Origin of the sequence: Halomonas korlensis (assembly GCF_900116705.1) — a bacterium.
GTDB lineage: Bacteria > Pseudomonadota > Gammaproteobacteria > Pseudomonadales > Halomonadaceae > Halomonas > Halomonas korlensis.
Map to the genome: position 1 here is coordinate 113,413 of NZ_FPBP01000001.1, position 114,089 is coordinate 227,501.

The following is a 114,089-nucleotide window of genomic DNA, read 5'->3' on the forward strand; positions in this document are numbered from 1 at the left end:
TCTCACATGGATCGTATCGAAGCCGGCCAGGGGCGACCCTTGGGCAGGGTGCTGGCGGAAAGCTACGCCTTCTATCGCAACTTTTACCGTGAGTTCCTGGGCATCGACGGCTGCTGCCCTCACGACAGCTGCGCCCTCGCCTGGCTGCTGCGTCCCGACTTGTTCACTACCGCTCGCGGGCACCTGGGCGTGGCGACCTCCGGTATCGCCGAGGGTCAGACCGTCTTCGCGCCTGAAGGTCGCGGTTTTATCGAGACGCGCTGGTCGGGCACCCCGCTGGTGGACGTCTGCCTCGGTGTCGATGGCGACGCCGTCAGCGAGTGGATCGCCGACACCCTGACCTGAGAGCGTAAACAAGATGTCCTGCGCATTTATCGCGTGCTGAAGGTGTCCGGGGCGTGGATATCGATTACCTCGAATTCCACATGGGTGACCCGGGCGCTTGAGGGGCCTTTCCAGAGCCATTCGCTGAGCTTCTTGACCGCCTCACGATCACCGCACAGCAGCACCTCGACGCGTCCATCGGGCAGGTTCTTCGCGTAGCCAGTCACGTTGTGCCGCAGTGCCTGCTCCTGGGTCGCCCCCCGGAACCAGACGCCCTGAACCTTGCCGGTCACCATGGCTTTTACACAGCATGTCTGCATGGCTTGTCTCCCTCGTTTTTCAAACGTCCTTTTACTGGCTCACAAGCCCTCGACCAGCTCGCGACGTACCAACACCGCCGTATTGCGTGGCACGATATGCCGCCCGCGACGCAGCATCAGGCACTTGGTGAAAGCCGCCCCGAACAGCAGAATCAAGGATGAGTAATAGACCCACAGCAGGATCATCACCACCGAACCTGCCGCGCCGTAGGTAGACGCCGTGGCGGTATAGGCCAGGTAAATGGCGATTCCCCAGCGGCCGACGGTGAACAACAGGGCAGTAACCACCGCCCCCACCAGCACGTCCTGCCAGCTCAGCACCACATCCGGCAACACCTTGAAGATAGTCGCAAAGAGTGCCGAGATGACTGCCAGAGAGATCAGCAACTCGGCAGTCGTCGTCAGGATTCCCACGAAAGGCAGCAGGTCGTCGGCCGTCTGCAACATGGCGCGCAGCACGACCCCAAAGACCAGTGACACCATCAGGATGAAGCCGATCGACAGCACTACCGTCAGGGAAAGCATGCGGTTCTTGAGAAAGATCAATAGGCTATTGCTGCTGGGCCGCGCGGTAACCCCCCAGATCGTGTTTAACGAAAACTGCATCTGCGCGAAGACGGTGGTGGCACCGACCATCAGGGCCCCGACACCCAGCAGCGTCGGCAGCAAGCCGGATTCTTCGATGCGCGACTGGGCGACGGCGTCCTCGACCGCCTGGGCAGCGTCGGCGCCGATAGTGCTCTGCAGCTGAGCGACGATCTGTCCATGAGCCGCCTCCTCGCCCATCACCACGCCAATCACGGTCACGGCAATGATCATGGTCGGTGCCAATGAGAACAAGGTATAGAACGCCAGTGAGCCGGCATAGCTGAATGCATTGCGTTCCAGCCAGAGTTTGGTGGCGTCTTGAACAACCCGCCACCAGAAGACAACGATCGATTTGATCACGGTGATGCCCTGCCATGCGTGTGTCATCGGTCAAGAATACGTGAATAAACACCCTCTCGCCGTGAGGGGATCATCATTGCACCCCATGGCGGGGGTAACGATAATGGTCGCCGCCCCTCTTCAGCCAGGACTGCCCATGAGTCTTCGACCGGACGAAGATGTTCGCGACTCCGATTTCGACTGCCTGGTATTCATCGGCCGTTTCCAGCCTCCCCACCTGGGGCACCTCGCGGTGATCCACGAAGCGCTCAAGCACGCACGCCAGGTGATCGTTCTGGTCGGTTCCGCCTGGCAGGCCCGCTCGCTGCGAAACCCCTGGCGCTATGAAGAGCGCCAACGCATGCTGCGCAGCGCTTTCGACGTCGAAGACAACGATCGACTCGAGATCGTCCCGCTGCTCGACGCGCTCTATAACAATGATGTCTGGGTACGCGACGTGCAGCGCAAGGTGCGCGACATCGCGAGCCCTGATCGGGCTCGCTTGCCGCGCATCGGCCTGATCGGTGCCAGCCGCGGACAGTCGAGCTATTATCTGTCGCTGTTTCCCCAATGGGAGTCGGTCAGCGTACCGCTGGTCGAGAGCATTTCGGCCAGCCACATCCGCGAGCGCTTGTTCCGTTCCGTGGCGTCTGCCGAGGACTATCTGAGCACCAACGCCAACCACGACCTTCCTCCGGGGGTAGTCGGCGGGATCCAGGGTTTTCTCGAGAAAGAACCCTACCAGCAGCTGGTCGAAGAGCAGCGCTTGCTTGATCAGTACCACGCCGCCTGGGCTCAGGCGCCCTACCCACCGATCTTCGTTACCGTCAGTGCCGTCGTCGTACAGTCGGGGCATGTACTGCTGGTTCGACGCACTGCGGCCCCCGGCAAGGGGCTCTTCGCCCTGCCGGGGGGCTTCATCAATCCCCATGAGCGATTGCTCGATGGGTGCCTGCGGGAGCTTCGTGAACGGGTCCGCCTCAAGGTGCCGGAACCGGTTCTCAAGGGTTCACTGCGCGCCCAGCGGCTATTCGACGAGCCCCATCGCAGCTGGCGGGGGCGCACCCTGGCCGAGGCCTTCTACTTCGCGCTGCGCCCCGAGCAACAGCTACCTCAGCTGAAACCGGTCAAGGGCGGCGATCATGCCCGCTGGGTGGCGTTGGCCGATCTGGAACCGGAAGGCCTGTTCGAAGATCACTTCTTCATTATCCAGAACTTTCTGGGGCTGCCCGCCGATTACGCCGGAGGATGAGCGTTTCAAGACTCAGGCATGGAGAAAATCTCGTGGCAGCTTCATCATCTGGCGCCATAGGGTTTCCACGCCGGGTTTGTGTACCAGCGAACAGCGATAGAGGCGAATCTCCAGCGGCACGTCCCATTTCTGATTGCCCGCCCGAACCAGGCGGCCACTCGCCAGTTCCTCGCGGATGCAGAAGTCGGGAATCCACGCCATGCCGACGCCCTGCATCACCATGCCCTTGAGCCCTTCGGCCATGGCGGTCTCGTAAACGGTACGCAGGCGCATGCGTAGCGGGTCATTCTTGAGCAACATACGCACGCTACGGCCGAGGAAGGCCCCTTGGGTATAGGAAAGATACGGGATCGATTCCTGGCCTGCCAGGGGAAAGCGCGGCTTGCCCGCCGCATCAGGCAGCGAGACCGGCAGCATATTGACCTTGCCGATCGAGAAGGAGGGGAATACTTCGGCGTCCAGTTGCATGCTGGCATAAGGGTCGTAGTAGGCGAGCATCAGGTCGCAATTGCCCTCGCGCAACACATGGATGGCCTCGCCAACGTTCATGGCCACCAGCCGCGTGGGCAGTTCACCCACGCCCTGCTGGAGTCGTGAGATCCATTGCGGGAAGAAGCTCAGTGCCAACGAATGTGCGGCGACGATATCCATGGCCTCGTTAGCCATGGAGAGCCCGCGCAGGTGACCAAGCGACTCGGTAAGCTGCTCGACGAGATTACGCGCTGTCACCAGAAATAGCTGACCTTCTGGTGTAATACCTACCGGCGTGGTGGAACGATCGATCAGAGTGACACCGATGGCGTGTTCCAGTGACCGAATCCGACGACTGAAGGCCGGCTGGGTGACGTGGCGCTGACGCGCGGCGGCAGAAAAGCTTCGGGTATTGGCCAGAGTAACGAAGTCTTCCAACCATTTGGTCTCGAGGTTCACCGGGGCTCCCGATCGCTGGTGCATTACGGGCAACATCCTGTTGCCCATGGCGAGGCGCTAATGTATCACTGGATCGGTGATAGCAGGTAGGCGGCGCGGGATACCAACTTGCGCCACAATGGACGCGAGGTCAGTTCCTGCAGCGTGATGAGCCGGCAGCTGGCAAAATCGCGATCGAGCATCGCTCGCACCTCGGCAGCGAAACGCTTGTTCGGCACCACGGCGGTGATCTCGAAATTGAGCCGGAACGAGCGATTGTCGAGATTCACGGTGCCGACACTGGCGGCAACATCGTCGATGAGCATCACCTTCTGGTGCAGGAATCCCGGCTGGTAGCGATAGACCTTGACCCCGGCCCGCAGCATGTCAGGCAAGAAGGAAAATGCCGACAGGAAGACCAGCAGATGATCCGGACGCTCGGGGATCATGATCCTTACATCGACGCCACGCATGGCAGCCAGGCGCAGCGCGTCCTGCACCCCCTGGTCGGGCACGAAGTAGGGGCTGGTCACCCAGAACATCTTGTTGGCGCTGTGGATCGCATGCTGTACCAGCAGGCTGGCGGTTTCCTGCCGGTCCGCGGGGCCGGAGGGAACGATGACCACGTTCTGGTTTTCCTCGCAGGTAATCCGTGGGGTCCAGGCAAGGTTGATCACCTCGCCCGTGGCCCAATGCCAGTCTTCCCAGAAGGCCTCCTGCAGCCCCAGGACGCTGGGGCCCGTCAGCTTGAGATGGGTATCACGCCAGAGGCCATGTCGCTGATGCTGGCCCAGGTACTCCACTCCAACATTAAAACCGCCCAGCCAGCCTTCGCAGCCGTCGATCACCATTACCTTGCGATGATTGCGAAAGTTGAGCTGAAAGCGGTGTCGGAATCCCCGCGACGAACGAAAGGCACTGACCTCGATGCCGGCCTCGGCAAGATCGCGAAGATAGCCGTCTCCCAGGTTATGGCTGCCGATCTCGTCATAGAGAAAATATACTCGCACACTACGCTCGGCGGCTCTCACCAGGCGCTGTTTCAGTTCGATACCGAGTGCATCGTGGCGCACGATGAAGAACTGGATCAACAGGTAATCCTCGGCTCTATCGATGCCATCGAAGAGGCTGTCGAACGTCGCCTCGCCATCGATCAGCAGTTCGACTCGATTACCGCCGGTCATGGGCATCATCGCCAGCTGTTCGACGGCACGGATATCGGCTTCCTGCGACTTTGTGATAAACGGCTCGACCCGCTCACGGTAATGCGCCAAAACCCGACGCAACACACTGTCGCGCTCTCCACGCGCCAATACGTAGCCGTAGAAGCGCGGCCGACCGAAGATCCAGTAGGCGGGAACCGCTAAGTAGGGGAAGGTAACCAGGGAAATGATCCAGGCGATGGCGCCCTGTGAGGTGCGGCTGGACATCAGGGCCAATACCGCCGAGACGATACCCAGCAGATAGGTCAGAAAGATGGCCCAGCCGATCAACCAGGAAGTCATGTGCGCATCCCGTTACATGCAATGGCGGCAGAACACTGCCCGAAAAAACAACTAACTACAGCATACCCTTAAGGACGACGGCCCCACCAGAAGGCGGGGCCGCGAATTAACGATCTCTCGCGTCAGGCGCGCTCGGCGATGATTTCCTTCCACTTGGCAGGTCCGGTCTGGTGGATCGAGGTGCCTTGGCTGTCGACCGCAACCGTCACCGGCATATCCTCCACCTCGAACTCATAGATGGCCTCCATACCCAGGTCTTCGAAGCCCACCACTCGTGCCTTCTTGATGGCTTGAGCAACCAGGTAGGCAGAACCGCCCACGGCCATCAGGTAGATAGCCCGGTTATCGCGGATCGCCTCGATCGCCGCCTCACCCCTTTCGGCCTTGCCCACCATGCCCAGCAGGCCCGTTTCTTCCAGCATGGTGCGAGTGAACTTGTCCATGCGTGTCGCGGTAGTAGGACCGGCCGGGCCGACGACTTCGTCGCGTACGGGATCCACGGGACCCACGTAATAGATGAAGCGGCCCTTCATGTCGACGGGCAGACTCTCTCCCTTCGCCAGCATGTCGACCATACGCTTGTGCGCGGCGTCGCGACCCGTGAGCAGCTTGCCGTTGAGCAGCAGAGTGTCGCCAGGCTGCCAGGTTTGCACCTCCTCCGAAGTGATGGTGTCGAGGTTAACGCGCTTGACATTGTCACCCGCCTCGCGAGTGATTTCTGGCCAGTCTTCGAGGCTAGGGGCCGGCAAGGCCGCCGGTCCCGAGCCATCCAGCGTGAAGTGTGCATGGCGGGTGGCGGCACAGTTGGGGATGATCGCCACTGGCTTATTGGCGGCATGGGTCGGGAAATCCTTGACCTTGATATCGAGCACCGTGGTCAGGCCGCCCAGGCCTTGGGCGCCGATACCGCTCTTGTTGACCCTGTCGAAAAGCTCGAGGCGTAGCTCCTCGGCACGGCTTGCCGGACCACGAGCCTGAAGTTCCTGAATATCGATCGGATCGAGGAGTGCTTCCTTGGCAATCTGCATGGCCTTCTCGGCGGTGCCGCCGATACCGATACCCAGCATGCCGGGCGGACACCAGCCAGCGCCCATCTTCGGCAGCTGCTCCATCACCCAGTCGGCCACGTTGTCCGAGGGATTGAGCATCGCAAACTTCGACTTTGCCTCGCTGCCGCCGCCCTTGGCGGCCACGTGAACCTCGACGGTATCGCCAGGCACCAGCTTGTGGTGAATGACCGCCGGGGTATTGTCGCCAGTGTTCTTGCGGGCGCCATCCGGGTCGGCCAGTACCGAGGCGCGCAACACGTTGTCCGGCAGCTGGTAGGCGCGGCGCACGCCCTCATTGATCATATCGTCGAGGCTCATGTCGGTTTCGAAACGCACGTTCATGCCGACGTGTACGAAGACGGTGACGATGCCGGTGTCCTGGCAGATGGGGCGATGCCCCAAGGCGCACATCCGTGAGTTGATCAGGATCTGGGCGATGGCGTCCTTGGCCGCAGGATTTTCTTCACGTTCGTAGGCCGCTGCCATGGCCTCGATAAAATCCTTGGGATGGTAGTACGAAATGTACTGTAGTGAGTCGGCGACGCTCTGGATCAGATCGTCTTGGTGGATTACGGTCATTGGCAAGCATCTCCTCGGGTGTTGTCGTCATGCCCGTGTCGAGGCGATCAAGGGTCGCAGCGGTGGGTTTGAACGGCGGACATTATACCTCACCCTCTATTCTGCTGACATTTCGCTTATCTTAACCAAAATGTTAAAAATAAAGATAACGGTATAATATTTATTCAGCGATCAATCCCTGGCTGGCAGCGAGGACAGAAGTATAGCCGTCGGGAGGTCACCATCACCCGTTCGATAGTCGTGGCGCAGGCGTGGCACGGCAGGCCTTCACGCTCGAACGTGGCAAAGCGCCAGCGTCGCCAACTGGCTCCCCTGGCACGCTCGGCGACGGCCCAGTCGGCACGATTGGTTACCCCCGCCTGTTCGTAAGCCTGGCGCGTCACCGATAGAATGCATGTCGCCAGGCGCGACAGGGCGCCCTCCTCCAACTCACCCGGCCGGCTCGCGAAGTGAAGTCCGGCGAAGAACAGGATCTCGGTGCGCAGGTAGTTGCCGATGCCAGCGAACAGCGACTGGTCAAGCAGCAGCCCGCCGAGACATCGCCGCTGGAAGCGCGGCTCGAGAAGCGTCGCCTTGACCTGCTCCAGCGTCACGCCATGGGTCAGCAGGTCCGGACCGAGACGCGACAGGAATGGGTGGTCGCCGAGCCGCTCCCCGGCCCATAGCGAGACGTCCGAGGCGCTGTAGAGGCTGGCCGCCCTGCCCTGCGCCACTAGTCGGACACGCAGCGAACGGCGGGTATCCGGCTCGCAGTCGGCAGCGTGAAACTTCCAAACACCGTACAGCTGGTTATGGGAATAGAGCACCCGGCCGTCGTCGAAGCGGATCAGCAACGCCTTGCCCCAGCTGTCTACGGCGATGACCTCGCGCCCGATCAGCGAGGCGGCCTGCCCGGCCAGGTGGGGAAAGACGAACCAGGCATCGTCGAGACGCCGATCGGCGATCTGGTGATGCACGCGGTCCGCGGTACGACGGATCTCCGGACCTTCTGGCATGCGGGCGCCGTCAGGCGGAGCCAAGGAGCAACTGACGCTCCTTCAGCTTGTGGAGACGATCCCGCAGCCGCGCGGCTTCCTCGAATTCGAGATTCTGGGCGGCTTCGAACATGGCATCCTCGACCCGCGAGACTTCTTTCAAGAGATCCCTAGGCGATAAATCGTTCAGATCGTAGACCGCGGCGCCCTCCGCCACCTGGCGCTCGTTCTTGCGCCGCTTGCTCTTGCCCCCCGGGGCCTGGGCGGCCTCGAGAATATCGGCCACCGAGCGGGTCACGGTCGTCGGGGTGATCCCGTGCTGCTCGTTGTGCGCGATCTGCTTGTTGCGTCGCCGCTCGGTTTCTTCCATGGCGCGGCGCATCGAGTCGGTGATTCGATCCCCATAGAGAATCGCCTTACCGTGCGCGTTGCGCGCCGCACGGCCCATGGTCTGGATCAGCGAGCGCTCGTTGCGCAGGAAGCCTTCTTTATCAGCATCGAGTATCGCCACCAGCGACACCTCGGGGATATCAAGCCCCTCACGCAGCAGGTTGATGCCGACCAGCACATCGAACTTGCCGAGCCGAAGGTCGCGGATGATCTCCACGCGCTCGACCGTGTCAATATCCGAATGCAGATAGCGGACCCGCACGCCGTGCTCGTCGAGGTATTCGGTAAGATCCTCGGCCATGCGCTTGGTCAGGGTCGTTACCAGCACGCGCTCCTCGACTTCTGCTCGCAAGTGTATCTCGGAGAGCAGGTCGTCGACCTGGGTGGAAGCCGGGCGGACCTCCAACTGCGGGTCGAGCAGGCCGGTCGGGCGCACCACCTGTTCCACAACCTGGCCCGCATGCTCGGCCTCGTAGGGACCGGGAGTGGCCGACACGAAAATCGTCTGGGGCGAAATCGACTCCCATTCCTGAAAGGTCATGGGCCGGTTATCCAGTGCCGAGGGCAGCCGGAAGCCATATTCCACCAGGGTTTCCTTGCGCGAGCGGTCGCCCTTGTACATGCCGCCCACCTGGGGAACGCTGACGTGGGACTCGTCGATGAACAGCAGCGCATCGGCCGGCAGGTAATCAAAGAAGGTGGGCGGCGGCTCGCCAGGGTTGCGACCGGACAGGTAGCGTGAATAGTTCTCGATGCCGTTGCAATAGCCCAGCTCCAGCATCATCTCGATATCGTAAAGGGTACGCTGTTCAAGACGCTGGGCTTCCACCAGGCGCTCATGCTTGCGCAGCCAATCGAGCCGTTCGACCAGTTCGGCCTTGATCGCGTCGATGGCGCCGAGAATGGTTTCGCGCGGGGTGACATAGTGCGACTTGGGATAGATGGTCATGCGCGGCACCCTGCCCCGCACCTCGCCGGTCAAGGGATCGAATAGACTGATCGTGTCGATCTCGTCGTCGAACAGCTCGACACGCACCGCCTCGTCCTCGGCATCCGCCGGGAAGATATCGATTACGTCACCGCGCACCCGATAGGTGCCACGCTTGAAGTCCATGTCGTTGCGGGTGTACTGAAGCTCAGCCAGCCGGCGCAGGAACTTGCGCTGATCGATCAGCTCGCCACGCGTGAAATGCAGGCGCATCTTCAGGTACTGGTCCGGGTCGCCCAGGCCGTAGATCGCCGATACCGACACCACGATCAGCGCGTCGCGCCGCTCCAGCAACGCCTTGGTGGCCGACAGGCGCATCTGCTCGATATGATCGTTGATCGAGGCATCCTTCTCGATGAAGGTGTCCGATGACGGCACATAGGCTTCAGGCTGGTAGTAATCGTAGTAGGAGACAAAATACTCGACGGCGTTGTCGGGGAAGAAGGCCTTGAATTCGCCGTAGAGCTGGGCGGCCAACGTCTTGTTGGGCGCCATCACAATGGTCGGGCGCTGCAGGCGCTCGACCACGTTGGCCATGGTGAAAGTCTTCCCGGAGCCGGTGACACCCAGCAGCGTCTGATGGGTAAGCCCCGAGTCAAGCCCGCCGACCAGGCCTTCGATGGCCGCGGGCTGATCGCCGGCGGGCTGGAATTTTGACTGCAAACGAAACGGCTTGCTCATGGCGTCTCCCGGACGAAGCGGGCGCCATGATGGCGCCCGCACATGCTATAGACTCCAGTTCGCGTCAGGCGTGAGGCTGGGTAGTCCGCGTGGTGACTTCTACAGTGGAACTGGTCATCAGTCGATGTATCGGACACTTATGACTGATCTCCTCCAGCCGCGCCCGTTGCTCAGGGTCCTCGATTCCGTGAAAGGTCATCCGCACGTCGAGTCGGTAAATGCCATGGCGTTCCTCGCTGTCATCGCGATTGACCGTGACGCTGACCCGTTTCAGAGGCCACTCCTTGCGCCGCGCATACATTTGTGCCGTGATGGCCTTGCAGGCGCCGAGCGACAGGTCGAAGTAATCATGGGGGTCGGGTGCCGTCCCTTCGCCACCGAACGCCTCCGGCACATCCACAAAGAGGTCGTCGAAGCCGTCGAGCTCCACGCACTGACGGTAGATATGGTTGCGCTCGCTGGTGACTTCAATGGGCTTCTTCTTCATCCTTTACCTCGTGTGATCGGGTAACACTGCGTGGTCAAGTCACATTGATGGGCAGGTCGAGGGCTTCCACCACCTCGACCAAGGTGTCTCGTCGAACACGGCCTTCGACCTCGGCGCCGTATCTACCCACCTCGACACTCTCGACACCATCGATCAACATGAGCGCAGTCGTGATGCGGTTGATCTGCTCGGCGCTCTCGATGCCCTCGAAACCAAGCGACTGATGCGCCATACACATCTCCCTCCTGACTTGGCATGCCTGACAAGGTTCCAAGTCTAGCATGACCACAAAACTGCAAAGTGGTTGCAATGCCGTACCCGAGCCCGCATTGAATGACATGAACGATTCCTCTCATCGCAAGGAGCCACCGGAAATGACCGATTGGATCGCTGCCACCGGCGGCCGGCTGGAAGCCGAAAACCGGGTCTTGTTCGACACCCCCGATCAGGCCCGCCTGGCCCTGGAAAATACGATATTGACCCCGCTGGCCCATCTTGGCGTGCTCGACGTAGTCGGTAGTGATGCCGAGACATTTCTACAGGGGCAGACCAGTGCCCAGGTGGCTCTGGCCGACGGCGACTTCGCGCCACTGACCTGCTTTTGCACCCCCAAAGGCCGCATGTTGGCCAATGCCCAGCTATGGCGAGTCGCCAAGGATCACTATCGGTTGCTGATGCATACCAGCCTGCTCGAGCCGCTGGCCGAGCATCTGGGCAAGTTTGCCGCCTTCTACAAGGTCAACCTCGACATCCGCGACGATCTGGCGCTGCTGGGTCTGGTCGGCCGCGAAGCGGCGGCGCTGGCCGAGGTACGCTTCGATGTTGTACCGCCCCGGCCCTGGCACCAGACAGCCAACGATGATCTGCAGTTACTGGCCCATCCCGGCCCGCGCCCTCGCCTGCTGGCCTGCCTGTCCGCCGAGCGGGCCATAGAGGTCTGGCAACGGCTGAGCGAACATGCCACACCGGTCGATAATGCTGTCTGGCGCTTGCACGACATCCAGGCCGGCCTCGCGTGGCTGGATGCCAACCAGCGTGATGCCTACCTGCCGCAGATGATCAATTGGGAGGCCCTGGGCGGCATCAGCTTCAAGAAGGGCTGCTATACGGGCCAGGAAGTGGTCGCTCGGGCGCACTTTCGTGGTCAGGTCAAGAAGCGCCTGGTCCGGGCCCAGCTCGACGGCAATCGACTTCCCGCCCCCGGCAGTGCTATCGAGGATGCCGACGGCAAACGTCTCGGCGAGGTGTTCTGCGCCGAGTTGGATGCCTATGGAGAAGCCGAAGTGCTGGCAGTGATCAGCACGCGCGAAGCGGCCCTGCCGTTGAGTGTCGCGGGCCAAAAGCTCAAGCTGCTGAAATTACCATACGAGGTGGAGCGGCTGGACCCCGAGAGCCTCGCAGCCCGAGGCTGAACCTCAACGCTGGAACAGACGCTTGGCGCTGGCGGTACTGTGAGCCGCCACCTGATCGATCGTTTGCTCACGCAGCCTCGCCACATGCTTACACACCTCGGCAACGTTGGCCGGCTCGTTGCGCTGGCCTTGGAGGCCGGCAAGCGGCATGTCGGGGCTGTCGGTTTCCAGCACGTAGCCTTCATCCGGCAGTGAAACGACCGCGCGATGAAGACGCTTGGCGCGCTTATGGGTCAATGCCCCGCCGAGTCCCAGGGTAAAGCCGAGGTCGAGAAACTGGCGGGCCTGTTCGGGGGAACCGGAAAAGGCGTGAATCAGCCCGCCGGCCGGTAGATCAAGCTGACGCAAGCGCTTGGCTACCCTGTCGTTGGCCTGTACGCAGTGAATCACCACCGGCAGTTGGTATCGCTTGGCCAAACGCAACTGAGCATCGAAGAAGAGCCACTGGTCGTCGAGCGTGTCGGCAAGACGCGCATCGATGCCGCACTCGCCGACGGCAACGACCTCGGGGTGGGCGCCCAAGGCTTGATCCAACGCCTCGAGATCCGACTCGCGATGCTGGTCCATGAAGTAGGGATGCAGTCCCAGACAGACCTCGACGTCATCGCGCTCACCAAGCGCCAGCACATTATCCCACCGTGCTCGGGTCGTGCCCGGCACCACGAAACGGCGCACATCTTCTGCCCTGGCCCGCTCGAATACCGCCTCGCGGTCGGCATCGAAGTCGGGGAAATCCAGGTGACAGTGGGCATCGATCAGCATGAGCATCGATCCGTAGGGTAAAGCATCAGTGTTCGCGTGTGGGCTGGAAACGGATCGCCGGCCAGCGCTCCTGGGTCATCTGCAAATTGACCCGGGTGGGCGCAATATAGGCCAGATAACCGCCGCCATCGATAGCCAGATTAGTGCTGGCCTTGCGCTTGAACTCATCGAGTTTCTTGTCATCTTCACTGTAGACCCAGCGAGCGGTATGTACATTCACCGCCTCGTAAAGGCAGTCGACCTTGTATTCTTCCTTCAACCGGTGGGCGACCACATCGAACTGCAGCGTTCCTACTGCACCGAGGATCAAGTCGTTGTTGTCCAGCGGCATGAACACCTGGGTCGCGCCTTCCTCGGAGAGCTGTTGCAGACCCTTCTGCAAGGCCTTCATCTTCAGCGGATCCTTGAGTCGCACGCGCTTGAACAGTTCCGGAGCGAAGTGCGGGATGCCGGTGAAGCGCATGTCCTCGCCCTGGGTGAAGGTATCGCCGATCTGGATGGTGCCGTGGTTATGCAGGCCGATGATGTCACCCGGCCACGCCTCCTCGACCTGCGAACGGTCCGAGGCCATGAAGGTCAAGGCATCGGCAATCTTGATATCCTTACCGATACGCACGTGGCGCATCTTCATGTTGCGATCATACTTGCCTGAACAGACCCGCAGGAAGGCGATACGGTCGCGGTGGTTAGGGTCCATGTTGGCCTGGATCTTGAAAACGAAACCACTGAAGCGCTCGTCGTCGGCCTCGACGGTACGCATATCGGTATCGCGAGGCTGTGGTGTCGGCGCGTACTCGACGAAGCCGTCGAGCATCTCGCGCACGCCGAAGTTGCCCATGGCGGTCCCGAAATAGACCGGCGTCAGCTCGCCACGCCGGTACGCTTCCAGATCGAACTCATGCGAGGCGCCACGCACCAGTTCGATTTCCATTCGTAATTCCTCGGCCTGTTCCTCGCCTAGCACCTCGTCCACCTCAGGGCTATCGAGTCCCTCGATACGCTTGTCGTCGGGGATACGGCTGCCCTGCCCCTGGGTATAGAGATGAATGACGTCGTTCTGCAGATGATAGACGCCTCGAAAGTGGCGCCCCATACCGATCGGCCAGGTCATGGGCGCGCACTGGATGTTGAGCACCTCCTCGACCTCATCCATGACCTCGACCGGGTCGCGGGTATCGCGATCCATCTTGTTGATGAAGGTCAGGATCGGCGTGGTACGCAGACGGCAAACTTCCATCAACTTGATGGTCCGCGCCTCCACGCCCTTGGCGCAGTCGATGACCATCAGCGCCGAATCCACAGCGGTGAGGGTCCGATAGGTGTCCTCGGAGAAGTCCTCGTGACCCGGTGTGTCGAGCAGGTTGACGATGCGCCCGCCGTAAGGAAACTGCATGACCGAGGTGGTCACCGAGATGCCGCGTTCCTGCTCCATTTTCATCCAGTCGGATGTGGCATGGCGGTCGTTGCGTTTGCTCTTGACCGAGCCGGCCATCTGGATGGCATTGCCGAACAGCAGCATCTTCTCGGTGATGGTGGTCTTGCCGGCGTCGGGGTGACTGATGATCGCGAAGGTTCTGCGCAGCCCGACTTCACGGGCCAAGGTGGGGTTTGACATCAATACTGTGCCTGGTCGGGTCTCGAATGAATTCTCGAAAGGTTGCCATGATAGCGCGACAGGCCAGCGGGCTGCACCCCGGCCATTGCGCAAACCACTGCCAAGCAGGCTAGGCTGAGCATACGCTCCAGAGAGGTACTCCAATGAAGTTGGTCTACGACGGTCAATGCCCGATGTGCCAGCAATATATACGCGTGCAACGCATCCGACGTGATCTCGGCGAGCTCGAACTCATTGATGCCCGTGACAACAGTGCCGCGAGGGACGAGCTGACTCGGCTCGGCATTGATCTGGACGAAGGCTTCGCATTGAAGATCGGCGAACGGTGGTATCACGGCAGTGAGGCGCTGCACCGGCTCAGCGTGATGAGCACCCGTAGCGGTCTTGTCAATCGCGCTATGGCGAGCCTCTTCGCCTCTCCCGAGCGATCCGCACGCTTCTATCCGCCGCTCAAGGCTGGCCGAAATGCCCTGCTGAGGCTCCTGGGTCGCGCCCCCATCCATAATCTGCGCAAGTAACTGTCCCGCTTTCCCCACTTGCTGTTCCCAGCATTATCATCAACCTTGTTATTAGGTTTACTTTCCATCAAGCCGTCAGGTCAGCCTCTGAACCGCCATGACGGGGTCTTACGGGGTTATTGTTGGCCCGAGCAGAGCGATCTTTCAAAGGATTGAACGCCCAAGCAGCTTGGGCCTCCCATGGCTCAAGCATCTTGAGATAAGAGCAATCAAGGAGATTCTCATGAGCCGTTTGTATTTTCTGACGCCGGATCTGGACACCACGGTCAATATCACCCATGAGCTGTATGACCTCAATTTGACCAAAGAGGAAATCCACGTCGCAGGCCCCGCCTGGGAGCAGCTCAAGGAGCAGGGGGTGAATGTCGCCACCCTGCGCCATACCACTGATGTGGGCAATGCGGCAAAGCGTGGTGTCATTCTGGGTATCTTGCTGGGGTTTGTGCTGGGGCTTATCACTCATTACTTTCTCGACAGGGCCATGGGCGATGTCAATTTCTGGCTGGTCACCTTGGGCATGACGGCGTTTGGCGGATTGTTCGGTGTCTGGAGCAGTACTCTCGTCGGGGTGGCGGTGCGTGATGTCAAGCTCGACGAATACGATGAAGCGATCGAAAACGGTGCCTTCCTGATGATGGTTGACGTGCCCGAAGGGCGCGAAGACGAGATCAATGCGGTCATTCACCGCCATCACCCCGAGGTGGTCATCGACAAGGCCAGTCCCAAAGAAAAGAGATTCTGGGGGCAAGGCCAGTAATATTCATTGACATTTCCGCTTACAGCTTGATGGAGACGATGCGCTGCCCTGAATGCCGAGACAGCGCATCAATCTTACTGTCGTGAGACGCTTGGCAAAATACTAACAAGCCCTTTTATTAACGAAAGCACTTCCTATAAAAGCGCTGCATGACTTGTTTCGTTGAGTCGGGAGTCATCAAGAGGAATTTCCTGCGAAGTTTCCGCATGGCCACCCTTACCAAGTGTTGTTTGCCGTTCTTGGCGACCGACCCCATACCCGGATGACACATCTCGCTTGATTCCAGGCAGAAAACGGGCTTTCCTGAATGCTCTGCCACCCGTCTCGCCATTAGTTCTTTTTTCGCAAAAAACAGCCTGGCTATGGAGCTTCCATAATGATTGGCTAGCTGGGCGGCATATTCTTCAAAGTCCTCGGCCTTCCGCGTTGATGATGCATCGCTCATTATCAAGTGATCGTGCTCTATGTTGTGCTTTTCCAACCAACGCAGCGTTAGCTCACGATATTCTTCGCTACGATGGGTCACGATAGTATGCAGCTTGTAGGTCGGTAGGACGAGCGGCTTGGCATTCATGAGGTAATCTCGATACCGTTCCTCTTCCTGGATAACTCCTCGGTCAGGTTCAAGACATAACACCCCCTCAAGCTCCACGTATGAACTACCCAGTACGGGATGATGGAAGATATTCCACTGGAAGACTCTCGGGCCAGGCGCTATTTCAAAAAATATATCGATGAATTTAATACTATCCCTTTCGACATAGATGGCCAGACGAGTCACTTGACGCGATGTTCTGTCTTTAATTTGCTCAAGTGCTGCTCGTATCGAGCGGCCCGTCATGACGCTATCATCCACAAGTAATATCTTTTCGGCATCCCATGCAGTATTCAGTGTCCTCGCGCCCTTTCTGGTGATACCGGACTTTATACTCGCATTATTAAGAAAAGAGTTAAGGTCTGTACAGTTAACGTTAAGCAACAAACCTATCATATAGGCAGGAATCATTCCGCTGCGGGGAATACCGACCACCAGATCGTAGCCTTCCCCCTGTAGCTTATGGATATTATTTTGAATATCCTGACCCAGATCCTTATATGACTTAAATTTCATAGCCTGACCTTGCTGAATTTTTCAATAAGATTTTCTTGTATAACACAATCAAGAAAAATTAAAAAAATAGTTAACTAAGTACCAAAAAAACCGTTAAGTATGATCATTAATTACACTCAATATCCACATAGATATGCCCTCTAAAAACGAGGTTAGCACGCTTCGACCTGGTGGCGAAAAAACATTTCTCCAATATGACAGAAAAAATACTTTTATCTAAAAGGCCGATCACTTTTTTATATCATGATTTTTCGGATGCATGAGAATGTCTCTCCTCACGCTATGCCATGTTTAAACAACTAATTATTTTAAATTAACTATCTAATACTTTTGTTCATTGTATTGGTAACTCTTAAACCAAGTGATGCTTCTCTGACAACACCCAGCAAACAATGTTTCTCAAACATTAACACTGGCTCGCTCGACGCATTATGCCTCGAGCAAGATAAACCATGTGTGCCGTGATTTTTACACCTGTCCTGAAAAGGGTAGTGATCTCCAGGCGTTCAGGCACTGGCTTTATCGGTGAGACGCGTGAGATCGGGTATCATCTGGGGTTCGTGCCCCCTTGGAGTGACCATGCTCGCCGCCCTGCCCCTGCCGCTTTCCACGCCCAGCCGGAACCTAGTGCGCCTGACCTTCGTACGCGGCATCACCTGGACCGGTTTTCTTGCCGGCATCATCATCGGTATCGAAGTGCTGAGTTTCGAGCTCGACGTGACCATGGTCATCACAGTGATCGTGAGCATGGCGTTGATCAATATCACCACCTGGTGGCGTCTCGGCCGCCCACGTGCAGTCACGCATGGTGAGTATCTGATCCACTTGATGGCCGATGTCGCTGGGCTGTCCCTGCTGTTCTACTTTACCGGCGGCTCCACCAATCCGTTCATCACCTACTATCTCGTGCCGGTCACCATTGCCGCTGCTACCCTGCCCTGGCGTCATGCCTGGACCGTCGCCGGGGCAGCAATGCTGGCCTACACCATCCTCTTGTTTCACTTTCAACCGGTACCTCAGCTAAGCCAAGGCCCTGCCAGCGGCGGCCCCCTTAACTTGCATGTGTTGGGCATGTGGCTGAATTTTGGCCTTTCGGCGGGACTTGTGACGTTTTTCATCTTCAAGATGGCCCACGCCTTGCGCAGCCGCGATCAAGCGCTGTCGCGCACTCGCGAGGCAGCATTGCGCAACGAGCAGGTGCTGGCCGTGGCTACCCAAGCGGCCGGTACGGCTCACGAGCTTGGGACACCGCTGTCGACCATGGCAGTGCTACTCAGCGAGATGCGTGAGGAGGCACGAGGCAATCCTGTCCTCGAGAAGGACCTAGCGGTGCTGCGCGATCAGGTGGATACCTGCAAGTCGCGATTGCGTCATCTTGTGGAAAACGCCGACCAACGACGCATGGCCAAACCCGAGATTCTCGACGCCGATCTATGGCTGACTGGAGTGGTTCAGCGCTGGCTGGTGCTGCGGCCCGATGTCAGCTATCACCTTGATGTTGCCGATCGCCGTGGTCGACCCTGGCTGGCAATCGATGCCACCCTTGATCAGGCACTGACTAACCTGCTGAACAACGCTGCCGATGCCAATCCGGACGATATACACATTCATCTGGATTGGACGGCTAAGGATGTGATCATCGATATCCGTGACCACGGCCCCGGTGTGGCCATGTCCATCGCCGATCAGCTAGGCGAAACCTTTATCTCCACCAAGAGCAAGGGCCTGGGAATGGGACTCTTCCTGACACATGCCACCATCAACCGCTTTGGCGGTGGTGTCAGCCTGTACAATCATCCTGAAGGCGGGACCTTGACCGAGGTAACCTTGCCACGCAGTAAGCCTGCTGCCTGACGACGAATGATCGTTAACATCCCTGCGAGGACGCCATGCGAGAGAGCACTCAACGCCTGCTGATCATCGACGATGATGAGATGTTCTGCCACGTGCTTGATCGGGCCATGAGCCGGCGCGGGTTTGAAGTGCTGGTGGCGCGCAATGCCAGCGAGGCACTGACTCTGGCCCGACGTCACCTGCCAGAAATAGCTACATTGGATCTCAAGCTTGAAAATGAATCCGGCTTGAAACTGTTACCTGAGTTATTGGAACTAGTGCCGCACTGCCGAGTGGTCGTGCTCACCGGCTATTCCAGCATTGCCACGGCGGTGGAGGCGATCAAGCTGGGCGCGGTAAACTATCTATGCAAGCCGGCCGATGCCGACGAGATTCTGGTCGCCCTCGAGAGACAGCAGGGCGACCCTGACACTGAGGTGGCGGATAACCCGCCGTCGATCAATCGTATCACCTGGGAACACATTCAGAAGGTGCTACAGGAGCACGACGGCAATATCTCGGCGACCGCCCGCGCCCTGGGGATGCACCGGCGTACCCTGCAGCGCAAGCTGCAAAAGCGGCCGGTACGACGCTGAGGATTAACGCAATTACTGGGCTGTCCAGCCCAGGTCAATATTCCAGCTGGATCCGGTCACCGCACCGGCCGCATCCGACGCCATGTAGGCAACCAGTTCGGCAACTTCGGAAGGCTCGATCAGGCGCTTGATGGCTGCGTTCTTGAGCATGATCTGCTCAATCACTTCCTGCTCCTGCATGCCGTGCATCCTGGCCTGATCAGCGATCTGATTATCGACCAGCGGGGTTTTCACATATGCAGGACAGATCGCATTGGCAGTAATGCCCTGAGCACCACCCTCCAGCGCCGCCGTCTTGGTCAGACCGATCATGCCATGCTTGGCACTGATATAGGCCGACTTGCCGGGCGAAGCCACTTGAGCGTGAACCGAAGCGATATTGATAATGCGCCCCCAGCCGTTTTCGCGCATCGAAGGCCAGACCGCCTGGCTCAGCAGGAAGGGAGCGGTGAGCATCAGATCGATAATCCGTCGCCACTGCGTCTCGGGAAACGACTCGATGGGAGCGACGTGCTGGATGCCGGCGTTATTGACCAGAATGTCAACTCGGCCGAAGCGCTTGATGGCATCGGCCGCCGCTGCCTTACAGGCCTCACCATCGGTCAGGTCCGCCTGAAAGAAAGCCGCCCCCATCGATTCTGCAAGCGCCTTGCCATCTGGATTGAAATCCACTGCCAGGACCTGATGGCCCAATTCCCGGAAGTGGCGGACCACGGCCTCGCCAATACCACTGCTGGTGCCGGTCACCAGGGCAACGCGGGGAGTGGCTGCACTCGATGTCATGTATCTCTCCTTAACTTTGCATTTTAGGGTAAGGATGTGTATTCAGATCAAACGTCGGCAAGCGCTTGCCATGCCTTCAGCATACGGATGCGGCCAGGATGGCACCAGTCAGCCATCATCGGACGTCATGACGCGCTCCATGAGCTGTTGGGCCAGGCGACTGGCCTGCTGCAGCGACTCGACATCCGAGAGATCATCAAGCACCTGGCAGCGCCAGAATCCGAGACCTGGTTCGAGACGTTCGGCAGCAAACCAATAATCTCCCGAAGGCAGCGCGACTCGACGTGTCGCCCCAACGTCCGGTGGCAAAGCCTCAGGATCCTGGGACAGCATCGCCAGCGACAATGATAGTGGCGTGATAAGCGCCCCCAACAGCTCGTCGCCTAACGGCTGAAAACACAAGGCATCGACGCCGAGTCGTGGGTTGAAATGCGGCTCTTGCTTGGCCGCTTTGAAGTGATGGCGTGTCCAGGCATCGGCAAGCTGGCGTAGCCGGCCATATTGTTCGGGACTCAAGGCCTGCATCGTTTCCTCCCTTGGTTGCCTCCATGATACCCATCCCGGGAGGCGTTCGGCAGCACTGTCGCGAGCTGCTAGCATAAGGCAACCCTCCCGCTGCCGATGAGTTGAAGCCCATGACCCCTGCCGAGCGCCTGAAAATCACCGTGAATATCGCTGAAGAGGCGGGCCGCATGATCGTCAAGGCTCGTCAGGAACAGAGCTTCGCGCACCGCTACAAGGACCAGGGACGCGAACTGGTCACCGATGTCGACGTGGCGGTAGACACGCTGATCAGTGAACGCTTGCAGGACCATTTCGGCGACGAAGCGCGCCTCAGCGAGGAGCTGGCACCCGATCAAGATGCCCTGGGACGGCAAGGTCCGCTCTGGGTCATCGACCCGATCGACGGCACCGTCAACTTCGCCCATGGCCTGGTCCATGTCGCGGTCTCCATCGCCTGGTTGCTCGATGGTCAGGTTCGTATCGGCGTGGTGCACGCGCCATTTCTCGGCGAGACCTTCACCGCCATCGCCTCGAAGGGCGCGTGGTGCAATGACACTCCTATTCAGGCCAGTGCTAGCGAGGCGCTAGAGCGTTGCCTGGTTGCCACCGGCTTTCCCTATCGCCGCGACAGCCGTCCACCCCTGATGCGACGGTTCGCCGCCGTGCTCATTCGTTGCCAGGATGTGCGACGCAACGGGTCGGCGGCATTGGACCTGTGTGATGTCGCTTGTGGTCGCCTCGATGCCTATTACGAGAGCGTCTCGCCCTGGGACTTCGCCGCCGGCTGGTTGGTCGCCCGTGAAGCGGGCGCCCGTACCGGGCATCTCTACCCTTGCCCAGCGGGAATTCCCGAAGATCTGTTCGGTGAGAACCTACTGGTTGCAAGCCCGGCGATCTATGACGAACTCGGCGAGTTATTGCGCCTCGCCGATGACGGCGACGCGACTTTCGGCTAGGCGTCACCTAAGCGGAATAGCTCATCAAGCCGGACACAAGCTTTGCGAAATAGCGTGATGTTATGGACAGGCTAGTCGACTGCTATTGGCCGCAAGCTTCACTTCTCGCCATAATAAGCGTCAATATTTCTTGACCTTTCCTTTTCAACCTTGAAGTGCGCCACCTCGGCGCCAGGAGATCTTGCATGTTCGTGGTCATTTTCGGCCGTCCCGGCTGTTCTTTTTGTGTACGCGCTGTACAGCTGGCGAAAACCCTCGAAGCGGCCAGCGCCATCGACGGTTTTCGCTATGTTGATATCCATGCCGAAGGCATTACCAAGGCCGATCTGGGCAAGACCATCGGTAAGCCGGTGCATACCGTGCCGCAGATTCTCATCGATGAGACGCATATCGGAGGATTTACCGAGTTCGACCGCTATGTGCGCGATCACAACCTCCAGGCGTTAGCCAGCGCACGCTGAGCTAGCCCTCTTCCTTCGTCACGTGTTGCTGATGCCCGTGCCGTTGTCGCCCGACAGCGGCGACGGCAAGTTTCCTTGTCTGTGAAAGCGTCATCTCCTCGTTGAATGCTCCCATGCTTCCTCTGCCTATACTTTTGTCCGAAGCGTTACGGCGAGAGCCAGAGCATCACGACAGAGGGATATGCCACGATGCAGCGGGAAGAGTTCATCCAGCAGCTATGGCTGGACTACATCCATCAGCACCCCGATATTGGTGGGCTGAGACTCTGGCCGGTCGATGCGCCGATAGAGTACCTGGCGCTGCTTACCCTGAATCATGGCGAATATGCCATGGACAGTCTATTGCCGATGCTGGCACTTCTTGGCTACCGCCGTGTGCATCGCCATGCCATGGCCGACCGAGGCCTGCTGGTATCCTTGCTCGCACCTCCTGATAATGGCGCCTGGCTGTTGCTGACCGAATTACAACTCGGCACCCTGTCGCGTCATCCTCGCGACACACTCAAGACATTAGTATCAACACACGCCGCGCCGACGGCACAACGCGTCGAGAACCTGCTGTGTCATGGTCGCCCCTGGCCAATGCCTGACTGGTCGACTTACCAAACGTTGTATCTTGCCAACCCCCTGGCCGGCTGGCTGGCGGTCATGGGGCCACGCCTGCATCACGTCGGCTTTGACTGCGCGCAGTTGGGCTCTGATATCGAGATACTGGATCAGAAGATGAATCAGGCAGGGCTCAATGGCCACAGCAACCGCCATCAAGGAGTGTTTCCTGTATCTCCTCTTCTCGATTTTCGTTTCTACCCGACACGCTCTCGACGCATGGCATTTGCGCAGGGCGATGAGCATCGCATCGAACTGGGCGGCCTGGCCTTGGTGCAAAAACAGGTCAGTGCCAACCAGGAGCGCACCTCGGAGCTGTTGCTGCCACACCATACTCGTTGTGAAATGTCCTGACAGCAGCACCACGAAATCCTCTCATCCACAGAATCTGTGGATAACGCTGTGCAAGAGACAAGCGCAAGCGGTGACAAGCACCGAAACGACCGGCTTGAGCGAGACTGGTCAGTTTTTCATCATCGATAGGTCGACCACCCTTCGAAACGCATGACGGCCCGAATAAATCTTATCCGGGCCGTCATGCGTTATTCAGCCAAACGATCGATCAGACGTCGAAAGTCATCTCCGGCACATGATCGGGAACGATCAGCTTGCCGGCGGTCTTCTCGATAATCTCCTCGACGCTGATGCCCGGCGCGCGCTCCTTGAGGATGAATGTGCCGTTCTCGATTTCCAGGTAAGCGAGATCGGTCAGCACCCGGTTGATGCAGCCCGCGCCAGTCAGCGGCAGGCTACAGGACTCCAGAAGCTTGGATTCGCCATGCTTGGAGGCATGCGTCATGGTACAGATGATGTTCTCGGCGCCAGCGACAAGGTCCATGGCCCCGCCCATGCCCTTGATCAACTTGCCAGGGATCATCCAGGAGGCAATGTTGCCGTTCTGGTCGACTTCAAACGCGCCCAGCACGGTCAGGTCGACGTGACCGCCGCGGATCATCGCGAAGGATTCGGCCGAGGAGAAGATCGCGGCGCCTGGACGGGCGGTGACCGTCTCCTTGCCGGCGTTGATCATGTCGGGGTCAAGTTCATCCTCAGTGGGATAACGCCCCATACCCAGCAGGCCGTTCTCGGACTGCAGCATCACGTCGATGCCACCGGGAATGTAGTTGGCTACCAGGGTCGGGATGCCGATCCCGAGGTTGACGTAGAAGCCATCTTCGAGTTCACGCGCTACACGCTGCGCCATTTGCTCACGGGTGAGTGCCATCTTGTTGCCTCTTGTGTTCGGTCAGAGAAGCGGTCGCTTGCCAAGTCCCGGCGAACTGGGCCGGTACATCCTGCTCTGGGGATCACCCCTGATGCACGGTGCGCTTCTCGATACGTTTCTCGAAGGTGCCCTGAATGATGCGATCGACGTAAATACCCGGAGTATGGATCTGGTCGGGCTTGAGTTCGCCGGGCTCGACGATCTCTTCGACTTCCACCACGGTGATCCTGCCGGCAGTCGCGGCCATCGGGTTGAAATTCTGGGCTGTGTCGCGATACACCACGTTACCGTAACGGTCGGCCTTCCAGCCCTTGACGATGGCGAAGTCGCCGACCACGGATTCTTCTAGAATATAGTGACGTCCGTTGAACTCGCGAACCTCCTTGCCCTCACCGATGGGCGTGCCATAGCCGGTGGCCGTATAGAAGGCCGGTATGCCGGCACCCCCTGCGCGCATTTTCTCGGCCAACGTGCCCTGGGGAGTCAGTACCACCTCGATCTCATCATTGAGCATCTGCCGTTCGAACAAGGCGTTCTCACCGACATAGGAGGCGAAGATTCGGCTGATCTGGCGATCTTCCAACAGCAGGCCCAGGCCGAAGCCGTCGACGCCACAGTTGTTGGAATAGACTGTCAGATCCTTGACGCGGCGGCGCTTGATCTCGGCAATCAGGTTCTCGGGGATACCGCAGAGCCCGAAGCCGCCGGCGATCACGGTCATGCCGCTCTCGATACCGTCCATCGCGTCTTCATAGGAGTACACTCGCTTATCGAATCCGGCCATAGTGGCGCCTCGTGTTGTTGTGACATGAGTATTCAGCGTAGTCGTCGCCAATCAATATGGCGTTGTCTGACCAGTGTTGTTCGTCAGGATATATTTGTTAAGTTTGTTTTTTTTATCGATTAATTATTTCTCCAAATAAATTACACCTTGGTAGCATGCCATGACCGTCAAACAGCTGCGTGCCTTTCTTGCCGTGGCCCAGACCCTGAGCTTCACCCAAGCCTGCGAGGTGCTGCACCTCTCGCAGCCCGCTCTCAGCCTGGCCATCAAGGGCCTGGAGGAAAGCCTGGGGGGCCGCCTGTTGATCCGCAGCACCCGCAGCGTGCGCCTGACTCCCGAAGGCGAATCCCTTGTCCCGCTGGCCAAGCGTCTGTTGGCCGACTGGGACAACACCGAAGAGATGCTGCGCCAGCGCTTCACGCTGCAGCTTGGTCGTCTCTCGGTCGCCACTATGCCCTCCTTCGCCAGCAACCTGCTGCCGCCAGTGCTGATGGCCTTTCGGCGCCGATATCCCAGGGTCAATATCACGGTCCATGATGTAATCAATGAGCAGGTCATCGACATGGTGCGCAAGCGTCAGGTGGAACTCGGCATCGCTTTCGAACCCGAGGCCACCGGCAGTCTTAACTTCACCCCGCTGTTCATCGATCGCTTCGTCGCCGTGGTACCGTCAAGCTCGATGCTTGCCAGCCATTCCCGGCTTGAGTGGTCGACGCTGCTGACCCATGATTTCATCGCCCTTCAGCGCCCTTCCATGGTACGCCGACTGCTTGACCAGCAGCTCGGTGAAGGGAATATTCATCTGCCGATCGCCTTCGAAAGTCACCAACTGGCCACCGTCGGCCGGATGGTTGCAAGCGGCTTGGGGGTCAGTGCAGTACCCTCACTGTGTATCCGTCAGATGCAGGAACTTGGTGCGGTCTGCCTACCGCTTACCCAGCCGGTCATCGAACGCGCCGTCGGCGTGCTTACCTACGGCACTCACGAGCTCTCGGTCGCAGCCTTGGCACTGCAAGAAGTACTTGCCGAGACGATCGATACCCCCATGCTCGAATCGCGACGTTGATAGCCGCGTCTGGGCACCCCGGGTGTGATCCTTTAGCATGAGCGCTTTCGCATCCTGCCGAGGAGTCCTGGCATGTCGTTGCTCAAGGGGATCGCCAGCGCCTTGCTGCTGGCCCTCAGCACGCTTTTCTGGGGGGTGCCATTGATCCTGCTGACACTCCTCAAGGTGATCACACCGAGCCGCCCGCTACGCCGGCGGGTCCTGGAGGGCCTCAACCGGGTTGCTCTCAACTGGATCGGCACCAACCTGTGGTGGATGCGCCGTTGGCTGAAGCCGACTCTCGATATCGAGTTGCCCGAGGGGCTGAGCCGTGACCAGTGGTGGCTCGTGTTATCGAACCATCGTAGCTGGACCGACATCTTCCTATTGTTTTTTGCCCTGCACCGCCGCATTCCCATGCCGCACTTCTTCGTCAAGCGCCAGTTGATCTGGATCCCTGTCGTTGGCCTGGCCTTCTGGGCCATGGAGTTTCCGATGTTACGTCGCCTGACGCGTGAAGAACGTGACCGCAATCCCCAGCTGGCAAGACGGGATCGTGACGCCACCGAGCGTATGTGCCGCCATGCCAGGGAGCGACCGATTGCCATCTACAACTTCGTCGAAGGTACTCGCTTCACGCCGTCCAAGCAGGCCACCCAGGCGTCGCCATACACCCACCTGTTGCGTCCACGCGCTGGCGGTATTGCTCAGGTGCTGAATCTGTTGGGAGACCGCCTGGATGGCATCCTCGACGTCACCCTGCGCTACGAAAACCCCCAGCCAAGCTTCTGGGGCTTCCTCTGTGGGCGCGAAGGTGGTGTGACGCTGCATGCGAGACGACTGGACATCCCCGCCTGGATGACTCATGGCAATTATCATGATGACCCGCTGACCAAGGAACGCTTCCATTCATGGCTGAATGCCCTGTGGCAGGAAAAGGACGACGTCCTTTCACACTCCCGATAGCTCGCGCAACAACTCTGGTACTCATGCTTATGCTGCTGGCTGGCTGCGCCTCTAGTGCCGACAGGGCAACACAGCGCGATGGCACGACCATGGCAGGTAGCTGGATCAGCGTGCAGCGTGGCGACACCCTTGGGGAGTTGGCGCGTCGTGGTGGCGTCCCGCTCGAGCGCCTGCAACGGTTCAATCCTGGCGTTGACTCGCGAAGGCTCGCGGTCGGTCAACGCCTGTTGATGCCGACCCATAACGAGCGTGCGCCAGCAAACGGCCCCTATCGTTATCAGATCCGCCCCGGTGATACCTATACCAGTATCGCCAGACGCTTCAATACGCGCGCGTCTCACGTGCAGGCGGCCAATTCCAGCATATCGGCCACTGCGCTCAAGGTCGGCCAGATTATCGCGGTGCCTCTCAAGGGTGGCTCAGGGGCCACAAACCAGGTCAACACCGGCGGTGGGAAGGCCAGCGATACCAAGACAAGAGTTACCAAGACCAGCCCTGCCAGTGCATCGACCCGACAGGCCAGCTTGCCCGATCCGGGAAACTTGCCAGCTTCGGCCCGTCGATGGCCCTGGCCCTTGCAGGATTACCGCATCGTCAGACGCTTCGGCAACGACAGCCGAGGCACGCTACAGCCGATGCTGCTGGCGACGGAACGCGGCGCCCGCGCGACGTCGGTGGCCGATGGCGACGTGCGCTTTGCCGACAGCATGCGACAGCTCGGCGAGGTGGTGATCGTCCATCACGCCGACAACATCCAGAGTGTCTATGCCCTGTGCGAGGAGCCCCTCGTCGCCAACGGCGATCGGGTCAGCCGCGGTGACGAGGTGTGCGAGGTTGGTTACAGCAACGCCTACGAACGCTTTGACCTGCTCTTCGACTTGCGACATGGAGGCAAGCCCATCGACCCACATCAAGTCCTGCGATAAGTCAGCATTCCCGGTTGAGGTCATGGACTTTTCATCGGCATGTCGCCGGGTTGTCATCCTTTAGCACCATTCTCGTCCTTGACGTGGCCCCGCCAGGGCCTGCAACAGGACGAGGCATTTCATGCGCATCGCGCTGGTCAGTGAGACATGGTCACCCGATATCAACGGCGTGGCCCATACCCTGAAGCAGATCAGTAATGAGCTGCGCAACCGCGGCCACGCGTTACAGCTGATCCGACCAAGGCCTGCCGATGGCAGCCATGCTCGCGCCGATGGCATGCAAGCCGAGCTCCAGGTGCGTGGCATATCGGCCCCGAGATATCGCGAAGTGCGCTTCGGCATGCCCGGCACGCGCGCCATTTCCCGTCTCTGGCGCGAGCAACGACCCGATGTTATCTACCTCGCGACCCAGGGCCCGCTGGGATGGTCCGCGCAGCGCGCTGCGCACCGCTTGTCCATCCCGGTCGTCGGGGGCTGGCACACCAACTTCGATCACTATTGTGCCGATTATGGCCTCACCTGGTTGACTCCGCTGGTCAGACAGCGACTGCGCACCTTTCACAATCGCTGTGCGGCCACTCTGGTGCCCACCCACCAGCAGGCCAACAGCCTCAGCGACCAGGGAATCGACCATCTTCGTGTCATGGCTCGCGGCATCGACGGGGAGTGTTTTTCTCCTGAAAAGCGCGACCCTGCACTGCGCCAGCGGTGGGGTGTCGGCGCCCATGAGCCGGTGGCGTTGCACGTAGGTCGACTCGCCCCCGAAAAGAACCTCGACCAGTTGCGCGAAACCTTTCAAACCATGCTCGCTGCACGGCCGGACCTGAGGCTGATCATCGTCGGTGACGGCCCGGGCCGGCAGGCACTTCAAAAAGCGCTGCCCGAGGCACACTTCACCGGCTTTATCAATCCCCAAAGCCTGACCCGTCATTACGCCAGCGCGGATATCTTCGTCTTTCCCTCGCTTTCGGAAACCTGGGGGAATGTCGTGCTGGAAGCCATGGCCAGCGGCCTCGCGGTGGTGGCGTATCGGCATGCGGCCGGGGATGAGCTGATCGACAACGACGTCAACGGCGTTAGTCTGGCAACCGACGATGCGGAGGGATTTCGCGAGGCGGCGGCGCAGCTGTGTCTCGAGCCGGCCCGCTATGCCCGGTTGGGGCGAGCCGCAAGGACCCGCGCCCTGTCCTACCGTTGGTCGGCCATCACCGATGATTTCCTCGCCACCCTCGAATTTGCCCGGGAGAGCCGACATGAAACCACGAGCCCCTATCATGTTTGACCGTCTCGACCTGCTCGAATGGCAACTCTGTCATCGCATGGCCGGCTTGAGCATTCACCGCCCCTGGCTTGCCGCCCTCAGGCTCGCCAGCAAGCTGGGAGACTGGCCGGCATGGGTCGTATTGATCGCGCTGCAACCCTTGCTGCACGGGGCTCTTGGGTGGGTTTACCTGCTCCAGTACAGCGTCACGGCATTAATCGCTATTGGCGTGTATCGGCTGCTCAAGACACGCCTGTGCCGTGAGCGCCCCTTCATCACCTTCGACGGTTCCATCGTCTGCACCGAACCCGCACGCGACCGCTACAGCTTCCCCAGCGGCCACACCATGCATGCGGTGATGTTCTGCCTGCTCACCGCCAGTCACAGCCCTTGGCTGTTGGTCCTGTTGTTGCCACTGTCGCTATTGATTGCCATCTCCCGAGTCGGCCTGGGATTGCACTATCTTTCGGACGTCGCTGCTGGCGCCTTGATAGGCACGGCTTTTGCGTGGGCGAGCCTGCAATTGGCCGGTTAGACGCTGTCCCGGCCGTCCGGCCCATGGCATGCTGAGGCCATGCCATGTCCCGACTCTCATCTTATCCTGGCTTTGCCTTCGCTTTACCGACACGACGTGCTGCTCGGGGAACCGGCAGCCGGTTCGGCTTTAGCGTGCCTGAATGAAACGCTCGACTGGCAGCAGCCACGCTTGCGCCTCTACGGGCGCGAACATCCCATCCCGCGGCGCCAGGTGTGGATGGGAGACGCCGACGCCCGCTACCGCTACTCAGGGCAGCACTTCTCGCCCGAGAACTGGCATCCTGTTGTCATGGACATCCGTAATGCGGTGATTGAACGGCTCGGTCGCGCGGGCATCGACGCCGACTTCAATAGTGTCCTGCTCAACCGCTATGCGACTGGCCAGGAGCGCATGGGGTGGCACAGCGATGATGAGCCCGAACTCGGTCCGGACCCCTTGATCGCCGCCGTCAGTCTTGGATGTGAACGTCCCTTGCGGTTTCGCTGGAAACATAAGGGAAATGCCGCTTTCAATGTCTGGCTGCCCCATGACAGCTTGCTGGTAATGGGTGCTGGTGTTCAAGCTCGACTCCAGCATGCGCTTTTGCCTCGCAAGCTGTCTGGGCTGCGCATCAGCCTGACATTTCGCTTGATTCATTGCTGACGATGTTCCGCTATGACTGAGCGGAAAAAGTCACTTCAAAAGAAAAGGCTACTCCTCACTTAAAGCAGCCTTGTGATTGGACTCAGCTAGATAACGGTATAAATAAACCAAGAAAATTCTTGTGTAGCCTCAGCCACGGTGGTAACCCGGCGTGAAAAAGGGCATTTTGCTGACGATCATGGGCAAACGCTTGCCTCGCACGTCGGCAAACACTTGCGTGCCCACCTGGGATTGCTCGATACCCACATAGCCCATGGCCACTGGCTTACCGATGCTGGGTCCGAACCCACCCGAGGTCACCACCCCGATAGACTTGTCATCTTCGGTGTACAGCTCGGCGCCCTCGCGCACCGGCGCACGGCCCTCACCGAGCAGTCCCACGCGCTTGCGATGGTGATCCTTCTCTGCCACTTGGTGCAGGATGATGTCGGCACCCGGAAAGCCACCGGGGCGCTCACCACCGCGGCGGCGTGGTTTGCCGATCGCCCAGATCAGTCCCGCCTCCACCGGTGTGGTATGAGCATCGATATCGTGCCCATACAGACAAAGGCCAGCCTCCAGCCGCAAGGAATCCCGAGCACCCAGCCCGATAGCTTCCACTTCCTGCTCGGCCAGCAATCGACGCGCCAGGGCCTCGGCGTTTTCGGCGGCAACGGATATCTCGAAGCCGTCTTCGCCGGTGTAGCCACTGCGGCTGATCCACACCTCGATACCACCGATCGAGTAACGGCCATGTTGCATGAATACCAGATCACAGGCCTCCGGGCAGCACCGCTGCATCACGGTTGCCGCCGCGGGTCCTTGCAAGGCCATCAGCCCACGATCGAGCACCTCTACCTCATGCTCGCCAAGCCCTCGCCGCAAGTGGGCAACATCCTGGTCCTTGCAGGCGGCGTTGACCACCAGATAGAGATATTCACCGGCATTGACGATCATCAAATCATCAAGAATGCCCCCTTCTTCGCTGGTGAACAGGCCATAGCGCTGCATGCCGTTGGCCAATCCGACCAGATCGGACGGCACGAGCGTCTCGAGCGCCTCAGCCGGATGCGGTCCTTTCACCAGTATCTGGCCCATATGCGACACATCGAACAGGCCGCAGGCTGCTCGGGTATGCTCATGCTCCTTCTTCACGCCCAGTGGGTACTGGACTGGCATTTCGTAGCCGGCAAAGGGCACCATCTTGCCGCCGAGTTCTACATGCAGCGCTTGCAGTGGGGTTTGTTTCAATTGGCTCATGTTGTCATCACTCATGATGGAAAACGGTTTCCCGATGCAGGAGAGATGCCGATCGGACACCTCTCCTCGGGCATACCAGTCAGGATTTGTCGTGATCGAGTTCTTCGCCTGGCAGGATCTCCTTGCCGTCGAAATAGTCTCGAGCCAGCTTGAACACTACCGGCGACAGCAGCCCCAGCGCGATCAGGTTGGGAATGGCCATCATGGCGTTGAAGGTATCGGCCATCAGCCAGATGAAACCCAGCTGCGCCATGGCACCAAGCGGAATCGCCAGAACGAACAACACACGATAGAGCATGATCGAACGAGTGCCGAAGAGGAACTGGAAGCATTTTTCGCCGTAGAAGGACCAGCCCAGGATAGTGGTGAAGGCGAACACCGCAAGCGCCAGCGATACGATCTGGTTACCCATCCCTGGCAGCGCCTCGTCGAAGGAGAGCGCGGTCAGAGATGCCCCGGCCTCGCCGGTTTCCCAGACCCCTGCGGTCAGGATGACCAGGGCAGTAATGGAGCAGACGATGATGGTGTCGATGAAGGTTCCCAGCATGGCGATCAAACCCTGCCGGACCGGGTTCTTGGTCTGTGCCGCGGCGTGGGCGATGGGCGCACTGCCCAGGCCGGCCTCGTTGGAGAAGATACCGCGCGCTACACCGAAGCGAATCGCCGCCATTACTGCCGCCCCCGCGAAACCACCCATGGCCGCATGGGGGTTGAAGGCGTAGTAGAAAATCATACTGAAAGCCTCGCCGATCTGACCGGCGTTGATGACCAGCACGATCAGGCCGGCGAACACGTAGAGAATGCCCATGATCGGCACCAGCTTGCCCGCCACCTTGGCGATACGCTTGATGCCGCCGAGAATCACGGCACCAGCCAGTACCATGATCACCACGCCGGTAATCCAGTGGGGAAAGCCGAAGGTGGAACTCAGCGCATCCGCCACGGAATTCGACTGAACCGTATTACCGATGCCGAACGCAGCCACGGCGCCGAAGAACGCGAAGGCACCGCCCAGCCATAGCCACTTCTTGCCCAGGCCATTCTTGATGTAGAACATCGGACCACCGACGTGATAGCCCGTGCTGTCGGTTTCTCGATAGCGCACCGCCAAAACCGCTTCGGCAAACTTGGTAGCCATGCCCACCAAGGCCGTGATCCACATCCAGAACACCGCTCCCGGGCCACCCAAGGCAATGGCTGTCGCCACACCGGCGATGTTGCCAGTGCCGATGGTCGCCGACAATGCGGTCATCAAGGCATTGAAAGGGGAAATTTCCCCTTCATCCAAGACCTTGGCCGTTTCACCTGGCCGAGGCTTGCGATCCCGCCCCTGCCACATCAGCCTGAATCCCATACCGAGCTTGCGAATCGGCAGGAATTTCAGCCCGAGCTGGAGATAAAGCCCTACCCCCAACAGCAGGATAAGCATCAACGGCCCCCAGACCACGCCATTAATGGCCCCAAAGATATTGTTCAAGGTTTCCACGAGCGCCTCCCTTTTCGTTTGTACTTTTCACTTGAATTTTCATTAGACGCTGGGCCTTGCCTCCTAGCCTGACAAGACTCAACAGATGATCCTGTTGTCCGAACGTCCATTCATGACAGGAAGTTCAATCAGTTCCCGGATACCTTAGCGGAACATGTCTGTCCGAGACCAGGCAGGCGGAACGAAACGACGTCATTTTTCACGGACCGAGATCGACGCCAATTCAGCATGAAACATTTTTCGTATCGGAAACAAGCGCTGCCCGAACCCTATGCAGCGTACAGGGTATTAATTTCCCCACGCTGTCGCCCTGCCAAGGAAGCGTTAACGGCACATGGTTCACAGCAATGCCGCGATGCCACCCACCTTGCAGAATAGGAATAAAATCCACACAAGGGCCCAGGTTTTCCATCAGTGGAAAGTGAATGGCTTCGATGGCTGGACGCCGAGTCGTGTCCGGGTCACCCTGAGGGGTGGCTCTCTAGTGGCCCGCATGCCTCCGAGAGGCCAAGGTCAGACTCGCCAAACGTCGTCAATGACGTTAGCATTCGGATATTCTATAAACCTTTTTCGTATAGGAAACCGAGATGAGCACGATTCCTACCAATCTGCGTTATGCCGAGACACATGAATGGATTCTGGACAACGGTGACGGCACCGTTACGATCGGCATCACGGATCATGCCCAGCAGGCCCTGGGCGATGTGGTGTTTGTTGAGTTGCCAGAGGTCGGCACGCAGCTGGAGCACAAGCAAGAGTTCGGGGTGATAGAATCTGTCAAAGCGGCTTCCGACCTCTACGCACCGGTGGCTGGCGAGATTCTCGAGGTCAACGAAGTACTCGAGGACGCCCCCGAAACCCTCAACGAATCCCCCTATGAAGACGGTTGGCTCATGAAGGTACGACTCGAGGACGTCAGTGCACTCGACGCCCTGCTCGATGCCGACGCTTACCAGGCGGCTACCGACGCCGAGGATTGATCCAGTTTTAGCTATCCGCCGCCCCGAGCCGCTGACCGGGGCGGTTTTCCATGACCCGGGGCTCTGACCCCGCCACACTGAACAGGGTGTTGCATGGCTCTCGATAACCGCCGCCTGGCCGAATTGGCCGCTCATGATGCCTTTATCCAACGCCATAACGGCCCCGGCGCCGACGACGTAGCCGCCATGCTGGCCAGTCTAGACATGGACAGTATGGATACCCTTATCGATCGGACGGTACCGGCAGATATTCGCCTGGGTCGCGAACTCGACCTCGATCCACCGCGTACCGAGGCCGAGGCACTTGACTACCTCATGCGTATCGCTCGACAGAACCGGGTGTTCAGGAGCTACATCGGTCAAGGCTATCACGATACCCATTTACCCCCGGTCATCCAGCGCAACGTCCTGGAAAACCCGGGCTGGTACACCGCTTACACACCTTACCAACCGGAGATCGCCCAAGGCCGCCTAGAGGGGCTGCTTAATTTTCAGCAAATGGTCATGGACCTCACCGGGATGGAACTGGCCAACGCCTCGCTGCTCGACGAGGCCACTGCCGCTGCCGAAGCGATGGCGCTGTGCAAGCGGGCCAACAAGAAGTCGAAAAGCGATACCTTCTTCGTCGCCGATGACGTCCTGCCTCAGACACTGGACGTGGTGCGCACGCGAGCAGCCTGGTTCGGCTTCGAATTGCTTGTTGCCCCGGCAGACGAACTGGCAGATGCTGACGTGTTCGGCGCCCTTCTCCAGTATCCCGGCCAGAGCGGTCAGGTACGAAACCTGGGACCGCTGCTGGAAAGCGCCCGCCAACAGGGGATCATGACCTGCGTGGCCGCCGATATCATGAGCCTGGTACTCCTCAAGGAGCCGGGCTCGCTCGGTGCTGACATCGTCGTCGGCAACTCCCAGCGTTTCGGCGTCCCCATGGGCTACGGCGGTCCCCACGCGGCCTTTTTTGCCACTACCGACAAACTCAAGCGTTCGATCCCGGGCCGCATTATCGGCGTGTCGCAGGATAGCCGTGGTACCACTGCCCTGCGTATGGCGATGCAGACTCGTGAGCAGCACATTCGTCGCGAGAAGGCCACTTCCAACATCTGTACCGCCCAGGCGCTGCTGGCCAATATCGCCGGCTTCTATGCCGTCTATCATGGCGCAGAGGGACTGCGCACTATCGCGCATCGCATCCATCGATTGACCACCATCCTTGCGACGGGACTTACCGAGAAAGGGGTACGCCTGGCCCACGACAGCTGGTTCGATACCCTGCGACTAACCGGCGTCGACGCCGGCAAGATCCATGGACGCTCGATGGCCCACGAGATCAACCTTCGCTACTTCGACAATGGCGACGTCGGCTTGAGCATTGACGAGACCACCACCGCCCACGATCTGGATGTACTTTTCGATGTACTGCTGGGCGATGAGCATGGCCAGTCGGTGAGCGTCCTGGACGAGAAGGTCGTGGCCAAGGCAACGAGTGGGATCCCAGCCGCTTGTCGTCGTGAATCGACATTTCTCGAGCATCCGACCTTTCACCGCTATCGCAGCGAGACCGAAATGCTGCGCTATCTCAAGCGGCTGGAAAACAAGGACCTATCATTGGTCCACGCCATGATTCCGTTGGGCTCCTGCACCATGAAGCTCAACGCTACCAGCGAGATGATCCCCATCACCTGGCCGGAATTCGCCCGCATGCATCCCTTCGCGCCTCGCGACCAAGTCGCCGGGTACCGTCAGATGATCGACGAGCTGGCCGCCTTCCTGGTCGAGCTCACCGGCTATGATCATGTCTCGATGCAACCCAATTCCGGAGCCCAGGGCGAGTATGCAGGCCTGGTGGCGATTCGCCGTTATCAGGCAGCCGTGGGCGAGGGACATCGTGATATCTGTCTAATCCCAAGCTCCGCACACGGCACGAATCCGGCCTCAGCCGCCATGGCCCATATGAAGGTCGTGGTGGTGGAGTGCGACGCCGATGGCAATATCGACGCCGAGGATCTTCGTCGCAAGGCTGAACAGCACAGCGACTCCCTTTCGGCGATCATGCTTACCTACCCCTCCACACATGGGGTCTTTGAAGCCGGCGTGCGCGAAGCCTGCGATATCGTGCATGCGCACGGCGGCCAGGTGTATATCGACGGTGCCAACATGAATGCCCAAGTGGGTCTCACCCGCCCCGGGGATTTCGGCGGCGATGTCAGCCACCTCAATCTACACAAGACCTTCTGCATCCCTCATGGCGGCGGCGGCCCCGGCATGGGTCCGATCGGCGTCAGGGCGCACCTGGCCCCTTACGTATCCAACCACGTTGTCACGCCGATAGAAGGCGTTGAGCCTGGCTGCGGGGCCGTCTCCGCCGCAGCCTACGGCTCAGCATCGATCCTGCCGATCTCATGGGCCTACATCAAGATGATGGGGGCAACCGGACTCCGACGGGCCACGGAGCTCGCCATCCTCAATGCCAATTACATCGCCAAGCGTCTCGAAGAGTATTACCCGGTACTTTACAAGGGAGACAACGGCACCGTGGCCCACGAATGCATCATCGACATTCGCCCGTTGAAGGTATCTTCCGGTATCAGCGAGGAAGATATCGCCAAGCGCCTGATGGATTACGGTTTTCATGCGCCGACCATGTCGTTCCCGGTTCCTGGCACGCTGATGATCGAACCGACAGAATCAGAATCGCGCTACGAGATCGATCGCTTCTGCGATGCCATGATCGGTATTCGTGATGAGATCACCCGAGTCGAGAACGGCGACTGGCCAGCCAACGACAACCCACTGGTCCATGCGCCACATACCATGGCCGACCTGATGGATGCCGACTGGACCCGGCCCTACTCAAGAGAACTGGGGGCCTTCCCGTCCGAAGCGGTCAAGGCCGCCAAGCAATGGCCGGCCGTCAACCGCGTGGACAACGTGCTCGGTGACCGTCAGCTGATCTGCTCCTGCCCCAGCATCGATGAATACCGCGATTAATTCAGGCAGTTGACCTCGCCAGACCAAGCCCTCGACGCCTCGTGTCGAGGGCTTTTTTGCGGGGCTGTTACGCCTCTATTGTTATTGAGCTCCTTGGTAGCATGGCGAAAGCGGACTCGCCCCCGCGACAACGCGGATTTTAGGGCTACACTAGCAAGCGTGGGGCCTGAAGTATCAAGGCTACTGATGGCTCCCTTACATCAAAGGATTATCGTCGTGACAGGAGGTCACATGGTCGTAAGATTCGCACTTATCTTCGGTATCATTTATACCCTCGTCGGCATCCTGGGTTTCGTGCCTGGCTTGGTTACCATGCCAGAGATGCAGGCGGGTATGACAGATGAAATGGCAGCCGAGATGTCGCATGGCCGACTCCTCGGGCTGTTTCCCGTCAACCTCTGGCATAACCTGGTGCACTTGGCTGTCGGTGTGTGGGGCATTGTGGCCTCCAAGCAAGGATTCAATGCCTCGGTGACGTATGCCCGCGCCAATGCCGTGCTATTCGCCGTCCTGGCCATTCTGGGCCTGATCCCCGCCACCAATACCCTGTTCGGGCTGGCTCCTCTGTATGGCCACGACATCTGGCTGCATGCGCTGAATGCCATTGCGGCAGGGTATTTCGGCTTCGGTCCTCCCAGCCGCAAGAAAGCGGATGTCTCCTACACTCGCTGACTATCTCCGCAGACGGCAGGGCAGCTTGCATGAATCGCCGGCTACGAGAAAACATTAGGCAAATATAATCACTGTAAATCACTTCGGCCCGCTTAGGCGGGCCGTATTTTCTAACGTGTGACAGCCTGCGTCAGTATGACGGGCCATGTTAGCATCAAGACATCACTCCGCAGCGAGAACCCTACCCCCGATGCCCGAGACTATTTCAACGACTATCTCGCCGGAAGGCAGCCTGGAGATCCTTTCGCAGCATGAGGTCAGTCGCCTGCACGACACCTCCCGCTCCGGGTTGCACGAACTGCTCCGGCGCTGCGCCCTGGCCGTCCTCAATTGCGGTACCCCCACCGACGATAGCCTGGCCTTGATGGAGGCCTATCACGACTTCGATATCGAGGTCATCCAGCAGGATCGAGGCGTGCGGCTCAAGCTGACCAACGCGCCGGCCGAAGCCTTTGTTGATGGCCGCATGATCCGCGGCATTCGCGAGCACCTCTCGGCGGTGCTGCGCGATATCGTTTATGTCTACAACGAGATCCAGAGCCACCAACGCTTCGACCTGAGCACGGGCGAAGGCACGACCAATGCGGTATTCCACATCCTGCGCAAGGCCGGCACCCTGAAGCCCGGTCGAGACCCAAGTCTGGTGGTTTGTTGGGGCGGTCACTCCATCAACCGGGAAGAGTACGAGTACACCAAGGACGTGGGCTATCATCTGGGTCTGCGCGAACTGGATATCTGCACAGGCTGCGGCCCGGGGGCCATGAAGGGGCCCATGAAAGGCGCCAACGTGGCGCATGCCAAGCAGCGGCGCCATCAGGGTCGTTATCTCGGAGTATCGGAGCCCGGCATCATTGCTGCCGAGGCGCCCAACCCCATCGTTAACGAACTGGTGGTGATGCCGGACATCGAGAAGCGCTTGGAGGCTTTTGTTCGGCTAGGCCACGGCATCATCGTTTTCCCAGGCGGCGTGGGTACCGCCGAGGAGATCCTTTACCTGCTCGGCATCCTGTTGCACCCCGATAATGCTGATATGGAATTGCCGGTAATTTTCACCGGCCCGGCCAATTCCGCCGATTATTTTCGGCGCATTGACGAGTTTCTGGTCTACACACTGGGTGAAGCGGTGAGGCGCCACTATCGCATCATCATCGCCGACCCGACGGACGTAGCTAGAACCATGCGCAAGGGAGTCGATGCAGTGACCGATTACCGGCGGGCGCGTCAGGATGCCTTTTATTACAATTGGCGGCTGACTGTCGACCGGGACTTTCAGGAGCCCTTTGCAGCAACTCACGAAGCGATGGCTTCTCTGGCTCTTCGTCGCGACCTGCCGGTACATCGTTTGGCCGCCAACCTACGCCGGGCGTTTTCCGGGATCGTGGCAGGCAACGTCAAGGAGGACGGCATGCGGGCCATCGCGGCGTATGGCCCGTTTACCTTGCATGCCGAGGCTGAACTGATGGCTCGCCTGGACGCGCTGCTGAATTCCTTCGTGGCCCAGGGTCGTATGAAGCTCTCGGGGGAGTATTCGCCCTGCTACCGTCTGGCCTGAGACTCTGGAAGGAGGCGTTTTACCGGGAGGGCAGGATCATTCTCTCCCGATTTGCCATCCCAGGGTCAGCGCATGGAGCAGTAGCCCGAGCGTGGCTCCATGAGAAATCAAACGCTGCCAACTCGTCCAGTCGCTGAACAGCAAATGCCAGAGCCCCATCACGACGAGTCCGGTAATCATGGCGATGGCCAAGCGAGCCAATAGCCTGGGCAAGAACCTCTTATCATCGACAGACAGCAGCCACCACTGAACTAACGCCACCACTCCCACTACCGAGAGAGAGATCACGATCAGGGTCAAGCGGGTTTGATGCCCTCCAGCTAAGTAGCGAGGAAGAATCGACAGCATCAATATCCCCAGGCCCAGCAACAGACTCACACGCTCGGGAGTGGGCCGGGCTTCCATCAGGCCACCTTCAACTGCTGAGTTTCGATCCACTCTTCCACCCAAGGCAGGGCTGCGTCGTCGGCCATGAAGGTCTCCATGGCATCGATCTCCAGCCGCTCGCCCAAGCGTTGTGCACCGAGTCCGGCGAGCAGCTCATCGAGGTGGCGCCCCGCCCCGCAGAAGGTTTCGCCGTAGGAACTGTCACCCATGGCGATCAAGCCGTAACGAAGCCCAGTCAGCGGCGGAGAGGTCTCATCAAGAGCATTAGTCAACGGTACAAGGCTACCGGGATAATCACCGCTGCCGGTGGTGGAGGTACAGAAGAGCGCCAGGTCAGTGGGAGAACCAACCAGGTCATCAAGGGTCGGTTGGTCAAAGATCGATACTTGGTAACCGGCTTCTTCAAAGAGCGGCTTGACTTGCTCAGCGACATCCAGCGCGCCACCGTACACGGTTCCTACAAAAATTTTCAGCATTGGCATGTCATGGATTTACCTGAGAATTTAACTCGGATTTTAACATGCACGGCCTTCCTGGCACATCCCGAGGGCGGGGATGTAATGAGAAAGAGAAAGGTAAAAGAGAGCGACACGGGATGAGACAACGGGTCGCGGCGCGACGCACTGCGCTGGTCTTGCCGCCCCCGTATAATACCTTTGATGAATCCCTTCAGTGGAGCCACCATGCAGCAAACCTTCGAGGCCTGGATTACCCCGATCATGATCGGCGGTCTGATGCTCTTCATGTGTTTCATCATCTGGGACTTAGCGCGCAAGTCCAATGCCGGCAAATTCGGCACCATCATGCTGTTCGTTGTGCTGGGTGCCGGCATGCTCGGCTACATTCTCAAGGTGGTCATCACTTGGATGCTCGAGAACGGCGGCGGCGTCTGAGGGGGGCGTCCTACCGAGAAAAACACCACCTCATGGGTGGCGTTGCGATCTATTAGAAGCTTGTCGTCAAGATGACGTAGCGTAAGGTCCTGTCACTGAGCCTCGCCCTGATAATTTTCAACTTGGCTCTTGAGCTTCTGGCCGGGCCGGAAAGTCACCACGCGCCGCGCCGAAATGGGGATTTCCTCGCCAGTCTTGGGGTTGCGCCCCGGCCTTTCACGCTTGTCGCGAAGATCAAAGTTACCGAATCCCGATAACTTGACTTGCTCATTCTCGCGCAAACAAGCGCGAATCTCCTCGAAGAAGGCCTCCACCATGGACTTGGCCTCACGCTTGGAGAGGCCAAGTTCGGCGTGCAGATGTTCGGCCAGTTCCGCCTTGGTCAACGCACCCATGTTCACTTCCTCATGGTGGGGTCTGCCCCGCCGGCCGACACTCTCACTGCTGTCGAAATGATCCGATTCGACGTTATCCACGCAGCTCAGCACCCAGATGCTGACGAGATTCGGTGACGATGGCATCGACCAACTGATTGATTTCCTCGTCATTCAGCGTGCGCGAAGGATGCTGCCAGGTCAAGCCCAAGGCAACGCTCTTGCGCCCTTCCGGTACTCCCTGCCCTCGATAGACATCGAACAGCCGAGCCTCGGACAGCCATTCGCCGGCCTGGCTCGCGATGGTATCGAGCAGCGCCTGCACCGGAAGATCCGCGCCGACAAGAAAGGCCAGGTCGCGACGCACTTCAGGATGACGCGACAGTGGCGTAAAGGTCGGCACCCGGCCCTGCGTCAAGGCGTCGAGCCGGACCTCAAAAAGCAGCGCATCTACCTTGAGGCCCAGAGAGGCACGAACCGCCGGATGCAATGTCCCGATCCAGCCCGCTTCCTCACCCCGATGCAGTATCCTCGCACACTGACCCGGATGCAGCGCTGGATGTGCAGCCGGCTCGAAGCGCCAGGCATCAACCTCTCCGAGCGACAACAAGCTTTCCAGATCGCCCTTGATGTCGAAGAAATCGGCCTGGCGGTTATCGCCGTTCCAGCCCTCGGGGTCGCGCGACCCGCAGGCCAGCGCTCCCAGCATCGGAACCTGGTGCAAATCATCCAGCGGTCCGCGGAAGGTGAGGCCCGTCTCGAAGAGCCGCACCCGGGTCTGCTGGCGATTCAGGTTATGCTGCATGGCCCGCACCAGGCCGGGAAAGAGACTCGCGCGCATCACCGAAAGATCACTGGAAATGGGGTTGGCCAACACGGGCGATACCGCCTCGGGGAACATGGCGCGCTGTAGTTCCGGCGCCACGAAGCTATAGGTAATCGCTTCCTGATAGCCGCGAGCAACCATCTGGCGACGCAGACGAGTAAGCGGCACCTTGGCCTCGTTATCCGCCCGCAAGGCCAGGCGAGCAGCAGGACGACGTACCGGCAAGCGATTGTAGCCATGGATACGTGCCACTTCCTCGATCAGATCCTCCTCGATGGCGACATCGAAACGCCAGCTGGGGACCCGAACCACCCATTCTCCCGCGCGCTTGTCCACGGTCATGCCCAGGCGCTGCAGTATCTCGGTAACCTCGTCAACCGCCAAGGGCATGCCCAGCGCCTGCGTGAGGCGCGTCTCACGCAGTGTGGTCGAACGCGCCGCGGGCAAGTGATCATTATCTTCGACCACTACCAGGGGGCCGGGCTCGCCGCCGGTAATGGCAAGCAATAGCGCCGTGGCTCGCTCCGCGGCATCGCGGGCGAGGTCAGCATCGACACCGCGCTCGAAACGATGCGAGGCATCGGTGTGCAGGCCGTAGCGACGCGCTTGGCCGGCAATTGCCAGGGGGGCAAAAAAGGCAGCCTCGAGGAAAATATCGCGTGTCTGACCACCAACGCCCGAGTGCTCTCCTCCCATGACACCGGCGATCGCCAACGGCCCCCGCTCGTCGGCAATGACCAGCGTGTCAGCGTCGAGGGAAATATCCTGACCATCGAGCAACACCAGCCTCTCGCCCTCGCGAGCAAGTCGAACGATCACTGCTCCGTGGAGATTGGCCAGGTCGAAAGCATGCAGGGGTTGGCCAATTTCGAGCATGACGTAGTTGGTGATATCGACTACGGGATCAATGCTACGAACCCCGCTACGCCGGAGCCTTTCCACCATCCAGAGCGGCGTTTCGGCAGTAACATCGACGCCCTTGATCAGTCGCCCGATATAACGCGGACAGCGCTCTCCGACTTCGACCCTGACTGGAAAATCGAGGTCGTGGGTACTGGGCACCGGGGCGATATCAGGCCCCGCGACCGGTAGCCGGTTGAGAACACCGACCTCGCGAGCCAGGCCCTTGAGACTCAGACAGTCGCCTCGATTAGGCGTGAGATCCACGTCAATGGTGTGGTCGTCAAGGCCCATGAAGTCTCGAAAACTCTCGCCAACCGGGGCGCTGACTGGAAGCTCGAGGATGCCTGCGGAGGTTTCCTCCTCGAGCCCCAGTTCCGAGGCCGAACAAACCATCCCGCGCGACTCGACGCCGCGCAGCTTGGCCTTCTTGATCGTGAAATCTCCAGGCAGCAAAGCACCGACTTGGGCAAAGGGCACTTTCTGGCCCACGGCTACATTGGGCGCGCCGCATACCACTTGCACCGGCTCGCCGCTACCGTCGTCTACCCGGCAGACATTGAGCTTATCGGCGTCCGGGTGCGGTTCCTTGCCAACGACCTCGGCCACCACCACGCCGTCGAAAGCTGCCGCCACCGGCGCGATCGCATCGACCTCCAGACCCGCCATGGTGAGCTGATCGGCCAGGGCCTGAGTGGAGAGCGGCGGCGAAATCCAGTCACGCAGCCACTGTTCGGAAAATTTCATGGCAAATCCTGTGTTCTGCTTATCCGGTGGACGATCAGGCGAACTGGCGCAGGAAGCGCAGGTCGTTGTCGAAGAATAGCCGCAGGTCATTGACGCCATAGCGCAACATGGCCAGACGCTCAGCCCCCATGCCGAAGGCAAAGCCGGTGTAGCGCTCGGCATCGATGCCCGAATGACGAAACACTTCTGGATGCACCATGCCGCAGCCCATCACTTCCAGCCAGCCGCTGTGCGAGCAGACTCGGCAACCGTCGCCAGCGCACATGACGCACTGGATATCGACCTCGGCGGACGGCTCGGTGAACGGGAAGTAGGAGGGTCGGAAACGCACCGAAAGATCGTCACGCTCGAAAAAGGCGTGCAGGAAATCCTCGATGGTTCCCTTCAGGTCGGCGAAGCTCACATCTTCGTCAACCAGCAGGCCTTCCACCTGATGGAACATCGGCGTATGAGTGAGATCGGAATCACTTCGATAGACCCGCCCGGGGCAGACGATGCGAATTGGGGGCTCGCTGGCTTTCATGGTACGCACCTGGACCGGCGAGGTATGGGTACGCAGCAGTCGAGTGGCATCAAAATAGAAGGTGTCGGCCATGCCTCGCGCCGGATGATGCGCGGGGATATTGAGCGCTTCGAAGTTGTGATAATCATCCTCGATTTCTGGGCCTACCGCCACGTCGAAGCCGATACGGGTGAAGAGCCCCTCGATGCGCTCAAGGGTCAGCGTCACGGGGTGCAGACCACCGCCGGGCTGTCCCCGCCCGGGAAGCGTCACATCCAAGCGTTCGGCTGCCAGTCGCGCTTCGAGGTCAGCCTTTTCAAGGGCACAGCGTCGCTCCTCGATCTCTTGGCTCAGGGCCTGCTTGGCCTCGTTGATACGCTCACCTGCCACCGGGCGCTCCGCGGGCGGTAGCTTGCCCAGGCCCTTGAGCAAGGCCGTGATTTCGCCCTTCTTGCCAAGATAGCGGACACGTAACGCGTCCAGCGCCGAGATACTACCGGCAGCTTGGATGGCGTATCGAGCCTCGGTGACCAGAGTGGGAAGGTGATCCATCCGTTTCGCTCCGAATTCGGTGATCTCGCAAAGTATGCAGACGTCAAGGGTTGCATAAAAAAGGGGAAGAGCGGCGGCTCTTCCCCTGCGACGTCAACAACCCATCGGGTAATACCGATTCAAGGTTGCGGTCGATGCCACTTACTGGGCAGCCTTGGCCTTCTCGACGATAGCGGCAAAGGCCGCCTTCTCATTCACGGCCAGGTCAGCCAGCACCTTGCGGTCAATTTCGATGCCCGCTTTCTTCAGGCCACCGACGAAACGGCTGTAGGACATGCCGTGCTGACGGGCGCCAGCATTGATACGCTGGATCCACAGGGCGCGGAACTGGCGCTTGCGCTGGCGACGGTCGCGATAGGCATACTGGCCAGCCTTGATAACCGCCTGCTTGGCAACACGAAAGACACGCGAACGGGCACCATAGTACCCCTTGGCCTGCTTGAGAATCTTCTTGTGACGGCGACGAGCAACGACGCCACGCTTGACACGAGTCATAGCAATCTCCTGACGTTAATGAAACCTACCAAGGTTTAGAGGTTAGGCAGCATGCGCTGAACGAGCTGCTTGTCGGCGTCGTGGATCTGCTTCATCCCACGCAGCTGACGCTTACGCTTGGTGGATTTCTTGGTCAGAATGTGGCTACGAAATGACTGCTTGTGCTTGAAGCCATTGGCCGTCTTCTTGAAGCGCTTGGCTGCACCACTGTTGCTCTTGATTTTCGGCATGAGAGTAAACTCCGCTCGAGGTTTTTTAGAAAATTCGGGGCCGACAAAAGCCAGGGTAAGCTTCTGTCCGTTGGACGGGCCGTCGAATCACTTCTTCTTGGGGGCAATGATCATGATCATCTGACGTCCTTCCATCTTAGGGAAAGACTCCACGGTACCAATCTCTTCGAGATCGGCGGCGATCCGCTCCATCAGCTTACGGCCAATGTCCTGGTGCGCCATTTCACGACCACGGAAACGCAGTGTCACTTTGCCCTTGTCGCCACCTTCGAGGAAACGCGTCAGGTTCTTCATCTTGACCTGATAGTCACCCTCGTCGGTGCCAGGCCGGAATTTCACTTCCTTCACCTGGATCTGCTTGGTCTTCTTCTTCTGAGCCGCTTTCTGTTTCTTCTGCTCGAAGACGAACTTGCCGTAGTCCATGATCTTGCAGACGATCGGATCGGCATTGGAAATCTGGACGAGGTCCATACCGGCCGTTTCGGCACGCTCCAGCGCTTCAGTGGTAGGCACGATGCCCATCTGCTCGCCGTCGCTGTCGATCAGGCGAACCTGATCTTCGGTAATCCGCTCGTTCATTGGTGGGCGCTTATCCTGAACACGCCCTCTTGGATTGCTTCTCTTGATGGTTCCGTCTCCACTATAGCCTTGGAAGATGTCGCTATCGCCGTTCGGCCTGAATCAAGTCGGCGAAGGCATCGACTGCCATGGTACCAAGATTCTCTCCGCTGCGCGTGCGCACGGCCACCGAATCGGACTCGACTTCTTTATCTCCCACCACCAGCAGGTAGGGGACCTTCTGCAACGTATGTTCGCGAATTTTAAAGCCGATCTTCTCGTTCCTCAAGTCCGCCTTGACGCGTAGGCCGCTTTTCTGAAGTCGACGTTCCAGATTAACCGCATAATCACGCTGCGAGTCGGTAATAGTCAACACCGCCGCCTGCTCAGGCGCCAACCATAACGGCATGGCACCGGCATAGTGTTCGATCAGGATACCGAGAAAGCGCTCGAAGGAACCGAGGATAGCACGATGCAACATCACCGGCGTCTTGCGTGCACCGTCCTCATCGACGAACTGGGCGCCGAGGCGTCCCGGAAGATTGAAATCGAGCTGCAGGGTACCACACTGCCAGACACGATTGAGACAGTCTCGCAACGCAAACTCGATCTTGGGCCCATAGAAAGCCCCCTCTCCCGGTTGCAGCTCCCACTCAAGCCCCGTCGCGTTGAGCGCGGCCTCGAGTCCGGCCTCGGCGCGATCCCACAGACCCGGCTCACCCATGAAGCCCTCGGGTCGGGTCGAAAGCTTGAGCTCCACGTCTTCGAAGCCGAGCTCTTTGTAGACCTTGAGCGTCAAGGCAATGAAGGCCTCTGCCTCGGACTGGATCTGACCCTCAGTGCAGAAGATGTGCGCATCATCCTGAGTGAACCCGCGGACTCGCATCAAGCCATGCAGGGACCCGGATGGCTCGTTGCGGTGACAGCTGCCGAATTCGGCCAGACGCAACGGCAGGTCGCGGTAGCTCTTGAGCCCTTGGTTGAATACCTGCACATGGCAGGGGCAGTTCATCGGCTTGATGGCGTATTCGCGCTTCTCGGACTCAGTGGTGAACATCAGGTCGCTATAGTGGCCCCAATGACCAGACTTCTTCCACAGCGACAGGTCGACCACCTGTGGCGTCCTGATTTCCTGATAGCCGTTCTCAAGCTGCACGCGGCGCATGTACTGCTCGAGCGCCTGATAGATTGTCCAGCCATTGGGATGCCAGAAGACCATCCCGGGCGCCTCTTCCTGAAGATGAAAGAGGTCCATCTTCTTTGCCAATTTGCGGTGATCACGCTTCTCGGCTTCCTCGAGGCGCTTGAGGTAACCAGTGAGCTGCTTCTTGTCGCCCCATGCGGTGCCGTAGATGCGAGTCAGCATTGGCCGGTCAGCGTCACCTCGCCAGTAGGCGCCTGCCAGCTTGGTCAGCTTGAATATCTTGAGGTGGCGTGTGTTCGGCACGTGGGGGCCACGGCACATGTCCGTGTATTCCTCGTGATGGTAGAGACGAATGCTCTCCCCCTCCGGAATCTCGCGAACGATTTCCTGCTTGTAGGGTTCGTTTCGCTCGAGAAACGTCTGCAAGGCCTGGTCACGGTCTACGTATTCGCGCACCACATTGTAGTCATGATCGATCAGCGCCTTCATCCGCGCCTCGATGGCGTCGAGATCTTCTGGCGTCACTGAATGACCGAAATCGATATCGTAATAAAAGCCGTCATCAATCACCGGCCCGATGGCCATCTTTGCCTCAGGATAAAGCTGTTTGACTGCATGGCCGATAAGATGAGCGCAGGAGTGGCGAATGATCTCTAGCCCTTCTGCATCACGGGCGGTAATGATCGACACATGCGCGTCGCGGTCAATCGTATCGGCGGCATCCACCAGCACGCCATCGATTTTTCCAGCGATACACGCCTTGGCGAGACCAGGACCAATGCTCTCCGCCAATTGCATAACGGTTAGAGGCTCGTCGGAGGTTTTCTGGCTGCCGTCCGGCAGCGTCACGATGGGCATGAGACAGTCCTTGAGCGCAGTGGTGGCCCATACGAAAGACCACATGTCGCGATGAACGAAATTAGCGCAATAAAACACCGCAGACGCATCAGGCCCTTGCCCCTACAGGGCAGGCGAAACGCTTCTGGCATCACTCGCGGCGGAGGGAGACTTTAACAGAAAAGCGGCATGGCACGCCATGCGCAACGCGGCGGCCTTCAATTACAGCCAAGACGGCCACCAGGACTCAGCAGCACAAAGGTCTGTTGGCAACCGACAGTGGGGGGAAAAATCAGGGGCGCCCTGAGGCGCCCCTGACAACCGAGACATGGCCCGGTGATATCGCAAGAAATCAGACCAATTACTGGCTGTTGATTTCCACGCGACGGTTCTGTGCACGACCAGCATCCGTATCATTGCTGGCGACCGGACGCTCTTCGCCGTAACCAACAGTACGCAAGCGGTTGCCGGCGATCCCCTGCGACTGCAGGTACGAGCTTACGGACTCGGCACGCCGCTGCGAGAGGTCACGATTGTACTCGGCGGTGCCGATGGAATCGGTATGACCTTCGATAACAACGCGGACCTCAGGGCTTTCGCGAAGCGTCCTGGCGACCTGATTCAGCTCACTCTCGGCGGCAGGGCGCAGCTCAGCCGAGTCGAACGGGAAGGTCACGTCACTGTCGAGAACCACCGGCTCGAACTCGGGCTCGGGCTCGGGTTCCGGCTCGGGCATCGGCTCGGGTTCCGGCTGCGGCTCAGGTGAACGATCTGCGCACAATAAGCCGCCGATGGCCGCACCAGAGACACCGCCGATAGCAGTGCCTCTATCTTCGTCAGACTCGCTGCTGGTGGCATAACCGATACCCCCACCGATCAAGCCACCCGCGAGACCACAGACGACTGGCTGCTGGTACCACGCGCGGTCTGAGGCACCGGAAGTGGATTGTGACGCCGAACTGGCGCAGCCAGAAAGGCCAACCACCAATGCAGAACCGAGCAACAAACCAGTTGTTGATTTCTTCATGTAAAACTCCCTTGACCCAGTGATGACAAGACAAGCCATTAGCTTATCGATAATGCCATACAGAGTATTTTATCGGTTGGCTGTTATCAGCCACCTTTTGAACCTTGATCCCTTACCGACCATCTCAGAAACATAACTTATTCAAGAAACGTAACTTATCTGGTCGACCTATGACGCAGCAATGCAGATAGGCACTGCCCGAAAATCAGTCGTCTACGACTACCGAACAGCATGGGTCAGTTTGGCCCAACATGCAATCGCGTTTTTACCGCCTGATCCGATCAATATCGGCTTTCGGGCCAGCGTCGATGAAATTCTAGCACAGCACTGGCAGCGGCGAGTACTGGCTCGCGCATCTCGTCTTCGACAGCAAGCCGTTGTTGATCTTCTTTGAGGCGTTCCTGAGAACTCAAGGCATCACGTGCGGAATGCGTATGCAGGTGGCGCGTCCGTTCATGGACCTCCCCAAAAGCGCGAAAAGCTGGCCGTTCCATGAGGTCAGGGTCGAGTATCTCCAACAACACCTTGCACCGCCAGGCGCCTTCTGTGACATCAACTTGCCCCTGCGCGAGCGCCGATGCCACCATCTCTAGGTTGTCCAGACAGTTTTGACGAGCTCGTTGATCTTCTTCCTGTCGATACTCGCGACGCCGTCGCACCTCACGCCACAACGTATAAGCGTAAACCGATAACCCGATGACAAGCATCAAGGCCAAAGCAAGAAGCACAAGACTGGTGTTCGTCGACATGGACATCTCCGTGAAAATCATCGGCTGTACAAATACTATACAGCATGAGCCTTCACGCCCCCAACGCCTACTGGATAAACATCAGGCGAGAAGCCGAGGGTGTCCGTCAATATGAGCGGCAAACCGAAACTTGAAATAAATGGTGGATCAATCAAGTAACCCAAAGCACAGCGTAATGATCAAGCAGCAAAATGCCAAAGACGCCAAGAATATAGCGTATGGAGAACCAGAAAGCGGCCAATGGCGCCTCCAGATCACGGCCCCGCCAGACTTTCCAGTTCCAGTACATGAAGCGCAGGTTCAATGCCATCACACCGACCAGGTAAATAGCCCCGCTCATGCCAATCACAAAAGGCATCAATGTCACAGCCACCGTCAACCAACCGTAGAGCCAGACCTGGAGGCGCGTAAACGCATCACCATGGGTTACCGGCAACATGGGCACGCCAGCGCGGGCGTACTCATCACGCTTGTAAATCGCCAAGGCCCAGAAGTGCGGTGGCGTCCAGGCAAAGATGATCAACAGCAACAGCAAGGGTTCCGGACCGAGTTGACCAGTTACCGCCGTCCAGCCCAGCAGCGGCGGTGCGGCGCCGGCCACCCCGCCGATAACGATATTCTGCGGTGTGGCCCGCTTCAAAAAGGTCGTATAGATGAGGGCATAGCCGATCAGCGAGCCTAGCGTTAACCAGGCTGTCAGAACATTCACCTGCCATATCAACACCGCTATACCTGCGACAGAAAGCAGAGTTGCCCACCCCAATGCAACAGGCATGGGCATCCGCTGAGAGGCTAGCGGACGACGTGATGTTCTGAGCATCAAAGCGTCGAGACGGCGATCGACTACATGGTTGAAGGCCGCCGCCCCTCCTGCAGCCAGGCCGATTCCCAGCAGACCAAAAACGACAACTGACAATGAAGGCAACGTAGGAGTAGCGAGGGCCATGCCCACTAACGCACAGGCCAGCATGACCACGACCACTCGTGGCTTACACAAGGTCAGCAGGTCACGCCAGCTCCATTGAACGTCTTCCATCGACTCAGCACGCTCGACCATCGCGTTAGGCATGCACCCACTCCTTCTCAGCCCGTAAATGTCTGTTCGGTTCCCGTACCGACTGCCGCCAATGCCATACCGCTAGCGTCATAAGAATGACCAACAATACCGCTCCGGCGGTATGGGCCAACGCCAACCACAAGGGCAACCAAAGCAAGACGTTAGCGACGCCCAAAAAGAACTGTATAGCATAACCTCCCAGCACGGCACCAAGCCAGGGGCGTAAAGGTGGTTCTTGCCAGTATCGCCAGGCGAGGATCAATAACGCTAGCCCCAGCAAACCTGCACCTACTCGATGCCCAATCTGGATGGCAGTACGAGCATCGGCATGCAACTGTCCATGAAGATAGCTCGGCCCGACGGTTTGTGTCAGATGAAAGCCTTCGCTCCAGTCGGTACCCGGCCACCATTGGCCGTTACAGGTGGGAAAGCCCTGGCAGGCAATACCCGCATAGTTGCTGGAGACCCATCCGCCGAGCGCCAATTGCAAAAACAGCAACAGCACCGCCGCTGCCCAGAGAGGGGTTAGACGTCGAGGCTTAACCGCCGTTCGCTCACCCCTCGCTAACCGGCGCAATCTCAAGTGTAACCACAAGAACAACAACATGACCGATAAACCACCCAAAAGATGGAGGGTTACTACCTGCGGCCAGAGTTTAAGGGTCACGGTAAATGCACCAAAGGCACCCTGAACCAGAATCATGGCCAGGAGGGCGAGACTCACCCGCCAAGGATAGCCGGCAACACGACGCAACGAAGCACCGAACACCAACAAGGCAATCACCAGCAGACCCAGCGAAGAGGCCAGGTAACGGTGCGTCATCTCGACCCAAGCCTTGAAGCTTTCCAGCGGGGTATCAGGACTGTGGCTCAAGGCACGCTCGGCATCCGGCACGACCATCTCACCATAACAACCCGGCCAGTCGGGACATCCCAGCCCCGCATCGACCAACCGTGTCCAGGCTCCCACCAACACCACTATCACGGTAAAGATCACGCCGACCAGACTCAGAGTGACCAATACGTTAAGCCGGCGTTGCTGCCTTGCACTTACTCCCTCTCCAACCGCCTGCTGCGCTTTCATCGCTTGGCCACCTCGGCGTCAACCGATCCAGGTGGCTGAGGGTTCATGTCAAGCAACTGCTGCACATCGTCCAGCACATCGGCAGCATCGACTCCTTCCGTATAGGAAACTGCGGCCATTCCCTGGGGATCCAGCACCCAAAGCTTTCCCGGAGACCGCCACTCCGGCACCTCGGCCCACTGGGCCAGGGTTTCACCAGGCAAGGGTTCCGTGGCCTGTCCACCGATACGCAAGCGGCTGATACGATCGGCCTCTCGACCAAGGGCACGATGTAGCCGCCACCACTGATCGGCCTGGGCATCGCATTCGGTGCCGCAATCGAAGGCGAGAATCCAATCATTGGTCTGTAGAGATAGAGGTAATTCATTAAGTGGCCACTCAGCGAGCAGCGGCACTTCTGGAGAAAGCTCACCATGCGCGGTACGCTGCTCGGGAATGCCTACACGCCAGGTCACCATGACCCAGGCCGCCAGCATGGGGAGCGCAAAAACGGTAATCAAGGCCAGAAGTTTCAGTCGGGAACGGCGCAGGGCGCGATCGGGATTCATCAAGAAATTACTCGTCAGGTTTGGAAAGAGGTAGTCGAGGTGCATCGCGTGTCAGGCGCCGACCACCTATTACCATGGCTATCAAAGCAGCAAGCGTCAGTGACCACCACTGTACGGCGTAACCTAGGTGACGACTGGGTGGCATCACATTGGGCGTCCACCAAGCCTCAAGCATACCGGGGCCTTCAACGAGATGCAGCCAGCCTGCAAAGGCGAACTCGTGGTCCCAGGCTTCCAATGCGATACGTTGTAGACGCAAACCCTCCTGGTTGGGCCCAAACAAGGGAGCCCCTTCGCTTTCCGTCTGCCACTGCCCTCTCAACGTGACCTCACCAGCGGGCGTAGCCACTTCTGGCGTACCACGGCCCATATCGGTCGCCATGAAGCCGCGCTGCACTAACCAGTACTGACCTTGTTCGTCACGCAGTGGTGTCAACACAGCAACGCCGAGGCGACCATCAAGCGTGCGGTTATCGAGGAACAGCGTATGATCTGCCAAATACTCACCGGAAAGCATGAGCGTGGCGCCTTCGGGTGGCGACGCAGAAGGATCCTGAACAAGGGGAGCCGCCTCAAGGGCGGCCAGGAAATTGCGCTTGTCCTCAGCTCGCTCCCACTGCCATAGTCCCAGACATAATCCGAGTACCACGATCACTGTCCAGAAAGACCACCAGAGCCATATCCGTCGGTGCCGGGCACGCGCTTGTTTCCTACCAGCCCCTATTACGGAGTTTTTCATGCTGCTAAAGATCCTGATTGCCCTCGTTTTCACCGCCATGGTGGCCAGCCTTGCAGCTGGCGCCGGCTTCCTCATCCGTGATCAGGGACACTCGAGGCGCCTGCTGATATCTCTCAAGTTCCGGGTTAGCCTAGCAGCCGCCCTTCTGGCGTTGCTCTTCTATGGTTTTTACTTCGGAGAACTGGGCGGCTAGCAGATCCTATTGACAATAAGCGTTAGAAAACGTAAACGAACAGGAAAAGCCCGATCCATACCACATCGACGAAATGCCAGTACCAAGCGGCCGCTTCGAAGCCAAAATGATCTTCACCGGTAAAATGGCCCTGTAAGACTCGAGCCAGCATGACTGCCAAAATGATAGTGCCGATAATGACATGTAGACCATGAAAGCCAGTCAGCATGAAGAAGGTGGCCCCATAAATACCCGCCTCGAGAGTGATGCCGTAGTGAGCATAAGCCTCGTAGTACTCCACCCCCTGGATGGTGATAAAGCAGAGACCCAGCAGCACAGTGCCGGCCAGCCAATTGCGAGCAGTGGCGCGGAGTCCTTCCTTGAGGGCTTCGTGGGCAACTGTCAGCGTAATACTGGAACTCACCAGAATCAGCGTGTTGACTAGCGGCAGGTGCCAGGGGCTGAAGGTATCTGTCGGCCCAGCAATGGAAGAGTCCGGCGGGTTCAGCAATGGCCAACTGGCGGTAAAGTCCGGCCAGAGCAGTGAGGCCACGCCCTTGGCTCCTTCTCCATCCAACCAGGGGAGTGCGAAGGTACGCACATAAAAAAGCGCCCCGAAGAAAGCGGCAAAGAACATCACCTCCGAAAAGATGAACCATGCCATTCCCCAGCGAAAGGAGCGATCCATCTGGTCATCATATAACCCGCCGCGCGACTCCTTGATGACATCCCGAAACCAAAACCCCATCACAGTCAATATGCCGAACAAACCGATCAACATCACCGGCATACCAACAGCTCCATGTACCAGCATGACACCGCTGCCCAGCATCATGGCGCCTAGAGCCAGTGACCCTAAGATTGGCCACTTACTCGTCTCGGGAACGTAATAGCTGCCACCACTCATGCCTCATCTCCTTTGCCAATAGTCACCTGCGCCTGAAGTGGCTCATTTTTATGGGCGACCGGATATAGGGTATATACAAGGGTTACGGTCTTGATCTCGGGCGGAAGATCGCGGGTCAGCTGAAATACCAGCGGGGCTTCGATTCGCTCGCCTGGCTGCAGATGCTGCTCCTCAAAACAGAAGCAGGTTACCTTGCGCAAGTGGAGTGAGGCATTCGAAGGCGACACGCTGGGCACTGCCCGACCCCAGCTACTGTTGTCGCTGCGGTTATGAAAGGTGAAATTGACCTCATTGGTTTGTCCAGGGTGAACCCGGACTTGCCGAGACTCGACGTCAAGCTCCCAGGGTAGACCGGAGCTGCCACGAGTAATGAACTGGACGGTAATCATGCGCGACTCATCCACTTCCTCATGAATGACAGCCTGCGCACTGCTGTTTGTCTTGCCGTTGATGCCCGTTACCTCACAAAAGACGTCATAAAGCGGCACCAACGCGAAAGCGAAGGCAAACATTCCGGCCAGGGCCGCCACCGTACGAACCACGGTGCGCCGTACCCCCTTCTTGGCACCGTGGTCGTCGCGGTTCGGCTGAGTCATGAAGTTGGTCCTCGAAAGATCCTTGACGGCACTCAGTGCACGGGACGCTCGAAATTGGGCGGCGTTTCAAATGTATGGAGCGGGGCCGGACTCGGTACGCTCCACTCGAGATCTTCCGCCCCTTCCCAAGCCTTGGCTGGAGCCTTCTTGCCACCACGCACACACATGACGATGACCAGTACGAAGACAAGCTGGGAAGCGCCATATAATAGCGCCCCGAGGCTTGACACCATATTGAAGTCAGCAAACTGCAGGGCATAGTCAGGAATACGGCGCGGCATACCAGCCAACCCGGAGAAGTGCATCGGGAAGAAAGTGAGATTCACCCCGATAACCGAGAGCCAGAAGTGAACCTGGGACAAGCGCTCGTGCGGATAGTGACCTGTCCACTTGGGCAGCCAATAATAGACGGCTGCCATAATGGCAAATACGGCGCCCGGCACCAGTACATAGTGGAAGTGAGCCACTACGAAATAAGTGTCGTGATATTGGAAGTCAGCCGGAGCGATCGCCAGCATCAGTCCCGAGAAGCCACCGATGGTGAAGAGCACCACGAATGCCAGCGCGAAGAGCATCGGCGGCTCGAAGGTAATCGAGCCACGGAACAGCGTCGTGATCCAGTTGAATACCTTCACCCCAGTGGGCACAGCGATCAGCATGGTGGCATACATGAAGAACAACTCAGCGACCAGCGGCAAGCCCACCACGAACATATGGTGCGCCCAGACAAGGAAGGACAGGATGGCGATGGAAGCTGTGGCATACACCATTGAGGCGTAACCGAACAAGCGCTTACGCGCGAACGTCGGAATGATGGCAGAGACGATCCCGAAGGCGGGCAAAATCAGGATATAGACTTCTGGATGGCCGAAGAACCAGAAAAGATGCTGAAAGAGCACCGGGTCGCCACCGCCTGCGGCGCTGAAGAAACTGGTGCCGAAGTTGATATCCATCAACATCATGGTGATGACGCCTGCCAGAACCGGCATGACGGCGATCAACAGGAATGCAGTGATGAGCCATGTCCATACGAACAGTGGCATATCCATCATGCGCATGCCGGGGGCACGCAGATTTAGAATAGTAGCAATGATGTTGATCGCGCCGAGAATGGAGCTTATGCCGGCCAGGTGCAGGGAAAGAATAAAGAAGGTCGTGGAAGGCGGTGCATAGGTAGTGGAAAGCGGCGCATAAAACGTCCAACCGAAGTTCGGGGCTCCGCCGGGCATGAATAACGTCGACAGCAAAAGCGTGAATGCCACCGGCAACAACCAGAAGCTGAAGTTGTTGAGGCGAGGCAAGGCCATATCTGGCGCCCCAATCTGAAGCGGCACCATCCAGTTGGCCAGCCCCACGAAAGCAGGCATCACAGCGCCAAATACCATGATCAGCCCATGCATGGTGGTCATCTGGTTGAAAAACTCGGGCTCAACCAGTTGCAGCCCTGGCTGGAAGAGCTCGGCGCGCACCACCAAGGCGAAGATGCCGCCGATGAAGAACATCGTCAATGAGAAAATCAGATAGAGACTGCCGATCTCTTTATGACTGGTGGTCAGCACCCATCTCATCAGACCGCGAGGCCGCTCATGATGGTGCGAATCGGCCAGGCCGGCGTCGGCCGTGGTCGTACTTTGTTCTGGAGTCGGCTTGGGAAAATGAAAAGCCATCGGAAATCTCCCTGGTTACGATCGCAATAGAGAAACGGAAAGGCCGGTTGCTGTCATTCTTCCAGCAATTCGACGATTTCCGACGGTTGTACGGTATCGCCAGCATCGTTACCCCAGGCGTTACGCTCATAGGTGGCCACCGCGGCAATCTCCACTGGGTTCAGAGTGCTACGGAAGGCCGGCATGGCGGAACCCGACACCCCGTTAATAATAGTATCGATGTGCCATTCCACATCGTCGAGCATATCGGTATTGCCCGCCAGTGCCGGGAACGCTGGTGGACTTCCCGAGCCATCGGCCTGATGGCATGAGGCACAGATGCTGCCGTAGACCTGCTCACCGCGCTCCATCAGCTCGGCCAGTTCCCATTCGCGATCTACTCCCATGGCCTCCTGCTCAGCCGCCTCCTTGCGCTCGGCCAGCCAGGCTTCATACTCATCTTTTTCCAGCGCCTCGACGACAACCGGCATGAAGCCATGGTCCATACCACAAAGCTCGGTGCACTGCCCTCGATAGATACCGGGCTCTTCGATACGCACCCAGTTCTCGTTCACAAACCCGGGAATAGCGTCCTGCTTCACCGCTAATTCAGGCACCCACCAGGAGTGTATGACGTCGTCTGCCGTCAACAGCAAACGCACTTTGGTATCGACAGGCAACACCAGCGGCTCATCGACTTCGAGAAGATAGTTTTCAGTCTTTTCGGCCTCACCACTGATCTGCTCGCGCGGGGTGCTCATATTAGAGGTGAAGGCAATATCCTCGCCCAGGTATTCGTAGCGCCAGCGCCACTGCTGCCCCGTCACCATGACATCGATTTCTGCATCGGAAACGTCATACATATTCTTAAGCGTAGCCGTAGCAGGAACGGCCATGGCGACAAGAATCAACAAGGGAACTGCCGTCCAAAGGACCTCCACGCCCGTATGCTCGTGGAAATTGGCCGCCTCTGCGCCCTTGGAGCGACGGTAACGGAACAGGGAGTAGAACATCACCCCGAAAACCACTACACCGATCGCCACGCAGATCCAGAAGATGGTCATGTGCAGGGAGTGGATCTCACGGCTAAGCGCTGTCACCCCGATCGGCATGTTCCAGCCATTGGCCAGAACCAAGGGAGAGATCAGGGCCAGCGTCAGACCTGCTGCCACCCTCACGAGCAACGTGCGCATCGGCGCCTCCTCATGATTGTTGTCGTCAATAAATGAATTCAGTGTGTTAATGAAGCATCAGCTCAGGAGGCGTCACGATCCACCACCGCCGAAACCATGCAGAGCACATACCAGAATACAGTAACACCAACCGATATTTTGTCGAGTATACGGAACGCTACCGACGAATTGAGTCGCCGCCGGTCCGAACCCTAAACGTATGCATCAACGGTCAGACGATTTCAACCCGCGGCCAGTGTCGCTATCAACGCCACGAGCGCCACCAGGAGCATGGCCATGGCAATACCCACAATAATAAAGCTGACGGGCTTGCCGTGCTCGAAATCTTCTCGCCGCTGCTGGTCACGCTGAACACCGAAAAAAGCTGCTAAAACCGATTTTATCACACTCCACATGCCAAAATTCCCCTCTCCAGGCCCAATGTGCTTAAGGCTTTAGTCGAAGCTTACGTCTTCCGCTTATTAGCGGCCGAGGCATTATCCTTTGATTGACGTCAGGAGAATGCGAATGCCGTCCTGGCGCATCACCCAAAGCGTCCGTGTCAACTATAATCTTAGTGAAGACCAAGCACGTTGATCGCTTTCAGTCAAACAGCTCAAGTAAGTAAAGGAGGCCTATCATGAGCAAAGCTCGATCCAGAGATGCCAACACTCCCGCTGCCCCCTCAACCCAAATGTTCGAATGGTGGCAGGAGCAATGGGCGCAGAATGCCAACCCCATCGCCCGCATGCAGCTCGCCTGGATGGAAAGCCTGACACAGGCGATGCAATTTGAGGCAGAGTTCCTCGCCGCCATGGCCGAAAACGGAGTGAAAATGGCCAATTGTTTCCACGGTGAAGAAGCTCCCAAGACCCCGGGAGAGCTGCACAATTGTTACCAAAAGCTTCTCAAGCATGCCACCGAGGCACACATGGAAAGAATGGAAAAGGCCTCTTCGCTTACGCATGACTTTCGCAAGCGGATCTGGGAAGAAATCTAATGGTCCCTATCACATCCGCCATGCTGCCTTCTCTTCCAACTGCCATGTGGCTCGCGAAAAAGCATAGAATTCTCAGCCCATACCTACCAAACGAACGAGAAGAGGAAGGAGAAAAGCTGTGAGCAGGCCCGTTAACCCCATCGCCAACCCCGAAAAGGCACCGGCCACGGCGCCAATTCGTGCAAAAGCATGTGCGGTGCCGAAACCATGAGCCGCAAGCCCTAATGTGAACCCCTGCACGGCCGGATCCCGAACCTTGAGTACACGAAAGATCCAGGGAGCGACAACGCAGCCAATCGACCCGGTCAACAGTACCAGCCCGGCGGCCAAGGACGGAATGCCGCCAATCTGCTCGGCAACACCCATGGCGATGGGCGATGTCACCGACCGAGGCGCGAGAGAGAGGAGCGTTTCGGGTTTTGCCCCCATGAGAGCCGCCAGCCCTAGCGTCGACCCTACCGCGGTGATGATGCCTACTATGCAGGCAAGCAGCAATGGCCAGAGCAACTGGCGGACTTTCTCACGATGGTCGTAGAGAGGTATCGCCAGCGCCACAGTGGCCGGCCCGAGAAGGAAATGGATGAACTGGGCCCCTTCAAAATAGGTGGCATAATCCATATCCACCAGCAACAGTAAGCCGATCAGCATTGCCACGGAAAGCGTAACCGGGTGAAAAAGCGAACTCCCTCCCAAGGCCCGATTGATACGTACCGCCGCAGCAAAAGCCACCAGCGTTATCAACAAGGACAGCAAGGGGTTACCGGAAAGGTAGACCCACAGCTGGTCAAAGGCCGCAATATTCACCGCTCTACTCTCCGGTTGCGACGACGGTTGAGTTGTTCGAGCATTTTACCCGTCACGGCAAGCGTCACCGCAGTGGAAACCACTAACGTGAAGATGATGGGCCAGAGATCCTTCCCGATCAGCTCGAAGTGCGCGATCAAGCCGACGCCAGCAGGCACAAACAGCAGAGTCAGGTAACGAAGCAGCCCCTCGCCTGCCAAGCGCAAGCTCCCCGGCACCTTGCCCCAAATAAGCAAGCCTATTAATAGTATCACCATGCCAATAACCGGACCCGGAACCGGCAGGCCCCACCCACGAGTCACCAGTTCCCCCAGAAACTGGCATGCCAACAGCACACTCATCCCCATGATCAACGGCATGCCGTTCTCCTTTTCTGGCAGTAACTGGCGGATCAACCCCTAGGACAAGATAACCCCTCGACCCCGACCCACCCAATATCCAGCGATGGCTAGCCAACCAATTGAAACAAAAGTGCAAACGCGACTTTTCATTTTATCGGGAACGCGCTAGTATACGCCTCGTCTTCGAGAGAGTGTCGAATCTATTCGCTCATCCCGAAACGACATCGGAGCGTGGCGCAGCTTGGTAGCGCGTTGCAATGGGGTTGCAAAGGTCGCAGGTTCGAATCCTGTCGCTCCGACCAGAAACATCGAGAAAAGCCGCCGCTGGGCATTTCCCAGCGGCGGCTTTTCGATGGCAGGCGCTCAAATCAAAGGCGATGCCAGAAAAGCAGTTCTCACCGTCATGCGCACAAAGAGACGGCCGCCCCAGAGGGCGGCCGTCTCTTTGTGCGAGTGTCCGACTCATTGCCGGTCATTCTGGGCCGATGAAGATCATTCCGGCTGCTGTTGCTGTTGTTGTTGCATCTGCTCCTGCATCTGCTCCATCTGCTCCTGCTGGACTTGCATCTGGCGTTCGAGCTCGTCGCGTTGCTCCTCGGTAAGCGTGGCCTCGATGCGTGACTGAAGCAGCACGCTTTCGGCAGTCATGTCGCCGGTGAGCTGGCCGAGACGCTCGGCATCCTGACGAATGGCGTTCTCATTGAAATCGGAGCTGACGCTTTCTTGGAGCTGTAGCTGGACCTCCTGAGCTTCACTCTCAAGCTCCTGGATACGGCTCTGGGCATCATTAAGAAGCGTAGTGAGCTCTTGCTCCTGTGCATCGTCGAGGTCGACAAGCTCGTCGAGCTGGTTGACTTGATCTTCTGCACTTGGCGGCTGACCTTGACCCTGGGGCATTTGTTGTTGCGCCAGGGCGGGGGCAGCCATGGCGAGAACCAGGGAAGAGGTGGCGATAAGCTTCAGTGCAAACATGGAATCTCCATTGCAATCATTGATTTAGTGTGACCCTAGCGCCGAATAACGTGGCACTGACACCCGGACCAAGAGGCGCCTGTAATGGTTTTGGCGCTCGTGGGCCATCCGGTGTCACAAGTCGGTGGCTGGGCGTAGACTACGTTTGATTCGATGAGTTCAGCCGCTCGAAGGAATCTCCGTGACCCGAATCCGTGCTTTTCGCACCACCGATTGGCTGGCCCTCTGGGCTCTCATTGAGCCGGTATTCCTGTCCGGAGAAACCTATGCCGTGCCCCGCGACTTCACCCAGGCCTCGGCTCGAGAACAGAACTTAACCACCATGCAGTACAATCTGATGGTATCCACGAACCAAACGGCGATTCGGCTCTGGCAGCGGCATAGTTTTAGATCGCCAGTGTACTACCCGACGCCTTCCGTCATCCCACCGCAGGGCTGGTGGATGCTTTTTCATACATCGACAGCTTTGAGTCCCCCAGTTTGACGCTTCATATCGACCTCGGGCATTCTTCCCAAGCTACTGACATCAATAAGGAATAAGCACAATGCAGAAAATCGCCCGCCATGCGTTGACCCTGGGGATCTCACTCGCCGTGGCCGCTACCGCCAGCGCCGCCGATTTCGCCGACATGGAGCCCATCAACCTGCGCCTCGCCCATGTGGTCAACGAGCAGGATGGCTTTCATATCGCTGCCGAGAAGTTTCAGGAGTTGGTGGCAGAACGCACCGAAGGTGCCGTGACCGTCGAAATCTTCCCCAACGCAAGCCTGGGAGACGAACGCACCCTGCTGGAAGGCATGCAGATCGGGACCGTCGACATGGGCGTGATCACCAACGGGCCGGTGGCCAACTTCGTCGAGGAAATGGCGGTGTTCGAACTGCCCTTTCTCTTCCCCTCGCCCGAGGCCGCCTATGAGGTGCTCGACGGACCCATCGGCCAGGAATTGCTGGACAAGCTCGCCGAGGTCAACCTCAAGGGCCTGGCCTATGCGGAGCGCGGCTTTCGCAACCTCACCAACAGCGAGCGCGCGGTTACTACACCAGACGATATCGATGGCCTGCGCATTCGCGTAATGGAGAACCCCGTCTACGTCGACACCTTCCGCGAGCTTGGCGCCAATGCGGTTCCGATGGCCTGGACCGAGGCGCTGACCGCCATGCAACAGGGCACCATCGACGGCCAGGAAAACCCGGTCAATGTCATCCACTCCTTCAAGCTCGACGAGACGCAGAGCCACATGACCCTGTCTCGCCACACCTACGCACCGGCAATCTTCGTCATGGGTATGCCCATCTGGAACCAGCTGCCCGAGGCCGCCCAGGAAGTGCTCGAAACGTCCGCCCAGGACGCCGCCGAGCACGAGCGACGCATGAATGCCGAAATGGAAGCCGAGCAGCTTGCCGAGCTGCGCGAGGCGGGCATGCAGATCGTTGACGAACCCGACATGGCCGCCTTCCAGCAAGCCGTCGCGCCGGTCTACGAGCAATACGGCGAGCAGTTCGGTGATTACCTGCCGCGCATCCAGGAGGCCCTGAAATAAGTGCTGCCCCTGCTCCAGCGCATCGAGCAGGGGATCGACGCCGTCACACGCCCGGTCGTTTTCCTGGCCATGGCGGCGCTGATTGGCGTGATCACCCTGCAGATCATTTCCCGCGTGTTCTTCTCCGCCGTCGGATGGACGGAGGAGGTCGCGCGCTTTCTGCTGGTATGGATCACCTTTCTCGCTGCCACCCTCGCCTACCGCCGCAGGCGCCATATCGCCGTGACCTTCGTGGTCGACGCCCTGCCTCCCAGGATCCGTCAGGCCAGCCGCCTCCTGGCGACCCTAGTGGTAGTGGCATTCATGATCTCGCTGATCGTCATCGGTTATCGATACATGCAGATTCAGAGCTTTCAGAAGTCTGCCTCGCTGCGCCTGTCGATGACCTGGGTCTATGCCGTGATGCCGTTCTGCGCCGCCCTGATGGCCTGGACCTCGCTGGTCGATCTCGTCTCGTTGGTACATAGCGGTCGATACGCCACGGTGAACGACCCCGATAGCGACGCACACGACCCATGACCGCCCTGCTCTTCGCTTGCTTTCTCGGCTTCATGTTGCTCGGCGTGCCCATCGCGCTGACCATCGGCGCCAGCGCAATGATCGCCCTGACAGCCCAGGGAACCCCCCTGATGGTGGTGACCCAGCAGATGTTCCAGGGCATCAACTCCTTCGCCCTGGTCGCCGTGCCGATGTTCATTCTCGCCGGCGACCTGATGGCCCAGGGCAAGGTCAGCGAGAAACTCGTCGATTTCGCTGACTCGCTGTTCGGCTTCCTCAAGGGGGGCCTGTCGATCGTCTCGGTACTGGCGGGCATGTTCTTCGCCGCCATTTCCGGCTCAGGGGCCGCCACCACCGCCGCCGTGGGCTCGAGCCTGGTGCCCGAGCTGCGCAAGAAAGGCTATGACCCCGCCTCCGCCGCGAGCCTGATTGCCGCCAGCGGCACCATCGGCGTGGTCATTCCGCCCTCGGTCCCCATGATCATCTATGCGGTGATCGCCCAGCAATCGGTATCGCAGCTGTTTCTCAGCGGTTTCCTGCCTGGCCTGGCCATGGGGGTGGGGCTGGCGACCATCTCCATCGTCCAGGCCTACCGGCGTAACTACCCGCGAGGCACCGCCTTCTCGCCGGCGACCATCTGGCGCACCTTGAAGAGCGCCAGTTGGGGACTGATGACTCCGGTGATCATCCTTGGCGGTATCTTTTCGGGTGTCTTCACGCCCAGCGAGGCCGCGGTCGTCGCGGTGAACTACGCGCTGCTGGTATCGCTGTTTGTCTACCGTGACCTGACGCTACCCGATGTCTATCGCATCCTGATTCGCTCGGCGGTCACCACCTCGGTGATCATGCTGGTGATCGCCACCTCGGCCGTGCTGAGCTGGACCCTGTCCAGCTGGCAAGTGCCCGGGGCCATCGCCTCGGCGGTCCTGTCGTTCTCCACTGACCCCTATGTCATCATGCTGCTGGTGGTAGGCGTCATCCTGCTGACCGGCGTGTTCATCGAGACAGCCAGTGCGCTGATCATTCTCACGCCGGTACTGCTGCCGCTGGTGTCTCGTATCGGCATCGACCCGATTCATTTCGGGCTTATCATCGTGGTGGGACTGGCGATCGGCATGATCACCCCTCCCGTCGCGATCAATCTGTATGTGGCCTCGTCGGTCACTCGACTGCCGCTGGAGCGTATCACTCGCGCGATCATCCCCTATTTATTGGGGTTGATCGTGGTACTGCTGCTGGTAGTTTATGTCCCGATACTGCTGGGCCTCTCCGGCTAAGGAAGTTTTCATGCATCGTTCAACAAGGCTGGTTACCGCGGGTCTCGCCCTGGCACTGCTGGCCGGCTGCACCACTTACACCTACGAGGATGGCCGCAAGGAAACGGTCTGGGGCGTGCCCACCGAGGACGAGACGAAGACTCGAGAAGAACGGCAGGCGGAAGGTGTGAGATATCGGGAGCCCGGAAAGATACCCGAGTGATCGGGCTCAACCATCGTGCACCGTCTCCTGTCCGGGCGACGCTGACACCTCGGGTATTGCTTGCTTTTTGAAGACAATGCTCAGGTTATTCGCCGGCATCTCCGCGACTCGCTCCAACTTCAAGCCCTGCTGTTCAGCTTCGGCGACCACGCTTTCCAGATGCCGTATCCCCCAACGCGCATCGCGAGCCTTCAGGTCAGCATCGAAGGCCTCGTTGCTCGGTGACGTATGGCGTCCCTCTCGCTGATAGGGTCCATAAAGATAAAGCACCCCACCGTCTACCAAACGCTCTTGCGCACGCATCATCAAGGTTTTGGTGACGAACCACGGCGAGATGTGCACGAGATTGATGGCAACCACGGCATCGACTCTCACGTCAGGCCATACACCCATCACGTCCAGCTCGACGGGCTCGAGAAGGTTCGACAGGCGGGCCTGCTCTCGCCATGCCGCAATGGAGGCAAGTGCTTGCGGTGTCGGGTCGCTGGCCAGCCAGCGCCATCCCGGCATGGCGCTGGCAAAATACACGGCGTGCTCGCCGCTGCCGCTTGCCAGCTCGAGAACGTAGGCTGGCTTGGGAAGTGCTTGCTCGAGCACCTCAAGGATCGGCTGGCGATTGCGCGCCACTGCAGGGCTCTGCAAGCGGAGATCACTCACGGGGTTCCTCATGGCTTGTTAATTCAGTAAAGCTTGATAGTTCAGTAAAGAGTTACTTCCTGCCCCTCGGTTTGCGAGGCGGGTTTGCACCCTGCTGACGAGGCCCCGGCGAGCGGGAGGTTTTCGCCGGCTGGACCGCTGACTTCCGGGGTTTGGGTGTCTTGCGCTTCGCCACCTTGCCGACACCTGGCTTGCCCGAGCTGCCCTTGGCGTCCTGACCTCCCTTGCGTCGGGCCGACCGGCGGCTGGTGTCCTCGGCCTCGGAAGCGGAATGCTCCGTCAGGGAGAGGATCGTCGACACCTCTTTTGCCGTCAGATCCCGCCAGTCCCCAGGCGCCAGCCCCTTGAGCGACACATTCATGATGCGGATGCGCTCGAGCTTCACCACCTCATAGCCGAACACCTCGCACATGCGGCGTATCTGGCGGTTCAGTCCCTGGACCAGGATGATATTGAAGACGAACCGAGACTCCTTGACCACCCGGCACTTGCGGGTGACTTCACCCAGGATCGGCACACCCCCACCCATGCCGGCGATAAACTCATCAGTGATCGGCTTGTTGACGGTGACCCGATACTCCTTCTCGTGCTGGTTGCTCGCGCGCAGGATGCGATTGACTAGGTCGCCGTTGTTGGTCAGGAAGATCAGCCCTTGGGAATCCTTGTCCAGCCGGCCGATGGGAAATATCCGCGCGCCGTGCTTGACGAAGTCGACGATATTGGCCTTTTCGCCGGGTTCCGTGGTGCTGACGATGCCCACCGGCTTGTTGAGCGCGATGAACACCAGGTCCTCTTCTTCCAGCTCCAGCGGCTCGATGACCTGGCCGTTGACCTTCACCACACTGCCCGCGACGACCTGGTCACCCGGGGTGGCGCGCTTGCCGTCGATCCGGACATTGCCCTGTTCGACGTAGCGGTCCGCCTCCCGTCGGGAGCATAGCCCGCTCTCGCTGATGTATTTATTGATCCGTTTCGAGAGGGTCTGGGCCATGGCACACGTCCGGGATGGGATAGGAAAAAGCCGTGGTCGCACGGCACGTTGCTACCTCACACTACAACAGTACTTGAACTTGTGAGGCCTTCCACAGAAGCAGGGATTGTCGTGAGTGATTATGCAATCGCCATCCAGGCAGGTCCATCATCGGCCCGGCTTGGAATCTCGCGCGTATCGATGGGCCGCCAACGCTTCAGGTTGCCACTCACGTGGGTTATCACCCTCTTACGCTCATCATCTTGTCCTGGGTCACTGCAGTGCAGCATGGAGTATGCTACACCAGTAGCCTTGACAGCGGTGACAGCGATGCTCAGAGCCGGAGGTAACAGGATGCCCGAGCGAAAGCCCCATGAACGCCCCAACTGGCATGCCATGACGTCTGACGAGGCGTTGGGAAACCTCGAGAGTTCACTCAAAGGTCTGAGCAGCTCAGAGGCCGAGGCGAGACTGACTCAGTACGGACCCAATGAGCTTCAACAGCAAAAGGGCCGACCCTGGTGGCAGCGCCTGCTGGAGCAGTTCAACAATATTCTGATACTGATCCTCATTTTCGCTGCTGCGGCCAGCCTGTGGCTGGGAGAAGCGTTCGACGCGGGCGCTATCCTCGGCGTGGTGATCATCATTGCGCTGATCGGCTTCTTTCAGGAGGGCAAGGCCGAGCAGGCGCTTGAGAGCATACGACAGATGCTCACGCCACAGGCCCAGGTGATGCGTGACGGCAAACGCGAGACCGTGCCTGCCGAGAACCTGGTACCAGGTGACATCGTACTGATCGAAAGCGGCGATCGGGTACCGGCCGACCTTCGACTCGTGGAAGCCAGGCGCTTTCGCAGCGAAGAGGCCTCGCTGACCGGGGAGTCAACCCCGGTGGACAAGGACACGGCGCCTGTAGAGGCAGCGGCCGACCTGGCCGACCGCAGCAGCATGGCCTACGCCAGCACCATCGTTGTCCAGGGCAACGCCCGGGGCCTGGTGGTGGAAACCGGCATAAACACTCAGATCGGACGCATTTCGGAGATGCTGCGCGGGGTCGAGCAGCTCAAGACTCCGCTACTGCGTCAGATCGACCGCGCCGGCCGGGTCCTCGCCATCTTCATTCTTGTGACTGCCGCCCTGACGGGTGTCATCGGTGCCCTGGTACACGGCCAACCGCTGGGCGACATGTTCATGGCGGCCGTGGGCCTGGCCGTGGCCGCCATCCCCGAAGGCCTGCCGGCCATCGTCACCATCGGTTTGGCGCTCGGAGTCCAGGCCATGGCCAGGCGCAATGCCATCATCCGACGGCTGCCCGCGGTAGAGACGCTAGGCTCCATCTCCACCATCTTCTCGGACAAGACCGGCACCCTGACCCGTAACGAGATGACTGCCCAGGCGATCTGGCTGCCGCAAGGCGAGCTCCGCATCAAGGGCATCGGCTTCGCCCCGGAGGGCAGCTTCCATCGGATTGGCAACAGCGAGCCGGCGGCAACGGCGCTGAATCTCGACGAGAACCACGCCCTGCGCCACTTCCTCAAGGTCGGGGTGCTGTGTAACGACGCCGAACTCGCCGAAGAGGACGGTCGTTGGCAGATACACGGCGATCCTACCGAGGGCGCCCTGGTGGTTGCTGCGGCCAAGGTGGGCCTGACCACCGGGAAGCTGCGCGGCGACCACGACCGTAAGGATGCTATTCCCTTCGAGTCCGAGCGCAAATACATGGCCACTCTCCATGAAGTGGATGGCGAACCGTTGCTGCTGGTCAAGGGCGCCCCGGACCGTCTGCTGGAGATGTGTCACCGTGTCCGCGAAGACGGCCAGGACAGCGAACTGGATGTGGCTCTGTGGGAGGAGCGTATCCATGACCTCTCCGCACGCGGCCTGCGGGTACTGGCGCTGGCCGAGAAGCCGATTCACGACGTCCATGAGCTAGAGGACGAGCACGCCGAGGAAGGATTGGTGCTGCTGGGCCTGGTGGGGCTGCTCGACCCGCCCCGAGACGAGGCCATCGAGGCGGTCAAGGACTGCCAGACTGCCGGCATCCGTCCGGTGATGATCACCGGAGATCATGCGGTAACGGCGCTAGCCATCGCCAGGCAGCTGGGCTTCGTCCACACCGAGCGGGCCATCAGCGGCCGCGAGATCGAGGCGATGTCCGACGCAGAGCTCGAGGCGATCATCCTTGAAGTGGACGTTTTTGCCCGCGCTGCGCCTGAACACAAGCTGCGCCTGGTCAAGGCGATGCAGGCCCGCGGCGGCATCTGCGCCATGACCGGTGACGGGGTCAACGACGGCCCGGCACTCAAGCGCGCCGACGTCGGCGTGGCCATGGGTATTCAAGGCACCGAGGCCGCCAAGGAGGCCGCCGAGATGGTGCTCGCTGACGACAACTTTGCCACCATCGTCGGGGCCATCCGCGAAGGCCGCAAGGTCTACGACAACATCCGCAAGACCATCACTTTCCTGCTGCCCACCAACGGCGGCCAAGGCCTAGCCATCATGCTTGCCGTGCTGGCCGGCACCACCCTGCCGGTGACACCGCTGCAGGCGCTATGGGTGAATATGGTGGTGGCGGTGACCCTGGGTCTCGCTCTGGCCTTTGAGGACGCCGAGCCCGACATCATGCAGCGCCGGCCACGGGACCCCGACGCCGCCCTGCTCGACCTCTTCCTGCTGTGGCGCGTCGTCTTCGTCTCGCTGCTGCTGCTCGCCGGCGTGTTCGGCATGTTCTCCTGGATTCTCTACGGCCAGGGCGGCAGTATCGAGCTGGCCCGCGCCGGCGCGGTGAACATGCTGGTGACGGGCAGCGCCGCTTACCTGATCAACAGCCGCTTCCTGCTCAACAGCACGCTGTCGATCCCCGGCATCTTCGGCAGCCGCCCGGTGTGGATCGCCATCGGCCTGGTCATGGTCCTGCAGCTTGCCTGGACATACCTGCCCTTCATGCAGTTGACCTTCGGTAGCGCCGCGCTGGGTCTTGGCCACTGGACGGTGATCCTGACCGGCAGCATGGCGATCTACCTCGTCGTCGAATTGGAGAAGCGGATCCTGCGCACCCGAGCCCACGGCAGGCGGAGTCGAGCACCGCACGGGCATTATCCACGCCTGCGGTAACAACTCCACAACGCACGCGACCTGCAGCGCGGCGAGACCTGTGCTACTCCTAGATCATCATGGAAGATAATGGATGACAAGGGAGAAACGGCATGCCCGATCACGACGGCAAGGGAGATAAGGAAGAGAAGGAGCGGACACCCTGGCACGCCATGGCCGGCGACGAGGTGCTCGAGCGCCTCGACTCCCGTAAAGAAGGCCTCAGCGACGACGAAGCCAGAGAGCGGCTCAGCCAGCACGGCCCCAACCGGCTGCAGCAGGACGAAGGCCAGCCCTGGTGGCGTCGCCTGCTTGCCCAGTTCAATAATGTTCTGATGCTAATCCTGATCGTCGCGGCAATCGCCAGCCTGCTGCTGGGGAAGAGCCTCGACGCCGCGGTGATACTCGCCGTTGTGGTCATCATCGCCCTGATCGGTTTTTTCCAGGAGGGCAAGGCCGAAAAGGCGCTGGACAGCATACGGGACATGCTCTCGCCCCAGGCTTCGGCCCGCCGTGGCGGGCGCGAGACGAAGATCGACGCCGAGGAGCTCGTGCCCGGCGACATCGTGCACTTGGAGAGTGGCGACCGCGTGCCCGCCGACATCCGACTGCTCGAGGCCAAGCGGCTCAACGCCGAGGAAGCCGCGCTGACCGGGGAGTCCACGCCGGTTGACAAGAGCGAAGAGCCGGTGGAGGAGGATGCCGACCTAGCCGATCGCAGCGCCATGCTGTTCGCCGGCACCATCGTCGCCAAGGGCAACGCCACCGGCGTAGTGGTACAGACCGGGGCACAGACCGAGATCGGGCGCATTTCCGAGATGCTGCGCGGGGTCGAGCAGCTCAAGACACCGCTGGTGCAGCAGCTCGATCGTGCCGGACGCATTCTCGCCATCTTCATCCTTGTCGCCGCGGTCCTGACCGGCGCCATCGGCGTGCTGGTGCATGAACAGCCCTGGACAGAAATGTTCATGGCAAGCGTGGGGCTCGCCGTCGCCGCCATCCCCGAGGGGCTGCCGGCCATCGTCACCATCTCCCTGGCCCTGGGCGTGCAGACCATGGCGAGCAAGAACGCCATCGTTCGGCGCCTGCCAGCGGTGGAGACCCTCGGCTCCATCTCCACCATCTTCTCCGACAAGACCGGTACGCTGACGCGCAACGAGATGACCGCTCAGGCCATCTGGCTAGCCGAGCGCGAGATACGCCTGTCGGGCATCGGCTTCGCCCCCGAGGGCAAGCTGTACGACCCCGAACGCAGCGACAGCGAGGAGGACGCCGAGGCGCTCTCGCTGGAGGAGGTTCCCGCCCTCTCCCGCTTCCTGCTCGCCGGCGCGCTGTGCAACGACGCCGAGCTTGTCCACGAGGAGGAGGAGTGGTCCATCGACGGCGACCCCACCGAGGGCGCGCTGGTGGTCGCGGCGGCCAAGGCCGGGCTGGATATCGGCGACCTGCGCAACGAGCATGAGCGTCGCGACGCCATTCCCTTCGACTCCGAGCGCAAGTACATGGCCACCCTCAACGACTTCGACGAGGGGCCACGCCTGCTGGTCAAGGGCGCACCGGATCGCCTGCTTGACATGTGCGACAAGGCGCGTGGCGACGAAGGCGATAGCGAGCTGGATCGCGATACCTGGCAGGGGCGCATTCACGACCTCTCCTCGCGCGGCCTGCGGGTGCTCGCGTTGGCCGAGAAGGAGACACCCGACACCAGCCGCGAGCTCGACGACGACGAGGTCGAGCACGGCCTGGTACTGCTCGGCCTCGTCGGGCTTCTCGACCCACCCCGCGAGGCCGCCATAGAGGCCGTCGAGAACTGCCAGCAGGCCGGCATCCGGCCGGTGATGGTGACCGGCGATCACGCCGTCACGGCCTGCGCCATCGCCGATCAGCTCGGTTTCAAGCGCACCGACCGCGCCCTGAGCGGCCATGAGATCGAGGAGATGAGCGACGAGGAGCTGGAGCGCGAGATCACCGAGGTCGACGTCTTCGCCCGGGCCGCGCCGGAGCACAAGCTGCGGCTGGTGCAGGCGATGCAAGCGCGGGGCGGCATCTGCGCCATGACCGGCGACGGCGTCAACGACGGCCCCGCACTCAAGCGAGCCGACGTGGGCGTGGCCATGGGCATCCAGGGCACCGAGGCGGCCAAGGAGGCCGCCGAGATGGTGCTGACCGACGACAACTTCGCCACCATCGTCGGCGCCGTGGCCGAAGGGCGCAAGGTCTACGACAACATCCGTAAGTCGATCACTTTCATCCTGCCCACCAACGGCGCCGAGAGCCTGGCGATACTGCTCGCCATCCTGGCGGGCTTCACGCTGCCCATCACCGGCCTGCAGGTGCTGTGGGTCAACATGATCACTGCCGTGACCCTCGGCGTGGCCCTGGTCTTCGAGCTGGCCGAGGCGAACGTGATGCAGCGTCAGCCCCGCGATCCGGCCGCCCCGCTGCTCGACCTCTTCATGCTGTGGCGGGTGATCTTCGTCTCGATCCTGATGGTGCTGTGCATCTTCGGCATCTTCCTCTGGATCCTGCACGGCCAGGGCGGCAGCATCGAGCTGGCCCGCGCCGGTGCGGTCAACATGCTGGTGGCGGCCGAGGTCGTCTACCTGATCAACAGCCGCTTTCTCATCGACAGCAGCCTGTCGCTGAAGGGCATCCTCGGCAGCAGGGCCGTGCTCCTGGCCATCGGGCTGGTGGCAGTCTTCCAGCTGGCCTGGACCTACCTCCCCTTCATGCAGGCCATCTTCGGCACCGCCGCCCTCTCCCTGCTTCACTGGGTCGTGATCGCCGCCGCCAGCATCGTGATCTTTCTTATCGTGGAGGGTGAGAAGGGGCTGCTGCGGCGCCGCGAGGCCGCTCGTCGGCGAGACGCGGCCACTTCTGATTCGGGAGGCGACGCAAAGAAGAAGCCCGCCGCGACCAGCTGATCACCGCCTCGATCGGGTCCGTGCCGTAGCCACGGCGCTGAGCGGGTCCTCCGGCCAGGGGTGTTTCGGATAGCGGCCGCGCATTTCCTTGCGCACCTGCGGGTAGCCATTACGCCAGAAACTCTCCAGATCACGAGTCACCTGCAACGGCCGGCGTGCCGGCGACAACAGGTGCACCAGCACCGGGACTTGCCCTCGTACCAGGCGCGGCGTCGTCCGCCAGCCGAACAGCTCCTGAAGCTTGGCGGCCAGCACTGGCTCGCCATCCTGCAGGCAGGGCGTATAGTCCACCTGCACGAACGACCCGCTGGGCACGGGCAAGCGTTCGGGGGCTAGCTCCTCGAGGCAAGCGCGCCGGGATCCGTCCAGGCTATCCCGCAGGAAGCGCCCCAGCGGCAACCGGTCGAGGGCATCGAGCCGGTTCTCCCGATCGAGATAGAGGGCCAGCCAGGTATCGAGGCGATCCAGGAGCGAGGCCGTCGACCAGTCGGGCCAGGCATCACCTTCGATGCGCCGCAACAGCGCCATCCGTCCGCGCAGCTGATCGTCTGCCGGCGTGAAAGCCAGTGTGCCACGTCGACGCACCGCTTCGAGCAGTGCTTGATGCACCGCCTCGCGCGGCATCTTCTGTAGCGGCTTGCGCGCCAGGACTACCGCCCCCAGTCCACGCACCTGCTCGCCAAGCAGCTTGCCCTCGCTGTCCGACCATTCGAGGCGGGTGCGCCACTCGAGTGACTCGGGATACAAGGCCTCAAGCCGCCGGGAAGACAGCGACACGGCGCGAAAGATGCGCGCCTCACCGTTTTGCCCGTCGAGCTCGACCGCCACCAGCAATTCGCTATGGGCCAAGGGGGTGTCTTCCGGCAGCGTCGCAAGCCCACCGCCGACCAGGCGAAAGCAACCCGGCTCGAGCCGTTGGCCGACGCGCTCCGGATACGCCAACGCCAGCAACTCTCCCAGCGGGGCCAGACTGGCAACCTCCAGCTCACAACCGGCAATTCGCGCCAGCCGTCGCGCATCTCGCTGCCATGGCCCGTTGGATCGCTCCGCCAGGCGTGATTGGAGGGCGCGTTCCAGGTCGCGTTCGCCGTCCAGTTCGCGGGTTTCAAGGGTGGCCACCACGGCGCAGGCCAGCGGCCGGGCCTGGAGATCAACGGCCCGCGTCAGCATCACGGCCAGCCGCGGGTGGGTTGGCCAGCGCACACAGGCGCACCCTAGCGCGGTAAGGTGAAAGGCGTCATCGAGCACGCTGAGACGCTGCAGCAACTCTCGCCCTGCCGCCAAGGCCGCAGCGGGCGGCGGCGTCACCCAGGCCAGGGCCGCCGGATCGCTGATGCCCCAGCGCGCCAGCTCGAAGGCCAACGGCGCCAGATCGGCCTGGCGGATCTCCGGCTCGCCGTGGGGGATCAGCGGCTGCTCCTCGGCCCACAGGCGAAGACAGAGACCGGGGCCCTGGCGACCAGCCCGGCCACGGCGCTGATCGGCGCTGGCGCGGTTGACCCGCCGGGTTTCCAGTCGCGTGAGCCCGGTGCGCGGCTGATACACCGGCACCCGTTCCTGCCCGGCGTCGATCACGATGCGCACGCCATCCACGGTCACGCTCGATTCCGCGATAGCGGTGGCCAGCACGACGCGACGACGACCCTCGGGATCGCGACGCAAGGCGCGACGCTGCTCGGCCAGCGACAGGCGACCGTGCAACTCCCTCACTTCGAACGACGCTGTCTGGACATCGAGCTGCCGGGCCAGGCGGCGTATTTCACCCACCCCAGGGAGAATCACCAGCGCATCGCCGCCTTCGAAGCCGTCAGACTGCAAGGCCTCATTCACTACCGCGGCCTGCTGACGGGCGGTGTCCTCGCGGCTGTTCAAGGGCCGATAGCGGGTTTCGACGGCAAAGCTGCGTCCCGGGCAGTCAATGATCGGCGTCGACTCGCCGAGTACCGCAAGCAGGCTGGGCACATCCAGGGTCGCCGACATCACCAGCAGTCGCAGATCCTCACGCAGCCCCTGCTGGGCATCCAAGGCCAATGCCAGCCCGAGATCGGCCTCAAGGCTGCGCTCATGAAACTCGTCAAAGACGAGCCCGGCCACGCCCTCAAGCAGCGGGTCGTCCTGCAACAGTCGCGTCAATACGCCCTGAGTGACCACTTCGAGACGTGTGGACGGTCCCGTCCGGCTTTCGCCGCGCATGCGATACCCAACGGTTTCCCCCACACGCTCGCCGAGCTGCTCTGCCATGTAACCGGCTGCCAGACGGGCGGCCACTCGGCGCGGCTCCAGCAGCAACAGCTTGCCGCTGCGACACCAGGGCTCGTCGAGCAGGGCCAGCGGCACCCGCGTGGTCTTGCCGGCACCAGGGGCGGCGATCAACAGGGCACGTGTATGTTCGGCGAGTACCGACCGGATGGCCTGGAGCCGGGAATCAATGGGCAGCGCCATCATTGCCATGTCGAGCGCATCACGCCTGGCGAGGCGTGACGCCACATCCCTTGAGAATTACTTGGGTCAGAAAGCCGGTAATGGCCTCCACATCGCTGTCCGTCAGCGCGTCCTTGTCGGTGATACCGAGTACCTGGGCCTCGAAATCGGCGTAGTGCTGGGTAGCCGACCAGATCAGGAAGATCAGCCAGACCGGATCAACCGGGTCCATCAGCCCACGCGCGCTCCATTGCTCGAAAATCCGCGCCCGCGCCTTCACCCAATCGCGCAGTTCGCCGCGTAGATAGTCCTGGAGAAAGGGCGCGCCGCCGAGGATCTCGGCGGCGAAAAGCCGCGAGCCTTCTGGATGGCGACGAGACAGCTGCATCTTGCTGCGGATGAAACTTTCCAGGACTTCCGCCGGGTCGTCATCCACCGAGATATCATCGAGTAAGGCATTCCAGCGCGCCATCATGCGCTCCAGCAGGCGGACGTAGAGGCCACGCTTGCTGCCCATGTAATACAGGACGTTCGATTTGGGCAGACCCGCTTCATGGGCGATGGCCTGCAGGCTGGCGCCACGAAAGCCGTGCTGGGCGAAGATCCGTTCGGCGGCGGCGAGGATAGCTCGCTCGTTGCGCTCGCGGATCGCCCCGTTGGCTTCGCCTTTTTCTTCGCCCGTATCTTGGGGCACCTTGCATAGCGTCATCGACTGCCTCACTACCCTGACGGGGCGCTGCGATGGCCCGGGAAGGACAAGTGACGGCGATAGTGCCCCACCCTGCCACCGTGTGCAAACGACCTTGCAACGCCCGCTTTTTTGAACCAAGCTTGAGATATCCTGACCGAATGGTCAGTAACTTGACCAGGCCAGGCCTGCGGATATTGATGCTGAGCGCCCAACCGAGGGCCAAGCTGTTAGCGCGGCGCCTGATGACATCTTCACAGGCACCTACCCACGAGAGACCCGGGCATGATTGATTTCCTATTCAACGGACGGCCACGCCATTGCGAGGCAGCCCCCGAAACCAGCGTACTTGAACTGCTGCGTGAAACCCTCGGCACCACGGGTACCAAGGAGGGGTGCGCGTCCGGCGACTGCGGTGCCTGCACTGTTGCCATCGGCGAAACAGGGCCCGACGGGGAGCTGCGCTACCATAGCGCCAATGCCTGCATCACCCCGGCCCATCAACTGAATGGACGCCACTTGATCACCGTGGATGGCCTCGCTGACGGCAGCGGCCTCCATCCCGCCCAGGCCGCCATGGTCGCCTGCCATGGCAGCCAGTGCGGCTTCTGCACCCCGGGCATCGTCATGTCGCTGTTCACCCTTCATGAGGAGCGGCGCCGGCAGGCCGACAGGGCCTTGGCACCGCTGACGCCGCAACGTCTCGAGGCCGCCTTGGGCGGGAATCTTTGCCGCTGTACCGGCTACCGCCCGATCCGCGACGCCGCGCTGACCATGAACGAGCACCCGGAGCATCGCCCGCTGTGGATGGACGCCGCCGCTCCTGAGCCGAAAGCCCAGCACGCCGCTGATGAAAGTTCCTTTGCCCAGCCCACCACGCTCGCCGAATTGATCGAGTGCCTGGCGCGCCACCCCGAGGCGCGGCTCGTTGCCGGGGCCACCGACCTGTGGCTGGAGAGCACCCAGCGCCTGGTGCGCTTCGAGCGGCTGATCGATGTCACTCGCGTCGCCGAATTGAACGTCATCGAGGAAACCACCCTCGAAGATGGCCGCGAGGGCTGGTGGATCGGCGCTGCGGTGACCTATGCCCGTATCGAGCCGCTGCTCGAAGAGCATTTTGACGCCTTCGCCCACCTGCTGCATCGGCTGGGCTCTTCCCAGATTCGCAACCGGGGCACCCTGGGCGGCAACGTGGCCAATGCTTCGCCGATCGGCGACACCCCACCGGTACTGCTAGCGCTGGGGTCGCGCCTGCGTCTGGTCGGCCCCAAGGGTGAGCGCGAATTGCCGCTGGAAGAGTTCTTTCTCGACTACAAGCGTACCGCCCTGCAGCGGGGCGAAGCGATCCGCGCCGTGTTCCTGCCCCGCCCCGTCAGGGGGGAAACGCTCAAGGTATGGAAGCTGTCCAAACGGCGAGAGGATGACATTTCCGCGGTGCTCGGGGCCTTCGCCTGGCGCCTGGAGGATGGCGTCCTGTACGACGTACGCCTGGCCTTTGGCGGCATGGCGGCAATTCCCAAGCGCGCCGCTCGTGCCGAGGCGGCGCTGGAGGGCCAGGCCCCCGATGCGGCAGCCTTCCTTGCTGCACGCGAAGCCTTGGCCGAGGACTTCCAGCCCATGTCCGACGTGCGCGGCAGCGCCGAATACCGCAGGCTCTCCGCCGCCAACCTGCTAGAGCGCCTGCGCCTCGTGATCGCTCAAGCCGAGTCCGATAGCCCCCGGGAGGTGATGCTCCATGCGTACGCTCACTAAGCTTTCCAAGGCGCCCGCCGCCGCGCCGCATACCAAGGCGCCCGAAACCGCGCCAGAGAACGCCGCCGCCGACGTGAGCGCTGAGTCGGAAACTGCCCGTCACGAGCTCGAGGGACGCATCAAGGGCGACGGTCCCCTTGCCCGCGACACGGTTCCCTATACCAATACTCACCCGCACTCCCAGGCCCATGAGAGCGCGGTCAAGCATGTCACCGGGCGTGCCGCCTACATCGATGATCTGAGCGCCCCGGCCGATACCCTGCATGTGGCGCTGGGCCTTTCGCCCGTCGCCCACGGCCGCCTGACCCGCCTCGAGCTGGACAAGGTCAAGGCCATGCCTGGCGTCGTAGATGCCATTGCCGTGAGTGATGTACCCGGCCATACCGATATCGGCCCCGTCTTCCCCGGCGACCCCATCTTCGTCGAGGATGAGATCAGCTACGTCGGCCAGGTCATCTTCGCCGTGGCCGCCGAAAGTCACCGTGCCGCGCGGGAAGCCGTCCTGGCGGCAGTCGTGGAGATCGACGAGCAGGCCGCCTGTCTCGACCCGGTCGTCGCCGCCGAGCGGCAAGAATTCGTGCGCCCCACCCACGTCCAGCAGAGTGGCGACTGGGAGCAGGCGCTACAGAATGCCACCTTGATCGTGGAAGACGAGCAGTTCGTCGGCGGCCAGGAGCATTTCTACCTGGAAGGCCAGGCCTGCCTGGTGCAGCCCACCGAGGATGAAGGTGTGGTGGTGTTCACCTCCAACCAGCACCCCAGCGAAACCCAGAAACTGGTGGCCGAAGTACTGGGCGTCCCGTTTCACGCCGTGACCGTGGAGGTGCGCCGCATGGGTGGCGGCTTCGGCGGCAAGGAAACCCAGGCCTCGCCCTGGGCCTGCATCGCTGCGCTGTTTGCCCGGCGCACCGGCCGCACCACCCGTGTGCGCCTGCCCCGCGCCGAGGACATGCGCGCCACCGGCAAGCGCCATCCGTTCCATAACCGCTATCGGCTGGGTGTCAACGACCGGGGCGTGATCCAGGGCGGCGAGATTACCGTGATCGGCGACTGCGGCTATTCCCCCGACCTGTCGGACGCCATCGTCGACCGCGCCATGTTCCACAGCGACAACGCCTACTCACTGGGCGATGCCCGGGTGACGGGCCATCGCGCCCGCACCCATACCGCTTCGAATACCGCTTTCCGCGGCTTCGGTGGCCCCCAGGGCATGATGGTGATCGAGGCGGCGATGGACGACATCGCTCGACGTATCGGCGAGGATCCGCTGACGGTGCGCAAGCGTAACTTCTACCGCCCCGGCCGCCAGATGACTCACTACGGCCAACAGGTGGATCAGATCGCCCTGCTCAAGGAACTGGTCGAGCAGCTCGAGACCAGCAGCGACTACTGGGAAAGGCGCCGCGCGATCACCGAGTTCAATGCCGAGAGCCCGATCGTCAAGCGCGGCCTGGCGCTGACGCCGGTGAAATTCGGCATCTCCTTCACCGCCAAGCACCTCAATCAGGCCGGCGCATTACTGCACGTCTATACCGACGGCAGCGTCATGATCAACCATGGCGGCACCGAGATGGGCCAGGGCCTGCATACCAAGATCTGCCAGGTGGTAGCCCGCGAACTGGGCCTCGATACCGACGAGGTGCGCATCAGCGCCACTCGTACCGACAAGGTACCCAACACCTCGCCCACGGCGGCGTCCAGTGGCGCCGACCTCAACGGCCAGGCCGCCCGCGACGCCTGCGTGAAGCTCAAGGAGCGCCTGTTTGACTTCGCGCATGAGCATCTCTACCAGGGCCAGGGTCTCGAGCGCGAAGGCATGCGCCTGGAGGCCGGCCATCTGGTGGCAGGCCATGGCGAGAGCGAGCGTCGCATCTCTTGGGGCGAGCTGATCCAGTCCGCCTATCTCAACCGCATCTCGCTCTCCGAGAAAGGCTTCTACGCCACGCCGCTGATTCACTACGATCGCAACGTCGGCCAGGGTCGCCCCTTCTACTACTACGCCTTCGGGGCCGCCGTAGCGGAGGTCAGCGTCGATACGCTCACCGGTGAGTCCCAGGTCGATCGGGTCGATATCCTTCACGATGTGGGCGACTCGCTGAACCCGGCCATCGACCTCGGCCAGGTGGAGGGCGGCTTCATCCAGGGCATGGGCTGGCTGACCAGCGAAGAACTCAAATGGAACGAGGCCGGCCGGCTGATCTCCGATGGCCCGGCCACCTATAAGATTCCTACCTATGGCGATCTACCCCCGGTGTTTAACGTCAGGCTGCTGGAGGGACACCCCAACTCGATGGCCAGCATCTATCGCTCCAAGGCCGTGGGCGAGCCGCCCTTGATGCTCGGCATGGCGGTGTGGTCGGCGTTGCGCGACGCCCTGGCGAGCCTTGCCGACTACGCCGAGGCACCGCGCCTCGACACCCCGGCCACGCCGGAACGGGTACTGATGGCCGCCGAGACCCTGCGGGCTAAATATGGTGCCTGGCCGCTGAAAAAGAGTGGCGTGTGATGAGCGCATCGCGTCCGCAAGCCTGGCATGAGGCCCTGCACCGCTTGCAACGGGATGGCCTTCCCCACGCGCTTGCTACCGTTGTGACCAGTGCCGGCTCCACCCCCCGTGAGCCCGGCGCCCGCATGGTGATCACGGCAGACGCCATCCACGACACCCTCGGCGGTGGCACCTTCGAATTCCAGGTGATCGACTCGGCCCGCGAGCGGCTGGCCTCCGGAACGCTCGGCATGAGCCTCGAGGCCTTCGCCCTGGGTGGGCGCAGCGGCCAATGTTGCGGCGGCTTCGTCAATGTGCTGCTGGAGATCTTTCCCGGCAGTGCGGCGACGCTCGCCATCTTCGGCGCCGGCCATGTCGGCACCGAGATGGTCCGGTTGGCCGCCCCGCTGCCCTGGCGAGTTCTGTGGCATGACAGCCGCGACGGCGTCTTCCCCGACTGGGCCGAGCTGCAGCCGCGTCTAACCTGTCGCCACCCAGCGGACTCACGAGCCGCTGTGGCCGCGCTGCCCGTGAACAGCCATGCGCTGGTATTGACCCATGACCACGCAGAGGACCGCGAGCTGATCGATGCCCTGCTGGCGCGCGGCGACATGGCCTCGATCGGCCTGATCGGCTCGAAGAGCAAGCGGGCCAGCTTCCGCTCGCGACTCAAGGATGCCGGACACGACGACGCGGCCCTGGCCACGGTGCGCTGCCCCATCGGCACCGCAAGTGGTGGCACCGGAGGCGACAAGACGCCCTACGCCATTGCGCTTGCCGCCCTGGCCGAGCTGCTGCCTCTGGTGGGCACCCATGAGCGGGCAGACCAGCGCGGCCTCGACCCGGCAGAACTGCGCCAGATATTCAACTAGTGCTTTTAGTGCTTTCTAGCCACTGGAGCGGCCAAGCTCATATAGCTTCAAGTTTTTACCGATAACGAGCCCCAATCATGACGTCAAACGACTCACGCGTGATACGCGCCGAACTGCTGAGCTTCGATGCCGACCCCGGCGAAGGCGACACACCCGCCGAGGGCAGTGTTCGCCATATCGAAGATGGTGCCCTGTGGCTCGAGGATGGCCGCATCCACGCCATCGATGATTACGTGCGTCTCGCACCGACACTGCCGGCGGACATCGAGGTGATCGATCATCGCGGCAAGCTGATCATGCCCGGCTTCATCGACAGCCACGTGCACTACGTGCAGCTCGAGATCATGGCCTCCTACGGACGCCAACTGCTCGACTGGCTCAACGAGTACACCTTTCCCGAGGAGTGCGCGTTTGCCCAGCGTGAACGCGCCGATGTAATTTCCAACGCCTTTCTCGACGAGATGCTGCGGGTCGGTACCACCACCGCCCAGGTGTTCTGCTCAAGCCATCCTACCTCGGTAGAGGCCTTCTTCTCAGCCTGTCGCCAGCGCGACCTGCGCATGCTGGCGGGCAAAGTGCTGATGGATCGCAATGCTCCCGAGGCGCTGTGCGATGACACCCATGGCGGCATCCACGATACCGAACGTCTGATCGGCAATTGGCACGGCACAGCACGCCTCGGCTATAGCCTGACCCCACGCTTCGCGCCGACTTCTACCCGCGAGCAGCTCGACGCCACTGGCGGCCTGCTGCGCAACGACCCAAGCCTATGGCTGCAGACCCACCTCTCAGAGAACCCCGGCGAGTTGGACTGGGTCGCCGAGCTGTTCCCCAAGAGCCGCGACTACCTCGAGGTCTACGAGCAGTCCGATCTGGTCGGCCCACGCAGCACCTTCGCCCATGGCATCCATCTCGACCAGGGCATGCGACGCCGGCTGGCCGATCGCGGCGCCAACCTGGCCTTCTGTCCCAGTTCCAACCTGTTCCTCGGCAGCGGCTTGTTCAATCGCCAGGCCGCACGCGAGGTTGGACTCAACGTGACCTATGCCAGCGACGTCGGTGGCGGTACCGATCTTTCGGGGTTGGCGACGCTCAAGGCCGCCTACCAGGTGGGTCAGCTGCGCGGCCAGCCGCTTACCGCTTGGCAGGGCCTCTACGGGCTAACCCTGGGCAACGCCCGCGCGCTCTCGCTGGATGGCCAGGTCGGCCGCCTGGCACCAGCCATGGAGGCCGACTTCGTGGTACTCGATCCCGATGGCTCGCCGCTGATGGCGCGTCGTCACGCACGTTGTAAGACCCTCGGCGAGCGACTCTTCGCACTGATGATGCTGGGCGATGACCGCAACGTACTGGAAACCTGGGCGGGCGGCAGACGACAGCACGTGAGGGAGTAACCGCCAAGCACTGACGGGCGCCTGCCTTACCAAACCCTACGCTCGACGCCGGCTCCCCCCTTGCGTCGAGCGCAGCCGCGTGTGCGGTCTTCAGACACAGCCCGGGCATTGCCGATCCTTATCTTCCCCCCCGCAACGATTCGTCTAAGACAATAGTTGCGACCACCTGTCCAAACGGTCAAATATTATCTAGGCTATTTCGTGCCATGATTGACCAATTGGTCAGCATGCAAGAAACCCTGGCTTGTATCTCCCGTTTTCCACGCTCGCCAACCATCCATTCCTCCAACAACAATGGGAATCATCGATATGGAACCGACCTCCTCTTCCCTTGCCGGCAAGGCTCAAGGCCAGTCGCCCAAGCAGGCCTCGGTAAATGCCAACTGGCTGGACCACTATTTTGGCGTGAGTCGGCGCGGCTCGTCGCTGCGCACCGAAGTCCTCGCCGGCATTGCCACCTTCCTGGCCTCCATGTACATCATCGTGGTCAACCCGGCGATTCTCAGCGACGCCGGCATCCCCTTCTCCGCCGCCCTCTCGGCCACGGTGCTGATCAGCTTCATGAGCAGCCTGGCCATGGGGCTCTATGCACGCAATCCGATCCTGGTCGCCCCGGGCATGGGCATGAACGCCCTGTTCACCTATACCTTGGTACAGGGCGCCGGGCTCTCGTGGGAAGTGGCGTTGGGCTGCGTATTCTGGTCCGGGGTGCTGTTCGCCCTACTGGCCATGTTCAACGTCCGCAAGGCAATCATCGAGGCCATTCCTCCCTCGCTGCGCTATGCGATCACCTGTGGCATTGGCCTGTTCATCACCTTCATCGGTTTCAAGAACGCGGGCTTCATCGTCGGCAGCGACGCTACCCTGGTAACGCTGGGCAATATGGATGCCAGCATGGTGACGTTCTTCATCGGCATGATGGCGACGGCGATCCTGGTGATCCTGCGCTTCAACGGCGCCTTGATCCTCGGTATCGGCCTGACTACCCTGCTGGCATCGCCCATGGGGCGTCTATGGGGCGGTGACGTGGTGGTGGAGTGGAGCGGCCTGGCCGCTTGGCCCGACTTCAGCGCGGTCATGCAGGTAGATATCTGGGGCGCACTGAAGGTGGCCTACCTGCCCTTCATCTTCGTCATGCTTTTTACCAACTTCTTCGACGCGCTGTCATGCTTCATGGCACTCTCCGAGTCGGCCGATCTCAAGGACAAGGATGGCAACCCGCGCAACCTGAAGCGCTCCATGACGGTCGACGCCTTCGCCTCGATGATCGCCGCCCCCCTGGGCACCAGTGCAGCCCAGACCTTCATCGAGTCCGGCGCCGGCGTCGCCCAGGGCGGCCGGACCGGCCTGGTGGCGGTGACCATCGCCTGTCTGTTTCTGCCGTTCCTGTTCCTGTCGCCACTGCTTTCTTTGGTGCCGAGTATCGCTACCGCACCTGCCCTGGTGCTGGTGGGGCTGTTCATGCTGGCGCCGATCAGCAAGATCGAATGGGCGAAATTCGACCAGGCCTTCCCGGCCTTCCTGGCCATCATTCTGATGCCGCTGACCTATTCGATTACCCTGGGGATTGCCTTCGGCTTCCTCAGCTTCGTACTGATCAAGCTCTTCACCGGCCACATCCAAGCGATCAAACCGGCCATGTGGGTTTCCGCCGCGCTGAGTGTGGTGATGTTGATCACCACGCACTGAACCACCCACTGATCTCGATCACCGGCCTGTACCTTGAGATGCTCTACTTGTCATCGAAAATTGACTTGAAACAAGGACAGGCCAATACCTCGTTGCCCACGCTTCCCCGGTCCCCCGCACGAAACTACTGTGAAAGGCATAACAGCCGTTGTCGGCAAGGGAACCATAGGGAATTGCCATGAACTTCCACCAACCTCATCTAATGAGCGCCGCCCTGTTGGGGGGCGCAGTCTTTCTCTCTTCCGCCGTCCTCGCTGACGATGGCCTGGGAGATTACCGCAGCCGTTTTGACCCCCTGCCGCATCTGCCCCCGATTCCCGCCGACAACTCACTGACGGACGAGAAGGTGGAATTGGGCAAGATGCTGTTCTTCGAGCCGCGGATTTCCACAAGCGGGGTGATCAGTTGCGCTACCTGCCACAATCCGGCCTTGGGCTGGAGCGACAGGATTCCCCGCGCCACCGGCCACCAAGGGCAGATCGGCGAGCGCAACACCCCGACCGTCCTTAACGCCGGATTCCTCGATGCCCAGTTCTGGGATGGCCGCGAGCCAGACCTCGAGGGGCAAGCGCTGGGACCCATCGAAGCCGCGGTGGAAATGGCCATGGATCTAGAAAGCGCTCTTTCGCGCCTGGATGGCTTTGACATCTATCAGGAACACTTCGCCGGTGCCTTTCCGGAAGACGACGATCCGGTGAACGAAGACAACCTCGCCCAGGCGCTCGCCAGTTTTCAAAGAACGCTGAATACACCGAACTCGCCCTTCGACCGGTATCTACGGGGTGACATGAATGCGTTGGATACGCAGGAAAAGGACGGCATGGTAGCCTTCGTCGATAACGGCTGCATCGCCTGTCATCGTGGCCCTAACCTCAGCGACAGCCAGTTTCATGCCATTCAGGTCCCTGGATCGACCGATGTCGGACGCTACGACGTCACCGGTGAAGAGGCCGACAAGTACCGCTTCCGCACGCCGACGCTACGCAATGTCGCGGTCACCTATCCCTACATGAACAATGGTGCCACCGAAACGCTCGAGGAAGCCGTAGCCATCATGGGCCAGGAGATGCTGGGACAGGAATTCGAAGAGGAAAAGATCGACAATATCGTGGCCTTTCTCCATACCCTGACTGGCGAGATGCCCGATTTCGAGGTCCCGGCGCTGCCTTGACCCCAGAGCTGACGGTATGCCTGAAAGATCATTAATGGCATGCCGCCAGCTGACGACGCAATGCCACTCGACGCTCGTCGCTGATGAAGGCCGCCTCGATAGCGTTGGCGGCCAGGCGACGGAACACCGCCTCGTCCCAGCCAAAGGCGTGATGACACGCCTCGAAGTTTGCCAGCATCCCCCCGCCGAAGTAGGCCGGGTCATCGGAATTCAGGGTGAGCTTCAGCCCGGCATCGAGCAGCCTGGGCAGGGGATGGTCCGCGAGTCGCTCGACGACCTTGAGCCGCACATTGGAAAGCGGGCAGACGGTCAGCACGATGCCTTCGTCGCGCAAGCGAGACACCAGCGCCGGATCCTCCAGGCAGCGTACGCCGTGATCGATGCGGCAGACATCCAACAGGTCCAGCGCCTCGCGGATGTAGTCGGCTGGTCCCTCCTCGCCGGCATGCGCGACACGGGGAATGCCCAGGCGCCTAGCTCGCTCGTAGACCTCGCGAAACCTTGCTGGTGGATTGCCATGCTCGGCGCTGTCCAACCCCACGGCATCGAGCATTTCCCAGTAGGGAGCGGCCATCTCGAGCACCGACATCGCCTCCTCCGCAGGGCGGTCACGCAGGAATGCCATGATCAATGCCGAGGACAGGCCCAACTCACGTTCGGCATGGCGGCGTGCCAGGTCCAACCCTTCCATCACGACCGAAAGCCCGACGCCACGCGCCAGATGGGCCTGGGGATCGAAGTGCATTTCCACATGGACCACCCCTTCGCCGCTCGCCCGGCGGAAATAGTCCATGGCCAGATCATGGAAATCCTCGGCAGTGCGCAACACGCTCATGCCTTGGAAATAGACATCAAGGAAGGACTGAAGATCAGTGAAGTCGTAAGCGGCACGCGCCTCCTCGACCGAGGCATAAGGCAGCTCGATGCCATTGCGTTCGGCCAGGGTGAACATCAATTCGGGTTCCAGCGACCCCTCGATGTGCAAATGCAGTTCGGCCTTCGGCAAGCGCTTGAGGAAATCGTGCATACAACGCACCTCATCGTCGACATTTTGCCTATCCTGAAACATCCGGTCGTTTAGCGCAAAGGGGCTGGTAGGGGCGCTAACCTGCCTTCCCGCAACATCAGCCGGCGATCGATACCCGGCGGGTCTACTTGCTCGCCGAGGTCATGCACCAGGTAGACCACCGTGCGTCCATCGAGCCAGCCATCGAGATGCGAGGCAACCCTTGCTGCGGTTGTCGCGTCCAGACCGGCGAAAGGCTCATCCAGGATCACCAGGCCGGGATCGCGCAGCATCAGTCTCGCCAGCGCCAGCCGCCGGGATTGCCCGCCGGAGAGCTGACGCCCGCCCTCGCCCACTCGGGTGGCAAGTCCGTTTGGCAGTCCCGCCGCCCAACCGGATAGTTCGACCATCGCCAGGGCGTGCCAGAGCCGCGTCTCATCGGCGACGGGATCGGCCAGGCGTAGATTGGCCGCCAGGCTGTCATCGAAGAGATCGATGCGCTGCGTCAGGACCGCCACGCGCTGGGGCAGCGTCTTCGGCACCAGTTCCTGCACGGGCTTGTCGTCGAGCATGACCTTGCCCTGCGTGGGCCGCAGCTGGCCGGCGAGCAACGAGGCGACACTGGATTTGCCGGCCCCCGAGGCGCCACACAGCGCCACCCGTTCTCCTGCTGCTACAGTAAGCGAGACGGACGACAGGGCCGGTACAAGAGCGCCTGGGTAGCGCAGCGTGACGTTATCCAGCCTCGCCGGAAGCGCGTCCGAGGTTAACGTCTGGCTAGGCGTTACTGTCGAGGCGACAGCCGCCTCCAGCTCATTGAGTCGCATCGCTGCAACGCACGTCGACCCGAGATGGGTGAAAGCGATGGCCAGCGGCGCCAGCGCCTCGTTGAAAGCCAAGACCGCCAGCGACATCATCACCATCACCGGGCCGGAAAGCTGCCCGCTGGTATAGGCCTGTGCCGCCAGCCAGAGCACTACTATCAAGGTTGTCCCGACAGCGACGCCCGACACGGCATTGCCAAGCGCTGACAGCCGCCCCAGGCGCCGCTGGTCGGCCTCGAGTCGCGCCTCGATGTCATCCAGACGCTGGCGGTGTGAGGCCAGGCTAGCGTAAGCCTCAAGCTCGGCAAGCCCTTGCCACTGCTCGATCAGCCGGCCACGAAAGTGCTCGAGGTCCTCCATGCGCCGGCGGCTCGCCGCCATGCCGAGACACGACTGGCCCCACGTCAACCAGCCAATCGCGACACCGAGCAGTACCGCTATCGCAAGCCCGGCCACAGGCAGCCAGAACGACACGAAAGCCGACAGCGTAATGACCGCCACCACCGCCACCGCCGGCGGTGCCAAAAGGCGCAGGTAAAGGCTATCCAAGGCATCGATATCGGCGGTCAGGCGGTGCAGCCAGTCACTGGCGCGCCGCCGTGACAGTCGATGCTCATCGAGCCCAGCCAGGACGCCGAACAGCCGCGCACGAAGATCGGCCAGCAGCCTGAGAACCGTGTCATGGTTATAGAGCCGTTCGACATAACGCGACACCGTGCGTGTCAGCGCAAACAGGCGTATCCCCCCTCCAGGCACATAAATGTTCAGGCTGATGGCCGCCCCCGCCGCCAATGCGGTGCCGGCCAGGGCGCTGGCGGTGATGAACCAGCCGGAGAGCGCCAGCAGGCCGATCGCCGAGACCAACGTCAACGCCATGAGCAGGGTGCCAATGCTCAGGCGTCCGCGTCGCTGCGCCAACAGGCGCAGCCAGGGCGCAAGGGTCGTCCGCAGGGATATCGCGTGCCGCTCAGTCAATCACCGTCTCCTTGATTCGGACATCACCGAGGTCGATCCGCTGATTCGCCAGGCGCATCAGGGCCGGATGGTGCGTGGCAACCACCAGGGCACGCCCTTCGCTTGCCAGCTCACGCAAGGCATCAATGATCGCAGCTTCGGTGTCGGCATCCAGATGAGCAGTCGGTTCATCGAGAAGGACCAGCGGAGCCGACGACAGGAAAATACGCGCCAGCGCCAGCCGCTGGGCCTGACCACCGGACAGGCCGACCCCTCGCTCGCCCAACGACGTTGCCAACCCCTCGGGCAACACCGCCAAAAGCTCCGCCAGGCCGGCGCGCTCAAGGGCCGCTTGCATGGCCTCGTCAGCGACATCGGGCGCTGACAGGCGCAGGTTGTCGGCCAGGCTGCCCTGGATCAGCAAGGGGCGCTGGTCCATCCAGGCGAAGCGCAGGCCCGGCGTGACGCAGCGCCGGCCTCGGGCGGGGTCGACAAACCCCGCCAACAACTGCAGCAGGCTCGACTTGCCGGCACCGGAGGCGCCGGTGACCACCAGGATATCGCCGGGGCGAACCGTCAGGTCCAGCGGGCCGAGGATGGCCCCCCGACCGGGATACGTCAGGGTGGCGGACGCCAGGCTCACCAACACACCCGGGGGTGTGGGCGGCGTCTCGGCGCCTGGCAGGCGCTGCGGGTCGACCGGCATGGCCAGCAGCGACACCATACCCTCGGCGGCGCCGAGCGCCGCGGCTCGGTCATGATAATGCTGCGACAGGCTGCGCAGGGGTTGAAAGAACTCAGGAGCCAACAGCAGTACCAGCAGGCCGGTAAAGAGCGTGAGCTCGGTCGAGGGGCCATAGGTAATATAGCCAAGCAGCCCGAAGCCGACGTAGATGGCCACCACGGCGATCGCCACCGAGGCGAAGAACTCCAGTGCTGCCGAGGAGAGAAACGCCAGCCGCAAGGTGCGCATGCTCAGACGCCGATAGTGGTCGGCGGCGTATTGCACCTCCCGTGTGGCCTCCGCGGTGCGACCGAATAGCTGCAGGGTCGTGATGCCGCGCACCCGGTCGATGAAGTGGCTCGAGAGGCGCGCGACGGCCGCAAACTGATCGCGGTTGAGACGCTCCGCCCCCATGCCAACCAGCGCCATGAACAGGGGAATCAGCGGTGCCGAGATCAGCAGGAAAACGGCCGCCAGCCAATCGAGCCAGACCACGACGCCGAGAATCAGCAACGGAATCGCCACCGCAAGGCGCATTTGCGGAACAAAGCGCGCAAAGTAGCCGTCCAGCGCCTCGACCTGTTCCACCAACTGGTTGGCAAGCGAGGCCGAATGCCGACCGGCCAACCGTACAGGGCCGAGCATGGCCAGATGATCGAGCAGTTGGGCACGCGCACGACGGCGTATTCGCAGGCTGGCCTCGAGTGCCGAGACTTCCTGGACCCACTGAGCCACGGCGCGCAGCAATATGACCATCACAAGGCCGAACAACACCGGCCACAGGGCATCGAGCCCGGCGTTTGCCACAAGCAACTGCGCAAGAAACCACGCCAGGAGCGCCATCTGCAGGATGGTAAAGCCTCCTGCCATCACCCCGGCGAACGCCGCCAGGAACAGCAGCGGACGTTCTCTCTCAGCCAGCTCGGCAAGCCAGCGCCGTGGCGTCAGGTCCGTCGCCTCATCGCCGGTACTGGTCATCAATCGACGTACCAATCAATGATAGCCTTCGCCGACCTTGACCTTGCCCCGGAATACCCAGTAGCTCCAGGCCGTGTAGGCAAGCACGACCGGAATCACGAACAACACCCCGATCAGCAGGAATAGCTGCGACTCCGGGGCCGAGGCCGCGTCCCAGATCGTATAATCCGGCGGCACGATGACCGGCCATTTGCTGGCGACCAGACCCAGATAGGTGAAGGTGAAAAGGCCCAGCGTCGAGATGAAGGGCAGGCCTTCGTCACGTCGACGCACGGAACGGAAGATGGTGAAAGCACATAGCATCGACAGTGCCGGAAGCACCCAGATCAACTGGATGTGATCGAACCAACGCGACCAGACACCGGGGTCAACGAAAGGCGTCCAGATGCTGATGATCGCGAATACCGCCAGCACGGCCAAAAGCAGCTTCGGCGTGATGCGATACGCCCAGTCCTGTACGTAACCTTCGCTCTTGAGGATCAGCCAAGTCGCCCCGAGCAGGGCATATCCCGCCATCAAACCCAGGCCGGTGAGTACTGTGAACGGCGAGAGCCAGTCGAAGGCGTCCCCCACGTAGACAAAATCCTCGACGGTAAACCCCTGAATATAGGAACCGACGACCGCGCCCTGGGCAAAGGTCGCCACCGCCGAGCCCCAGCAGAACGCTCGATTCCACCATATGCGCCGTCGCCGTGACTTGAAGCGAAACTCGAAGGCGACACCGCGAAAGATCAAGCCGGCGAGCATCAGGAAGACCCCGATGTAGAGGGCTGGCAGAAACACCGAATAGACCAGCGGAAAGGCCGCCAGCAACCCTGCGCCACCCAGCACCAGCCAGGTCTCATTGCCGTCCCAGACCGGTGCCACGGAGTTCATCATCACATCGCGGGCATCCTCGTCGGGCGCGAAGGGGAAGAGAATCCCCAGCCCCAGGTCAAAGCCATCCATCACCACGTACATGATCACCGCAAAGCCGATGATCAAAGCCCATATCATCGAGAGATCGAAGTTTTCCATGGTTCAGCCTCCCATCGTGGTGCGTGAGGCATCGTCGAAGGTCGCATGCGCCGCTGACAGTGGCCGCGCGGGCCGTTCGATATCATCGGGGAAGTGTGGCTGTCCCGGGAGCATCCCCTGGCGTACCACGCGCGTCAGGTAATAGACCCCGGCGTAGAACACCACTGCGTAGACCGCCATGTAACCGATCAATGTGAACAGCGCCATACCGCCGGTGAGCGAGGGCGTCAGCCCCTCAGCGTGCGACATGACCTCGTAGACCAGCCAAGGCGCCCGCCCCGTCTCGGTGACGATCCAGCCGGCCAGCACGGCGACAAAGGGGGCCGCAGTCATCACGCGCAGGGTCTGCAGGTAGCCGCGATGCGTGTAGACTCGTCCGCCGCGGCGCAACCACAGACCCGCGAACGCTACCGCAATCATCAAGAATCCTAGCCCCACCATGACCCGGAAGGCCCAGAAGACGATGGCCACGGGGGGTTGCTCTTCCGGCGACGCCTCGCGAATCCCCGGCACCTCGCCGTCGGGATCATGCGTCAGGATAATGCTTGCCAGGCTGGGAATGCCGATCTCGAAATGGTTCTGCTGGGCCTCCTGGTCGGGGATGGCAAAGAGCAACAGCGGGGCATTGCGCATGGTTTCCCAGTTGCCCTCCATCGCCGCCACCTTGGTCGGCTGATGTTCAAGAGTATTGACGCCATGGAAATCCCCCACCACGGCCTGGGTCGGGGCCAGTAACAGCAGCATCCACAGGCACATCGACAGCGCCTTGCGGTTTGCCTCGACGTCGCGACCGATCAGCAGATACCAGGCGCTTACCCCGGCCACGACAAAGCCCCCGGTGAGGAACGAGGCGATGACCATATGCGAGAAGCGAAACGGGAACGAGGGATTGAAGATCGCATCGCTCCAGTCGGTTATCTGGAAGCGGCCGTCGATCACCTCGAAAGCGGTAGGAGTGTGCATCCAACTGTTAGCGGAAAGGATCCAGAACGAGGAGATGAAGGTACCCAGAGCCACCATGATCGAGGCAAAGAGATGCACCCCCTGCGGCACCTTTCCGCGGCCGAACAGCAGTACGCCAAGGAAAGCGGCCTCGAGGAAGAAGGCTGTCACCACCTCGTAGCTCAGCATCGGGCCGAGGAAGTTGGCGGTCGAAAGCGAGAAGTTGCTCCAGTTGGTGCCGAACTGGAAGGACATGACGATGCCCGACACCACGCCCATACCGAACACCACCGCAAAGACGCGTGTCCAGAACAGCGCCAATCGGTCCCAGGCCGGCTCCTCGGTCTTGAAGAAGAGTCCGTTGAGAAACGCGATGTACGAGGCCAGGCCAATCGTGAACACAGGAAAGATGGCGTGAAACGACACCACAAACGCGAATTGGATTCGCGATAGCAACAGGGGATCCAGTTCCATGACGCATGCCTCGTTACCAGAATGGATGCGAGTCGCAAGGCAAGCGCCCCCTCTGGGAAGCTGACATTGCTTGCGGGTCCATGTTTTCGATTCGTTTCCCATCGTGCCGGGGCATCTGCCACTTCGACACCAGTGACAACTTCATACTAGACCAGCGTAACGCGCTTGATGAAACTCACCCGAATCTTGATGCCCGTAATGAAAATCCAGCTGAGCGTGACTCACGACACCGTACTGACTTGATCGTACAAGCAAGTCGCAAGAAAGCGACGGGAAGTTACTCTAGCGGCCCGTGTCGCGTTGTCGCATCAACCGCCTCCCCCCGACATGACCAAATGGATCATCCATCCGGTATAGGCAACAAACATGCTCAATAGCGCTGCCCCCTCGAAACGGTTGATGCGCCCCGGCCGTCCCCGCCAGCCCATGGCGAATACCGCCATCACCGCGGTCATGACGGCCATCAGGGTCCAGTCACGCAACAGCACTTCGGTCCCGACTTCGATCGGTGCGATCACGGCTGCCAGCCCCACCACCCCGAGCGTATTGAACAGGTTGGACCCCACTACATTACCCAGCACCAGGTCATGCTCGCGGCGGCGCAGGGCGCTGATCGAGGATGCCAGCTCGGGAAGCGATGTTCCCACGGCCACCACGGTCAGGCCGATGATCAGATCGCTCACGCCAAACTCTTGGGCAATCGCCACCGCTCCCCACACCAGGATCCGCGAGCTGACCACCAATAGCAGAAGTCCAACGCCGGTCCAGGCGAGGCCTGTCCCCAACGACATTGGATGCACCGCGAGGCTCTCCTCGGTGTCCGTGGCCAGCGGATCCCCGGCACCGCGACGCGCCATGAAGATACTGAAAGCGATGAAAGCTGCCAGCAGTCCCAACAGCAGCACTCCCTCCCCCCGGCCGATCACGCCGCCCCACATCAGCAGTGCCGACAGCAGGGTGACACCACCCAATACCGGCAACTCCCGGCGGATGACCCCAGAATGTACGGCAAGAGGCGAGATCAAGGCCACCAATCCCAGGATCAGGCCAATGTTGGCGATATTCGAGCCATAGGCGTTGCCCAGTGCCAGGCCGGGATTGCCCTGGGCAGCGGCCAGTCCCGAGACCATCAACTCAGGCGCTGAAGTCCCGAAGCCGATGACCAGCATGCCGATCAACAGCGGGGACAGACCCAGGCGACGAGACGTCGCCGCGGCGCCATCAACGAAGCGCTCGGCACTCCATACCAGCAGGACAAGGCCTGCCAAGACCGCCACGGCGGGAAGTATCATGTTGTCTCCTCAAGAACATTCAAGCGCGCATGTTTGACTATGGTGTCACTCTGGTCAACATGTCACACTTTCGTTGTGGGTCGTCCATCTGATGGGAAGCGTAAAAGCAGTGCCGAAGCGTTACCTGGGAGTCCCATCCCTCACGCGGGGTGAGCCTCTGGTGGACAGCCATCCGCCAGAGGTAAGGACAACACGTCGGCGTCTGCGAGCCTGTCATGAGTGCGACTGGCTGGTAGCGCTTCCTCCCCTGCGCCCAGGCGAAAAGGCCGATTGTCCGCGCTGTGGCCATACGCTCGCCAACCGACACCATCAACCGGCCCAGCGCAGCATGGCCCTGGCGCTTTCCGCGCTGATCGCACTCATGCTGGCGGTGTCCTTTCCGTTCGTCAGCTTCAGCGTAGGGGGTATCGGCAATCGTATCGAATTGTCGCAGACCGCCACCACCTTGATCGGCTTCGACCAGCCACTGGTCGCCATCGCGGTAATATTGACCATCGTCGTGCTGCCCGCCATTTACCTGCTCGGGGTGGTCTGGCTACAGGCAGGACTCATGCAAAACGACCCGCTACCGGCGAGTCGCGGTATCGCCAGGTCGCTGTCCCACTTGCATCCCTGGATGATGGCCGATGTCTTCATCATCGGCGCGCTGGTCAGCCTGATCAAGGTCGCGGGGATGGCCGAGGTCGAGCTGGGCCTTTCCTTCTGGGCCTATTGCCTGTTTGCGCTGTTGCTGTTGTTCACGACCCAGTCCCTGGACGCGGACTGGATGTGGTTCTCGCTGGCCGGTGAACCCTTGGCGCCCGAGGGCTCCCGCACCGGCGATACGGCTGCTGCCCAGGGGCTGGCCGGTTGTGCCACTTGCGGGCTGGTCAACCGATTGGATGAAAGAGCTCACGGACAATGCCGGCGTTGTGGTGATCGTTTGCATCCTCGCCTGCCTCATAGTCTGCAACGCACCTGGGCGTTGCTGGCGACCGCCGCGTTGTTGTACGTACCGGCCAATCTCTATCCGATCATGACCACCACCAGCCTCGGCCAATCCACCCCCTCGACGATCATCGGCGGCGTGGTGGAGCTGATCCAGATGGGCTCGTGGCCAATAGCGGTGGTGATCTTCGTTGCCAGCGTAATCGTGCCGGTGGGCAAGCTGGTCGCGCTGGCCTGGCTCTGCCTGGTCGTCAAGCGCAGCAATGAGCTGAATGCCATTACCCGCACGCGCCTCTACCGGCTGACTGAGTTCATTGGCCGCTGGTCGATGGTCGATGTGTTCGTGGTCGCGATCCTGGTCGCGCTGATCCGTGCGGGTGCGTTGATGTCGATCACCCCAGGCCCGGCAGCGCTGGCCTTCGGTGGCGTGGTGATCACCACCATGCTGGCGGCCATGACGTTTGACCCGAGATTGATCTGGGATCCGCCCCTGCCGAAGTCGCAGCGCCAGCAAAACGGTCAACCGCACAAGACCACGCGACAAGGAGCGCATGGATGAGCGATACCCCGCAACACGCCACCGGCGACCCGCACGATATGCATCGCGCCAAGCCCATTCCTCAAGGGCGCCTGTCGCCGATCTGGATCATCCCCATAGTGGCGCTGCTGATCGGCGCCTGGCTGGTCTTCGACAATTACCGCAGCCGCGGGCCACAGATCACTTTGACCATGAGAAATGCTGAAGGCATCGAGGCCGGCAGCACCCTGATCAAGACACGCAATGTCGAGGTGGGCCGGGTCGAGCGTGTCAGCCTCTCCGATGACCAGACGACCGCGGTGATCACGGCTCGCATGACCCCCGACAGCGAAGCCATGCTCGTCGAGGACAGCCGGTTCTGGGTCATAAAGCCACGCATCGGTCGTGAAGGCATCAGTGGCCTGGGAACCGTGCTCTCGGGTGCCTTCATCCAGCTAGAGCCGGGCACCAGCGAGCTCGAGGCAAGACAGTTCGAGGTCAGCGACCAGCCTCCGGTAGCCCCACCCGGCGCCGAAGGCCTGCGCATCAACCTGGTCAGCCAGCTCGGCAACTCATTGAGCGTGGGCGACCCGGTAACCTATCAGGGCTTCACCGTGGGCCGGGTGGAGAAGGCGAATTTCGACCCTCAGTCCCGAAGCATGCAACACAGGATCTTCATCGAGAGCCCTTATGATGGGCTGGTCACCGACAGCGCCCGCTTCTGGTCGGCCAGTGGAATCGACGTGAGGCTCGATTCCGAGGGCTTTCGCGTCAACTTTGACTCGGTGGAATCGCTGATCGGAGGGGGTGTGACTTTCGGCGTCCCCGACGATCTACCCCCTGGCGACCAGGTCGAACCTGACGCCACCTTCACTCTCTATGTCGATGAGGACAGTGCCCGCCAGGGTACCTTCAATCGCTATCTCGAGTACGTGATGCTGGTCGATGACACGGTACGTGGGCTGGGTCGCGGCGCGCCCGTCGAGTTTCGTGGCGTGCGTATTGGCACCGTCGCAGCCGTTCCCTGGAACTTCACTGCCACACAGCCCGACACCCGCGAGCGCTTCGCGATTCCCGTGCTGATACGTATTGAACCCCAGCGGCTGGGGATCGATCGTAGCGAGCTCGATCTCGAGGGCTGGCAGGAACGTTTCGTACGCTTCTTTGATCTAGGGCTGCGTGCATCACTGAAGAATGGCAACCTGCTGACCGGCGCGATGTTCGTCGATCTCAATTTCCAGCGCGACCTCGCCGGTGAGTATGTGGAGGAGCGCTTCGCCGATCGCACGGTATTTCCTACCACTTCGGGTGGCTTCGCCCAGATCGAGAGCCAGGTCACCGAATTACTGGCCAAACTCAACGGCCTGGAGATAGAACCTCTGCTCGACGGGCTCGACCGTAATCTCGTTGCCTCGGAGGCGATGCTCAGCGAAGTTCGCGAGCTCACCGACAGTGTCAGCACATTGCTTGATGACCCTGGCACCCGTGAGCTGCCGAGCACGCTGAACACAACGTTAACCGAGCTGAGCAACACGCTGCAGGGCATCTCACCACAGTCCCCGGCCTACCGTGAGTTCTCTACCACCCTGCAACAGCTCGAACGCCTGCTGCGTGACCTGCAGCCTACGGCGCGCACGCTACGGGATAATCCCCGTGCTCTGCTCTTCGACAGCATCGACGGTCAGGACCCGCTGCCCAGGGCACCGGGTTCCACGCCACAAGGAGCTTCCCAGTGAATATGATGAGAATCTTGGGGATCGCCTGCCTGCTGGCATGGCTCGCCGGCTGTGCCAGCAACGGCCCGGCCCCCAATCGCTATACCCTGCCGGAGGGCACGCCTGCCACCAACCCGGATACATCGATCGCCGGTGTCGAGGCGCAATACCAGCTCCGCATCGCCGCCCCGCGCCTGGCCCGTTTTCTGGACAGCGAGGGCATTGTGCTGCAACTCGACGACATTACCCTTAACGAGGCCAACCATCACCTTTGGGCCGAACCGCTAGGCTCACAGTTGGCGCGCGGCTTGCAAGCTCGACTGGCGGCACGGCTACCCGAGACCCGGGTCGTTGACGAACGCACCCCGACTGATAGTCAGTCCATGACCCTGCAAGTGGATATCGACCGTTTCAACGGCCGTTACGATGGACGAGCCATCGCTAGCGGCCAGTGGCAGCTACGCGACGCCCAGGGAGACTTGCTTGCCATGTCGCCTTTTGTCGTCGAACAACCGCTTGAAAGTGATGGTTATGCGCCGCTGGTGCGTGCGCTGGGGCAAAGCCTCGACGTGGTCGCCGACCGGATCGCCGCTGCCGTTCAACAGCGACAATAAGACCAGCGGCAAGCATCGACTACGCAAGGATCGACTAAGCTTGCTGGCATCCGCCGGTATTTCTTCAGCCGTCTCGCACAGGGGCCTGCCATCATGCATGAAAACGAATCGACTACTTCCCGGGAACACGCCATCGCCCTGGAGCTACAGGCCCTGGCCCAACAGGCCAGAGAAGCGCTTCTCACCGCACTCGAGAGCGACGACGAGGTGGCAATCACTGCATTGGAGAGCGCCAGCGATCTACTGACAAGCATCGGCGAGCTTACCCGCCAGCATGACTTCATCGACCTGCCGGTACTCGATGACGTCCAGCGAGACGTTGATCGCCTGGCCTGCTCGCTCTACCGTCAGGGCGCCTGCGACAGCCTGGACAATGTTGCGCGTACAGCCTTCGTGGACCGTCATGCCAAAGCGCTCACCGCCTTGAACGGCATTGGCCCCGTCAGCGCCCGCAAGCTGTTTGTCCACGGCATCGGCGATCTCGAGCAGCTGCGCGCCCTCAGCCCCGACGGGCTTGGCTCGGTAGAGGGCCTGAGCGCCGCCACCCTGGCACGTATCAAGGCCAATCTCTGATCCACTGGACGTCCAGCCACGTAGACGAAAGCTGCATTCCGCCACCGGCTCTGGCATAATATTGTCACGCGGCAATCGCTCGTCCCTCCTGCCGCGCCAGATTCCTTTATTACGCCCCGGCCCGGGACTGGCCATACCGATACATCAGTATGGCGCGACCGGGGCGTCTCTGCGGAGACTGCATGACCTTTTCCGACCTCGGCCTGCGTGCCGAACTCCTGCGTGCCGTCGAGGCCCAGGGCTATACCACTCCTACACCGATCCAGCTCAAGGCGATTCCCGCCGTGCTCAAGGGTGGTGATCTGCTAGCCAGTGCCCAGACCGGTACCGGCAAGACGGCCGGCTTCACCCTGCCGATGCTGCAGCGCCTGGCCGAGGGCCCCCGCCCCGCCAAGCGCCAGATTCGTGCCTTGGTGCTGACCCCGACCCGCGAGTTGGCGGCCCAGGTCGGCGAGAGCGTGGCCGACTACGGTCGTCACTTGACCCTGCGCTCCCACGTCATCTTCGGGGGCGTCGGCCAGCAACCCCAGGTGGACGCTATCCGTGGCGGCCTGGACGTGCTGATCGCCACCCCGGGACGACTGCTCGACCTGCAGCAGCAAAAGCACGTCGACCTGTCGAAGGTCGAGATATTGGTCCTCGATGAAGCCGATCGGATGCTCGATATGGGCTTCATCCATGACATCAAGAAGATCCTGCGCGTGCTGCCCGCCAAGCGCCAGAACCTGTTGTTCTCAGCGACCTTCTCCAATGAGATCCAGGCGCTGGCCGGCAAGCTGCTCGACAACCCGGAGATGATTGAGGTGGCGCGGCGCAACACCACCGCCGAGCTCGTCGATCAAGCGATTTACCGTGTTGATCGCGAGAAGAAGCGCGAGCTGCTGGCCCACCTGATCACCGCGCACGACTGGCAGCAGGTACTGGTCTTCACCCGCACCAAGCATGGCGCCAACCGCCTGGCCGAGCAGCTGTCCAAGCAAGACATTCCGGCCATGGCGATCCACGGCAACAAGAGTCAGTCGGCCCGTACCAAGGCGCTGGGCGCCTTCAAGACCGGCGATCTTCAAGTGCTGGTGGCGACCGACATCGCCGCCCGCGGTCTGGATATCAACGAATTGCCCCACGTGGTCAATTTCGAGCTGCCCAATGTTGCCGAGGACTATGTCCACCGTATCGGCCGCACCGGTCGCGCCGGAAGCGAAGGCAAGGCAGTCTCTCTGGTCTGTGTCGACGAGCATGGCCTGCTCAAGGGGATCGAAAGGTTGATCAAACGCGACCTTGAGAAACGCATCGAACCCGGGTTCGAACCCGACCCTAACGCCAAGCCCGAACCTATCGAGAACGGTCGAGGCAACCGCAGTGGACGCAACGGGGGAAATCGCGGCAATTCGAATCGCGGTAACACCCAGAACAGCAAGCCTGCCAACCGCAGCGCAGAGGACTCGCGGGCGCCACGTCGCCGGCGTAGCGGCGGCCAGGGCTCTCGCCAGGCGTGAACCGGCCTGTCGAAGCCGATTACATCATGCGAATATTAGCGATTAAACGAAAACAAGGGCGGCCTTGAATCGCCGAGCGAGTCATTAGCATGCTGAAGCGATTAATGGGTAGGGGCACCGTCGCGGTCTGGGTGATCAAACAGGTCGATGATGACCTGTTGCATCTCTGTGGCCAAGGCATTGTGAAACCACGCCACAGACGCAGCAAGGCGCTCAGGGCGTTGCGGGAAGGCCGTTTCGAAGGCGCTGTCCATATGACTGGTGGCGGCATGGTGCTCAACAGTGGGCTCTTTGCTGCCCTGATACCGATTGATTCCCTTCAACTACTCGCCAAAGGCCAGGCCCACTGGAAGGGACGCGACTGGCTGGTGGCCCAGGTACCCCAGCGCTGCTGGGCGTTCCGCGGGCCGCTGGTTGCCCAGGCCAACCCCCTCGGTGGTGGCCTGGTCAGTAGTGAGGATATTGCCGATATCCGACAGCGGGTCGACCAGGCCACACCACGCCCACCAGGCGAGGTCGTCTTTCGTCCTCTCAATGCTAATGAAGAAAGTGGAAGCCTGTTGATACCCAAGGACGAGCCAAACGCTTCTCCGCGTCCAGGCAATGGTCGGGAATGGTGGGGTCGGGGTCTCGATGACTGACGCCGAGAAGCTTAGAATCCAAGCGCTACGGGTAGATCAAGGGCGCAAGGAGAATCGAGGCAGGTGGGTTTTCATTGGTTTGATGGTCCTGGTGGGGCTAAACCTGCGGCCCGCCCTCTCGTCCTTGGCTCCGCTGCTGACACGAATCCAGCAGGATACCGGCCTGTCGGCACTCGCCATTGGGGCCCTGACCACCTTGCCCGTCCTATGCCTGGGTCTGTTTGCCCCGATAGCGCCCTGGCTTGCCAAACATCTAGGCGCCGAACGCACCCTGTCTTTTGCCCTGCTGCTGCTGGCCGTTGGCTTACTGCTGCGCGGGGTGCCGCTGTCACCGCTGCTCTTTGCCGGCACGCTGCTGGTGGGTGCGGCCATCGGTATAGCCGGCGCCTTGCTGCCCGCGCTGGTGAAGCGCGAGATGGCGGTTGGCGCCGACCTCATGACTGGCGTGTATACCATGGCACTCTGCCTGGGCGGCGCACTGGGGGCCGGTCTGAGCATCCCGCTTACCGATGCGCTCGGCGGTTGGCAGCTCGGGCTCGCCAGCTGGTCGCTGCTGGCCATGCTGGCATTGGTGGGGTGGCAGACCTTGATGCCCCGTCGCACCGTTGGAGTAACGGTAGCCGACACCGCGGGCTCGATGCGCGCACTGCTGAGCCAGCCGCTGGCGTGGCAGGTCATGTTGATGATGGGGTCCCAGTCGTCGCTGGCCTATATCGTCTTCGGTTGGCTGCCCACTTTGCTCGTCGCTCGTGGATACAGTGAAGCCGACGCAGGTTGGATGATGGGCGCCTCGGTCATGTGTCAGCTACTTTCGGCGCTGCTTGCGCCCTGGCTCGCTCGCCTGGGGCGTGATCAACGGCCCGCGCTGCTGGTAGTACTCGGCTGTATCGCCGCCGGCATCTGGTTGTTGCTGCTGGGGCCGATGGAATGGCGCTGGGCAGGAGTAGTGCTGCTCGGCCTGGGACAGGGCGGCAGTTTCAGTCTGGCGTTGACATTGATCGTCCTGCGGTCCGGCACCTCGCGGTTGGCCGGCAAGCTCTCGGGTTTGTCCCAAGGCGGCGGTTATACCCTGGCGGCACTCGGGCCACTGGGCGTTGGTGTCATGCTGCATTTCGAGGCTGGCCTGGGCCGTATCACCTTTGTCCTGCTACTGATCACTGCCGTTGCCGCCGGTTTCGCCTGCCTGGCTGGCCGCAATCATCGACTCGAGATAGATGACACAGGGCACTTGGTGACCCGCTGACAGCCGCTTCACTCCTGCGCGCTTTGCGGCTGTAGGTTGGCGGACTAACATAAACACTGTTCACGGCTTGCGAGACCTGTCATGCCCGACTCCCTTCCCCTGCTGATTCTCTACGCTGGCGGCACGGTAGGAATGGTGAACACATCCGATGGCCTCGCGCCGGGTAAAGACTTTTCAGCGCGTCTGCACGCGGCCCTGGACAGGCTGGCACCCGCTCGTCGATCGACACTGCCCGACATCAGGATATTCGAACTCCCCGACCCCATCGATTCCAGCGCCGCCACGCCACGTGACTGGCAACGCCTGGCACGCGAGATCGCCAAGCGCTTTCGCGAGCATGCCGGGGTCGTGGTGCTACATGGCACGGACACACTGGCCTGGAGTGCTTCGAGCCTTGCCTACCAGTTACAGGGCATCGACCGACCCGTCGTGGTCACCGGTGCCATGCTGCCATTGGAAGCAACAGGCAGCGATGCCTTGGACAATATCGAGATGGCACTTCGTTTCGCCGCCATGCCGGCGCTTCAGGAAGTCTCCATCGCCTTCGCCGGCAAGCTGATGCGTGGCGTGCGATCCCGCAAGCAACACACCAGTTCGCCGGATGCCTTCTCAAGCCCTAATTATCCCCTGCTCGGCGAGTGGGCCGATCGCGACCCCGTGCTCTATAACGATCGGCGCTTGGCAAACCACCTACGCGGTGCCCCGCGTTTCGAGCTTCCCGACTACGGTGTGCTGGCCGAGGGCGGAGTCGCCCGTCTTGTTCTATGGCCAGGCATTGCCGCCCGACAGGTAGCAGCCTGGGTGGAAGATGACCATCTCCGCGGTGCTTTGCTGGAAATCTGGGGAAGCGGCAACCTGCCGGCCGATCCCGCATTGCTCGGCGTACTGGCACGGGCCAGCGGTGAAGGCAAGCTACTGGCCGCGATCAGCCAATGCCCACAGGGCGGCATTACCACCGGCCATTACGCCGCCGGCCGTGCGCTTGCAGAAACCGGTGTATTATCCGGCGATGACATGACGCCTGAGGCAGCACTGACCAAGATCATCCATCTACTCGCCCAACCGTTGAGTGAGGCACAACGCCAAGAACGCTTTCTCACCTCCCTGGTCGGTGAACGCTAGCGTCTCGGGCACCAGGTTTTCCGTGGCGGTTCGATTAAAGAAGCGTTGATTTCCCTTATGCAGCGCCACAGCGAAAGGGCTATGGTGGGAGAGAATTATCCCGACGTGACGTAAGGAAAGATTAATGGAACATCCTGACCACCCGTTTACTGAACTCTTCGAACAACTCGGTCTCGCCTCCGATCCCGCGTCAATCAAGCGATTCATCGATCGTCATGCGCCCATACCGGATGAGGTCGCCTTGCCCGATGCGCCCTGCTGGAACGAGGGACAGGCAGAATTTTTGCGCGAAGCCATCGAGGAGGATGCCGACTGGGCGGAAGTGGTCGACCATCTGAATGCCTCCTTACGCAAGAACTAGGCCCCCCAAGAATTGGACCAAAATCGGCGATGTCGTGAGCGGCGTCATGTGCTGGCGAGCCAAGCCCTAACGACGGGGCCAAAGCCATTTACCTCAGTTCATATGACCTTGGCCCGGCTCGATGGCGGGTGACAATCTTCAGCAATCGTCAGCAGTGAATCATCGGGCTGGCTCGCGTCATCAGACAGTCGCGGCATGGCGGCGATACGTTTATCGAGATAATGTAGAAAACCGAGTTGTGCGAACAGAACAACCAGACACAGCAAGAGACCTGTGATCACCGCCGTTTCCTCATGAAGTGCCGAAGCAGTCGGCATTCACAGCGTATTCCCGTCAGACCTCAAGGCACAGTTAGGCCGCTGATAATATTTTCCAATCAGCGACCTGAAGCTCATAGCTTGGCTTCGACGCGCGACAATATTTGCCGACTGACCTTCCCGACGAGCGGCGTCGCCGCCTTGTTGACCGCCTTTTCGATCAGGCGGTTGCGCAGCGAATAGGTCAGGGTCAGCGCCACTTCGGTGCCCTCCACGACCGGCGTCAGTCGATACCGCCCCTGGTTTTCCACACCGCTCAACGATTCCCAGGCCAGCACTTCCGGCGCTCGGCACTCGGTGATGACCACATCGAATGTCCAGTCACGCCCGACGGCATGGACATGCCAGCGGTAGCGGTCGTCGCCCAGTGGCTCGATCCGCTCGATCAAGTCCGAATAGTCGGCGAAGTCCTCGACCCTTTCGAGCAAGGCAAAGACTCGCTCGGGGGAGGCCTTGACGATCTCGCTGTGTTCAATGGTGGCCATGCAGTTCCCTATTCGTCTGTCGGACGTCCCCACAATGTCGCTGAGTCAAGCAGATGTCCAGTTGCTGGCGTCTTAGAGATCGCGCATCAGTAACGCGAACTCGATACGCTCGGGAGCGATTTTTTCACCGGGCACGAGAATGCGCACCACATGACCTGAGCCCGGTGCGGCCGCAACGGATTCACCACGCCGATTCTCGATATGCTCGAGGGTAAAGCGACGGTTGCCGCCGGGGAGCATCAACTCCATCGAGTCACTCACCTCGAAGCGGTTCTTGACTTCGACTTCCAGTACGTTGCGGTCGGGGTCGTAGCCAATGACCTCACCGACGAACTGCTGGTGGACACCCACCGAGTTACCCTGTTCGTAATTCTGGTACTGATCATGGACATGACGACGATAGAAGCCTTCCGTGTAGCCACGGTTGGCCAGGTTATCGAGCTCGTCCATCAGGCGCATGTCGAAGGGCCGGCCGGCCACGGCATCGTCGATGGCTCGCCGGTAGACCTGGGCGGTGCGGGCCACGTAGTAATGCGACTTGGTACGCCCCTCGATCTTAAGTGAGGTAACGCCCATTTCGGCCAGTTGTGGCACGTGCTGGACGGCGCGAAGGTCCTTGGAATTCATGATGTAGGTGCCGTGTTCATCCTCGTGCACCGGCATCAGCTCGCCCGGACGAGTCCGGTCCTCGATCAGCGCCGAGAGCTCATCCTGCCCTTCGACGCCCCCGGCCGTCGCGGTGCTTGCCTCGGCGGCACTACCGCCGCCGGAGGCGATCAAGCCGCCCTGCTGCCCACCGTCCTGGGGCGTCCAGATGCCGCTGGCGGCATGGGCGCGGGCCGAGTTGGCCGGCACCAGATCGCCGGTTTCGTCCTCCGCGGCCGCCACGGTGTTGTACTTCCAGCGACAGGCATTGGTGCAGGTGCCCTGGTTGGGGTCGCGATGATTGAAGTAGCCGGACAACAGGCAACGCCCCGAGTAGGCGATGCACAGCGCGCCATGCACGAAGGTTTCGATTTCCAGGTCAGGGCATTCGGCACGGATCTCGCCGATCTCGGCAAGCGACAACTCACGCGACAGGATGATACGACTGATGCCCTGCTGCTGCCAGAACCGCGCCGCTGCCCAGTTGACCACGTTGGACTGGACCGAGAGATGGATCACCTGCTCGGGCCAGCGCTCACGGACCATCATGATCAGCCCCGGATCGGACATGATCAGCGCGTCGGGTCCGGCCTCGATTACCGGCTTCATATCCTTCAAATACGTCTTGAGCTTGCTGTTGTGCGGCGCGATGTTAGAGGCCACATAGAACTGCTTGCCCCGCTCATGGGCGTAGGCGATCCCCTTGTGCAGGTTGTCGATCTTGAAGTCATTGTTGCGCACGCGCAGCGAATAGCGCGGCTGACCGGCATAGACCGCATCGGCGCCATAGGCGAACGCATAGCGCATGTTCTTGAAGGTGCCGGCGGGCGACAGCAGTTCGGGGGCTTTCATGGAGGATCACCGTTGTCAGGACGATGGCGCGGGAAGAAGGATGATCCCGCATTCCATACGGAACATTCCTTACAGGACCTTTCTTACAGAAGTCGTGCAAGGCGCGAAAGTCTAGCAACTGGCACCCACTCTGGCCAGATCATAAGGGGTTGCGTAAACTGCGACACGCCGGACCGGACCCCGGACAGCGCCCAGGTAGACGACACCTGGCCGCCCGACAAATTCTCCGACAAGAGTTTCCAAGATGACCATTCCCGCTTTCCCGCCAGGCAAGGCTACCGATACCACCGTCGTGATCTACTCCGGCGGCATGGATTCCTACACGGTATTGCATCGCGCCCTACGCGAGGGCCTAACGGTACATGCCCTCTCCTTCGATTACGGCCAGCGCCACCGCCGCGAACTGACGGTGGCGACCCGCGTATGTCGCGCGCTTGGGGTGCCACACCAAGTGGTCGATATCCGCGCCATTCATGGCCTGATCGACAACTCGGCGCTCACCGATGCCGATCGCGAGATGCCCGAGGGCGACTATAGCGAAGCCAACCTTACTGCCACCGTGGTGCCCAACCGCAACATGATCCTGCTCTCGCTGGCCATCGCCAAGGCGGCCAATATCGGCGCCGGGCGGGTCGATTATGGCGCCCATGGTGGCGATCATGTGCTTTACCCGGACTGCCGGCCCGAGTTCGTCGAGGCGATGAACGCTGCCGCCGGCATCGCCAACTTCGACCCCGTTCAGTTACATGCACCCTATCTTCGGTCGACCAAGGCGGAAATACTCGCCGACGGCCTTGCCATGGGACTGGACTACGCCGACACCTGGACCTGTTATCAAGGCGGTGAATTGGCCTGTGGCCGTTGCGGCAGCTGCCGTGAGCGGCTCGCAGCGTTTGCCGCCAATGGCGTCGAAGACCCATTAAGCTATCTACAGCAGCCCTGTTTACAGCGGCCCTGTTTACAGCGGCCCAGTGACGCCGCCAGGTCACAGCGGCCCGATCCCGACGCGGGAGTCGCGTGATGTACCAGGTCAAGGAGGCGTTCTATACCTTGCAGGGCGAAGGAGGCCAGACTGGTCGCCCAAGCGTGTTCTGCCGTTTCTCGGGCTGCAATCTCTGGTCGGGACGCGAACGTGACCGCGCCACGGCGGCCTGTCGTTTCTGCGATACCGATTTCGTCGGCACCGATGGCCAGAACGGCGGACGCTTCACAGACGCCGAGGCGCTGGCCGGGCACCTCGCCGCGCTCTGGCCCGATGTGGGTGGGCGCTCCAGGCCCTACGTGGTGTTTACCGGTGGCGAGCCACTCCTGCAACTCGACGCGCCATTGATCGATGCCCTGCACGCAAGGCACTTCGAGGTCGCCGTGGAGACTAATGGCACCTTGCCGGCACCGGCGGGGGTCGACTGGCTGTGCGTCAGTCCCAAGGGGGAAAACTCGTTGATAGTCACCGAGGGTGACGAGCTCAAGCTGGTCTATCCTCAACCCGACGCGCCGCCCGAGCGCTTTGCCGACTTGGGCTTTCGTCTGTTTTTCCTGCAACCCATGGACCGCACGCCCCTGGGCCAGGCCACCACCACCGTGGACGACACCCTGGCCTACTGTCTGGACAATCCGCAGTGGCGCCTCTCGTTGCAGACTCACAAGATCATGGGGATCGACTGATGACGCTCTTCGTCAACCGCCTGACGCAGCTCGACGTATCACTATGGTGCCCGCGTCGTGGCCTGGTCGGCGCCAGCTGGCATGTGGATGTGGAACTCGACGGCGAGCTCGGTGAGGACGGCATGCTCTTCGACTTCGGCGAGGTCAAGCCGTGGATCAAGATGCGGCTGGATGCCGGCGCGGACCACACCCTGCTGGTGCCCACGCGCGCGGCCGGAGTGGAAGTGCATGACTGTCGCGAAGGCCTCTGCGTGCGCGCCTCCCTGCCCTACGCATTCGAGGTTCGCGCGCCTCGTCAGGCGCTGACGCTGCTGCCCTGGCAGGAAATCACCACCGAGCGCCTGGCTGATCATATGGCGGCAGAATTGGTGCGACGCCCTCCGCCGAGGGTCAGCGACATCCGCCTTCACTTGCGTGAGGAAGCCATCGAGGGGCCGGCCTACACCTACAGCCACGGCCTGAAACGCCACGCCGGCAACTGCCAGCGCATCGCCCACGGCCATCGCTCGCGATTGCATATCTGGCAGCAAGGCCAACGCGCCCCGGCTCTCGAGCAACAGTGGAGTGACTGGCTGACCGACCGCTACCTGGTTGACCGGCAGGATATCGTCGATTGCGGAGAATCAGGGCATCGGGGCCAGGTCGCAAGCCGCTACCTGTCACCGCAGGGCAGCTTTTTCCTGAGCCTGCCTCGTGAGCGCTGCGCGGTGCTGCCGACACCGACGACCGTTGAGCAGATCGCCGCCTGGCTGGCCGAAACGATCACTCTGGAAACAGGCACTGCCACCCGTGTCCAGGCCTTCGAGGGTATCGACAAGGGGGCCATCGCGGCGGCAAGACCATGAGACAAGAAACCGACACCGACGACGGTTGCCGTCCCGGCTGCGGCGCCTGCTGCATCGCGCCTTCGATCAGCTCAGCGATTCCCGGCATGCCCTACGGCAAACCGGCCGGGGAGCGCTGCGTGCAATTGGACGACGCCAATCTTTGCCGGCTCTTCGATGATCTACGCCGGCCAGCGGTATGCGCAGCGTTTCGCTTCGATCGCAACCTCTGCGGTGACCACCGACATCAGGCCCTGGAAAGAATCGCCGCCATGGAACTGGCCACCTGATCGCCACTGCCCGCCCTTGCGTCACTGACGAAGAATCATGACGAGACGCTCGCCGCCTGAGGAAGTCGCTTGTCCAGCAGCGTCCGCCAGCGCACCAGTACCGGTGCATCGCTATGACTCACCTCGCCAAGCAAACGCCGGAATCGCTCGCGCGCAGCGTGGTCTTCTGGGTCGATATGGGTCAACCATAGCTCAAGGGCACTCAGCTGCTGGTGCAGGTTACCGTCCTCATGGGCCTGGGTCAGCGCCTGTTCGACCAGCGCCTTGACCTCTTTCCTGTCGTGACCAAGGCTCAGGCGGACGCGGGCCAGGTGCACGGCCAGTTCCGGCACAAACAGGGTGGTACGCTCCCGGGCAATCAGCAGCGTCTGATCGAGATAATCCTCTGCCTTGGCCATTTCACCGAGTGCCATACAGGCATCCACATACCAGAGCGCGGGGCGCTGGTAACGATCGCGCCCAGTGACCTCGGCAAATTCTTCCAGAGAGCTATCGATCTGAACCAGGCCGTCTCGGTCACCGGCCAGCGCCCGCTTCCATCCGAGCACACCGCGAGCGGCATTCTGCCACAGGTGCAGATCCGGGGTTCCGGTCAATTCGAAGGCGCGCTCCGCCCGCGCGGTCGCTAGATGGACGTGTCCCAGCTGTCGATAGAGCGCTGCCGCATACATCAGGGCCATGGCCAGGCTGCCCGGATGCTTGATCTGCTCGGCGAGACGAATCGCCGACTCCACCTGAAGTTCGGCCCGGTGATAGTCGCCCCGCAGGCACAGCGCCCAGCCCTGGAAACAGGCCGCGGCGATCTGCGGATGATCCGAGAACGGCAGCCACTCGATCATCATCGGCGAATTGAGAGGATCGATCTCTTCCAGATGATCGTAGGCCTGGCCGATACGTCCCGCCCAGTACTCACAGCTGGCCCGGGCATAATCCGCCAGGCGCCGGTAGCGAGGATCCTCGAGACGGCCTGCCTGGTCGGCGAGTCGTGAGGCCAGCGAAAAGGCGTCGGCATGGGCATGACGCTGGCTACAACCGACCCACAGCCCCCAGTTGACGAGAAAGGCCTGTTCCAGATCGGCGGCTTCGTCACCGCTATCGGCCAGCAGCTCCCGGGCACGCGCAAAGCTTTCGTGGGCCGTAGGCGAGCCATGCCCCTCCAGGGTAAAGGCAGCCTGTCCGCGTACGGTGAGCAGGCTGATCTCGCGTTCCGGCTGATGCGCCACGTGGCGAAGGCTGGCCAGGCCAAAGTCGGCCATTCTCAACGCGGTACGATTAGCGCTCACCTTCAAGGCCTCTCGAGCGGCCAGCTCGAAATAGCGGGCACCACGAGCATAGTGGCCACTGCGCCTGAGATGGGTCGCGAACTCGCCGGGATGGCGGCTGATCCACACCGGGAAGCGCTCCTCGATCAGCGTCACGACCTGGCGATGAATCCGCACCCGAACATCACGCGGACACGACAGATAAGCGGCCTCCTGCAACAGCTGATGGGTAAACTGATACTCGCGCCGACCTTCTTCGCTGTCGGCGTTCTCGATGATCTCCAGACGCAGCATCTGCTCAAGCGCCTGCGTCAGTCGGGACATCTCCCAGCCACTGCATTCCGTTAGGAAATCAAGGCGAAAGCGACGGCCCAGCACCGCTGCGACATGGGCCACTTCGCGATCGCCATCGAGTTGATCGATACGACTGGCAAGCAACCCCAGCAGTCCGCGTGGCAGCTCGTCGAGCTGGACCGTGCGACCCTCGCGTCGATCCATGTCGACCCGGCGGCAAAGCTCCTGCAGGTACAGCGGGACGCCATCACAGCGCTCGATGATCTGCCCCCGCAACCGTGGACTGAGGTGAAGCCGATAACGGCGCGCCAGCTGGGAAAGCAATCGTGACGACTGCATCGCGTCCAGCCGGCCGAGGGTGATCTGCTGGTCCCAGTGGAGTCGAGTCGGTAATGTCTCGCGACCATGATGGCTGGCCACCAGCAGGAAAGGGCAGTTGATCGGCAAGCGTGCCTGAAGGCCCGCCAGCACCTTGAAGGACGGCTCGTCGAGCCACTGCAGGTCATCGATCATCACCACCAGCGGCCGCTCCTGGGTCAGCAGGATAATGAGGCGATGCAGCACGCCTACCACCAGCTCGACGGCCTCTCCACTTTGCGTGAGCACGGCGACTTCTCGCGGTTCGCGTGCTCCTAACGCCTCCTCGATCAGTTCGCGGCGAGAAGCGTCGAGCTCCAGGAATCCGACCGAGGAGAGCAGGACATCCAACGCATCGACGTCAATCTCGCTCCCAACGTGCCATCTGAGTAATTGGCGCGCCATGCCATAGGGTTCCTGTACCGAAAGGCGTGTCGTTGGCTGCCAGCAGACAGCGGCCTCATGGCACTGTTCGAGCTGGCGAAACCCGACCATCAGCGCCGACTTGCCCATACCGGAAGGCCCGCGCACCAGTACACTCTGTCTCAGGCCGATACCGGCCCGAGCCAGGGCATCCCGCAAGGTACGCAGTGCTGCCTCGCGGCCGATCAGGCTTGGCGGCACCGCTTCGCGCCCGCCTTCATTGGCGCCCAGCACCAAGGCACGCAGGCGAACCCGGCCATCGCTTGCGACCAGGCGCGACGACAGGCGGGGCTGTAGGTCCAGGGCCGGCGGCATGTGCTGGCTGGCTTCCTGGGAAATCACCAGCTCACTGCCTTCGGCGGCTACCATCAACTCGAGCGATCCCTGGGTGACCTGTCCCAGCGGGTCGACCATCTGGCGCTCGGGAAGATATACCACCCTGCCGCTGTTGAGCCCCGCTGCCAGTTCAATACGCGGCGGCTCACCCTCGCCGCTCCAGTGGCGAGCGGTTTCTTCGGGAAGCATACGCCGGCAGTGCTCGTAGAGGGCAACGAGCTCGGCCAGCTGGTGAGCAGGGCCGTGGGTACCGAAGCATGCAAGCCCCAGACCACCGGTAGCACCGGGCAGCCAGAACCCGCCCAGATGATGGCACTGCTGCTCGAGCCATCGCAGCAGTTCGAACTCCAGCATCAGGCAGGCACGAGTTCCGGCGCGTGACGATAGATCGCCGGTCAAGCGCAGACGAATCGCCATCACCGAGAGCTGGCGCTGCTCGATCTCTTCCTCGCGCAGGGGCGAGCTATCCGGTGCCAGCGTTCGGGAAAAATGACTCTGATGGCTTAACACCGCACTCTCTGCCTGGCTATCGGACCAGTAGCGAGCAAGATGCATGAACGCCGGCTCGGGCTGCTGGCCGGAGAGCGCCAGTAGCTGCAGGTAAGCATTGTACTGTTCGTGCGCGGCAGCGAGTTGGCCTTGTTCGGCGAGCTGGCGCACCAGACGCTCGTGAAAGGGGCCGTACCCGGGGAAACGACTCACCAACGAATGCAGTAAATGGTCGGGGACCGACTCGTGTTGCTCGATCACCGATTCGGCGAAGCGGATCACCCGCTGCCGCCATTCGTTACGCATCTGGACGAGCCAGCGCTGGAACTCTGCACAGGCCGGCAGCTGCAATTCCTCGACCAGGTCTCCCCGATATGAGCTCAGCAAGGCTTGCAGAGTGGTGACGTCGGGCGATGCCTCGAGCAGCGTCTTAACCTCATGAAGATCGAAACACCAGCTCTCCGGGCGGCGGAAGGCAATGGTCTGGCGAGACACGACCAGCACCCGCTCGGCTTCTTCTCCGAGCGACTGGCGCAGGCAGTGAAGCGCATGCCGCAAGTTGGTGCGACCTGATGACAGCCCCTGGTCCGGCCACAGCAGTTCTGCCAGTGTTGCCCGATTGACCGGTTGGCTATGCAGTAACAGGTAGACCAGCAGGGCCTTGACCTTGTCATAGCTGAACTGCGTCAGCGCATCTTCACCCAAGGTGAGCGAGAAGTGGCCGAACAGGGCCAACTGGTCTTGTTGCGAATTGTCGGTGACGTCGGAGGAGTCCCGCATCATGATCGGTCCTGCATGGCGAAAGCGGCGGCCTTAGTAAGGCACGCCGCTATGAAATCGAAACGCCGTGTCCGGCGAGGTGATCAACGAGGCCTCGCGTTCGGCAAAGAAGGCGATGCGCGGCGCGATGGGCTCTGACCCTAGGTGCCGAGCCAGCATCAGGTAATCCTCGTAGTGGCGACCTTCGGACTTAACCAGAGTTCGATAGAACTTGGCAAGCTCGTCATCCAGGTGCGGAATGAGGCAGGCGAAGCGCTCACAGCTGCGTGCCTCGATGAAGGCTCCGATAATCAGGATATCAACCAGCCGCTCGGGATCTTGAGGGCGTACCGCCTGGCGAAGGCCCTCGGCGTAGCGAGACGCCTTGATATGCCGATAGACGATACCACGAGACTCCATCAACTTGACCACCTGCTCAAAGTGCAGCAGTTCTTCGCGTGCCAGTTGAGACATCTTGCTGAGCAGCAGCGGTTTATCCACGTAACGGTACAGCAGGCTCATGGCGGTCGAGGCCGCCTTTTTTTCGCACTGGGCGTGGTCGATCAACAACAGTTCGGGATTGGCCAAAGCCCACTCCACCCAGGCACCGGGTGTGCGACAGGCAAGAAAGCCAAGAAGCTCAGCAGAGAGCAGATTCTCAACCCTGGCATCGTCATGAGTGGCATGCATGATTGTCGACTCGTCAACTGTCAGAAAAGCGGTTGGCAACACCAAGGCAACAGCCAAGAAGAACGCGGTTACGGAGATTTCGCTTGTCTGCCGCATCGTCGTTGATTAGATGACAATGGTAACGCGACTGGTCTCGAGTAACACCCCGGCAGGTCGCAGACCAAAGTTCAAGCCGGCAACCATGGGGCTCGCTTAACATTGTCGACAGTTTGCCGTAGAATCTCGTCCACTCGAAGACGCAACGTCGAACACGTCTGCTTCTCCCGCCAACGCCCCGTTTCGATGCCGAATGTCGTTGATGCGATGTGCCTTGGCCGTCTCCACTGATGAGGGCCCCCCGTGATTGAAGCCTATCGCCACCATGTCGAGGAACGCGCCACCGTGGGCGTGCCGCCCAAGCCGCTGAACGCCGAGCAGGCCGCCGCGCTGATCGAACTGCTCAAGCGGCCGCCCGCCGGCGAGGAAGAGTTCGTCCTTGATCTGCTCACCAACCGCGTGCCCCCGGGGGTCGACGAGGCCGCCTACGTCAAGGCCGGCTTTCTTACCGCCATCGCCAAGGGCGAGGCCGAGTCTCCGCTGATCGACAAGGTGCATGCGGTGAAGCTGCTGGGCACCATGCAGGGTGGCTATAACATCGGCACCCTGGTCGAACTGCTCGACGATAGCGAACTGGCCAAGGAGGCCGGCGAGCAGCTCAAGCATACCCTGCTGATGTTCGATGCCTTTCATGACGTGGAAGAGCGCGCCCGCAACGGCAATGCCGTGGCCAAGGACGTCCTGCAGTCCTGGGCCGACGCCGAGTGGTTCCTCTCCAAGCCGGCACTGGCCGATAAGATCACGCTGTCTATCTTCAAGGTACCCGGCGAGACCAATACCGATGACCTTTCCCCGGCGCCGGACGCCTGGTCACGTCCGGACATCCCGCTGCATGCCAACGCCATGCTCAAGAACGAGCGTGACGGTATCGAACCGGTCGAGCCCGGCACTACCGGTCCGCTCAAGCAGATCGAAGACGTCAAGGCCAAGGGCTTTCCGATTGCCTATGTGGGCGATGTGGTCGGCACCGGTTCCTCGCGCAAGTCCGCGACCAACTCCGTGCTGTGGTTCTTTGGTGACGACATCCCCCATGTTCCCAACAAGCGGGCGGGCGGCTTCTGCTTCGGCAGCAAGATCGCGCCGATTTTCTTCAACACCATGGAAGATTCCGGCGCCCTGCCCGTGGAAATGGACGTCACCAAGCTCGAGATGGGCGATGTCATCGACGTCTACCCCTACGCGGGCAAGGTCTGCAAACACGGCAGCGACGAGGTGCTCAGCACCTTCGAACTCAAGACGCAGCTGATCCTCGATGAGGTGCGCGCCGGTGGTCGTATCCCGCTGATCATCGGCCGCGGCCTGACCACCAAGGCGCGCGAATCGCTGGGGCTGCCCCAGTCCGACGTCTTCCGACTGCCCGAGCAGCCCGGCGACACCGGCAAGGGCTTCACCCTGGCACAGAAGATGGTCGGCAAGGCGTGTGGCCTGACCGGCGTTCGCCCCGGCATGTACTGCGAGCCGAAAATGGCCACCGTGGGCTCCCAGGATACCACTGGCCCGATGACCCGCGACGAGCTCAAGGACCTGGCGTGTCTCGGCTTCCAGGCCGACCTGGTCATGCAGTCCTTCTGCCACACCGCCGCCTACCCAAAGCCCGTGGACGTCGACACCCACCACACCCTGCCCGACTTCATCATGAACCGTGGTGGCGTCTCGCTGCGTCCGGGTGACGGTATCATCCACAGCTGGTTGAACCGCATGCTGCTGCCCGACACCGTGGGCACCGGCGGCGACTCTCACACCCGCTTCCCGCTGGGCATCTCTTTCCCCGCAGGCTCCGGGCTGGTGGCCTTCGCCGCCGCCACCGGCGTGATGCCGCTGGACATGCCGGAATCGGTGCTGGTGCGCTTCAAGGGCCAGCGTCAGCCGGGCGTCACCTTGCGTGACCTGGTGCATGCCATTCCCTACTACGCCATCCAGCAGGGCCTGCTGACCGTCGAGAAATCGGGCAAGAAGAATGCTTTCTCCGGGCGCGTGCTGGAAATCGAAGGCCTCGAGGATCTCACCGTCGAGCAGGCCTTCGAGCTCTCCGACGCTTCCGCCGAGCGCTCCGCGGCGGGCTGTACCATCACCCTGGGTGAGGACTCGGTCACCGAATACCTCAAATCCAATATCACCTTGCTCAAGTGGATGATTGCCAATGGCTACGGCGAACGTCGCACCATCGAGCGCCGCATTCAGGGCATGGAAGAGTGGCTGGCCAACCCGAGCCTGATGCGCGCCGACCAGGACGCGGACTACGCCGAGGTCATCGAGATCGATCTCGAGCAATTGAAGGAACCGGTGCTCTGCGCCCCGAACGACCCGGACGACGCTCGCCTGCTCTCCGAAGTCGCGGGCGAGAAGATCGATGAGGTCTTCATCGGCTCGTGCATGACCAACATCGGCCACTTCCGGGCCGCGGGCAAGCTGCTCGAGAAGCAGCCAGCCGGCAGCTTGAAAACTCGCCTGTGGCTAGCCCCACCGACCAAGATGGATCAGCACCAACTGACCGAGGAAGGCTACTACGGGATCTATGGTCGTGCCGGCGCACGCATGGAAATGCCGGGCTGCTCACTGTGCATGGGCAACCAGGCCCGCGTGGCGGCGAAGAGCACGGTGGTGTCCACCTCGACCCGTAACTTCCCGAACCGCCTCGGTGATGGTGCCAACGTCTACCTGGCCTCGGCGGAACTCGCTGCCGTGGCCGCGGTGGAGGGTCGCCTGCCGAGTGTCGAGGAATACCGCCGCTACATGGGCGAGTTCGATGCCATGGCCGGAGAAATCTACCGCTACATGAATTTCCACGAGATCGAGGAGTATCAGAACGCAGCATCCAACGTGATTCCGATTGCCCAGGAAGCCTGATACCCTGTCCTACGACTCCGATGCTCGCAACATCAATGGCCGCCATGGCGGCAGCCAGAGTCGATGACCGAAGCGCCCCGCCCTGCGGGGCGCTTTTTTATTAGGAAAGCGCCAACTCTGTTGCCTACCGACCACAAACGTATGTCGCGGCCGTGGGATATGGCATGATGCCCGAGACGTCTTTACGGCAGGCAAGGAACGGAATCATGAGCCATATCATCACCCCTGATCTATGCGACGAGTTCCCTGAGGTACGGGTACTCGACCCGATATTTACCAATTTCGGCGGGCGTGAAGCCTTCTTCGGGCCGGTCCGCACCCTCAAGTGCTTCGAAGACAACTCGTTGGTCAAGCAGGCAGTCGCCGAACCCGGCGATGGCGCCGTCCTGGTGGTCGATGGAGGCGGTTCGCTGCGGTGTGCATTACTGGGAGACATGCTGGCGGAGCAGGCCGCAGGCAATGGCTGGGCCGGTGTGGTGTTGTATGGCTGTGTGCGCGACATTGATGTGCTGTTCGAAACCGAGCTCGGCATCCAGGCGCTT

Annotated in this window: 106 protein-coding genes and 1 tRNA gene (2 of these 107 only partly in view); 51 read left to right on the forward strand and 56 right to left on the reverse strand. The window is 60.9% G+C overall.

Annotated features, from left to right (window positions below):
* Positions 1-345 carry the end of a nucleoside hydrolase gene (locus tag BM341_RS00550; RefSeq protein WP_089791858.1) on the forward strand. The gene continues 600 nt to the left of window position 1, outside the view, so the window shows 345 of its 945 coding nt (coding positions 601-945); its start codon lies off the left edge, out of view; its stop codon occupies positions 343-345.
* 26 nt (positions 346-371) lie between these two features.
* Here BM341_RS00550 and yccX read toward each other — a convergent pair whose 3' ends face one another.
* Both yccX and BM341_RS00560 read right to left on the reverse strand, forming a co-directional pair.
* The gene (yccX, locus tag BM341_RS00555; protein WP_089791860.1) at positions 372-644 is read right to left on the reverse strand and encodes an acylphosphatase; all 273 of its coding nucleotides are present in this window, start codon (positions 642-644) and stop codon (positions 372-374) included.
* Between the two features lie 39 nt (positions 645-683).
* The gene (locus tag BM341_RS00560) at positions 684-1,619 is read right to left on the reverse strand and encodes a YihY/virulence factor BrkB family protein (RefSeq protein ID WP_089791861.1); all 936 of its coding nucleotides are present in this window, start codon (positions 1,617-1,619) and stop codon (positions 684-686) included.
* 109 nt (positions 1,620-1,728) lie between these two features.
* Between BM341_RS00560 and BM341_RS00565 the strand changes: the two genes are divergently transcribed.
* The gene (locus tag BM341_RS00565; RefSeq protein WP_089791863.1) at positions 1,729-2,823 is read left to right on the forward strand and encodes a bifunctional nicotinamide-nucleotide adenylyltransferase/Nudix hydroxylase; all 1,095 of its coding nucleotides are present in this window, start codon (positions 1,729-1,731) and stop codon (positions 2,821-2,823) included.
* Positions 2,824-2,835: 12 nt separating this feature from the next.
* Here the strand turns inward: BM341_RS00565 and BM341_RS00570 are convergent, their stop codons facing one another.
* The 7 genes from BM341_RS00570 to BM341_RS00600 form a co-directional block, all read right to left on the reverse strand.
* Positions 2,836-3,753, reverse strand: a complete 918-nt coding sequence (locus BM341_RS00570; protein WP_089792652.1) for a LysR substrate-binding domain-containing protein — start codon at positions 3,751-3,753, stop codon at positions 2,836-2,838.
* A gap of 65 nt (positions 3,754-3,818) precedes the next feature.
* Positions 3,819-5,237 carry a cardiolipin synthase gene (gene cls, locus BM341_RS00575; RefSeq protein ID WP_089791865.1) on the reverse strand — a complete coding sequence of 473 codons (1,419 nt, stop codon included), beginning with the start codon at positions 5,235-5,237 and terminating at the stop codon, positions 3,819-3,821.
* A 122-nt stretch (positions 5,238-5,359) separates the two neighbouring features.
* Complete coding sequence (locus BM341_RS00580; protein WP_089791867.1) at positions 5,360-6,865, reverse strand: fumarate hydratase; 1,506 nt, start codon at positions 6,863-6,865, stop codon at positions 5,360-5,362.
* Positions 6,866-7,029: 164 nt separating this feature from the next.
* Positions 7,030-7,860: an endonuclease VIII gene (nei, locus tag BM341_RS00585; protein ID WP_089792654.1), complete on the reverse strand. Its 831-nt coding sequence runs from the start codon at positions 7,858-7,860 to the stop codon at positions 7,030-7,032.
* A 10-nt stretch (positions 7,861-7,870) separates the two neighbouring features.
* Positions 7,871-9,898, reverse strand: coding sequence for an excinuclease ABC subunit UvrB (gene uvrB, locus BM341_RS00590; RefSeq protein WP_089791869.1), 2,028 nt, complete (start codon positions 9,896-9,898; stop codon positions 7,871-7,873).
* Between the two features lie 64 nt (positions 9,899-9,962).
* Positions 9,963-10,385 (reverse strand): OsmC family protein, encoded by a 423-nt coding sequence (locus tag BM341_RS00595; protein ID WP_089791871.1) that lies wholly within the window; start codon positions 10,383-10,385, stop codon positions 9,963-9,965.
* Between the two features lie 34 nt (positions 10,386-10,419).
* Positions 10,420-10,617, reverse strand: coding sequence for a hypothetical protein (locus BM341_RS00600; protein ID WP_089791873.1), 198 nt, complete (start codon positions 10,615-10,617; stop codon positions 10,420-10,422).
* A 142-nt stretch (positions 10,618-10,759) separates the two neighbouring features.
* Here BM341_RS00600 and ygfZ point away from each other — a divergent pair, with 142 nt between their 5' ends.
* Positions 10,760-11,797: a CAF17-like 4Fe-4S cluster assembly/insertion protein YgfZ gene (ygfZ, locus tag BM341_RS00605; RefSeq protein ID WP_089791876.1), complete on the forward strand. Its 1,038-nt coding sequence runs from the start codon at positions 10,760-10,762 to the stop codon at positions 11,795-11,797.
* A 3-nt stretch (positions 11,798-11,800) separates the two neighbouring features.
* Here ygfZ and BM341_RS00610 read toward each other — a convergent pair whose 3' ends face one another.
* Both BM341_RS00610 and BM341_RS00615 read right to left on the reverse strand, forming a co-directional pair.
* A complete protein-coding gene (locus tag BM341_RS00610; RefSeq protein ID WP_089791878.1) occupies positions 11,801-12,559 on the reverse strand; it encodes a TatD family hydrolase in 759 nt (252 codons plus the stop codon).
* A gap of 25 nt (positions 12,560-12,584) precedes the next feature.
* Complete coding sequence (locus BM341_RS00615; RefSeq protein WP_089791880.1) at positions 12,585-14,174, reverse strand: peptide chain release factor 3; 1,590 nt, start codon at positions 14,172-14,174, stop codon at positions 12,585-12,587.
* A gap of 143 nt (positions 14,175-14,317) precedes the next feature.
* On the opposite strand from BM341_RS00615, the gene BM341_RS00620 reads away from it, so the two are divergent.
* Together BM341_RS00620 and BM341_RS00625 are read left to right on the forward strand one after the other, a co-directional pair.
* Positions 14,318-14,692: a DCC1-like thiol-disulfide oxidoreductase family protein gene (locus BM341_RS00620; protein WP_089791882.1), complete on the forward strand. Its 375-nt coding sequence runs from the start codon at positions 14,318-14,320 to the stop codon at positions 14,690-14,692.
* Positions 14,693-14,915: 223 nt separating this feature from the next.
* Positions 14,916-15,449, forward strand: coding sequence for a cytidylyltransferase family protein (locus tag BM341_RS00625; protein WP_089791884.1), 534 nt, complete (start codon positions 14,916-14,918; stop codon positions 15,447-15,449).
* A 118-nt stretch (positions 15,450-15,567) separates the two neighbouring features.
* Here the strand turns inward: BM341_RS00625 and BM341_RS00630 are convergent, their stop codons facing one another.
* On the reverse strand, positions 15,568-16,560 hold the full coding sequence (locus tag BM341_RS00630; protein WP_089791886.1) for a phosphoribosyltransferase family protein: 993 nt from the start codon (positions 16,558-16,560) through the stop codon (positions 15,568-15,570).
* Between the two features lie 579 nt (positions 16,561-17,139).
* Here BM341_RS00630 and BM341_RS00635 point away from each other — a divergent pair.
* Both BM341_RS00635 and BM341_RS00640 read left to right on the forward strand, forming a co-directional pair.
* Positions 17,140-18,414, forward strand: a complete 1,275-nt coding sequence (locus BM341_RS00635; protein ID WP_089791888.1) for an ATP-binding protein — start codon at positions 17,140-17,142, stop codon at positions 18,412-18,414.
* A 35-nt stretch (positions 18,415-18,449) separates the two neighbouring features.
* Positions 18,450-18,989 (forward strand): response regulator transcription factor, encoded by a 540-nt coding sequence (locus tag BM341_RS00640; protein WP_089791890.1) that lies wholly within the window; start codon positions 18,450-18,452, stop codon positions 18,987-18,989.
* Positions 18,990-19,001: 12 nt separating this feature from the next.
* Here BM341_RS00640 and BM341_RS00645 read toward each other — a convergent pair whose 3' ends face one another.
* The gene (locus tag BM341_RS00645; RefSeq protein ID WP_089791892.1) at positions 19,002-19,772 is read right to left on the reverse strand and encodes a 3-hydroxybutyrate dehydrogenase; all 771 of its coding nucleotides are present in this window, start codon (positions 19,770-19,772) and stop codon (positions 19,002-19,004) included.
* Positions 19,773-19,880: 108 nt separating this feature from the next.
* Entirely contained in the window at positions 19,881-20,297 is a 417-nt protein-coding gene (hybE, locus tag BM341_RS00650) for a [NiFe]-hydrogenase assembly chaperone HybE (protein WP_175507759.1), read from the reverse strand.
* Between the two features lie 110 nt (positions 20,298-20,407).
* Here hybE and BM341_RS00655 point away from each other — a divergent pair, with 110 nt between their 5' ends.
* From BM341_RS00655 to BM341_RS00665, 3 genes are all read left to right on the forward strand, one after another.
* A complete protein-coding gene (locus BM341_RS00655; protein ID WP_175507760.1) occupies positions 20,408-21,232 on the forward strand; it encodes an inositol monophosphatase family protein in 825 nt (274 codons plus the stop codon).
* A 185-nt stretch (positions 21,233-21,417) separates the two neighbouring features.
* Positions 21,418-21,693 (forward strand): GrxA family glutaredoxin, encoded by a 276-nt coding sequence (locus BM341_RS00660; protein WP_089791898.1) that lies wholly within the window; start codon positions 21,418-21,420, stop codon positions 21,691-21,693.
* Positions 21,694-21,882: 189 nt separating this feature from the next.
* Positions 21,883-22,653 (forward strand): VOC family protein, encoded by a 771-nt coding sequence (locus tag BM341_RS00665; RefSeq protein WP_089791900.1) that lies wholly within the window; start codon positions 21,883-21,885, stop codon positions 22,651-22,653.
* Positions 22,654-22,861: 208 nt separating this feature from the next.
* On the opposite strand, the gene BM341_RS00670 is transcribed toward BM341_RS00665, so the two are convergent.
* On the reverse strand, positions 22,862-23,524 hold the full coding sequence (locus BM341_RS00670) for a CoA transferase subunit B (RefSeq protein WP_089791902.1): 663 nt from the start codon (positions 23,522-23,524) through the stop codon (positions 22,862-22,864).
* 82 nt (positions 23,525-23,606) lie between these two features.
* Entirely contained in the window at positions 23,607-24,308 is a 702-nt protein-coding gene (locus tag BM341_RS00675) for a CoA transferase subunit A (protein ID WP_089791904.1), read from the reverse strand.
* Positions 24,309-24,468: 160 nt separating this feature from the next.
* On the opposite strand from BM341_RS00675, the gene BM341_RS00680 reads away from it, so the two are divergent.
* The 6 genes from BM341_RS00680 (at position 24,469) to BM341_RS00705 (ending at position 29,686) form a co-directional block, all read left to right on the forward strand.
* Positions 24,469-25,374 carry a LysR substrate-binding domain-containing protein gene (locus BM341_RS00680; RefSeq protein WP_089791906.1) on the forward strand — a complete coding sequence of 302 codons (906 nt, stop codon included), beginning with the start codon at positions 24,469-24,471 and terminating at the stop codon, positions 25,372-25,374.
* A gap of 72 nt (positions 25,375-25,446) precedes the next feature.
* On the forward strand, positions 25,447-26,319 hold the full coding sequence (locus tag BM341_RS00685; RefSeq protein ID WP_089791909.1) for an acetyltransferase: 873 nt from the start codon (positions 25,447-25,449) through the stop codon (positions 26,317-26,319).
* A gap of 89 nt (positions 26,320-26,408) precedes the next feature.
* Positions 26,409-27,245: a LysM peptidoglycan-binding domain-containing protein gene (locus BM341_RS00690; protein ID WP_245784108.1), complete on the forward strand. Its 837-nt coding sequence runs from the start codon at positions 26,409-26,411 to the stop codon at positions 27,243-27,245.
* 121 nt (positions 27,246-27,366) lie between these two features.
* Positions 27,367-28,527: a glycosyltransferase family 4 protein gene (locus BM341_RS00695; RefSeq protein ID WP_089791913.1), complete on the forward strand. Its 1,161-nt coding sequence runs from the start codon at positions 27,367-27,369 to the stop codon at positions 28,525-28,527.
* Entirely contained in the window at positions 28,499-29,041 is a 543-nt protein-coding gene (locus tag BM341_RS00700; protein ID WP_089791915.1) for a phosphatase PAP2 family protein, read from the forward strand. Before BM341_RS00695 ends, BM341_RS00700 begins: the two co-directional genes overlap by 29 nt.
* A gap of 39 nt (positions 29,042-29,080) precedes the next feature.
* Positions 29,081-29,686: an alpha-ketoglutarate-dependent dioxygenase AlkB family protein gene (locus BM341_RS00705; RefSeq protein ID WP_089791917.1), complete on the forward strand. Its 606-nt coding sequence runs from the start codon at positions 29,081-29,083 to the stop codon at positions 29,684-29,686.
* A 129-nt stretch (positions 29,687-29,815) separates the two neighbouring features.
* Here BM341_RS00705 and gcvT read toward each other — a convergent pair whose 3' ends face one another.
* Positions 29,816-30,925 (reverse strand): glycine cleavage system aminomethyltransferase GcvT, encoded by a 1,110-nt coding sequence (gene gcvT / locus BM341_RS00710; protein WP_089791919.1) that lies wholly within the window; start codon positions 30,923-30,925, stop codon positions 29,816-29,818.
* Between the two features lie 79 nt (positions 30,926-31,004).
* Positions 31,005-32,411: an alanine/glycine:cation symporter family protein gene (locus BM341_RS00715; RefSeq protein WP_089791921.1), complete on the reverse strand. Its 1,407-nt coding sequence runs from the start codon at positions 32,409-32,411 to the stop codon at positions 31,005-31,007.
* 587 nt (positions 32,412-32,998) lie between these two features.
* On the opposite strand from BM341_RS00715, the gene gcvH reads away from it, so the two are divergent.
* The 4 genes from gcvH (at position 32,999) to ppnN (ending at position 38,603) form a co-directional block, all read left to right on the forward strand.
* Positions 32,999-33,391 (forward strand): glycine cleavage system protein GcvH, encoded by a 393-nt coding sequence (gcvH, locus tag BM341_RS00720; RefSeq protein ID WP_089791923.1) that lies wholly within the window; start codon positions 32,999-33,001, stop codon positions 33,389-33,391.
* A gap of 93 nt (positions 33,392-33,484) precedes the next feature.
* Positions 33,485-36,379, forward strand: a complete 2,895-nt coding sequence (gene gcvP, locus BM341_RS00725; protein WP_089791925.1) for an aminomethyl-transferring glycine dehydrogenase — start codon at positions 33,485-33,487, stop codon at positions 36,377-36,379.
* Positions 36,380-36,610: 231 nt separating this feature from the next.
* Positions 36,611-37,051, forward strand: a complete 441-nt coding sequence (locus BM341_RS00730; RefSeq protein ID WP_089791927.1) for a DUF4383 domain-containing protein — start codon at positions 36,611-36,613, stop codon at positions 37,049-37,051.
* Between the two features lie 190 nt (positions 37,052-37,241).
* On the forward strand, positions 37,242-38,603 hold the full coding sequence (ppnN, locus tag BM341_RS00735; RefSeq protein ID WP_089791929.1) for a nucleotide 5'-monophosphate nucleosidase PpnN: 1,362 nt from the start codon (positions 37,242-37,244) through the stop codon (positions 38,601-38,603).
* A 36-nt stretch (positions 38,604-38,639) separates the two neighbouring features.
* On the opposite strand, the gene BM341_RS00740 is transcribed toward ppnN, so the two are convergent.
* Both BM341_RS00740 and BM341_RS00745 read right to left on the reverse strand, forming a co-directional pair.
* Positions 38,640-39,008: a hypothetical protein gene (locus BM341_RS00740; protein ID WP_089791930.1), complete on the reverse strand. Its 369-nt coding sequence runs from the start codon at positions 39,006-39,008 to the stop codon at positions 38,640-38,642.
* Positions 39,008-39,472, reverse strand: coding sequence for a flavodoxin (locus BM341_RS00745; protein WP_089791932.1), 465 nt, complete (start codon positions 39,470-39,472; stop codon positions 39,008-39,010). The genes BM341_RS00740 and BM341_RS00745 overlap by 1 nt, the downstream gene beginning before the upstream one ends.
* Before the next feature lie 201 nt (positions 39,473-39,673).
* Between BM341_RS00745 and BM341_RS00750 the strand changes: the two genes are divergently transcribed.
* A complete protein-coding gene (locus tag BM341_RS00750; protein ID WP_089791934.1) occupies positions 39,674-39,883 on the forward strand; it encodes a DUF2788 domain-containing protein in 210 nt (69 codons plus the stop codon).
* A 92-nt stretch (positions 39,884-39,975) separates the two neighbouring features.
* Here BM341_RS00750 and ihfA read toward each other — a convergent pair whose 3' ends face one another.
* The 13 genes from ihfA to BM341_RS00815 all read right to left on the reverse strand — a co-directional run bounded on the left by ihfA (position 39,976) and on the right by BM341_RS00815 (position 52,252).
* On the reverse strand, positions 39,976-40,431 hold the full coding sequence (gene ihfA / locus BM341_RS00755) for an integration host factor subunit alpha (RefSeq protein ID WP_342713845.1): 456 nt from the start codon (positions 40,429-40,431) through the stop codon (positions 39,976-39,978).
* A complete protein-coding gene (gene pheT, locus BM341_RS00760; protein WP_089791938.1) occupies positions 40,352-42,730 on the reverse strand; it encodes a phenylalanine--tRNA ligase subunit beta in 2,379 nt (792 codons plus the stop codon). The genes ihfA and pheT overlap by 80 nt, the downstream gene beginning before the upstream one ends.
* A 34-nt stretch (positions 42,731-42,764) precedes the next feature.
* Positions 42,765-43,784: a phenylalanine--tRNA ligase subunit alpha gene (pheS, locus tag BM341_RS00765; RefSeq protein ID WP_089791939.1), complete on the reverse strand. Its 1,020-nt coding sequence runs from the start codon at positions 43,782-43,784 to the stop codon at positions 42,765-42,767.
* A gap of 141 nt (positions 43,785-43,925) precedes the next feature.
* On the reverse strand, positions 43,926-44,279 hold the full coding sequence (rplT, locus tag BM341_RS00770) for a 50S ribosomal protein L20 (protein WP_089791941.1): 354 nt from the start codon (positions 44,277-44,279) through the stop codon (positions 43,926-43,928).
* A 35-nt stretch (positions 44,280-44,314) separates the two neighbouring features.
* The gene (gene rpmI, locus BM341_RS00775; protein WP_016854829.1) at positions 44,315-44,509 is read right to left on the reverse strand and encodes a 50S ribosomal protein L35; all 195 of its coding nucleotides are present in this window, start codon (positions 44,507-44,509) and stop codon (positions 44,315-44,317) included.
* A gap of 87 nt (positions 44,510-44,596) precedes the next feature.
* Entirely contained in the window at positions 44,597-45,166 is a 570-nt protein-coding gene (gene infC / locus BM341_RS00780) for a translation initiation factor IF-3 (protein WP_089791943.1), read from the reverse strand.
* Positions 45,167-45,170: 4 nt separating this feature from the next.
* Positions 45,171-47,069, reverse strand: coding sequence for a threonine--tRNA ligase (thrS, locus tag BM341_RS00785; protein WP_139232947.1), 1,899 nt, complete (start codon positions 47,067-47,069; stop codon positions 45,171-45,173).
* Positions 47,070-47,409: 340 nt separating this feature from the next.
* Complete coding sequence (locus BM341_RS00790) at positions 47,410-48,075, reverse strand: OmpA family protein (RefSeq protein WP_089791945.1); 666 nt, start codon at positions 48,073-48,075, stop codon at positions 47,410-47,412.
* Positions 48,076-48,356: 281 nt separating this feature from the next.
* Positions 48,357-48,824 (reverse strand): DUF2489 domain-containing protein, encoded by a 468-nt coding sequence (locus tag BM341_RS00795; RefSeq protein WP_089791947.1) that lies wholly within the window; start codon positions 48,822-48,824, stop codon positions 48,357-48,359.
* Between the two features lie 151 nt (positions 48,825-48,975).
* A complete protein-coding gene (gene cyoE / locus BM341_RS00800) occupies positions 48,976-49,893 on the reverse strand; it encodes a heme o synthase (RefSeq protein WP_089791949.1) in 918 nt (305 codons plus the stop codon).
* A complete protein-coding gene (locus BM341_RS00805) occupies positions 49,886-50,965 on the reverse strand; it encodes a COX15/CtaA family protein (protein ID WP_089791951.1) in 1,080 nt (359 codons plus the stop codon). Before BM341_RS00805 ends, cyoE begins: the two co-directional genes overlap by 8 nt.
* Positions 50,962-51,558 (reverse strand): hypothetical protein, encoded by a 597-nt coding sequence (locus tag BM341_RS00810; protein WP_245784109.1) that lies wholly within the window; start codon positions 51,556-51,558, stop codon positions 50,962-50,964. Before BM341_RS00810 ends, BM341_RS00805 begins: the two co-directional genes overlap by 4 nt.
* Complete coding sequence (locus BM341_RS00815; protein ID WP_089791955.1) at positions 51,521-52,252, reverse strand: SURF1 family protein; 732 nt, start codon at positions 52,250-52,252, stop codon at positions 51,521-51,523. Before BM341_RS00815 ends, BM341_RS00810 begins: the two co-directional genes overlap by 38 nt.
* Here BM341_RS00815 and BM341_RS00820 point away from each other — a divergent pair.
* Positions 52,251-52,445 (forward strand): DUF2909 domain-containing protein, encoded by a 195-nt coding sequence (locus BM341_RS00820; protein WP_089791957.1) that lies wholly within the window; start codon positions 52,251-52,253, stop codon positions 52,443-52,445. The genes BM341_RS00815 and BM341_RS00820 overlap by 2 nt on opposite strands.
* 22 nt (positions 52,446-52,467) lie before the next feature.
* Here the strand turns inward: BM341_RS00820 and BM341_RS00825 are convergent, their stop codons facing one another.
* From BM341_RS00825 to BM341_RS00845, 5 genes are all read right to left on the reverse strand, one after another.
* The gene (locus tag BM341_RS00825; RefSeq protein ID WP_089791959.1) at positions 52,468-53,331 is read right to left on the reverse strand and encodes a cytochrome c oxidase subunit 3; all 864 of its coding nucleotides are present in this window, start codon (positions 53,329-53,331) and stop codon (positions 52,468-52,470) included.
* Positions 53,328-53,927, reverse strand: coding sequence for a cytochrome c oxidase assembly protein (locus tag BM341_RS00830; protein WP_089791961.1), 600 nt, complete (start codon positions 53,925-53,927; stop codon positions 53,328-53,330). The genes BM341_RS00825 and BM341_RS00830 overlap by 4 nt, the downstream gene beginning before the upstream one ends.
* Before the next feature lie 32 nt (positions 53,928-53,959).
* Positions 53,960-55,594 carry a cytochrome c oxidase subunit I gene (gene ctaD / locus BM341_RS00835; protein WP_217646152.1) on the reverse strand — a complete coding sequence of 545 codons (1,635 nt, stop codon included), beginning with the start codon at positions 55,592-55,594 and terminating at the stop codon, positions 53,960-53,962.
* A gap of 53 nt (positions 55,595-55,647) precedes the next feature.
* Positions 55,648-56,766 carry a cytochrome c oxidase subunit II gene (coxB, locus tag BM341_RS00840; RefSeq protein WP_089791963.1) on the reverse strand — a complete coding sequence of 373 codons (1,119 nt, stop codon included), beginning with the start codon at positions 56,764-56,766 and terminating at the stop codon, positions 55,648-55,650.
* 221 nt (positions 56,767-56,987) lie between these two features.
* Positions 56,988-57,161: a DUF2970 domain-containing protein gene (locus BM341_RS00845; protein ID WP_089791965.1), complete on the reverse strand. Its 174-nt coding sequence runs from the start codon at positions 57,159-57,161 to the stop codon at positions 56,988-56,990.
* A 224-nt stretch (positions 57,162-57,385) separates the two neighbouring features.
* Between BM341_RS00845 and BM341_RS00850 the strand changes: the two genes are divergently transcribed.
* Complete coding sequence (locus BM341_RS00850; protein ID WP_089791967.1) at positions 57,386-57,745, forward strand: hypothetical protein; 360 nt, start codon at positions 57,386-57,388, stop codon at positions 57,743-57,745.
* A gap of 72 nt (positions 57,746-57,817) precedes the next feature.
* Here the strand turns inward: BM341_RS00850 and BM341_RS00855 are convergent, their stop codons facing one another.
* Together BM341_RS00855 and BM341_RS00860 are read right to left on the reverse strand one after the other, a co-directional pair.
* A complete protein-coding gene (locus tag BM341_RS00855; protein WP_089791970.1) occupies positions 57,818-58,549 on the reverse strand; it encodes an LrgB family protein in 732 nt (243 codons plus the stop codon).
* Positions 58,546-58,908, reverse strand: a complete 363-nt coding sequence (locus tag BM341_RS00860) for a CidA/LrgA family protein (RefSeq protein ID WP_089791972.1) — start codon at positions 58,906-58,908, stop codon at positions 58,546-58,548. The genes BM341_RS00855 and BM341_RS00860 overlap by 4 nt, the downstream gene beginning before the upstream one ends.
* 207 nt (positions 58,909-59,115) lie before the next feature.
* Here BM341_RS00860 and BM341_RS00865 point away from each other — a divergent pair.
* Positions 59,116-59,192, forward strand: a tRNA-Pro gene (locus tag BM341_RS00865).
* A 190-nt stretch (positions 59,193-59,382) separates the two neighbouring features.
* Here the strand turns inward: BM341_RS00865 and BM341_RS00870 are convergent.
* The gene (locus BM341_RS00870) at positions 59,383-59,862 is read right to left on the reverse strand and encodes a hypothetical protein (protein WP_089791974.1); all 480 of its coding nucleotides are present in this window, start codon (positions 59,860-59,862) and stop codon (positions 59,383-59,385) included.
* Positions 59,863-60,407: 545 nt separating this feature from the next.
* On the opposite strand from BM341_RS00870, the gene BM341_RS00875 reads away from it, so the two are divergent.
* From BM341_RS00875 to BM341_RS00890, 4 genes are read left to right on the forward strand one after another with little or no spacing between them, the layout of a single operon-like run.
* Positions 60,408-61,403 (forward strand): TRAP transporter substrate-binding protein, encoded by a 996-nt coding sequence (locus BM341_RS00875; RefSeq protein WP_089791976.1) that lies wholly within the window; start codon positions 60,408-60,410, stop codon positions 61,401-61,403.
* 9 nt (positions 61,404-61,412) lie between these two features.
* Entirely contained in the window at positions 61,413-61,922 is a 510-nt protein-coding gene (locus tag BM341_RS00880; protein ID WP_245784130.1) for a TRAP transporter small permease, read from the forward strand.
* A complete protein-coding gene (locus BM341_RS00885; RefSeq protein WP_089791978.1) occupies positions 61,919-63,178 on the forward strand; it encodes a TRAP transporter large permease in 1,260 nt (419 codons plus the stop codon). Before BM341_RS00880 ends, BM341_RS00885 begins: the two co-directional genes overlap by 4 nt.
* Positions 63,179-63,188: 10 nt before the next feature.
* Complete coding sequence (locus tag BM341_RS00890; RefSeq protein ID WP_089791980.1) at positions 63,189-63,380, forward strand: hypothetical protein; 192 nt, start codon at positions 63,189-63,191, stop codon at positions 63,378-63,380.
* 6 nt (positions 63,381-63,386) lie between these two features.
* Here the strand turns inward: BM341_RS00890 and BM341_RS00895 are convergent, their stop codons facing one another.
* Entirely contained in the window at positions 63,387-64,037 is a 651-nt protein-coding gene (locus tag BM341_RS00895; protein WP_245784110.1) for a DUF938 domain-containing protein, read from the reverse strand.
* Positions 64,038-64,089: 52 nt separating this feature from the next.
* Positions 64,090-65,028: a 23S rRNA pseudouridine(2604) synthase RluF gene (gene rluF / locus BM341_RS00900; RefSeq protein WP_089791984.1), complete on the reverse strand. Its 939-nt coding sequence runs from the start codon at positions 65,026-65,028 to the stop codon at positions 64,090-64,092.
* Positions 65,029-65,361: 333 nt separating this feature from the next.
* Between rluF and BM341_RS00905 the strand changes: the two genes are divergently transcribed.
* Both BM341_RS00905 and BM341_RS00910 read left to right on the forward strand, forming a co-directional pair.
* Entirely contained in the window at positions 65,362-68,121 is a 2,760-nt protein-coding gene (locus BM341_RS00905) for a cation-translocating P-type ATPase (RefSeq protein WP_089791986.1), read from the forward strand.
* 92 nt (positions 68,122-68,213) lie between these two features.
* The gene (locus tag BM341_RS00910) at positions 68,214-71,024 is read left to right on the forward strand and encodes a cation-transporting P-type ATPase (RefSeq protein ID WP_089791988.1); all 2,811 of its coding nucleotides are present in this window, start codon (positions 68,214-68,216) and stop codon (positions 71,022-71,024) included.
* Here the strand turns inward: BM341_RS00910 and hrpB are convergent, their stop codons facing one another.
* Together hrpB and BM341_RS00920 are read right to left on the reverse strand one after the other, a co-directional pair.
* Positions 71,025-73,511: an ATP-dependent helicase HrpB gene (hrpB, locus tag BM341_RS00915; protein ID WP_342713847.1), complete on the reverse strand. Its 2,487-nt coding sequence runs from the start codon at positions 73,509-73,511 to the stop codon at positions 71,025-71,027.
* Positions 73,486-74,154: a TetR/AcrR family transcriptional regulator gene (locus tag BM341_RS00920; protein ID WP_089791991.1), complete on the reverse strand. Its 669-nt coding sequence runs from the start codon at positions 74,152-74,154 to the stop codon at positions 73,486-73,488. Before BM341_RS00920 ends, hrpB begins: the two co-directional genes overlap by 26 nt.
* A 264-nt stretch (positions 74,155-74,418) precedes the next feature.
* On the opposite strand from BM341_RS00920, the gene xdhA reads away from it, so the two are divergent.
* The 6 genes from xdhA to BM341_RS00950 all read left to right on the forward strand — a co-directional run bounded on the left by xdhA (position 74,419) and on the right by BM341_RS00950 (position 83,496).
* Positions 74,419-75,885 carry a xanthine dehydrogenase small subunit gene (xdhA, locus tag BM341_RS00925; RefSeq protein ID WP_089791993.1) on the forward strand — a complete coding sequence of 489 codons (1,467 nt, stop codon included), beginning with the start codon at positions 74,419-74,421 and terminating at the stop codon, positions 75,883-75,885.
* Positions 75,869-78,391, forward strand: a complete 2,523-nt coding sequence (xdhB, locus tag BM341_RS00930) for a xanthine dehydrogenase molybdopterin binding subunit (protein ID WP_245784111.1) — start codon at positions 75,869-75,871, stop codon at positions 78,389-78,391. The genes xdhA and xdhB overlap by 17 nt, the downstream gene beginning before the upstream one ends.
* Entirely contained in the window at positions 78,391-79,242 is an 852-nt protein-coding gene (gene xdhC, locus BM341_RS00935; protein WP_089791995.1) for a xanthine dehydrogenase accessory protein XdhC, read from the forward strand. The genes xdhB and xdhC overlap by 1 nt, the downstream gene beginning before the upstream one ends.
* A 77-nt stretch (positions 79,243-79,319) precedes the next feature.
* On the forward strand, positions 79,320-80,636 hold the full coding sequence (guaD, locus tag BM341_RS00940; protein WP_089791998.1) for a guanine deaminase: 1,317 nt from the start codon (positions 79,320-79,322) through the stop codon (positions 80,634-80,636).
* Between the two features lie 309 nt (positions 80,637-80,945).
* A complete protein-coding gene (locus tag BM341_RS00945; RefSeq protein ID WP_089792000.1) occupies positions 80,946-82,325 on the forward strand; it encodes an NCS2 family permease in 1,380 nt (459 codons plus the stop codon).
* Between the two features lie 178 nt (positions 82,326-82,503).
* Positions 82,504-83,496, forward strand: a complete 993-nt coding sequence (locus BM341_RS00950; RefSeq protein WP_089792002.1) for a cytochrome-c peroxidase — start codon at positions 82,504-82,506, stop codon at positions 83,494-83,496.
* 31 nt (positions 83,497-83,527) lie between these two features.
* Here the strand turns inward: BM341_RS00950 and BM341_RS00955 are convergent, their stop codons facing one another.
* The 6 genes from BM341_RS00955 to BM341_RS00980 all read right to left on the reverse strand — a co-directional run bounded on the left by BM341_RS00955 (position 83,528) and on the right by BM341_RS00980 (position 91,707).
* Positions 83,528-84,523 (reverse strand): adenosine deaminase, encoded by a 996-nt coding sequence (locus BM341_RS00955; RefSeq protein ID WP_089792003.1) that lies wholly within the window; start codon positions 84,521-84,523, stop codon positions 83,528-83,530.
* A 50-nt stretch (positions 84,524-84,573) separates the two neighbouring features.
* On the reverse strand, positions 84,574-86,301 hold the full coding sequence (gene cydC / locus BM341_RS00960; RefSeq protein ID WP_245784112.1) for a thiol reductant ABC exporter subunit CydC: 1,728 nt from the start codon (positions 86,299-86,301) through the stop codon (positions 84,574-84,576).
* Positions 86,294-87,982, reverse strand: a complete 1,689-nt coding sequence (gene cydD, locus BM341_RS00965; protein WP_089792005.1) for a thiol reductant ABC exporter subunit CydD — start codon at positions 87,980-87,982, stop codon at positions 86,294-86,296. The genes cydC and cydD overlap by 8 nt, the downstream gene beginning before the upstream one ends.
* Positions 87,983-87,997: 15 nt before the next feature.
* Positions 87,998-88,999, reverse strand: coding sequence for a cytochrome d ubiquinol oxidase subunit II (gene cydB, locus BM341_RS00970; protein WP_089792007.1), 1,002 nt, complete (start codon positions 88,997-88,999; stop codon positions 87,998-88,000).
* Between the two features lie 3 nt (positions 89,000-89,002).
* A complete protein-coding gene (locus BM341_RS00975) occupies positions 89,003-90,415 on the reverse strand; it encodes a cytochrome ubiquinol oxidase subunit I (protein ID WP_089792009.1) in 1,413 nt (470 codons plus the stop codon).
* Positions 90,416-90,723: 308 nt separating this feature from the next.
* The gene (locus tag BM341_RS00980; protein WP_089792011.1) at positions 90,724-91,707 is read right to left on the reverse strand and encodes a calcium/sodium antiporter; all 984 of its coding nucleotides are present in this window, start codon (positions 91,705-91,707) and stop codon (positions 90,724-90,726) included.
* A 91-nt stretch (positions 91,708-91,798) separates the two neighbouring features.
* Here BM341_RS00980 and BM341_RS00985 point away from each other — a divergent pair, with 91 nt between their 5' ends.
* The 9 genes from BM341_RS00985 to BM341_RS01025 all read left to right on the forward strand — a co-directional run bounded on the left by BM341_RS00985 (position 91,799) and on the right by BM341_RS01025 (position 100,916).
* Positions 91,799-93,193 (forward strand): paraquat-inducible protein A, encoded by a 1,395-nt coding sequence (locus tag BM341_RS00985; RefSeq protein WP_089792666.1) that lies wholly within the window; start codon positions 91,799-91,801, stop codon positions 93,191-93,193.
* Complete coding sequence (pqiB, locus tag BM341_RS00990) at positions 93,190-94,887, forward strand: intermembrane transport protein PqiB (protein ID WP_089792014.1); 1,698 nt, start codon at positions 93,190-93,192, stop codon at positions 94,885-94,887. The genes BM341_RS00985 and pqiB overlap by 4 nt, the downstream gene beginning before the upstream one ends.
* Positions 94,888-94,889: 2 nt before the next feature.
* Positions 94,890-95,480 (forward strand): PqiC family protein, encoded by a 591-nt coding sequence (locus BM341_RS00995; RefSeq protein ID WP_089792017.1) that lies wholly within the window; start codon positions 94,890-94,892, stop codon positions 95,478-95,480.
* Positions 95,481-95,573: 93 nt separating this feature from the next.
* Complete coding sequence (locus BM341_RS01000; RefSeq protein WP_089792019.1) at positions 95,574-96,053, forward strand: helix-hairpin-helix domain-containing protein; 480 nt, start codon at positions 95,574-95,576, stop codon at positions 96,051-96,053.
* 182 nt (positions 96,054-96,235) lie between these two features.
* On the forward strand, positions 96,236-97,549 hold the full coding sequence (locus tag BM341_RS01005; RefSeq protein ID WP_089792021.1) for a DEAD/DEAH box helicase: 1,314 nt from the start codon (positions 96,236-96,238) through the stop codon (positions 97,547-97,549).
* A gap of 89 nt (positions 97,550-97,638) precedes the next feature.
* A complete protein-coding gene (locus BM341_RS01010; protein ID WP_139232948.1) occupies positions 97,639-98,190 on the forward strand; it encodes a hypothetical protein in 552 nt (183 codons plus the stop codon).
* A gap of 82 nt (positions 98,191-98,272) precedes the next feature.
* Positions 98,273-99,433 carry an MFS transporter gene (locus BM341_RS01015; RefSeq protein ID WP_089792025.1) on the forward strand — a complete coding sequence of 387 codons (1,161 nt, stop codon included), beginning with the start codon at positions 98,273-98,275 and terminating at the stop codon, positions 99,431-99,433.
* 81 nt (positions 99,434-99,514) lie between these two features.
* Complete coding sequence (locus BM341_RS01020) at positions 99,515-100,555, forward strand: asparaginase (protein ID WP_089792027.1); 1,041 nt, start codon at positions 99,515-99,517, stop codon at positions 100,553-100,555.
* A 124-nt stretch (positions 100,556-100,679) separates the two neighbouring features.
* Positions 100,680-100,916, forward strand: a complete 237-nt coding sequence (locus BM341_RS01025; protein WP_089792029.1) for a DUF2789 domain-containing protein — start codon at positions 100,680-100,682, stop codon at positions 100,914-100,916.
* Positions 100,917-101,014: 98 nt separating this feature from the next.
* Here BM341_RS01025 and BM341_RS18875 read toward each other — a convergent pair whose 3' ends face one another.
* From BM341_RS18875 to trhP, 3 genes are all read right to left on the reverse strand, one after another.
* On the reverse strand, positions 101,015-101,233 hold the full coding sequence (locus BM341_RS18875; protein WP_139232949.1) for a hypothetical protein: 219 nt from the start codon (positions 101,231-101,233) through the stop codon (positions 101,015-101,017).
* 74 nt (positions 101,234-101,307) lie between these two features.
* The gene (locus BM341_RS01030; RefSeq protein WP_089792031.1) at positions 101,308-101,718 is read right to left on the reverse strand and encodes an SRPBCC family protein; all 411 of its coding nucleotides are present in this window, start codon (positions 101,716-101,718) and stop codon (positions 101,308-101,310) included.
* A gap of 72 nt (positions 101,719-101,790) precedes the next feature.
* The gene (trhP, locus tag BM341_RS01035) at positions 101,791-103,215 is read right to left on the reverse strand and encodes a prephenate-dependent tRNA uridine(34) hydroxylase TrhP (RefSeq protein WP_089792033.1); all 1,425 of its coding nucleotides are present in this window, start codon (positions 103,213-103,215) and stop codon (positions 101,791-101,793) included.
* 244 nt (positions 103,216-103,459) lie between these two features.
* On the opposite strand from trhP, the gene queC reads away from it, so the two are divergent.
* Genes queC through BM341_RS01055 form a run of 4 tightly spaced genes read left to right on the forward strand, consistent with a single transcriptional unit; the run spans position 103,460 to position 105,994 of the window.
* Positions 103,460-104,236, forward strand: a complete 777-nt coding sequence (queC, locus tag BM341_RS01040; RefSeq protein ID WP_089792036.1) for a 7-cyano-7-deazaguanine synthase QueC — start codon at positions 103,460-103,462, stop codon at positions 104,234-104,236.
* Positions 104,236-104,880: a 7-carboxy-7-deazaguanine synthase gene (queE, locus tag BM341_RS01045; RefSeq protein ID WP_089792038.1), complete on the forward strand. Its 645-nt coding sequence runs from the start codon at positions 104,236-104,238 to the stop codon at positions 104,878-104,880. Before queC ends, queE begins: the two co-directional genes overlap by 1 nt.
* Positions 104,880-105,725, forward strand: coding sequence for a 6-pyruvoyl trahydropterin synthase family protein (locus tag BM341_RS01050; RefSeq protein ID WP_089792041.1), 846 nt, complete (start codon positions 104,880-104,882; stop codon positions 105,723-105,725). Before queE ends, BM341_RS01050 begins: the two co-directional genes overlap by 1 nt.
* The gene (locus tag BM341_RS01055; RefSeq protein WP_089792043.1) at positions 105,722-105,994 is read left to right on the forward strand and encodes a YkgJ family cysteine cluster protein; all 273 of its coding nucleotides are present in this window, start codon (positions 105,722-105,724) and stop codon (positions 105,992-105,994) included. Before BM341_RS01050 ends, BM341_RS01055 begins: the two co-directional genes overlap by 4 nt.
* 35 nt (positions 105,995-106,029) lie before the next feature.
* Here the strand turns inward: BM341_RS01055 and BM341_RS01060 are convergent, their stop codons facing one another.
* A complete protein-coding gene (locus BM341_RS01060; RefSeq protein WP_089792668.1) occupies positions 106,030-109,935 on the reverse strand; it encodes an ATP-binding protein in 3,906 nt (1,301 codons plus the stop codon).
* A 33-nt stretch (positions 109,936-109,968) separates the two neighbouring features.
* The gene (locus BM341_RS01065; RefSeq protein WP_089792046.1) at positions 109,969-110,604 is read right to left on the reverse strand and encodes a MiaE family protein; all 636 of its coding nucleotides are present in this window, start codon (positions 110,602-110,604) and stop codon (positions 109,969-109,971) included.
* 339 nt (positions 110,605-110,943) lie between these two features.
* Between BM341_RS01065 and acnB the strand changes: the two genes are divergently transcribed.
* A complete protein-coding gene (gene acnB / locus BM341_RS01070; protein ID WP_089792048.1) occupies positions 110,944-113,547 on the forward strand; it encodes a bifunctional aconitate hydratase 2/2-methylisocitrate dehydratase in 2,604 nt (867 codons plus the stop codon).
* Positions 113,548-113,753: 206 nt separating this feature from the next.
* Positions 113,754-114,089, forward strand: the 5' portion of a protein-coding gene (gene rraA / locus BM341_RS01075) for a ribonuclease E activity regulator RraA (RefSeq protein WP_089792050.1). The gene runs 153 nt beyond the window's last position; only the first 336 of its 489 coding nucleotides appear in the window; its start codon is at positions 113,754-113,756; its stop codon lies off the right edge, out of view.

What these genes read in the sequence shown, in the direction of transcription:
- BM341_RS00565 (WP_089791863.1), top strand. Translation starts at nt 1,729, where the DNA reads ATGAGTCTTCGACCGGACGAAGATGTTCGCGACTCCGATTTCGACTGC.
- xdhB (WP_245784111.1), top strand. Translation starts at nt 75,869, where the DNA reads ATGCGTACGCTCACTAAGCTTTCCAAGGCGCCCGCCGCCGCGCCGCAT.
- BM341_RS00745 (WP_089791932.1), bottom strand. Translation starts at nt 39,472, where the DNA reads ATGCCAATGCTGAAAATTTTTGTAGGAACCGTGTACGGTGGCGCGCTG.
- BM341_RS01065 (WP_089792046.1), bottom strand. Translation starts at nt 110,604, where the DNA reads ATGCATGCCACTCATGACGATGCCAGGGTTGAGAATCTGCTCTCTGCT.
- BM341_RS00805 (WP_089791951.1), bottom strand. Translation starts at nt 50,965, where the DNA reads ATGAAAGCGCAGCAGGCGGTTGGAGAGGGAGTAAGTGCAAGGCAGCAA.
- BM341_RS00665 (WP_089791900.1), top strand. Translation starts at nt 21,883, where the DNA reads ATGCAGCGGGAAGAGTTCATCCAGCAGCTATGGCTGGACTACATCCAT.
- BM341_RS00620 (WP_089791882.1), top strand. Translation starts at nt 14,318, where the DNA reads ATGAAGTTGGTCTACGACGGTCAATGCCCGATGTGCCAGCAATATATA.
- cls (WP_089791865.1), bottom strand. Translation starts at nt 5,237, where the DNA reads ATGACTTCCTGGTTGATCGGCTGGGCCATCTTTCTGACCTATCTGCTG.
- pheS (WP_089791939.1), bottom strand. Translation starts at nt 43,784, where the DNA reads ATGGATCACCTTCCCACTCTGGTCACCGAGGCTCGATACGCCATCCAA.
- ppnN (WP_089791929.1), top strand. Translation starts at nt 37,242, where the DNA reads ATGCCCGAGACTATTTCAACGACTATCTCGCCGGAAGGCAGCCTGGAG.
- BM341_RS01050 (WP_089792041.1), top strand. Translation starts at nt 104,880, where the DNA reads ATGACGCTCTTCGTCAACCGCCTGACGCAGCTCGACGTATCACTATGG.
- queC (WP_089792036.1), top strand. Translation starts at nt 103,460, where the DNA reads ATGACCATTCCCGCTTTCCCGCCAGGCAAGGCTACCGATACCACCGTC.
- BM341_RS00600 (WP_089791873.1), bottom strand. Translation starts at nt 10,617, where the DNA reads ATGGCGCATCAGTCGCTTGGTTTCGAGGGCATCGAGAGCGCCGAGCAG.
- uvrB (WP_089791869.1), bottom strand. Translation starts at nt 9,898, where the DNA reads ATGAGCAAGCCGTTTCGTTTGCAGTCAAAATTCCAGCCCGCCGGCGAT.
- BM341_RS00615 (WP_089791880.1), bottom strand. Translation starts at nt 14,174, where the DNA reads ATGTCAAACCCCACCTTGGCCCGTGAAGTCGGGCTGCGCAGAACCTTC.
- BM341_RS00995 (WP_089792017.1), top strand. Translation starts at nt 94,890, where the DNA reads ATGATGAGAATCTTGGGGATCGCCTGCCTGCTGGCATGGCTCGCCGGC.
- BM341_RS00705 (WP_089791917.1), top strand. Translation starts at nt 29,081, where the DNA reads ATGCCATGTCCCGACTCTCATCTTATCCTGGCTTTGCCTTCGCTTTAC.
- BM341_RS00875 (WP_089791976.1), top strand. Translation starts at nt 60,408, where the DNA reads ATGCAGAAAATCGCCCGCCATGCGTTGACCCTGGGGATCTCACTCGCC.
- xdhA (WP_089791993.1), top strand. Translation starts at nt 74,419, where the DNA reads ATGATTGATTTCCTATTCAACGGACGGCCACGCCATTGCGAGGCAGCC.
- BM341_RS00795 (WP_089791947.1), bottom strand. Translation starts at nt 48,824, where the DNA reads ATGTCGACGAACACCAGTCTTGTGCTTCTTGCTTTGGCCTTGATGCTT.
- nei (WP_089792654.1), bottom strand. Translation starts at nt 7,860, where the DNA reads ATGCCAGAAGGTCCGGAGATCCGTCGTACCGCGGACCGCGTGCATCAC.
- BM341_RS00560 (WP_089791861.1), bottom strand. Translation starts at nt 1,619, where the DNA reads ATGACACACGCATGGCAGGGCATCACCGTGATCAAATCGATCGTTGTC.
- cydB (WP_089792007.1), bottom strand. Translation starts at nt 88,999, where the DNA reads ATGGAAAACTTCGATCTCTCGATGATATGGGCTTTGATCATCGGCTTT.
- BM341_RS00675 (WP_089791904.1), bottom strand. Translation starts at nt 24,308, where the DNA reads ATGGCCGGATTCGATAAGCGAGTGTACTCCTATGAAGACGCGATGGAC.
- BM341_RS00820 (WP_089791957.1), top strand. Translation starts at nt 52,251, where the DNA reads ATGCTGCTAAAGATCCTGATTGCCCTCGTTTTCACCGCCATGGTGGCC.
- BM341_RS00685 (WP_089791909.1), top strand. Translation starts at nt 25,447, where the DNA reads ATGTCGTTGCTCAAGGGGATCGCCAGCGCCTTGCTGCTGGCCCTCAGC.
- BM341_RS00810 (WP_245784109.1), bottom strand. Translation starts at nt 51,558, where the DNA reads ATGCACCTCGACTACCTCTTTCCAAACCTGACGAGTAATTTCTTGATG.
- BM341_RS00825 (WP_089791959.1), bottom strand. Translation starts at nt 53,331, where the DNA reads ATGAGTGGTGGCAGCTATTACGTTCCCGAGACGAGTAAGTGGCCAATC.
- BM341_RS00645 (WP_089791892.1), bottom strand. Translation starts at nt 19,772, where the DNA reads ATGACATCGAGTGCAGCCACTCCCCGCGTTGCCCTGGTGACCGGCACC.
- BM341_RS00830 (WP_089791961.1), bottom strand. Translation starts at nt 53,927, where the DNA reads ATGACTCAGCCGAACCGCGACGACCACGGTGCCAAGAAGGGGGTACGG.
- cydD (WP_089792005.1), bottom strand. Translation starts at nt 87,982, where the DNA reads ATGACCAGTACCGGCGATGAGGCGACGGACCTGACGCCACGGCGCTGG.
- trhP (WP_089792033.1), bottom strand. Translation starts at nt 103,215, where the DNA reads ATGAAAGCCCCCGAACTGCTGTCGCCCGCCGGCACCTTCAAGAACATG.
- queE (WP_089792038.1), top strand. Translation starts at nt 104,236, where the DNA reads ATGTACCAGGTCAAGGAGGCGTTCTATACCTTGCAGGGCGAAGGAGGC.
- BM341_RS18875 (WP_139232949.1), bottom strand. Translation starts at nt 101,233, where the DNA reads ATGCCGACTGCTTCGGCACTTCATGAGGAAACGGCGGTGATCACAGGT.
- hybE (WP_175507759.1), bottom strand. Translation starts at nt 20,297, where the DNA reads ATGCAGGCCTTGAGTCCCGAACAATATGGCCGGCTACGCCAGCTTGCC.
- BM341_RS00910 (WP_089791988.1), top strand. Translation starts at nt 68,214, where the DNA reads ATGCCCGATCACGACGGCAAGGGAGATAAGGAAGAGAAGGAGCGGACA.
- rplT (WP_089791941.1), bottom strand. Translation starts at nt 44,279, where the DNA reads ATGACTCGTGTCAAGCGTGGCGTCGTTGCTCGTCGCCGTCACAAGAAG.
- BM341_RS00750 (WP_089791934.1), top strand. Translation starts at nt 39,674, where the DNA reads ATGCAGCAAACCTTCGAGGCCTGGATTACCCCGATCATGATCGGCGGT.
- BM341_RS01030 (WP_089792031.1), bottom strand. Translation starts at nt 101,718, where the DNA reads ATGGCCACCATTGAACACAGCGAGATCGTCAAGGCCTCCCCCGAGCGA.
- BM341_RS00680 (WP_089791906.1), top strand. Translation starts at nt 24,469, where the DNA reads ATGACCGTCAAACAGCTGCGTGCCTTTCTTGCCGTGGCCCAGACCCTG.
- pqiB (WP_089792014.1), top strand. Translation starts at nt 93,190, where the DNA reads ATGAGCGATACCCCGCAACACGCCACCGGCGACCCGCACGATATGCAT.
- BM341_RS00740 (WP_089791930.1), bottom strand. Translation starts at nt 39,008, where the DNA reads ATGGAAGCCCGGCCCACTCCCGAGCGTGTGAGTCTGTTGCTGGGCCTG.
- BM341_RS00980 (WP_089792011.1), bottom strand. Translation starts at nt 91,707, where the DNA reads ATGATACTTCCCGCCGTGGCGGTCTTGGCAGGCCTTGTCCTGCTGGTA.
- BM341_RS00655 (WP_175507760.1), top strand. Translation starts at nt 20,408, where the DNA reads ATGACCCCTGCCGAGCGCCTGAAAATCACCGTGAATATCGCTGAAGAG.
- BM341_RS01055 (WP_089792043.1), top strand. Translation starts at nt 105,722, where the DNA reads ATGAGACAAGAAACCGACACCGACGACGGTTGCCGTCCCGGCTGCGGC.
- BM341_RS00860 (WP_089791972.1), bottom strand. Translation starts at nt 58,908, where the DNA reads ATGCCGTTGATCATGGGGATGAGTGTGCTGTTGGCATGCCAGTTTCTG.
- BM341_RS00790 (WP_089791945.1), bottom strand. Translation starts at nt 48,075, where the DNA reads ATGAAGAAATCAACAACTGGTTTGTTGCTCGGTTCTGCATTGGTGGTT.
- BM341_RS01000 (WP_089792019.1), top strand. Translation starts at nt 95,574, where the DNA reads ATGCATGAAAACGAATCGACTACTTCCCGGGAACACGCCATCGCCCTG.
- gcvT (WP_089791919.1), bottom strand. Translation starts at nt 30,925, where the DNA reads ATGAGCCAATTGAAACAAACCCCACTGCAAGCGCTGCATGTAGAACTC.
- BM341_RS01025 (WP_089792029.1), top strand. Translation starts at nt 100,680, where the DNA reads ATGGAACATCCTGACCACCCGTTTACTGAACTCTTCGAACAACTCGGT.
- BM341_RS00730 (WP_089791927.1), top strand. Translation starts at nt 36,611, where the DNA reads ATGGTCGTAAGATTCGCACTTATCTTCGGTATCATTTATACCCTCGTC.
- BM341_RS00985 (WP_089792666.1), top strand. Translation starts at nt 91,799, where the DNA reads ATGGGAAGCGTAAAAGCAGTGCCGAAGCGTTACCTGGGAGTCCCATCC.
- BM341_RS01020 (WP_089792027.1), top strand. Translation starts at nt 99,515, where the DNA reads ATGCCCGACTCCCTTCCCCTGCTGATTCTCTACGCTGGCGGCACGGTA.
- BM341_RS00700 (WP_089791915.1), top strand. Translation starts at nt 28,499, where the DNA reads ATGAAACCACGAGCCCCTATCATGTTTGACCGTCTCGACCTGCTCGAA.
- ctaD (WP_217646152.1), bottom strand. Translation starts at nt 55,594, where the DNA reads ATGGCTTTTCATTTTCCCAAGCCGACTCCAGAACAAAGTACGACCACG.
- BM341_RS01010 (WP_139232948.1), top strand. Translation starts at nt 97,639, where the DNA reads ATGCTGAAGCGATTAATGGGTAGGGGCACCGTCGCGGTCTGGGTGATC.
- BM341_RS00610 (WP_089791878.1), bottom strand. Translation starts at nt 12,559, where the DNA reads ATGCTGATCGATGCCCACTGTCACCTGGATTTCCCCGACTTCGATGCC.
- BM341_RS01015 (WP_089792025.1), top strand. Translation starts at nt 98,273, where the DNA reads ATGGTCCTGGTGGGGCTAAACCTGCGGCCCGCCCTCTCGTCCTTGGCT.
- BM341_RS00945 (WP_089792000.1), top strand. Translation starts at nt 80,946, where the DNA reads ATGGAACCGACCTCCTCTTCCCTTGCCGGCAAGGCTCAAGGCCAGTCG.
- BM341_RS00815 (WP_089791955.1), bottom strand. Translation starts at nt 52,252, where the DNA reads ATGAAAAACTCCGTAATAGGGGCTGGTAGGAAACAAGCGCGTGCCCGG.
- BM341_RS00630 (WP_089791886.1), bottom strand. Translation starts at nt 16,560, where the DNA reads ATGAAATTTAAGTCATATAAGGATCTGGGTCAGGATATTCAAAATAAT.
- BM341_RS00950 (WP_089792002.1), top strand. Translation starts at nt 82,504, where the DNA reads ATGAACTTCCACCAACCTCATCTAATGAGCGCCGCCCTGTTGGGGGGC.
- BM341_RS00850 (WP_089791967.1), top strand. Translation starts at nt 57,386, where the DNA reads ATGAGCAAAGCTCGATCCAGAGATGCCAACACTCCCGCTGCCCCCTCA.
- BM341_RS00660 (WP_089791898.1), top strand. Translation starts at nt 21,418, where the DNA reads ATGTTCGTGGTCATTTTCGGCCGTCCCGGCTGTTCTTTTTGTGTACGC.
- BM341_RS00920 (WP_089791991.1), bottom strand. Translation starts at nt 74,154, where the DNA reads ATGACGCTATGCAAGGTGCCCCAAGATACGGGCGAAGAAAAAGGCGAA.
- thrS (WP_139232947.1), bottom strand. Translation starts at nt 47,069, where the DNA reads ATGCCCATCGTGACGCTGCCGGACGGCAGCCAGAAAACCTCCGACGAG.
- BM341_RS00690 (WP_245784108.1), top strand. Translation starts at nt 26,409, where the DNA reads ATGGCAGGTAGCTGGATCAGCGTGCAGCGTGGCGACACCCTTGGGGAG.
- gcvH (WP_089791923.1), top strand. Translation starts at nt 32,999, where the DNA reads ATGAGCACGATTCCTACCAATCTGCGTTATGCCGAGACACATGAATGG.
- rluF (WP_089791984.1), bottom strand. Translation starts at nt 65,028, where the DNA reads ATGGCCCAGACCCTCTCGAAACGGATCAATAAATACATCAGCGAGAGC.
- yccX (WP_089791860.1), bottom strand. Translation starts at nt 644, where the DNA reads ATGCAGACATGCTGTGTAAAAGCCATGGTGACCGGCAAGGTTCAGGGC.
- ihfA (WP_342713845.1), bottom strand. Translation starts at nt 40,431, where the DNA reads ATGACGAGGAAATCAATCAGTTGGTCGATGCCATCGTCACCGAATCTC.
- gcvP (WP_089791925.1), top strand. Translation starts at nt 33,485, where the DNA reads ATGGCTCTCGATAACCGCCGCCTGGCCGAATTGGCCGCTCATGATGCC.
- BM341_RS00955 (WP_089792003.1), bottom strand. Translation starts at nt 84,523, where the DNA reads ATGCACGATTTCCTCAAGCGCTTGCCGAAGGCCGAACTGCATTTGCAC.
- BM341_RS00635 (WP_089791888.1), top strand. Translation starts at nt 17,140, where the DNA reads ATGCTCGCCGCCCTGCCCCTGCCGCTTTCCACGCCCAGCCGGAACCTA.
- BM341_RS00890 (WP_089791980.1), top strand. Translation starts at nt 63,189, where the DNA reads ATGCATCGTTCAACAAGGCTGGTTACCGCGGGTCTCGCCCTGGCACTG.
- BM341_RS00975 (WP_089792009.1), bottom strand. Translation starts at nt 90,415, where the DNA reads ATGGAACTGGATCCCCTGTTGCTATCGCGAATCCAATTCGCGTTTGTG.
- rpmI (WP_016854829.1), bottom strand. Translation starts at nt 44,509, where the DNA reads ATGCCGAAAATCAAGAGCAACAGTGGTGCAGCCAAGCGCTTCAAGAAG.
- BM341_RS01005 (WP_089792021.1), top strand. Translation starts at nt 96,236, where the DNA reads ATGACCTTTTCCGACCTCGGCCTGCGTGCCGAACTCCTGCGTGCCGTC.
- BM341_RS00845 (WP_089791965.1), bottom strand. Translation starts at nt 57,161, where the DNA reads ATGTGGAGTGTGATAAAATCGGTTTTAGCAGCTTTTTTCGGTGTTCAG.
- BM341_RS00625 (WP_089791884.1), top strand. Translation starts at nt 14,916, where the DNA reads ATGAGCCGTTTGTATTTTCTGACGCCGGATCTGGACACCACGGTCAAT.
- BM341_RS01060 (WP_089792668.1), bottom strand. Translation starts at nt 109,935, where the DNA reads ATGCGGGACTCCTCCGACGTCACCGACAATTCGCAACAAGACCAGTTG.
- BM341_RS00870 (WP_089791974.1), bottom strand. Translation starts at nt 59,862, where the DNA reads ATGTTTGCACTGAAGCTTATCGCCACCTCTTCCCTGGTTCTCGCCATG.
- BM341_RS00640 (WP_089791890.1), top strand. Translation starts at nt 18,450, where the DNA reads ATGCGAGAGAGCACTCAACGCCTGCTGATCATCGACGATGATGAGATG.
- BM341_RS00905 (WP_089791986.1), top strand. Translation starts at nt 65,362, where the DNA reads ATGCCCGAGCGAAAGCCCCATGAACGCCCCAACTGGCATGCCATGACG.
- BM341_RS00595 (WP_089791871.1), bottom strand. Translation starts at nt 10,385, where the DNA reads ATGAAGAAGAAGCCCATTGAAGTCACCAGCGAGCGCAACCATATCTAC.
- BM341_RS00695 (WP_089791913.1), top strand. Translation starts at nt 27,367, where the DNA reads ATGCGCATCGCGCTGGTCAGTGAGACATGGTCACCCGATATCAACGGC.
- BM341_RS00580 (WP_089791867.1), bottom strand. Translation starts at nt 6,865, where the DNA reads ATGACCGTAATCCACCAAGACGATCTGATCCAGAGCGTCGCCGACTCA.
- cyoE (WP_089791949.1), bottom strand. Translation starts at nt 49,893, where the DNA reads ATGCCTAACGCGATGGTCGAGCGTGCTGAGTCGATGGAAGACGTTCAA.
- guaD (WP_089791998.1), top strand. Translation starts at nt 79,320, where the DNA reads ATGACGTCAAACGACTCACGCGTGATACGCGCCGAACTGCTGAGCTTC.
- BM341_RS00670 (WP_089791902.1), bottom strand. Translation starts at nt 23,524, where the DNA reads ATGGCACTCACCCGTGAGCAAATGGCGCAGCGTGTAGCGCGTGAACTC.
- coxB (WP_089791963.1), bottom strand. Translation starts at nt 56,766, where the DNA reads ATGCGCACGTTGCTCGTGAGGGTGGCAGCAGGTCTGACGCTGGCCCTG.
- xdhC (WP_089791995.1), top strand. Translation starts at nt 78,391, where the DNA reads ATGAGCGCATCGCGTCCGCAAGCCTGGCATGAGGCCCTGCACCGCTTG.
- pheT (WP_089791938.1), bottom strand. Translation starts at nt 42,730, where the DNA reads ATGAAATTTTCCGAACAGTGGCTGCGTGACTGGATTTCGCCGCCGCTC.
- BM341_RS00885 (WP_089791978.1), top strand. Translation starts at nt 61,919, where the DNA reads ATGACCGCCCTGCTCTTCGCTTGCTTTCTCGGCTTCATGTTGCTCGGC.
- ygfZ (WP_089791876.1), top strand. Translation starts at nt 10,760, where the DNA reads ATGACCGATTGGATCGCTGCCACCGGCGGCCGGCTGGAAGCCGAAAAC.